99 protein-coding genes and 1 pseudogene (2 of these 100 only partly in view) are annotated in these 114989 nt (G+C 72.3%); 60 read left to right on the forward strand and 40 right to left on the reverse strand.

Going from position 1 to position 114989, the window contains the following annotated elements:
- Both ACGF5O_RS27440 and ACGF5O_RS27445 read right to left on the reverse strand, forming a co-directional pair.
- On the reverse strand, window positions 1-1698 hold the 5' portion of the coding sequence (locus ACGF5O_RS27440) for an RICIN domain-containing protein (protein WP_393812530.1). The gene continues 741 nt to the left of window position 1, outside the view; only the first 1698 of its 2439 coding nucleotides appear in the window; the start codon lies at window positions 1696-1698; the stop codon falls past the left edge of the window.
- Window positions 1699-1965: 267 nt separating this feature from the next.
- The gene (locus ACGF5O_RS27445) at window positions 1966-4572 is read right to left on the reverse strand and encodes a PA14 domain-containing protein (RefSeq protein ID WP_393812531.1); all 2607 of its coding nucleotides are present in this window, start codon (window positions 4570-4572) and stop codon (window positions 1966-1968) included.
- Between the two features lie 157 nt (window positions 4573-4729).
- Here ACGF5O_RS27445 and ACGF5O_RS27450 point away from each other — a divergent pair, with 157 nt between their 5' ends.
- The 6 genes from ACGF5O_RS27450 (at window position 4730) to ACGF5O_RS27475 (ending at window position 13779) form a co-directional block, all read left to right on the forward strand.
- On the forward strand, window positions 4730-5743 hold the full coding sequence (locus ACGF5O_RS27450) for a LacI family DNA-binding transcriptional regulator (RefSeq protein ID WP_393812532.1): 1014 nt from the start codon (window positions 4730-4732) through the stop codon (window positions 5741-5743).
- A gap of 143 nt (window positions 5744-5886) precedes the next feature.
- A complete protein-coding gene (locus tag ACGF5O_RS27455) occupies window positions 5887-6984 on the forward strand; it encodes an ABC transporter substrate-binding protein (protein WP_393812533.1) in 1098 nt (365 codons plus the stop codon).
- Window position 6985: 1 nt separating this feature from the next.
- Window positions 6986-8506 carry a sugar ABC transporter ATP-binding protein gene (locus tag ACGF5O_RS27460; protein WP_393812534.1) on the forward strand — a complete coding sequence of 507 codons (1521 nt, stop codon included), beginning with the start codon at window positions 6986-6988 and terminating at the stop codon, window positions 8504-8506.
- Window positions 8499-9461, forward strand: coding sequence for an ABC transporter permease (locus ACGF5O_RS27465; protein ID WP_393812535.1), 963 nt, complete (start codon window positions 8499-8501; stop codon window positions 9459-9461). The genes ACGF5O_RS27460 and ACGF5O_RS27465 overlap by 8 nt, the downstream gene beginning before the upstream one ends.
- Window positions 9458-10489: an ABC transporter permease gene (locus ACGF5O_RS27470; RefSeq protein ID WP_393812536.1), complete on the forward strand. Its 1032-nt coding sequence runs from the start codon at window positions 9458-9460 to the stop codon at window positions 10487-10489. Before ACGF5O_RS27465 ends, ACGF5O_RS27470 begins: the two co-directional genes overlap by 4 nt.
- Window positions 10490-10542: 53 nt before the next feature.
- The gene (locus ACGF5O_RS27475; protein WP_393812713.1) at window positions 10543-13779 is read left to right on the forward strand and encodes a TIM-barrel domain-containing protein; all 3237 of its coding nucleotides are present in this window, start codon (window positions 10543-10545) and stop codon (window positions 13777-13779) included.
- A gap of 61 nt (window positions 13780-13840) precedes the next feature.
- Here ACGF5O_RS27475 and ACGF5O_RS27480 read toward each other — a convergent pair whose 3' ends face one another.
- Together ACGF5O_RS27480 and ACGF5O_RS27485 are read right to left on the reverse strand one after the other, a co-directional pair.
- Window positions 13841-15163, reverse strand: coding sequence for an epoxide hydrolase family protein (locus ACGF5O_RS27480; protein ID WP_393812537.1), 1323 nt, complete (start codon window positions 15161-15163; stop codon window positions 13841-13843).
- A gap of 205 nt (window positions 15164-15368) precedes the next feature.
- On the reverse strand, window positions 15369-15941 hold the full coding sequence (locus tag ACGF5O_RS27485; RefSeq protein ID WP_393812538.1) for a TetR family transcriptional regulator C-terminal domain-containing protein: 573 nt from the start codon (window positions 15939-15941) through the stop codon (window positions 15369-15371).
- A gap of 181 nt (window positions 15942-16122) precedes the next feature.
- Between ACGF5O_RS27485 and ACGF5O_RS27490 the strand changes: the two genes are divergently transcribed.
- Window positions 16123-17142, forward strand: coding sequence for an alcohol dehydrogenase catalytic domain-containing protein (locus tag ACGF5O_RS27490; protein WP_393812539.1), 1020 nt, complete (start codon window positions 16123-16125; stop codon window positions 17140-17142).
- Here the strand turns inward: ACGF5O_RS27490 and ACGF5O_RS27495 are convergent, their stop codons facing one another.
- From ACGF5O_RS27495 to ACGF5O_RS27515, 5 genes are all read right to left on the reverse strand, one after another.
- Window positions 17143-18498 carry a mycothione reductase gene (locus ACGF5O_RS27495; RefSeq protein ID WP_393812540.1) on the reverse strand — a complete coding sequence of 452 codons (1356 nt, stop codon included), beginning with the start codon at window positions 18496-18498 and terminating at the stop codon, window positions 17143-17145.
- A 112-nt stretch (window positions 18499-18610) separates the two neighbouring features.
- Window positions 18611-19510, reverse strand: coding sequence for an NAD-dependent protein deacetylase (locus tag ACGF5O_RS27500; protein ID WP_393812541.1), 900 nt, complete (start codon window positions 19508-19510; stop codon window positions 18611-18613).
- Between the two features lie 259 nt (window positions 19511-19769).
- Complete coding sequence (locus ACGF5O_RS27505) at window positions 19770-21722, reverse strand: hypothetical protein (protein ID WP_393812542.1); 1953 nt, start codon at window positions 21720-21722, stop codon at window positions 19770-19772.
- A 148-nt stretch (window positions 21723-21870) separates the two neighbouring features.
- On the reverse strand, window positions 21871-22314 hold the full coding sequence (locus tag ACGF5O_RS27510) for a hypothetical protein (protein WP_393812543.1): 444 nt from the start codon (window positions 22312-22314) through the stop codon (window positions 21871-21873).
- Window positions 22315-22547: 233 nt separating this feature from the next.
- Window positions 22548-22784 (reverse strand): hypothetical protein, encoded by a 237-nt coding sequence (locus tag ACGF5O_RS27515; RefSeq protein WP_393812544.1) that lies wholly within the window; start codon window positions 22782-22784, stop codon window positions 22548-22550.
- Window positions 22785-23289: 505 nt separating this feature from the next.
- Here ACGF5O_RS27515 and ACGF5O_RS27520 point away from each other — a divergent pair.
- Window positions 23290-25362, forward strand: coding sequence for a glycosyl hydrolase family 28-related protein (locus tag ACGF5O_RS27520; RefSeq protein WP_393812545.1), 2073 nt, complete (start codon window positions 23290-23292; stop codon window positions 25360-25362).
- 143 nt (window positions 25363-25505) lie between these two features.
- Window positions 25506-25853, forward strand: coding sequence for a hypothetical protein (locus ACGF5O_RS27525; protein WP_393812546.1), 348 nt, complete (start codon window positions 25506-25508; stop codon window positions 25851-25853).
- A 55-nt stretch (window positions 25854-25908) separates the two neighbouring features.
- Here the strand turns inward: ACGF5O_RS27525 and ACGF5O_RS27530 are convergent, their stop codons facing one another.
- Entirely contained in the window at window positions 25909-26559 is a 651-nt protein-coding gene (locus ACGF5O_RS27530; RefSeq protein ID WP_393812547.1) for a dihydrofolate reductase family protein, read from the reverse strand.
- Window positions 26560-26900: 341 nt separating this feature from the next.
- Between ACGF5O_RS27530 and ACGF5O_RS27535 the strand changes: the two genes are divergently transcribed.
- The 4 genes from ACGF5O_RS27535 (at window position 26901) to ACGF5O_RS27550 (ending at window position 31557) form a co-directional block, all read left to right on the forward strand.
- A complete protein-coding gene (locus tag ACGF5O_RS27535; protein ID WP_393812714.1) occupies window positions 26901-28916 on the forward strand; it encodes a discoidin domain-containing protein in 2016 nt (671 codons plus the stop codon).
- 15 nt (window positions 28917-28931) lie between these two features.
- On the forward strand, window positions 28932-29522 hold the full coding sequence (locus tag ACGF5O_RS27540; RefSeq protein ID WP_393812548.1) for a TetR/AcrR family transcriptional regulator: 591 nt from the start codon (window positions 28932-28934) through the stop codon (window positions 29520-29522).
- 124 nt (window positions 29523-29646) lie between these two features.
- Window positions 29647-30279, forward strand: coding sequence for a hypothetical protein (locus ACGF5O_RS27545; protein ID WP_393812549.1), 633 nt, complete (start codon window positions 29647-29649; stop codon window positions 30277-30279).
- A gap of 102 nt (window positions 30280-30381) precedes the next feature.
- On the forward strand, window positions 30382-31557 hold the full coding sequence (locus ACGF5O_RS27550) for a cytochrome P450 (RefSeq protein ID WP_393812550.1): 1176 nt from the start codon (window positions 30382-30384) through the stop codon (window positions 31555-31557).
- A gap of 89 nt (window positions 31558-31646) precedes the next feature.
- On the opposite strand, the gene ACGF5O_RS27555 is transcribed toward ACGF5O_RS27550, so the two are convergent.
- On the reverse strand, window positions 31647-32630 hold the full coding sequence (locus tag ACGF5O_RS27555; protein ID WP_393812551.1) for an alpha/beta hydrolase: 984 nt from the start codon (window positions 32628-32630) through the stop codon (window positions 31647-31649).
- Between the two features lie 62 nt (window positions 32631-32692).
- A complete protein-coding gene (locus tag ACGF5O_RS27560) occupies window positions 32693-33010 on the reverse strand; it encodes a putative quinol monooxygenase (RefSeq protein WP_393812552.1) in 318 nt (105 codons plus the stop codon).
- A 141-nt stretch (window positions 33011-33151) separates the two neighbouring features.
- Here ACGF5O_RS27560 and ACGF5O_RS27565 point away from each other — a divergent pair, with 141 nt between their 5' ends.
- The 13 genes from ACGF5O_RS27565 (at window position 33152) to solA (ending at window position 47891) form a co-directional block, all read left to right on the forward strand.
- Window positions 33152-34057, forward strand: a complete 906-nt coding sequence (locus tag ACGF5O_RS27565) for an AraC family transcriptional regulator N-terminal domain-containing protein (protein WP_393812553.1) — start codon at window positions 33152-33154, stop codon at window positions 34055-34057.
- Window positions 34058-34213: 156 nt separating this feature from the next.
- The gene (locus ACGF5O_RS27570) at window positions 34214-34963 is read left to right on the forward strand and encodes an SDR family oxidoreductase (protein ID WP_393812554.1); all 750 of its coding nucleotides are present in this window, start codon (window positions 34214-34216) and stop codon (window positions 34961-34963) included.
- Window positions 34964-35122: 159 nt separating this feature from the next.
- Window positions 35123-36796 (forward strand): ABC transporter substrate-binding protein, encoded by a 1674-nt coding sequence (locus ACGF5O_RS27575; RefSeq protein WP_393812555.1) that lies wholly within the window; start codon window positions 35123-35125, stop codon window positions 36794-36796.
- Window positions 36789-37736 (forward strand): ABC transporter permease, encoded by a 948-nt coding sequence (locus tag ACGF5O_RS27580; RefSeq protein WP_393812556.1) that lies wholly within the window; start codon window positions 36789-36791, stop codon window positions 37734-37736. The genes ACGF5O_RS27575 and ACGF5O_RS27580 overlap by 8 nt, the downstream gene beginning before the upstream one ends.
- On the forward strand, window positions 37733-38821 hold the full coding sequence (locus ACGF5O_RS27585; protein ID WP_393812557.1) for an ABC transporter permease: 1089 nt from the start codon (window positions 37733-37735) through the stop codon (window positions 38819-38821). Before ACGF5O_RS27580 ends, ACGF5O_RS27585 begins: the two co-directional genes overlap by 4 nt.
- 5 nt (window positions 38822-38826) lie before the next feature.
- A complete protein-coding gene (locus ACGF5O_RS27590; RefSeq protein ID WP_393812558.1) occupies window positions 38827-39516 on the forward strand; it encodes an alpha/beta hydrolase in 690 nt (229 codons plus the stop codon).
- Complete coding sequence (locus tag ACGF5O_RS27595; protein ID WP_393812559.1) at window positions 39513-40529, forward strand: ABC transporter ATP-binding protein; 1017 nt, start codon at window positions 39513-39515, stop codon at window positions 40527-40529. Before ACGF5O_RS27590 ends, ACGF5O_RS27595 begins: the two co-directional genes overlap by 4 nt.
- On the forward strand, window positions 40526-41518 hold the full coding sequence (locus tag ACGF5O_RS27600) for an ABC transporter ATP-binding protein (protein WP_393812560.1): 993 nt from the start codon (window positions 40526-40528) through the stop codon (window positions 41516-41518). Before ACGF5O_RS27595 ends, ACGF5O_RS27600 begins: the two co-directional genes overlap by 4 nt.
- Window positions 41515-42279 (forward strand): amidohydrolase family protein, encoded by a 765-nt coding sequence (locus tag ACGF5O_RS27605; RefSeq protein WP_393812561.1) that lies wholly within the window; start codon window positions 41515-41517, stop codon window positions 42277-42279. The genes ACGF5O_RS27600 and ACGF5O_RS27605 overlap by 4 nt, the downstream gene beginning before the upstream one ends.
- Entirely contained in the window at window positions 42276-42725 is a 450-nt protein-coding gene (locus ACGF5O_RS27610; RefSeq protein WP_393812562.1) for a cytidine deaminase, read from the forward strand. The genes ACGF5O_RS27605 and ACGF5O_RS27610 overlap by 4 nt, the downstream gene beginning before the upstream one ends.
- Window positions 42726-42758: 33 nt before the next feature.
- Window positions 42759-43607, forward strand: coding sequence for a creatininase family protein (locus ACGF5O_RS27615; RefSeq protein WP_393812563.1), 849 nt, complete (start codon window positions 42759-42761; stop codon window positions 43605-43607).
- A gap of 331 nt (window positions 43608-43938) precedes the next feature.
- Window positions 43939-45396, forward strand: coding sequence for an aldehyde dehydrogenase family protein (locus tag ACGF5O_RS27620; protein ID WP_393812564.1), 1458 nt, complete (start codon window positions 43939-43941; stop codon window positions 45394-45396).
- A complete protein-coding gene (solA, locus tag ACGF5O_RS27625) occupies window positions 45393-47891 on the forward strand; it encodes an N-methyl-L-tryptophan oxidase (RefSeq protein ID WP_393812565.1) in 2499 nt (832 codons plus the stop codon). Before ACGF5O_RS27620 ends, solA begins: the two co-directional genes overlap by 4 nt.
- Window positions 47892-47920: 29 nt before the next feature.
- Here the strand turns inward: solA and ACGF5O_RS27630 are convergent, their stop codons facing one another.
- A complete protein-coding gene (locus ACGF5O_RS27630) occupies window positions 47921-48619 on the reverse strand; it encodes a GntR family transcriptional regulator (RefSeq protein ID WP_393812566.1) in 699 nt (232 codons plus the stop codon).
- Between the two features lie 134 nt (window positions 48620-48753).
- Between ACGF5O_RS27630 and ACGF5O_RS27635 the strand changes: the two genes are divergently transcribed.
- The 8 genes from ACGF5O_RS27635 to ACGF5O_RS27670 all read left to right on the forward strand — a co-directional run bounded on the left by ACGF5O_RS27635 (window position 48754) and on the right by ACGF5O_RS27670 (window position 58688).
- The gene (locus tag ACGF5O_RS27635; protein ID WP_393812567.1) at window positions 48754-49407 is read left to right on the forward strand and encodes a cyclase family protein; all 654 of its coding nucleotides are present in this window, start codon (window positions 48754-48756) and stop codon (window positions 49405-49407) included.
- The gene (locus tag ACGF5O_RS27640; protein ID WP_393812568.1) at window positions 49404-51290 is read left to right on the forward strand and encodes a gamma-glutamyltransferase; all 1887 of its coding nucleotides are present in this window, start codon (window positions 49404-49406) and stop codon (window positions 51288-51290) included. Before ACGF5O_RS27635 ends, ACGF5O_RS27640 begins: the two co-directional genes overlap by 4 nt.
- Entirely contained in the window at window positions 51287-53242 is a 1956-nt protein-coding gene (locus ACGF5O_RS27645) for a primary-amine oxidase (protein WP_393812569.1), read from the forward strand. The genes ACGF5O_RS27640 and ACGF5O_RS27645 overlap by 4 nt, the downstream gene beginning before the upstream one ends.
- Window positions 53243-53291: 49 nt before the next feature.
- A complete protein-coding gene (locus ACGF5O_RS27650; protein WP_393812570.1) occupies window positions 53292-53441 on the forward strand; it encodes a hypothetical protein in 150 nt (49 codons plus the stop codon).
- Window positions 53442-54054: 613 nt separating this feature from the next.
- Entirely contained in the window at window positions 54055-55407 is a 1353-nt protein-coding gene (locus ACGF5O_RS27655) for a Rieske 2Fe-2S domain-containing protein (RefSeq protein WP_393812571.1), read from the forward strand.
- A gap of 5 nt (window positions 55408-55412) precedes the next feature.
- Window positions 55413-56876: a glutamine synthetase family protein gene (locus tag ACGF5O_RS27660; protein ID WP_393812572.1), complete on the forward strand. Its 1464-nt coding sequence runs from the start codon at window positions 55413-55415 to the stop codon at window positions 56874-56876.
- Window positions 56866-57849 (forward strand): PDR/VanB family oxidoreductase, encoded by a 984-nt coding sequence (locus ACGF5O_RS27665; RefSeq protein WP_393812573.1) that lies wholly within the window; start codon window positions 56866-56868, stop codon window positions 57847-57849. The genes ACGF5O_RS27660 and ACGF5O_RS27665 overlap by 11 nt, the downstream gene beginning before the upstream one ends.
- 41 nt (window positions 57850-57890) lie before the next feature.
- Window positions 57891-58688 carry an N-acyl homoserine lactonase family protein gene (locus ACGF5O_RS27670; protein WP_393812574.1) on the forward strand — a complete coding sequence of 266 codons (798 nt, stop codon included), beginning with the start codon at window positions 57891-57893 and terminating at the stop codon, window positions 58686-58688.
- Window positions 58689-58702: 14 nt separating this feature from the next.
- Here ACGF5O_RS27670 and ACGF5O_RS27675 read toward each other — a convergent pair whose 3' ends face one another.
- Together ACGF5O_RS27675 and ACGF5O_RS27680 are read right to left on the reverse strand one after the other, a co-directional pair.
- Window positions 58703-59479 (reverse strand): TetR/AcrR family transcriptional regulator, encoded by a 777-nt coding sequence (locus tag ACGF5O_RS27675; RefSeq protein WP_393812575.1) that lies wholly within the window; start codon window positions 59477-59479, stop codon window positions 58703-58705.
- A complete protein-coding gene (locus tag ACGF5O_RS27680; RefSeq protein WP_393812576.1) occupies window positions 59476-60780 on the reverse strand; it encodes an amidohydrolase family protein in 1305 nt (434 codons plus the stop codon). Before ACGF5O_RS27680 ends, ACGF5O_RS27675 begins: the two co-directional genes overlap by 4 nt.
- Window positions 60781-61020: 240 nt before the next feature.
- On the opposite strand from ACGF5O_RS27680, the gene ACGF5O_RS27685 reads away from it, so the two are divergent.
- From ACGF5O_RS27685 to ACGF5O_RS27740, 12 genes are all read left to right on the forward strand, one after another.
- Window positions 61021-62640 (forward strand): ABC transporter substrate-binding protein, encoded by a 1620-nt coding sequence (locus tag ACGF5O_RS27685; RefSeq protein WP_393812577.1) that lies wholly within the window; start codon window positions 61021-61023, stop codon window positions 62638-62640.
- Window position 62641: 1 nt separating this feature from the next.
- Window positions 62642-64450 (forward strand): ATP-binding cassette domain-containing protein, encoded by a 1809-nt coding sequence (locus ACGF5O_RS27690; RefSeq protein WP_393812578.1) that lies wholly within the window; start codon window positions 62642-62644, stop codon window positions 64448-64450.
- Window positions 64447-65310, forward strand: coding sequence for an ABC transporter permease (locus ACGF5O_RS27695; RefSeq protein WP_393812579.1), 864 nt, complete (start codon window positions 64447-64449; stop codon window positions 65308-65310). The genes ACGF5O_RS27690 and ACGF5O_RS27695 overlap by 4 nt, the downstream gene beginning before the upstream one ends.
- 31 nt (window positions 65311-65341) lie before the next feature.
- Window positions 65342-66337 (forward strand): ABC transporter permease, encoded by a 996-nt coding sequence (locus tag ACGF5O_RS27700; RefSeq protein ID WP_393812580.1) that lies wholly within the window; start codon window positions 65342-65344, stop codon window positions 66335-66337.
- Window positions 66338-66416: 79 nt separating this feature from the next.
- The gene (locus ACGF5O_RS27705; RefSeq protein WP_393812581.1) at window positions 66417-67064 is read left to right on the forward strand and encodes a cysteine hydrolase family protein; all 648 of its coding nucleotides are present in this window, start codon (window positions 66417-66419) and stop codon (window positions 67062-67064) included.
- A 28-nt stretch (window positions 67065-67092) separates the two neighbouring features.
- Window positions 67093-68112 (forward strand): hypothetical protein, encoded by a 1020-nt coding sequence (locus tag ACGF5O_RS27710; RefSeq protein ID WP_393812582.1) that lies wholly within the window; start codon window positions 67093-67095, stop codon window positions 68110-68112.
- A gap of 40 nt (window positions 68113-68152) precedes the next feature.
- Window positions 68153-69169: a phosphotriesterase gene (locus ACGF5O_RS27715; RefSeq protein ID WP_393812583.1), complete on the forward strand. Its 1017-nt coding sequence runs from the start codon at window positions 68153-68155 to the stop codon at window positions 69167-69169.
- Window positions 69166-69684: a RidA family protein gene (locus tag ACGF5O_RS27720; RefSeq protein ID WP_393812584.1), complete on the forward strand. Its 519-nt coding sequence runs from the start codon at window positions 69166-69168 to the stop codon at window positions 69682-69684. The genes ACGF5O_RS27715 and ACGF5O_RS27720 overlap by 4 nt, the downstream gene beginning before the upstream one ends.
- Window positions 69685-69943: 259 nt before the next feature.
- Entirely contained in the window at window positions 69944-70384 is a 441-nt protein-coding gene (locus ACGF5O_RS27725) for a MarR family winged helix-turn-helix transcriptional regulator (RefSeq protein ID WP_393812715.1), read from the forward strand.
- Between the two features lie 192 nt (window positions 70385-70576).
- Window positions 70577-72730, forward strand: a complete 2154-nt coding sequence (locus tag ACGF5O_RS27730) for an MMPL family transporter (protein WP_393812585.1) — start codon at window positions 70577-70579, stop codon at window positions 72728-72730.
- Window positions 72731-72866: 136 nt separating this feature from the next.
- Complete coding sequence (locus ACGF5O_RS27735) at window positions 72867-73481, forward strand: RNA polymerase sigma factor (protein ID WP_393812586.1); 615 nt, start codon at window positions 72867-72869, stop codon at window positions 73479-73481.
- A complete protein-coding gene (locus ACGF5O_RS27740) occupies window positions 73478-74476 on the forward strand; it encodes a MerR family transcriptional regulator (protein ID WP_393812587.1) in 999 nt (332 codons plus the stop codon). The genes ACGF5O_RS27735 and ACGF5O_RS27740 overlap by 4 nt, the downstream gene beginning before the upstream one ends.
- Window positions 74477-74495: 19 nt before the next feature.
- Here ACGF5O_RS27740 and ACGF5O_RS27745 read toward each other — a convergent pair whose 3' ends face one another.
- Together ACGF5O_RS27745 and ACGF5O_RS27750 are read right to left on the reverse strand one after the other, a co-directional pair.
- Window positions 74496-76001 (reverse strand): cryptochrome/photolyase family protein, encoded by a 1506-nt coding sequence (locus ACGF5O_RS27745; RefSeq protein WP_393812588.1) that lies wholly within the window; start codon window positions 75999-76001, stop codon window positions 74496-74498.
- A complete protein-coding gene (locus ACGF5O_RS27750; protein WP_393812589.1) occupies window positions 75998-77371 on the reverse strand; it encodes a cryptochrome/photolyase family protein in 1374 nt (457 codons plus the stop codon). The genes ACGF5O_RS27745 and ACGF5O_RS27750 overlap by 4 nt, the downstream gene beginning before the upstream one ends.
- A gap of 434 nt (window positions 77372-77805) precedes the next feature.
- Between ACGF5O_RS27750 and ACGF5O_RS27755 the strand changes: the two genes are divergently transcribed.
- Window positions 77806-79233, forward strand: coding sequence for an MFS transporter (locus tag ACGF5O_RS27755; RefSeq protein ID WP_393812590.1), 1428 nt, complete (start codon window positions 77806-77808; stop codon window positions 79231-79233).
- Window positions 79234-79290: 57 nt separating this feature from the next.
- Here the strand turns inward: ACGF5O_RS27755 and ACGF5O_RS27760 are convergent, their stop codons facing one another.
- The 6 genes from ACGF5O_RS27760 to mhpD all read right to left on the reverse strand — a co-directional run bounded on the left by ACGF5O_RS27760 (window position 79291) and on the right by mhpD (window position 85523).
- A complete protein-coding gene (locus ACGF5O_RS27760) occupies window positions 79291-80706 on the reverse strand; it encodes a glutamate decarboxylase (RefSeq protein WP_393812591.1) in 1416 nt (471 codons plus the stop codon).
- Window positions 80707-81041: 335 nt separating this feature from the next.
- The gene (locus ACGF5O_RS27765; protein WP_393812592.1) at window positions 81042-81488 is read right to left on the reverse strand and encodes an aconitate hydratase; all 447 of its coding nucleotides are present in this window, start codon (window positions 81486-81488) and stop codon (window positions 81042-81044) included.
- Between the two features lie 298 nt (window positions 81489-81786).
- On the reverse strand, window positions 81787-82422 hold the full coding sequence (locus ACGF5O_RS27770) for a TetR family transcriptional regulator (protein WP_393812593.1): 636 nt from the start codon (window positions 82420-82422) through the stop codon (window positions 81787-81789).
- 310 nt (window positions 82423-82732) lie between these two features.
- On the reverse strand, window positions 82733-83752 hold the full coding sequence (gene dmpG / locus ACGF5O_RS27775; RefSeq protein WP_393812594.1) for a 4-hydroxy-2-oxovalerate aldolase: 1020 nt from the start codon (window positions 83750-83752) through the stop codon (window positions 82733-82735).
- Window positions 83749-84690, reverse strand: coding sequence for an acetaldehyde dehydrogenase (acetylating) (locus ACGF5O_RS27780; RefSeq protein WP_393812595.1), 942 nt, complete (start codon window positions 84688-84690; stop codon window positions 83749-83751). The genes dmpG and ACGF5O_RS27780 overlap by 4 nt, the downstream gene beginning before the upstream one ends.
- On the reverse strand, window positions 84687-85523 hold the full coding sequence (mhpD, locus tag ACGF5O_RS27785) for a 2-keto-4-pentenoate hydratase (protein WP_393812596.1): 837 nt from the start codon (window positions 85521-85523) through the stop codon (window positions 84687-84689). The genes ACGF5O_RS27780 and mhpD overlap by 4 nt, the downstream gene beginning before the upstream one ends.
- Window positions 85524-85627: 104 nt before the next feature.
- On the opposite strand from mhpD, the gene ACGF5O_RS27790 reads away from it, so the two are divergent.
- Complete coding sequence (locus ACGF5O_RS27790) at window positions 85628-86362, forward strand: IclR family transcriptional regulator (RefSeq protein ID WP_393812716.1); 735 nt, start codon at window positions 85628-85630, stop codon at window positions 86360-86362.
- A 23-nt stretch (window positions 86363-86385) separates the two neighbouring features.
- On the opposite strand, the gene ACGF5O_RS27795 is transcribed toward ACGF5O_RS27790, so the two are convergent.
- From ACGF5O_RS27795 to ACGF5O_RS27805, 3 genes are all read right to left on the reverse strand, one after another.
- On the reverse strand, window positions 86386-87435 hold the full coding sequence (locus ACGF5O_RS27795) for an amidohydrolase family protein (RefSeq protein ID WP_393812597.1): 1050 nt from the start codon (window positions 87433-87435) through the stop codon (window positions 86386-86388).
- Between the two features lie 183 nt (window positions 87436-87618).
- Window positions 87619-88407 (reverse strand): 2-keto-4-pentenoate hydratase, encoded by a 789-nt coding sequence (locus tag ACGF5O_RS27800; protein ID WP_393812598.1) that lies wholly within the window; start codon window positions 88405-88407, stop codon window positions 87619-87621.
- Window positions 88404-89036: a TetR/AcrR family transcriptional regulator gene (locus ACGF5O_RS27805; RefSeq protein ID WP_393812599.1), complete on the reverse strand. Its 633-nt coding sequence runs from the start codon at window positions 89034-89036 to the stop codon at window positions 88404-88406. Before ACGF5O_RS27805 ends, ACGF5O_RS27800 begins: the two co-directional genes overlap by 4 nt.
- 124 nt (window positions 89037-89160) lie before the next feature.
- Here ACGF5O_RS27805 and ACGF5O_RS27810 point away from each other — a divergent pair, with 124 nt between their 5' ends.
- The 4 genes from ACGF5O_RS27810 (at window position 89161) to ACGF5O_RS27825 (ending at window position 93078) form a co-directional block, all read left to right on the forward strand.
- Window positions 89161-90747 carry a bifunctional 3-(3-hydroxy-phenyl)propionate/3-hydroxycinnamic acid hydroxylase gene (locus tag ACGF5O_RS27810; RefSeq protein WP_393812600.1) on the forward strand — a complete coding sequence of 529 codons (1587 nt, stop codon included), beginning with the start codon at window positions 89161-89163 and terminating at the stop codon, window positions 90745-90747.
- 8 nt (window positions 90748-90755) lie between these two features.
- On the forward strand, window positions 90756-91619 hold the full coding sequence (locus ACGF5O_RS27815) for an alpha/beta fold hydrolase (protein ID WP_393812601.1): 864 nt from the start codon (window positions 90756-90758) through the stop codon (window positions 91617-91619).
- Window positions 91616-92629: a VOC family protein gene (locus tag ACGF5O_RS27820; RefSeq protein ID WP_393812602.1), complete on the forward strand. Its 1014-nt coding sequence runs from the start codon at window positions 91616-91618 to the stop codon at window positions 92627-92629. The genes ACGF5O_RS27815 and ACGF5O_RS27820 overlap by 4 nt, the downstream gene beginning before the upstream one ends.
- 167 nt (window positions 92630-92796) lie before the next feature.
- A complete protein-coding gene (locus ACGF5O_RS27825) occupies window positions 92797-93078 on the forward strand; it encodes a hypothetical protein (protein WP_393812603.1) in 282 nt (93 codons plus the stop codon).
- 171 nt (window positions 93079-93249) lie between these two features.
- Here ACGF5O_RS27825 and ACGF5O_RS27830 read toward each other — a convergent pair whose 3' ends face one another.
- The gene (locus tag ACGF5O_RS27830) at window positions 93250-93453 is read right to left on the reverse strand and encodes a hypothetical protein (RefSeq protein WP_393812604.1); all 204 of its coding nucleotides are present in this window, start codon (window positions 93451-93453) and stop codon (window positions 93250-93252) included.
- Window positions 93454-93596: 143 nt separating this feature from the next.
- On the opposite strand from ACGF5O_RS27830, the gene pknB reads away from it, so the two are divergent.
- Window positions 93597-95627: a Stk1 family PASTA domain-containing Ser/Thr kinase gene (gene pknB / locus ACGF5O_RS27835; RefSeq protein WP_393812605.1), complete on the forward strand. Its 2031-nt coding sequence runs from the start codon at window positions 93597-93599 to the stop codon at window positions 95625-95627.
- A gap of 233 nt (window positions 95628-95860) precedes the next feature.
- On the opposite strand, the gene ACGF5O_RS27840 is transcribed toward pknB, so the two are convergent.
- The gene (locus tag ACGF5O_RS27840) at window positions 95861-96229 is read right to left on the reverse strand and encodes an EthD domain-containing protein (RefSeq protein WP_393812606.1); all 369 of its coding nucleotides are present in this window, start codon (window positions 96227-96229) and stop codon (window positions 95861-95863) included.
- A gap of 66 nt (window positions 96230-96295) precedes the next feature.
- On the opposite strand from ACGF5O_RS27840, the pseudogene ACGF5O_RS27845 reads away from it, so the two are divergent.
- Both ACGF5O_RS27845 and ACGF5O_RS27850 read left to right on the forward strand, forming a co-directional pair.
- Window positions 96296-96946 (forward strand): annotated as a pseudogene (locus tag ACGF5O_RS27845) (aldehyde dehydrogenase family protein); the annotation flags it as partial.
- 41 nt (window positions 96947-96987) lie between these two features.
- A complete protein-coding gene (locus tag ACGF5O_RS27850; protein WP_393812607.1) occupies window positions 96988-97383 on the forward strand; it encodes an SRPBCC family protein in 396 nt (131 codons plus the stop codon).
- A 193-nt stretch (window positions 97384-97576) separates the two neighbouring features.
- Here ACGF5O_RS27850 and ACGF5O_RS27855 read toward each other — a convergent pair whose 3' ends face one another.
- Entirely contained in the window at window positions 97577-99949 is a 2373-nt protein-coding gene (locus ACGF5O_RS27855) for an MMPL family transporter (protein WP_393812608.1), read from the reverse strand.
- 163 nt (window positions 99950-100112) lie between these two features.
- On the opposite strand from ACGF5O_RS27855, the gene ACGF5O_RS27860 reads away from it, so the two are divergent.
- The 4 genes from ACGF5O_RS27860 to ACGF5O_RS27875 all read left to right on the forward strand — a co-directional run bounded on the left by ACGF5O_RS27860 (window position 100113) and on the right by ACGF5O_RS27875 (window position 102288).
- Complete coding sequence (locus ACGF5O_RS27860; RefSeq protein ID WP_393812609.1) at window positions 100113-100751, forward strand: TetR/AcrR family transcriptional regulator; 639 nt, start codon at window positions 100113-100115, stop codon at window positions 100749-100751.
- A gap of 516 nt (window positions 100752-101267) precedes the next feature.
- On the forward strand, window positions 101268-101408 hold the full coding sequence (locus tag ACGF5O_RS27865) for a twin-arginine translocation signal domain-containing protein (RefSeq protein ID WP_393812610.1): 141 nt from the start codon (window positions 101268-101270) through the stop codon (window positions 101406-101408).
- 365 nt (window positions 101409-101773) lie between these two features.
- Window positions 101774-102133, forward strand: a complete 360-nt coding sequence (locus ACGF5O_RS27870) for a hypothetical protein (RefSeq protein WP_393812722.1) — start codon at window positions 101774-101776, stop codon at window positions 102131-102133.
- Window positions 102082-102288 (forward strand): alpha-L-rhamnosidase C-terminal domain-containing protein, encoded by a 207-nt coding sequence (locus ACGF5O_RS27875; protein ID WP_393812611.1) that lies wholly within the window; start codon window positions 102082-102084, stop codon window positions 102286-102288. The genes ACGF5O_RS27870 and ACGF5O_RS27875 overlap by 52 nt, the downstream gene beginning before the upstream one ends.
- Before the next feature lie 20 nt (window positions 102289-102308).
- Here the strand turns inward: ACGF5O_RS27875 and ACGF5O_RS27880 are convergent, their stop codons facing one another.
- The 10 genes from ACGF5O_RS27880 to ACGF5O_RS27925 form a co-directional block, all read right to left on the reverse strand.
- Complete coding sequence (locus ACGF5O_RS27880; protein WP_393812612.1) at window positions 102309-102986, reverse strand: response regulator; 678 nt, start codon at window positions 102984-102986, stop codon at window positions 102309-102311.
- Window positions 102986-104200: a sensor histidine kinase gene (locus tag ACGF5O_RS27885; protein WP_393812613.1), complete on the reverse strand. Its 1215-nt coding sequence runs from the start codon at window positions 104198-104200 to the stop codon at window positions 102986-102988. Before ACGF5O_RS27885 ends, ACGF5O_RS27880 begins: the two co-directional genes overlap by 1 nt.
- An 80-nt stretch (window positions 104201-104280) precedes the next feature.
- Window positions 104281-104616 carry an MMPL family transporter gene (locus ACGF5O_RS27890; protein ID WP_393812614.1) on the reverse strand — a complete coding sequence of 112 codons (336 nt, stop codon included), beginning with the start codon at window positions 104614-104616 and terminating at the stop codon, window positions 104281-104283.
- Between the two features lie 138 nt (window positions 104617-104754).
- Window positions 104755-106635, reverse strand: a complete 1881-nt coding sequence (locus ACGF5O_RS27895; RefSeq protein WP_393812615.1) for a DUF2264 domain-containing protein — start codon at window positions 106633-106635, stop codon at window positions 104755-104757.
- Complete coding sequence (locus tag ACGF5O_RS27900) at window positions 106632-107612, reverse strand: hydroxyacid dehydrogenase (protein ID WP_393812717.1); 981 nt, start codon at window positions 107610-107612, stop codon at window positions 106632-106634. Before ACGF5O_RS27900 ends, ACGF5O_RS27895 begins: the two co-directional genes overlap by 4 nt.
- Window positions 107613-107635: 23 nt before the next feature.
- Window positions 107636-108499: a carbohydrate ABC transporter permease gene (locus ACGF5O_RS27905; RefSeq protein WP_393812616.1), complete on the reverse strand. Its 864-nt coding sequence runs from the start codon at window positions 108497-108499 to the stop codon at window positions 107636-107638.
- Window positions 108496-109476, reverse strand: a complete 981-nt coding sequence (locus ACGF5O_RS27910) for a carbohydrate ABC transporter permease (protein WP_393812617.1) — start codon at window positions 109474-109476, stop codon at window positions 108496-108498. The genes ACGF5O_RS27905 and ACGF5O_RS27910 overlap by 4 nt, the downstream gene beginning before the upstream one ends.
- 31 nt (window positions 109477-109507) lie before the next feature.
- Window positions 109508-110857 (reverse strand): extracellular solute-binding protein, encoded by a 1350-nt coding sequence (locus ACGF5O_RS27915; RefSeq protein WP_393812618.1) that lies wholly within the window; start codon window positions 110855-110857, stop codon window positions 109508-109510.
- A 103-nt stretch (window positions 110858-110960) separates the two neighbouring features.
- On the reverse strand, window positions 110961-112103 hold the full coding sequence (locus ACGF5O_RS27920; RefSeq protein ID WP_393812619.1) for a substrate-binding domain-containing protein: 1143 nt from the start codon (window positions 112101-112103) through the stop codon (window positions 110961-110963).
- A 260-nt stretch (window positions 112104-112363) separates the two neighbouring features.
- A complete protein-coding gene (locus ACGF5O_RS27925) occupies window positions 112364-113560 on the reverse strand; it encodes an MFS transporter (protein WP_393812620.1) in 1197 nt (398 codons plus the stop codon).
- 106 nt (window positions 113561-113666) lie between these two features.
- Here ACGF5O_RS27925 and ACGF5O_RS27930 point away from each other — a divergent pair, with 106 nt between their 5' ends.
- Entirely contained in the window at window positions 113667-114248 is a 582-nt protein-coding gene (locus tag ACGF5O_RS27930; RefSeq protein WP_393812621.1) for a TetR/AcrR family transcriptional regulator, read from the forward strand.
- Window positions 114249-114270: 22 nt separating this feature from the next.
- Here the strand turns inward: ACGF5O_RS27930 and ACGF5O_RS27935 are convergent, their stop codons facing one another.
- Window positions 114271-114989, reverse strand: the end of a protein-coding gene (locus tag ACGF5O_RS27935; protein ID WP_393812622.1) for a glycosyl hydrolase. The gene runs 2284 nt beyond the window's last position; only the last 719 of its 3003 coding nucleotides appear in the window; the start codon falls outside the window, past its right edge; the stop codon is at window positions 114271-114273.

The following is a 114989-nucleotide window of genomic DNA, read 5'->3' on the forward strand; positions in this document are numbered from 1 at the left end:
GAACTGGGAAGTGCCGCCGTACCGCACGTAGTTCTCGCCGATGCTCAGCGAGTACGTGAGCGGTCCGCGGTCGACCGCGGTGACTTGGCGGTCGCCGGTCCAGGTGCGCAGCACCGTCGACTGCGGGAAGTGCAGCGTGACGGTGTCGCCGTCGGTCCAGGTGCGCCGGACCACGGTCCAGGACGGACCGGCCGACGCGGCCACGGCGGTGCCCGCGACGGTGACCTGCGGGGATCCGCACCAGCCGGGGATCCGCAGGTACAGCGGGAAGGCGAGCGGGTTCGGCGTGGAGACGGTCAGCGTGACCGTGTCGCCGAAGGGGTAGTCGGTGGTCTCGGTGACGGTCACCGCGGTGCCGTCGGCGACCTTCGCGGTGACCCGGCTGGGCGCGTACATCGCCGCCGCCAGCCCCTTGTCGGGGGTGGCCAGCCACAGCTCCTCGGTGAAGTAGGGCCAGCCCATGCCGTAGTTGTGCGGGCAGCAGCGGTACTGGTCGACGCCCGGCATGAACGCCTGCATGGCGAAGCCGTTCTGGAACTGGCCCTGCGTCTTGGCCGCGTTGTCGAGGTCGGTGCTGTTCGCGCCGGTGATGTAGTGGACGGCCCTGCCGGACGGATCGAGCGCCGCCGGCAGCGAGTTGAAGGCCAGGTCCTCGCAGCGGTCGGCCCACACCGCGTCGCCGGTGATCCGGGTCAGCAGCTGGTGGCTGGCCATGAACTCGACGATCCCGCAGGTCTCGAAGCCCTGCCGGGGGTCGCCGAAGCCGGGCCGCGCGTTCTCGTCGCCGGCGAACCCGCCGCCAGGGAACCGGCCGTACGAGGTCATCACCGACGTGTAGTTCCGGTACGCGGCCTGGGTGAGCGCGGCGGACGGCGAACGCAGCGCGTACTGGGCGGGCTCGCGGAACCCCTGCGCGATGTTGACGTTGTGCAGCGAGGGCAGGTTGTCGACCCAGTCGGCGCCGTTGGCATGGATCCTGTCGGCGAGGTCGAGCAGGAACGAGTCGCCTGTGCGGTTGTACAGCCAGAAGACGCTGTCCAGGCCGTCGCCCCAGCGCATCGACACCCAGCTCTGGTCGAACGCCGAGGGCCCCTGCGCGTTCATGAAGCGGAAGAAGCCGGTGAGCAGGGGGACGATCCTCGCGTCGCCGCTGTACTCCTGCCAGTTGCGTAATGCCCAGGTCAGCGGCAGGAAGGGCCAGAAGTCCGGGCCGCCGCCGAGCGAGGTACGCAGGGCGGTGGGACCGAACCAGCCGTCGGACTGCCGGGTGGCCACGATCGCGTCGATCCACCGGCGGACGGCGTCCAGCGCGGTGGCGTCCTGGGTGAGGATCGCCAGGTCCACGTAACCGCGCAGCCAGTACGGGACCTCCTCCCAGCCGGTGTGCTCGGGGTGCGCCCAGCCGGAGTCGGACATCACCAGGAAATGCGAGATCGCGGCGTACTGGCCGCACAGACCGGCGAGTTGCTGCCGCAGCCGGTTGCCGAGCCAGCCGCGTGCGGTGACCGCGCCGGGCGGCAGCCGGAGGAAGGCGGTGGGGGAGAGGGGCGCCGCGTTGGGCGAGTAGAGCCCGCCGGCGGCGGGGGTGACTCGCGCCGCCGCCGCGGCGTGTGCGGGACCGGCCAGGGCGAGCGGGAGACCGCTCGACCCGGTCACGGTGAGCGCGCCGGCGACGAAGTGTCTGCGGTTCAGGGGCATGGGGGAGCCTCCTGGCACGATTCGGGACGTGCGGGGACCAGGGCCCGTGAGCTGGTCGCTCAGGCACCTGAGGTATTTCAACGTTGGAAGGTACGGACCAAGCGGCATGACAGCACGGTTCGGAGGCCGTGTCCAGGGGGTGCGCAGGAGCCGGGGCGGTCCGTGCGGTCCGCCGTCGCCCGTACGACGGCGGACCGCACCCTTCTCACCGCCTGCGCGGAAGACGCGGCGCGGCGCGGGGAGGCGTGCGCCGGCTCCGGGCGGGCGTCAGGAAGCGCACCCGGCCGGGGTGGCCCGTGAGGCGTCCGAGATCAGCGCCTGCTGGGCCGTCCTGAGCCGCTCGACGTCGGGCTTGACCACCCTGCGGTCGTACGTCATGAGGCCGTTGAGCTCACCCTCGACGTCCGAGATCTGGGTGTACACCGCGCCGTTGCCGCCCTGGCAGGCCAGCGCGTGGACCTCGGCGAGCTTGGCCAGGTAGTCGTCCGTGTAGGTCGCCGGGTCGACGTCGACGTACGACTGCTGCACCGACCAGGCGTGTCCCGGTACGGCCAGGCCGAGGCCGCCGTACTCGCCGCTGACCAGGGCCCGCCGGCCGTCGGGGTGGGGCGGCAGGGCCGGACTGGGGTAGCCGTGCTCGTCCATGATGTCGCCGGTGCCGCCGTCCTCGCCCAGGTTCAGCCCGGACATGGAGTTGACCAGCCGGGTCGGGTCCCAGGACTTGGCCTGGTCGGCGATGCGGGCCATGTCGTACTGGCCCCAGCCCTCGTTGAAGGTGACCCACATGACGACCGACGGGCTGCTGTAGTGCTCGTCGATCATCTGCTTCATCTCGCGCTCGTACTCGGCGCGCGCCTGCGCGGACGGGTTCACCCCGGCCGTCATCGCGGGCATGTCCTGCCACACCATCAGTCCGAGCCGGTCGGCCCAGTAGAACCAGCGGTCGGGCTCGACCTTGATGTGCTTGCGCACCGCGTTGAAGCCCATGCTCTTGTGCATCCTCAGGTCGTAGGCGAGCGCCTCGTCCGTCGGGGCGGTGTACAGGCCGTCCGGCCAGAAGCCCTGGTCCAGGGTGGCCATCATGAAGACCGGCTTGCCGTTGAGGAGGGTGCGCGGCACGCCGTTCACCTTCTCCACCTGCACCGACCGCATCCCGAAGTAGCTGCCGACGCGGTCGGCTCCGACGCTCACCTTCAGGTCGTACAGGTACGGGTCGTCGGGCGACCACAGCCGCGGGTTGCGGATGTGCAGGGTCAGGGGCCCGCCGCTGCGGCCGGTGACGGTGGCCACCTTCCGCTTGCCCGCGTAGGCGGTCGCCGTGACCGGCAGGCCGGCGCGGACGCCCTGCGGCTCGACGGTGAGGGTGCCGGCGTCGACGTCCGGGGTGAGCCTGAGCCGGTCGACGTGGTCGGCGGCCACCGGCTCCATCCACACCGTCTGCCAGATCCCGGACGTCGGCGTGTACCAGATGCCGCTCGGGTCCAGACGCTGCTTGCCGACCGGCGGGTTCTCACCGTCGGCCGCGTCGGTGGGATCGTAGACGCCGACGATGAGCTCCTGGGTGCGGCCGGGCTTCAGCGCGTCGGTGATGTCGGCGCTGAACTTGTCGTAGCCGCCCTGGTGTTCGGCCACCTTGGTGCCGTTGACGTACACCTCGGCCCGCCAGTCGACCGCGCCGAAGTTCAGCTGGAGCCGCTTGCCGGAGCCGATCTTCCAGCCGGCCGGGACGGTGAAGGTACGCCGGTACCACATGCGGTCCTCGTGCCGTTCGAGCCCGGACAGCTGGGACTCGACGGGGAACGGGACGAGGATCTTCTCCCCGAGCTTCCTGCCCACCGGCGGCTGTTCGCCCGCCGTGGCGGCGGCGAACTGCCAGGTGCCGTTGAGGTTCTGCCAGTCGGCGCGGGTGAGCTGGGGCCTCGGGTACTCGGGGTGGGCGTTGTCCGGCCCGACCTCGTCGGCCCACTTGGTGCGCAACTCGTACGTCGACTTGTTGGCACCGCTGCTCCAGAAGGATCCGACAACGTTGCCATCCGTGCCGGCCAGGCCGCCTCGACCGTCGTAGCGCACGTCGGCGACACCGGACGCGGTACCGGTCTTGTTGCCGACGACCGGCTCCTTGAGCGCGATCAGCAGCTTCCGGGGATCGGTGGAGTCCAGGCGAGCCGTCCCCAGCGGCCAGGTGGCGCCGCCGATCACCGCGTCGAGATGCTCGCCGAGTCCGGCCGGCGGCGCGCTGAGCGGCCGCGCGAACTCCAGCGCGAGGGTACGGCCGCTCGCCTGGACGGCGGTGGAGATCGCGCCGTCGTAGTCGAAGCCGTCGGGCAGGCGGAACGCGGACTGCGGTACGGCCGTCCTGGTGCCGCCGGGCGGGGTCCAGCGCAGGTGGAGGTTGGAGCCGCCGTAGTGCTCGAAGTACTCGACCTTGATGTCGTAGGCCTGGTTCGCCGTCAACTCCACGGGCTGGCTCGTCTGCTCGATGTCCCAGTCGTCCACCCAGTGGTCGATGACCAGCCGGCCGTCCACCCAGAGCCGGAAGCCGTTGTCGCCGATGATCGAGAAGGTGGTGGGGCCGGTCCTTTCCGGGACGATCTTGCCGGTCCAGCGGACGCTGACGTCGTCCGACTGGCCGGTGGCGAAGTTCAGGCGCGGCTCCAGGGTGTCGAAGTCGAGGTTCGGGTCGAACCCGGTGGCCTTGAGCTCGTGGAAGTCGAAGGCGCCGGGGGCGGACTGGGTGTAGTAGTCGCCCTTGAGGCCGTGGACTTCGACGGGATCCTCGGCCGCGGTGGCGGCGGGCGGAGCGGTGAGACCGGCCAGGCCCAGTGCCGCGGCGAGCAGCAGGGCGAGGCGTTGTCCGAGGGGTCTGATGCGCACGAATCCTCCTTGGGTGAGGAAGGGTGGCGGCTCGTTGCTTCTGTCTGTACAACGTTGGAAGGAACGGCAGTTGGCATGAGAGCACGGCTCTCCGCCCCTGTCCAGGGACATGACAATCCCGGGGGCGCGGGGCACTCATCGACGCTGAGGAGATCCCTTGCGGGTCAGCCTGAGGGACGTGGCGGAACGCGCGGGCGTTTCGATCAAGACCGTGTCCAACGTGGTGAACAACTATCCGCACGTCACCCCGGCCATGCGCGCCCGGGTGCAGGCGGCGATCGACGAGCTCGGCTACCGGCCCAACCTGACCGCGCGGCATCTGCGCAAGGGCCGGACGGGGATCATCGCGCTCGCCGTTCCCGAGCTCGGCAACCCGTACTTCGCGGAGCTGGCCGGCGCGGTGATCGACGCCGCCGCGGAGCACGAGTTCACCGTCCTGCTCGACCACACCCGGGGCGAGCGCGAACAGGAGATCCTGGTCAGCCAGGGCTTCCGCGGCGGGGTGATCGACGGGCTGATCCTCAGCCCGCTGACCCTGGAGGCCGCGGACCTGCGGGGCCGGCCGGGCGACGTACCGCTGGTGCTGCTAGGGGAGCGCGAGTACGGCCTGCCCTTCGACCACATCGCGATCGACAACGTGGCGGCGGCCCGGTGCGCGGTGCGCCATCTGCTGGGCCGCGGCCGGACCCGGATCGCCTACCTCGGGGTACGCACCGACTCCGTGAACCGGCCCGCCCACCTGCGACTGGACGGCTGGCGCGCCGAGCTGGCGGCGGCCGGGGTGCCCGCGCCGGACAGCCTGGTGGTGCCGGTCGGCGGCTGGGACCGGGACGACGGCGCGCGTGCCATGGCCGAGCTGCTCGACTCCGGCGTGCGCCCGGACGCCGTCTTCGCCTTCAACGACCTGATCGCGATCGGCGCGATGCGGGTGCTGCACGAGCGGGGGCTGCGGGTGCCCTGGGACGTCGCGGTGGTGGGTTTCGACGACATCGCGGAGGGGCGCTTCGGGGCCGTCACCCTGACGACGGTGTCACCGGACAAGCGGGCCATCGCGAAGATGGCCGTGGCCTCGCTGCTGCGCAGCCTGTCGGGCCGCGCGGAGCCCGGCGGACGCGAACTGACCGCGGAATTCGAGCTGGTGGAGCGGGAGAGCACCCTGGGCCGACGCTGACGAGATTTCGGACGGAAGGCTTTACACGCCCCTTCCAACGATGTAAAAACCTCCCCTGAACGACGAGCACGCCGAGTTGACGCAAGAGCAAGCCTCCCCGAGAGCGCTCTCAAGCTCCGGGGCCGTGCCGTTTGGGGACACTCATGAAGCCCACCGCACTTGCCCGTCGCACCTCCGCTCGCACACTTCTCGCCGCCGGCCTCGTGACGAGCCTCGCGCTCGCGACCGGCTGCACCAAGTCCGAGGACGACTCGGATCCGAAGTCCTCCGCCTCCCGGCAGGACGACGCCGGCCAGGTGGTCGCCTCGCCCGGCACGGCCTCCGGCCCGACCTGCACCGTCGACGCCTACGGCGGCACGGAACTCGACCTGAAGACCGCCACCGTCGGCTTCTCCCAGTCCGAGAAGGAAGCCAACCCCTTCCGGATCGCGGAGACCGCCTCCATCAAGGCCGAATCCAAGGCGCAGGGCGTCAAGCTGCTCACCGCCAACGCCCAGTCGCAGTTCTCCAAGCAGATCAGCGACGTCCAGGACCTCATCGCCAAGGGCGCGAACCTGCTGGTCATCGCACCGCTCAACTCCGACGGCTGGGAACCGGTGCTGCGCACCGCGGCTGCCCGGCACATCCCGATCGTGACCATCGACCGCAAGATCAACGCGACGGCCTGCAAGGACTACGTGAGCTTCATCGGCTCCGACTTCACCGAGCAGGGCGAACGGGCCGCGGACCAGATGATCGCGGCGACCGGCGGCAAGGGCGAGATCGCCATCCTCCTCGGCGCCGCAGGCAACAACGTGACCACCGAACGCACCAAGGGCTTCGAGGACCGCATCAAGGAGAAGGCACCCGGCCTGCGGATCGTGTTCCGCCAGACCGGCGAATTCGCCCGCGAGAAGGGCCAGTCGGTCACCGAGAACCTCATCCAGTCCAAGCCCGGCATCACCGGGATCTACGCCGAGAACGACGAGATGGGCCTCGGCGCCGTCAACGCCCTCAAGGGCGCAGGCAAGAAACCCGGCGACGTCAGGATCGTCACCATCGACGGCACCCGCAACGCCGTACAGGGCATCGTGGACGGCTGGATCTACGCGGTGATCGAGTCCAACCCGCGCTTCGGGCCGCTCGCCTTCCAGACCCTCGACACCTTCACCAAGGGCGGGAAGGTCGGGCAGGACATCGTTATCAAGGACAGCGCCTACGACAGGAGCAACGCCCGGTCGGACCTCGGCAAGGCCTACTGACGTGCTCTCGGTCACCCGGCTGTCCAAGACCTTCCCCGGCGTGCGCGCGCTGTCCGACGTGGACTTCACCGCGCGCGCCGGACACGTGCACGCCCTCGTCGGCGAGAACGGCGCCGGCAAGTCGACGCTCATCAAGGTGCTCACCGGCGTGTACCGGCCCGACCACGGCGAGGTGAGGTACGACGGCGAACCGGTCCGCTTCGCCACCCCGCTCCAGGCCCAGCAGGCGGGCATCTCCACCATCTACCAGGAGGTCAACCTCGTCCCGCTGATGAGCGTGGCCCGCAACCTGTTCCTCGGCCGCGAACCGCTCGGCCGGCTGGGCCTGATCGACTTCCGGCGGATGCACCGCGAGGCCGACGAGGCGCTGCGCGGACTCGGCATCCGGGTCGACGTCCGCCGGCCGCTGCGCGAACTCGGCGTCGGCGCCCAGCAGATGGTCGCGCTCGCCCGCGCCGTCGCCGTGGACGCCCGCGTCGTCATCATGGACGAACCGACCTCCTCCCTCGAACCACGCGAGGTGCGGACCCTGTTCGAGGTGATCCGCATGCTGCGCGAGCGCGGTGTCGCCGTCGTCTACGTCAGCCACCGCATGGACGAGCTGTACGAACTCTGCGACACGATCACCGTTTTGCGCGACGGCCGCGCCGTGCACACCGGCCCGCTCGCCGAGCTCGACCGGCTGCCGCTGGTGGCCATGATGCTCGGCCGGGAGACCGGCGAGGTGCGCGCGGAAGGCCTGACCCGGTTCTCCGGCTCGCACGACACGGACGACGCGGAACCGGTGCTGACCGCACGTGACCTGACGGTCCGCCATCACCTGCACGGGGTGTCGCTCTCGGTGCGGCCCGGCGAGGTCGTCGGCCTCGGCGGACTGCTCGGCTCCGGCCGCAGCGAGACCGCGAAGGCCATCGCCGGTGCCCTGCCCACCGACAGCGGCCGGGTCGTCGTCGCCGGCGCCCCGGTACGGCCGGGCTCGACCGCCGCGGCCGTCCGCGCAGGCATCAGCCTGCTGCCCGAGGACCGCAAGAGCGAGGGCATCCTGCCGGGTCTGTCGGTCCGCGAGAACATCGCGCTCGCCGCGCTGCCCGGCCTGTCCCGCTTCGGTCTCGTCGACGACGCCCGCGTCGACCGGATCGTGGAGACGTTCGTGAAACGGCTCCGCATCAAGGCGGCGGGCCCGCACCAGAAGGTCGGCGAGCTCTCCGGCGGCAACCAGCAGAAGGTCCTGCTGGCCCGCTGGCTCGCCCTGCACCCGAAGGTCCTGCTCCTGGACGAGCCGACCCGCGGCATCGACGTCGGCGCCAAGGCCGAGGTGCAGGCGCTCGTCGACGAACTCGCCGACGACGGGCTCGCCGTGCTGCTGATCTCCTCCGACACCGAGGAACTGATCGAGGGCAGCGACCGGGTGGTGGTCCTCAAGGACGGCGCCGTGGTCCGGGAGCTGACCGGTGACGCCGTCACCGAGGGCGAACTGATGCGCGCCATCGCCGCCGTGCCCGCCGGAGGGAGCGATGACTGAACTCACCGTCGCCCGCGGCACGTTGGACCGCGCCCGGCTGCTGCGCCTGCTCCAGGAGTACGGCGTGTACACCGGCGTGCTGGTGCTGCTGCTGTTCAACTTCGCCTTCACCCCCCACTTCGCCTCCGCGGAGAACTTCCGCACCCAGGCCGTCCAGGTGGCCCCGGTGCTGATCGTCGCGCTGGGCATGGCCCTGGCGATCGGCACCGAAGGCGTCGACCTGTCCGTGGGTTCGGTCATGGCCCTGGCCACCTCCCTGCTCTCGCTCTACCTCGGCTACGGGCCCTGGACCGCCGCCCTGATCGCGGTGGTCGCGGGTGCCGTGGTCGGCGTCGCGAACGGCGCGCTGATCGCGTTCGTCGGCGTCCAGCCCATCGTCGCCACCCTCGCCCTGATGGTCGCCGGACGCGGCCTGGCCCTGGTCCTGCTGCCCCAGCTCGAGGACGTACGCGATCCGGGCCTTGCGGCACTCGGCTCCGGTGACGTCCTCGGCGTGCCCTACCTGGTCCTCATCGCCGCGGCGCTCGCGACGCTGGTCGCGTTCGTGATGCGCCGCACCACCTTCGGACGGCAGGTCCTGGCCATCGGCGACAGCCGCCCGGCGGCCCGGCTCGCCGGACTCCCCGTACGCCGGGTGCTGGTCGTGGTCTACGTCTGCTCCGGCGCCCTCGCCGCGGTCGCGGGGGTGCTGGCCACCGCCCGTCTCGCCGCGAGCGACCCCACCTCCCTCGGCACCCTGATGGAACTGTCCGCCATCACCGCGGTGGTCGTCGGCGGCACCCCGCTCAGCGGCGGCCGGGTGCGGATCGGCGGCACCGTCGCGGGTGCCGTGCTCATCCAGCTGCTCACCACCACCCTCATCAAGCACGATCTGCCGCCGTCGTGGACCCAGATCGCCCAGGCCGTGGTGATCGTCCTCGCCGTCTGCGCGGCCCGGGAACGAGGCAGGCGATGACCACGCAGACCGAAGAGGCCGGAACGCCGGCCGACACCGCGAGCCGCAGGAGCGCCGGCGCCGGGCGCACGAACCGCGCCGAGCGGCTGAGCGGGCTCGCGCAGCAACACGGCGCCCTCGTCACCCTCGTGATCGCCATGGCCGCGGCGTCGCTGGGCTTCGACACCTTCCTGACCGGCGACAACCTGGAGAACATGGCGCTGTCCTCGGCGTTCCTCGCCGTGGTCGCCCTCGGCATGACGTTCGTGATCGTCACCGGCGGCATCGACCTGTCGGTGGGCTCGCTGTTCGCCCTCGGCGGCGTCCTCGCCGCCTGGGGCTCGCGGTACGGCACCGCGGTGGCCCTGCTGCTGCCGCTCGCCGTCTGCGGACTGATCGGCCTGGTCAACGGCGTCCTGATCGCCCGGGTCCGGCTCGCGCCGTTCATCGTCACCCTGGCGGCGATGCTGGGCGCCCGGGGCATCCTGCTGGCCGTCACCGACGACGGCTCGACGACGTACCTGGTCGACAAGGACTCCTTCTTCGCCACCCTCGGACAGGGTTCCCCGGGCGGCATCGGAGTGCCCGTGTGGATCACCGTGGCGCTCTTCGTGCTCGGGGCGATCGTGCTGCGCCGGACCAGATTCGGGCAGTACGTCTACGCGGTCGGCGGGAACGAGGACGCGGGAGCCCTGATGGGCGTGCCGGTGGCCCGTACCAAGATCTCCGTGTACACGCTCTCGGGCCTGTGCGCCGGGCTCGCCGGCGCGCTCAACGCGGCCTGGCTGCTGTCCGGTGTGACGATCCTCGGCAACGGCATGGAACTGGACGCCATCTCGGCCGTGGTCATCGGCGGCACCCTGCTCAGCGGCGGCTCCGGCTTCGTCAGCGGCTCGCTCGTCGGGGTGCTGCTGCTCAAGGTCATCCAGAACGTGATCAATCAGATCGGCTCGCTCGACTCCGCCTACCAGCAGGTGGTCAGCGGGGCGTTCCTGGCCGTGGTCGTGGTCGCCCAGACGTGGCTGGGCCGGAGACGGAGAGTGCTGTGAAACCTTCCCTGCCGAGAGCCCGCCGCGGGCTGGGCACCCTCGCCGTGGTCCACATGGCGGTACTGGGACTCTGCCTGGGCACCCCGGGCGCCGGGGCGGCGGACACGGGCGGCCGGTCGCCCCGCCCCCCGGCCGTGACCGTGCGGGACGCCCGCTTCGAAGTCCTGTCACCGACCCTGATCCGGACGGAGTACGCGGGAGACGGCCACTTCGAGGACAGCCCCACCTTCAACGCCGTCGGCCGGGACTCCTTCACCCCACCCCCCTACACCTCGTCCGTCAGCGACGGCGTCCTGACCATCACCACCAGCGCCATGACCCTGCGCTACCGCATCGGCTCCGGCCCTTTCGACGCCGACAACCTGACGACCTCCTTCAAGGCGGGGCCGACGCCGGTGCTCGCGGCACCCTGGCGCCACGACGTGTGCACCGTCGGCGCCCTGTGCGAGGCGGAGGACCAGCAGTACGACGGTCCCGGCCTGGCCACGGACCACAAGGACTTCACCGGCAAGGGCTTCCTCGCCGGGTTCGAGGTGGACGGCAACTCCCTCGCCGCGGACGTGCGGACACCGTCCGACGGCACCTACGACCTCGCCGTGCGCTACGCCAACGCGGTGGGCAGCGACGGCCACCACGAGGCACGCACCCTGAGCCTGAGCGTGGACGGCGGCGGCGACAGGACGTTCACGCTTCCGCCGACCCCGGACTGGAACACCTGGGGTGTGGCCCGCCTGCCGCTGACGCTCGGCGCCGGCCCCCACACCGTCAGGCTCCATCGCGCCGCCGCCGACTCCGGAAGCGTCAACATCGACAGCCTCGCCCTCCTCGACTCGGGTGCCACCTATCCCGGCCGGGCCGGCACCGTGGTCAACGGCTGCCGTTTCGGCACCGGTTGCGAGGCCGAGGACGCCCTCCTGTCGGGCTCCGCCGTCATCGCCACGGATCACCGGGGCCACGCCGGCTACGGCTTCACCGCCGAACTCAACCAGGGGTCCGGTGTCTCGGACCGGATCACCGGCGTGCCCGCCGACGGCACCTACCTGCTGGACCTGCGGTACGCCAACGGCACCGGCGGCGACGGCCTGCACCAGCCCCGCACGATCGACGTCGGCACCGGCGACGGGACCTCCCACACCACCCTCACGCTCCCGGCCACCGACAACTGGGACACCTGGCAGACGGCCTCCGTCCCCGTCGAGCTGAAGGCGGGCACCGACCAAGTCACCCTGAGCTGCCCGCAGTCCACCAGCTGCCACGTCAACCTGGACACCCTCGCCCTCAGCCGGCCGGGAGAGCCCGCCCCCGCACCCCACCTCGCCCTCGGCGGCTACCGCCGCAGCCTCGACGGACTCAACGGCGACAACGACCCCACCCCCTGGACCACACCCGGACTCCTGCACCGCGACGGGTGGTACCTCCTCGACGACACCCCCTCCGCGGTCTACGACACCGCCACCGAGAAGGCCACTCCCCGCCCCGGCCACGGCGGCCGGCCCTACCAGGACGGCTACCTCTTCGCCTTCGGACACGACTACCGGCAGGGCCTGTCCGACCTCGCCACCCTGACCGGCCCGTCACAGCTGCTGCCCCGCTGGGCGTACGGCGTCTGGTACTCCGAATACATCGACCGCACCGCCGACGACTACGAGAACACCATCCTGCCCGCGTTCCGCGCCGCGGACGTCCCCCTGGACGTGCTGGTCACGGACACCGACTTCAAGTCACCGAACACCTGGAGCGGCTGGAACTTCGACCCGGCCAAGTTCCCCGATCCCAAGGCCTTCTTCGACTGGTCCGCCGGCCAAGGCCTGCACAACACCCTGAACGTGCACCCGAGCATCCTCGGCACCGACCCGCAGTTCGCGAAGGCCCAGGACACGGCCAAGGGCAAGCTGCGCAAGGGCGGTTGCGCGGGCAGCGCGGGTCCGGACTGCTACACCTTCGACTTCGGCGACCCCGACCAGCTCAAGGCCTACCTCGACCTGCACCGGCCGCTGGACCAGGCGGGCAACGACTTCTGGTGGCTCGACTGGTGCTGCGACGCCTCCCGCTCCTCCCAGCCCGGAGCCACCCCGGACGCCTGGATCAACCAGAAGTACGCCGGCCTCACCTCCGCGGAGACCGGCGACCGCGGCTTCGTCCTGTCCCGCGCCTACGGCTCCCTCCAGGCCGGCGGCTACAGCGGCGGCGTGGGTCTGCCCACCGGTCCCTGGGCCGACAAGCGCAGCACCCTCCACTTCACCGGTGACACCACCTCGAACTGGGGCACCCTGCGCGCCGAGGTCGGCTACACACCGGGGGAGTCGGCCGCCACCGGCCTCACCGCCGTCAGCCACGACATCGGCGGCCACAACGACGGGTACGGCATCCCCGGATCCGAGACCTACACCTCGAACGGCCAGACCCACCGCACCACCAGACTGCCCGACGACCTGTACGCACGGTGGGTGCAGTTCGGCACCTTCCAGCCCGTCGACCGGCTGCACAGCAACCACAGCGACCGCCTGCCCTGGCAGTACGGCCCCGAAGCACAGAGCTCCGCCGAGAAGTTCCTCCGGCTGCGCGAGGCGCTCGTGCCGTACACGTACACCCTGGCGCACCAGGCCGAGGCCACCGGCACCCCGATCGTCCGCCCGCTGTACCTCCAGTACCCGGAGGAGGAGAGCGCCTACACCGAGGCGGACAGCGAGTACCTCTACGGTCCCGACCTGCTGGTCGCCCCCGTCACCACCCCCGGCACCGACACGACCACCTCGGTGTGGTTCCCGCCGGGCCGGTGGACCGACTACTTCACCGGCCGCACCTACACCGCGCCCGCCGGCGGAGCCACGTACGACATCACGACCACCCTGGACACCATGCCGGTCTTCGTCCGAGCGGGCGGCATCGTCACCACCCGGTCCGACAACGTGCCCGACGACGTCCAGAGCCCGCTCGACAAGGTCGGTGTCACGGTGGCCCCGGGAGCGTCCGGAGCGTTCTCCCTCTACGAGGACGACGGCACGACCGCGCACCCCGGGCGTACGGCGACCACCCGGATCCGCTACGCCGAACACGAGGGCACCCACCTGCTGAAGATCGCACCCGCCAGCGGAACCTTCCCCGGACAGGCAGGCCGCCGCACCTGGACCGTGTCCTTCCTCGGCGTCGGCGCGGCACCGAGCCGAGTAGGCGCGGACGGTGCCCGGTTGGCGACCTCGGCCTGGCACTGGGACGCCGGCACCCACGTCCTGCGGATCACCATGCCCCCGCGGAGCATCCGCACCGCCACGACCGTCTCGTACCGATAGAAGGGCGGTGTCCCTGGACTGCGTGCAGCAGAAGCCGGAGACGACCGGGCTCCGCCGGCACCTACTTGCCGGCGGACTGCCGCGAGGGGCGCAGGGGCGAGAACGCGGCCCGGAGTTCGTCCGTGAAGATGCCCGGGACCTCCCAGGCCGCGAAGTGGCCCCCGCTGCGGGCACGGTGGTAGTAGAAGAGGTCGTGATAGGCGCGGGAGGCCCAGCTGCGCGGGGCCTGGTAGATCTCGCCGGGGAACACCGTGATGGCGGCCGGGACGGACACGGACACGGCGTTGAAGTTGTTGGCGTTGTTCTCCCAGTACAGGCGCGACGAGGAGACCGCGGTGTTCGTCACCCAGTAGAGGGTGATGTCGTCGAGCATCTCGTCCTTGGTGAGTACGCGCTCGGGGTGGCCGCCGCTGTATGTCCATGCCGCGAATTTGTCGTACATCCAGGCGGCCAGTCCGACGGGCGAGTCCGTCAGTCCGTATCCCTCGGTCTGCGGTCGGGTGACCATCATGGCCGAGTAGCCGGATCCCGTCTTGTAGAGGGCGGCCAGCTGACCGTAGGCCGCCTTCTCGTCCGGGCCGAGGCCGGCGGGTACCGGGTCCCCGCAGGCGAGCTTCTGCGCGATGTCCGGCGGGACGGTGGCCGGGAAGTTGACGTGGATTCCGAGCAGTCCGGGTGGCTTCTGCACAGCCATCTTGTCGGAGATCACGGCACCCCAGTCCCCGCCCTGGGAGACGTAGTGCCGGTATCCCAGGCGCTCCATGAGCACGGCCCAGGCACGCGCGATGCGGTCGGGATTCCAGCCGGTGGTCGTCGGTCGTTCCGAGAATCCGTATCCGGGCATCGACGGTATGACGAGGTGGAACGCGTCCTCGGCACGCCCCCCGTGGGCGGTGGGGTCGCTGAGCGGCCCGATGGCCTTCAGGAACTCCAGAACGGAGCCCGGCCAGCCATGGGTCAGGACGACCGGGAGGGCGTCGCTGTGGCGGGAGCGGACGTGAATGAAATGTATGTCGAGTCCGTCGATCTCCGTCATGTACATCGGCAGGGAGTTGAGCTTCTTCTCGATCTTCCGCCAGTCGTATGCCGTCTCCCAGTAGTGGGCGAGCTCCTTCATCGTGGCCAGTTGGACGCCCTGGGACTGGTCACGGACGGTTTCGCGGTCGGGCCATCGTGTCGCCTTGATACGCCGACGGAGATCATCCAGTTCCTGCTCCGGGACGTTCACGTGAAAGGGGCGGATGCTCTGCCGCTCACTCGGCGATTCGGGCTTTCCGGAACTGGTCCAGGCGCGCAGACCGAAAGCACCTGTCGCGGCGGTCACCGCGGTCGCGGACGTGGAGATGAACTTCCTGCGGGAGTACGAACGAAGAAATTCGGACATAGTGGATCTCCCTGGAGAATTTCCTCTGACTCGCTGAGCCCGCTCGTCGGCGCGGAGAGAATGCGCGCAGCGGTCCTGGGAAGAAATCGCGCGCGGCCGTGATCGTGCGGCGGCAGCGAATGTCACCGCCAGTAACGCTATCTGTCCGTGTGTGACCGTGCAACTCGGCCGAGTGGCCGTACGGTCGTGCCCGTGACGGGCGGGCTCAGCGCAGCACGACGTCGAACACCATGCGGAAGAACGCGTCGATGGGGGCGGCGGACTTGTCGGCGCGGGCCGCGATCAGGGCGCCTTCCCAGGCGCTGAGGACGAAGAGCGCCGTAGCCGACACGTCGAGCGAGGCGCTCACTTCGCCCGACTCCTGGGCTTCGGTGAGCACGCGCTCGATGTGTGCGGCCCACTGCCGGAAGCCGCGCTGGACGGCAGAGCGGATCTCCTCGGAGTGGTCGGCCACCTCGGCGCCGAAATTGCCGACCAGGCAGCCGCGGACGAAGCCGCTGTCCACCGTGTCCGCGCCCATGAACTCGAAGTGCGCCCTGAGGCGGTCCAGCGGCGGGTGCCCGGCCGCGTCGAGCATGTCGAAGCGCAGGCCGGCGGCGTAGCGGTCGAGCGCCTCCAGGGCGCTGTCCTCCTTGCTGGCGAAGTGGTTGTAGAAAGAACCCTTCGGGGCGCCGGCGGCCGAGGTGATGTCGCTGATGCCGGTGGCGTTGAAGCCCCGGGTGCGGAACTGCTCCAGTGCCGCCTGCGCGATCTCCTCGCGCTTCGACGCACGTGCCATTCGGATCACCTCGCCTTCAATATGTCCGGTCGTCTTGATTGCTGTCAAGCCTGGAAGGCGGGGCCCCCGCACCCTCGGCGGCCGGGCTTGACGTCATCTAAGACGACCGGTCATATTGGAATGGCGTCGTCATACCGAGCCCCGCCGGTCCACACCCGGCGGGCGGCACCAAGGAGCCACCATGTCCACCACCTACCGAGCCTTCGAAGCCACCGGAGTCCACAACCTGCGGCTGGTCGAGCGCGAGCTCGCCGACCCGGCGCCCGGACACGTCCGCCTCCGGGTGGAGACCTGCGGCGTCTGCCACTCCGACGTCCTCGCCGTGGAGGGCCTGCGCGCCGACCCGTCGAGTCCGATCGTGCCCGGCCACGAGATCGTCGGCGTCATCGACGCCGTCGGGCCGGGCGTCACCGCCTGGCACCCCGGCGACCGCGTCGGCGTCGGCTTCCTGAACGGGCACTGCGGGGAGTGCGAGCCGTGCCGCCGGGGCGACTTCGTCAACTGCCTCGACCAGGGCCAGACCGGCACGAATGTCGACGGCGGCTACGCCGAGGTGACCTACGCGCGCGCCAGCGGACTGGTCCGCATCCCCGACGGCATGCCCGCGGCCGAGGCCGCCCCGCTGCTGTGCGCCGGACTGACCACCTTCTCCGCCCTCCAGCAGGACTCCGTCAGGGCGGGCAGCCTGGTGGCCGTACAGGGCATCGGCGGGCTGGGACACCTCGCCCTCCAGTACGCGCGCAGCCTCGGATACCGGGTCGCCGCCGTCGCCCGCGGCAAGGACAAGGAGCCGCTCGCCCGTGAGCTGGGCGCCCACGAGTACATCGACAGCTCGGAGACGGACCCCGGCGCGGCGCTGGCCGGCCTGGGCGGCGCCTCGCTCGTCGTCGCCACGGCGTCGAGCGGCGCGTCGATGAACCCGCTGCTGCGCGGCCTGGCTCCCGGCGGGAAGCTCGTCGTCGTGGGTGCGGCGCCGGACCCGCTGTCGGTGGCCACCGCCGACCTGATCTTCGGCACCCGGAGCATCGTCGGCAGCCTGACCGGCTCGTCGATCGAGAACGAGGACAACCTCGGCTTCAGCCTGGCCCACGGCATCCACCCCTCCATCGAGACGATGCCCTTCGAGCGGGCCATGGACGCCTACGAGCGGATGCTCAGCGGCAAGGCACGGTTCCGCGTCGTCCTCGACGTCACCGCCTGACTAGAGCTCCAGCAGCGCCTGCTCGACGGCCTCCGTCAGAGCCGGGTGGATGTACATCACGTCGTGCCCGATCCGGTCCACCGTCAGCCCCAGGGACATGGCCTGGATCAGGGGCTGGATGAGCGTGGCGGCCTGGGGCCCGATGATGTGCGCGCCCAGGAGCATGCGATCGGCGGGGCTCGCGAGGAGTTTGACGAAACTGGTGGTGTCCTCCAGGGCCCAGCCGTAGGCGGTGTCGGCGTAGTCGCGGACGCTCACCAGGAAGTCGATGCCGCGCCGCCGCGCCTCCTGTTCCGTCAGGCCGACACTCGCGATCTGCGGGTGGGTGAACACCGCGTGCGGCGCCACATGGTTCGGCAGCGTCCGCACGTCCTGCGGATGGAGGATGTTGTGCCGTACCACCCGCGACTCGGCGTTCGCCACGTGCTTGAGCTGGAAGTGGTTCGCCGCGTCGCCGAGGGCCCACACCCCCGGCACGGACGTGCGGTAGGCGCCGTCGGTGACGATGTGACCGTGTCCGTCCAGCTCCAGCCCGCCCTCGACGGCCCGCAGCAGGTCGGTGTTGGGCCTGCGGCCGACGGCCACCAGCAGCATGTCGGCCTCGACGACGAGCTCACCGTCCTGACCCGCCACCCGTGCCGCCACACCGTCCCCCTTGGGCCCGACGGAGGTGACCTCGGCATCGAGCAGCAAGCGGTGCCGCTGTGCGGCGAGTTCGGTGAAGCGCCGCGACACCTGCTCGTCCTCCGCCATGAGCAGGCGTGGCCCGCGCTGCACGATCGTGACGTCGACGCCGAACGACGTGAACACGTGGCCGAACTCGGCCGCGATGAAGCCGCCGCCGAGCACCAGCATGGACGCGGGCAGCTCGTCGATCCGCATGATCGTGTCCGAGGTGTGGAAGGGCACGGTGTCGAGCCCCGGGATGTCCGGCACCACCGGCCGCGCCCCGACCGCGACGACGAACGTCTCGGCGGTGATCCGCTCCGCCCCGACCTCCAGCACCTTCGGGGCCACGAAGCGGGCCGCCTCGGTGAACACGTCGACGCCCTGGCTCCTGCGGTATTCCACCGCCCGCCCGTGCAGCGGATCGATGCGGTCGAAGACGCGGTCCCGGACGGACTTCCAGTCGACGTGCGAGACGCTCGCGTGGACACCGAGCCGCCGCGCCTCCCGCGCTCCCTCTGCGGCGTCCGCGGCGACGACGAACATCTTGCTCGGGATGCACCCCCGGTTCAGACACGTGCCGCCGAAGCGGTCCGGCTCGACGATGGCGATCCGCAGACGGTCGAACTCCTCGGACGGCAGCATGTTGCCGCTGCCTGCCCCGAGGATGACGAGATCGTAGTGGCGCATGCACCCTCCGTCGGCCGGACACCGGCCCTGCGGCGCGTGGCTGTGAGAAGACGGCCCCACGGATCACAATTCTGTTCGCATGCGTCGCTTTCCACCACCGCCGGGCGCCACCTCAGTCCGTGGACCCGCCGCCGACCGCGATGCCCAGCCTGCGGGCCACGGTGGTCAGGGCCGGCCCGAGGGGGAGCGCGACCCTGGTGAGGGCGAGCGGGTCGCCCCGGGTCGGGTCCTGGTTCACGATCAGCACCGGCTTTCCCTCCTGGTGCGCCTGGCGGACGAACCGGAGCCCGGACATCACCGTCAGCGAGGAGCCCAGGACCAGCAGTGCGGACGCCTCACGCACCAGCCGCCGGCAGTGCTCGACGCGCTGCGGTGGAACCGTCTCGCCGAAGAACACCACGTCCGGTTTGAGGACGCCGCCGCAGCGGGCGCAGGGCACGACGCGGAAGTCCCCGACCTGCGCGTCGGTGAGGTCGGCGTCACCGTCCGGGTTGATCCCCGCGGCCACCGGGTCGAAGCCCGGGTTCTCGGCCTCCAGTCGCCGGGCGAGTTCGCCGCGCGGGCTGAAGACGCCGCAGGAGAGGCAGACGACCCGGTCGAGACTGCCGTGGAGTTCCACGACGCCCTCGCTTCCGGCGGCCTGGTGCAGGCCGTCGACGTTCTGGGTGATCACACCCGAGACACGGTCGTGCCGCGCGTAGGCGGCCACGGCCAGGTGCCCGGCGTTGGGGGCGGCCCGGGCGAAGGTGCGCCGGCCGAGGTGGCTGCGCGCCCAGTAGCGGCGCCGCGCGTGGGCGCTGCCGGTGAAGTCCTGGTAGGTCATCGGGGTGTGCCGGCTCAGGCTCCCGCCCTTGCCCCGGTAGTCCGGGATGCCCGACTCCGTGGAGATTCCCGCGCCGCTGAGCACCAGGACACCGCCGGCGCTCAGCGCGTGGACGACCGGTTCCAGATCGGTGGTACCCGGCGGCAGATCCGCGGCGGGGGTCCAGCTCAGGGTGGGGCGCATGCGCATGCCGCCAGGGTACGGAGTCGGCGGAACTCCACGGCCCGCGCGCGGGGATTCCTGGCGGTCGGGCGAATCCGTTCCCGCCGCGCTGTGGCGCGAGCCAGGCCTGCGGTTCCCGATGGCGGAACCATCCGACACGACGACCGACGGACGGGCGCTGCGCGACCGAAGAGCGGCCGGGGCGGCGCGGACCGCCCGCGTCGGCCGTGACGTCCGTGTCCGTGGGCGAGTGTCCCGCCCTGTCGAGCGGGGCCCTCGGTGGCCGTCAGCGGGGCTGGTCCAAGCCGTCCAGGTTCTCCCCGGTGGCGAGCCGGGCCCGTACCGTGACGTGCGGGCGCTCGGGCGCGGGCAGGGCCAAGGTGCGGCCGTCCCGGGCGGCGGAGACGTCGCCGGTCACGAGCAGGGCCGTCACCGCCCGGCTCCCCGCCGCCAGCACGAACCAGTGGTTGCGCGGCGACCGCCAGCCGGTGGCGGCCACGACATGCCGGCCGAACCGGCTGCACGCGGCGGTGGACCGGGCGCGGGCCACCGTCCGCACCGGCTCGGCCGGGGCGTCCCGGCTCGTGCGCAGGCCCACCGCCACATCGCCGGGGCCGCTCCAGGAGTCGGCGCGGGCGCAGGTCCACACGGCCTGCCCGCCGCCGTCGGGCAGGTCCTGCTCGGCGAAGTCCCACGCGTTCACCGCCCGTACGCCCGCCGCGCGCAGTGACGTCAGCGCGCAGGCCTGGTGCGCCCAGGCCACCAGGGCGGCGCCGCCGGTGGCCTCCCGGGGCTGCCGGGGCGGATTCCCGTGCCCGGGCAGCGGCGTGTAGGTCAGGTGTACGGGGGAGAGGCCGCCGAGCGGCGCGAGCAGGAAGGCGTGGTGCTCGGCGATGCGCTCCGAGGACCGCAGCTGGAGCACCGGACGGCTCGCGCAGCCCCCGCCGGCCGGTAGCGTCGGGAACGGGGCGGTGACCCCGTCCTTCGCCACCCGGAGCGGTCGGGCGAGGATGTCCGGGCGCAGCAGATCACGGGTCTGCGCCTCGGCGACCCACGGCGCCAGCAGATACCGCGCCGACCCCTGCGAGGCGGTCAGGGTCACGGCCGCCGCGGTCGTCACATCCGCCTCGTCGACCCCGGCCACGCTCAGTTCGGCCCGGCCCGCAGCGGACTCGTCGTAGCGGGCGAGGCGTTCACCGTCGTACAGCACCACCACGGCAGTGCCGTCGACATCGCCCGCGTACAGCAACCGGGGCGCGGCGTTCGGGGCGGCGGCACGCGTGCCGGGGGCGAGGGCCGGCCGGATGCCGGCGCCGGCCGGGCGGGTCCACGCGGACAGGGCCCGGCCGAGCAGCGCCTCGTCGTGCCGCCGGGAGCCGCGGGCCGGCCAGGCCGTGAAGTCGACGCGCGAGGTGTTGTCCCACACCGTGTCCCCGGTGCGCAGCAGGTCGGCCGGGCCGTAGGCGGCCCGTGCGGCGGACGTGGGTGTGCCGTCGGAGGGGGCCGGACCGGCGGACAGGGTCGTGGCCAGCACCGTTCCCGTCACCGAGCAGATGGCCGCGGCGGCCAGGCCCAGCCGCAGGCGGCGCCTGCGCCGCAGCAGGTCGGTGGGGCTCGCCTGGAGCGCGCAGGCGTTGAACTCCGGCGATGCCAGCAGCCCGGCGGCCGACGGCCCGGCGCTCTCGCCGAGCGCGTCCGCCGCGCGCAGGGCGGCGTCGGGGTGCCGCACCCCGGCCGCCGCCAGGACCTCGCGCACGGTGTCGTCGGCCAGCCCGTGCATCGTGCGCAGGAGGAACGCCGCACGGTCGGCCGCGGGCACCCCCGACAGCCGTAGGGCGAGGGCGAGTTCGTCGGCTCCGCCGGCCCTGGGGAACAGCCGCAGCCCCACCACCAGCGGCAGCCGGGGCAGCAGCGGTATCAGGTGCCGACGCGGACCACGGTCGTACGAGAGCGCGCCGCGTACGACCGCCACGAGCAACGCCTGTGCGACGGGCGCGCCGCCCGGCCGCTCCCTGCGCGGGTGCGGGACCGCCGCGCCGGCACCCGGCCGCGCCGCCGTCAGCGCCCGCTGCACCAGGGAGTGGGCGACGACCACCCGGCGATGGCGGCCGAGAGCGGCGGGCAGGACGAGGTGGGCCAGGCGGACCAGATCCCCGTACTGCTCGACGAGGACGGACTCGACCTCCTGGACCGGCGGCCTGGCACCGCGGGCGGGACGTCTGAGCGGGCGAAGGTGCATGGAGCGGAACGCTTTCGGACGAGATGAGATGACGCGGTGGTACGCCGCTCCGTCAAACGAGTGAATCCGGTACGGGTCACCGTCCCTCCCTTGACCTGCGGAGCTCCGGCCCGTGACTGGTCATGCGCCGGCGATGCCCGGCTCGGCGTCAGCAGACTCTGCTGGTGAGCCAGAAGCAGGTGCCCGCTCCCAGCCCGAACACGAGGTGCGCGCCCAGGTCTTCGGCCAGTGTCTTCGGGCTGTACTTCCAGATCGGCTGATAGAGCCCGGCCTGCGGCAGGACCACATACGCACTGGCCCACACAGCCGCGCCGAAGGGAATGCCGAGCAACGGGTTCGGGCGCCGGACCGACCCGGCGGCGATCCCGTACAGCGCACCCCAGCCGGAGCCGTACGACCAGTGCATCGCGGTGCTCATGAGCCACGCCCACCGGTCGGGGATCTCGCGCTGGGTGAACCCCTCCAGCACCCGCTTCGCCACCTTGCCCGGATCCGGGGCCTCGTCCCAGCCCTCGACCGGTGCGAACTCCCACTCCTTGGGGCTGTCGGTGCCTCCTGTGCGGCGATAGCGCAGATAGCGCGTGGCATCCATGCACACCGTCCCCGCGACACCGGCGAGGATGCCTTCGGCAACGGCAGCGAGCGGCGTGAGAGGCCGTCGCCGTGGACGTCCGGTTCCCATGATGCCCATCACCTCAACCACCTTGGGCAGCTGTCGCCGCCCAGGGCCGTGTTGTCGTGTGTCGGCTTCCAGGAAGTACAGAATCCCACCGGCCACAGTCGCCCGCACCCCAGGAACACACCCGGGGAGCTTTTTCCCCGACGTCAGATGTCGTCCATGCCCGGCGGTCCCGCGACACACGTCCCGGTCTTGTCCACCACGTAGATGATGTCCCGGGTACCGACCACGCCCTCCGCCTTGCCGGGCTCGGGGTCGATGACCGGGCAGACCGACTCCACTCCCCGGACGACCACCTTGTACGTGACAGGCCACGCGCGTTCCTCGGTCCACCCGACGTAGGAACCGCCGTCCTCCTTAGGCGTTCGGTCAGGGTCGCCCACGACCATGACACCGCGCTCTCCGCATGACGGGCAGCCGAGCACGTGAGCACCCCGGGCCGACTCGTTGACCAACCGCACCGGCAGTCCCTCGTCACCTGAACTTCCGCACCCCGTAAGGAAGATGGCGGTGATGCCCAGTGCCGCCAGGAGCGCGGTACGTGGTCGTCTCACGCTCCGGCAGTGCAGAGCGCTGTGACTGCCTGGTCTCAAAGGCCGCATGCTCGGACTCCCCCCCGGGTGATCACGAATCGAGATTGGATCATCGCAGGTCAGAGGCGGACGAGCAACGGTCCGGCCGCCGCCGCATCGACCGATCCGGGCTGCAAGTATTCGACAATATCTTGCAGAATATGCACTGATGGTTGGAAAGAAGCTTCCTCTGTCTTGTCCGGCTCTGCTGTCGCGCCCTAATGTCCCGGTACGCAGCGGCACGGCCCGTTCCCGTCGTGCTGCCGCGCACCGAGCTGTCCTCGGTGGCCTCCGCTCCCACAGAAACGAGAATCCGATGGCGCGGTACCTCGACCACGTGACTGCGGAGCGGCTGAGAGGCCGCGCGCGAAGACCGGCTCGGACCCTGGTGGCGCTGACCGCGGTCACCGCCGGACTCGTGCTCGGCCTCGGCGCTCCCACCCCGGCCGCGTCATGGCACGGTGGCCGTGCGGGCTCCCCGGCGGTGACCCGGGCGGGGCTCGACCCCGCCCTCGTCGCGGGGCGGGGCGCCGCGGTGGACTTCGACGAACAGGAGGCGGAGAACGCGGCGACGGACGGCACCCTCATCGGCCCCGACCGTGCCGCCTACACACTGCCCTCGGAGGCATCCGGCCGCACGGCGGTGCGCCTGAAGCCGGGCCAGTACGTCGAGTTCACCCTGCCGCGCGCGGCCAACGCACTCACCGTGCGGTACAGCATCCCCGACGCGCCCGGAGGCGGCGGCATAACGGCCCCCCTCGACGTCTCCGTGGACGGCAGGCACCGCACCACGATGACCCTCACCTCGCAATACTCCTGGCTCTACAACCAGTACCCGTTCAGCAACGACCCGCAAGGAGACCTGCTGCACCCCGACTGGTGGATCACCGAATGCGGTTGCGTTCCCGCCGCCACCACCCCGGCGCCCACCATCGAAAAGCCGTTCAGGCCGAGCCACTTCTACGACGAGCAGAGACTGCTGCTCGGCAAGCGGTACGCGGCCGGTGACACCGTCCGCCTCACCGCGCCCAGGAACACCAAGGCTGCCTGGACCGTCATCGACCTGCTCGACACCCAACTCGTCGGCGCGCCCCACGTGGAGACGCATGCCGTGAACGTCCTCGCGTTCGGAGCCGACCCCACCGGCCGGCGTGACGCGGGCGACGCCTTCGACCGGGCCGTCGCCTACGCCGAGAAGCGGCACCTCAAGGTGTACCTGCCGCCGGGAACGTACCAGGTGAACCGGCACATCACCGTCGACGACGTGACGATCGTCGGGGCCGGCAGCTGGTACACGATCGTCAAGGGCCACCAGGTCACCCTCTCCAGCCCCGCCCCCGACGGCTCGGTCCACACCGGGGTGGGCTTCTACGGCAAGGACGCCGCGGACGGCGGCAGCCACGACGTCCACCTCTCGGGCTTCGCCGTCGAGGGCGACGTACGCGAACGCATCGACACCGACCAGGTGAACGCGATCGGCGGGGCACTGAGCGACTCGACGATCGACGGCCTCTACCTCCACCACACCAAGGTCGGCATGTGGTTCGACGGCCCGATGACCCGTCTGCGCGTCACCCGCACCCAGATCGCCGACCAGATCGCCGACGGCCTCAACTTCCATACCGGCGTGACCGATTCCAGCGTCTCGGACACCTTCGTGCGCAACACCGGCGACGACGGTCTGGCCATGTGGTCGGAGAGGACGGGCGACGCGCGCAACGTCTTCGCCCACAACACCGTGCAGACCCCGGTCCTCGCCAACGGCATCGCCCTGTACGGCGGCACCGACAACACGGTCACCGGCAACCTCGTGGCCGACCCGATCAGAGAGGGCAGCGCCATCCAGGTCGGCTCCCGGTTCGGCGCGCAGCCGTTCACCGGGTATCTGAAGATCTCGGACAACACGACGGTGCGTTCGGGGCCGTTCGAGCTCAACTGGAAGATCGGCCTGGGAGCCATCTGGTTCTACGCCCTGGAACGGGACATCGACGCCGACATCCAGGTCACCGGCGACCACTTCCTCGACAGCACCTACAACGCGATCATGCTGGTCTCGGACTTCCCGGTGAAGGACAAGTACGCGATCCGGGGCGTCCGTTTCCAGGACATCCGTGTGGACGGCACCGGCACCTCCGTGCTCAGCGCCCGCTCCGCCGGATCGGCGTCCTTCGAGAACGTGGACGCCCGAAACGTCGGCGCGGTCGGCATCGACAACTGCGGTTCCTTCAACTTCCCGCCCTCCGGCTCCGAGTTCACGGTCGACGACCTCGGCGGCAACGACGGAGGCGGCACGACCGGCCCCTGGCTGGCGCCCTGGGAACTGCCGAACACCATCACCTGCGACGACCGGCCCCCGGTGGTCCCGCCGCCCGCCCCGGCACCCTGGTGAGGCACGACCGATGAAACAGCCACGCCGTCAAGGGAGAAGGGCCGCCTCCACCGATGGGAGGCGGCCCGCACGCGAGGTGCGGGACAACTGCCGTACAACCCTCCGAGCGTCCAGCGGGTCTCACCTTACGTCCGGCGGCCGGGGTGTGCGCGGACGCCTACCAGATCGGAACCACCGGGTACATCACGCGCGCCGGCAGGACCGCCGCCTCCGTCAAGCAGTTCTACTCGCCGTCCTGCGGCAAGAACTACGGCTACGTCTGGGTGTGGCAGAGCTTCCGCGATCCCGTCGGCGACTACGACGTGACCTCGGCCGTCTACAGCTACTCCCGGGACGAGGTCCTCGGCAAGCGTTCCTGGACCGACACCACCGCCCAGGAGTTCTGGTCCAACGGCACCGGCACCGTGAGCGACTGCACGGCCGGATCGGGCACCGTACGGGCCGCAGGCGACCCCGCACCGGTAGGGCGGTACTCCAGCAGGCGCTGCTGAACCCATGCCCACGGTGGGGGGCCAACGGATCCGTCCCCCCACCGGAGGTCCTGCCTCATCTGCGCCAGAACAGGTGGTGCGTCACGCCGCTCGGGCTCGGGACGACCTCCAGGTGGAACCGGTCGAGCAGTTCGTCGGGGGACTCCCAGAGCCGTAGTCCGGAGCCGAACTTCACCGGTGAGACCGCCACGTGCATGGTGTCGACGAGGTCGGCGTCGAGGAACTGCCGGACGGTGGTGACCCCGCCGCCGAGTCGGACGTCCTTGCCCTGTGCTGCCTTTCGGGCCCGTTCGAGGATCGTGGCCGGGGTGCCGTCGACGAAGTGGAACGTGGTGTCGGAGAGCGTGAACGACGGACGCTCGTGGTGGGTCATCACGAACACCGGCGTGCGGAACGGGGGCTCCTCGCCCCACCAGCCGCGCCACTCGTGGTCCTGCCAGGGTCCGCGCTGCGGCCCGAACTTGTTGCGGCCCATGATCTCGGCGCCGATGTTCCGCGGGAAGTCCCGGGTGAAGTAGTCGTCGAGCCCCCGGCTCCCCCCGGGATCCGTGCGGTTGGGCCAGCTCGCCGTGGCTCCGGCCCAGCCGAACAGCCGCTCGGCATGATCGAGGCCGAACGGGTTTTCGAGACTCTGGTTCTCACTGGCGCCGGCAGCCACGCCGTCACTCGAGACGACGAAATTCATGACTCTCAGTAGTTGCTCCACTGTTTCCTCACCACATCCTGTCGCGTCCTCGTGGGGCCGGGCGCCCCACATGATGTTGTCGAACGGGATACGACCGGATCGACAGCCGGACAGAAATTTCTTCCGTGGCGTGCCGGGGAGCGGTCCCGCCGGCCGCCGTGCGGCGCCTTCACCAAGATCGGGTACTCCAGGTCAAGCGTCCCGGACACTTGACTCGGTGGGTGCGCGGCCCGATCCTCGTCCCAGGTATTGCGCGGTTCATGACAATCCCATGGCTTCGTCAACCGCGCCCTCCCGCCGACCGAGGGACGTGGACCGTGACGCCGACTCGACGCTCGTACCGCAGACGCAGGCACGTCACCATGCTGTCGCTGCTGCTCCTGGTACTGACCATGGCCCTCGGGCCCACGCCGAGTTCCGCGGCCGGCAACAACTGGTGGGACCCGACCGCCCGACCCGCCCCGGACGTCCAGATCGACGTCACCGGCGAGCCGTTCACCGGCACCAACTCGGCGGGCGAAGTACAGGGGTTCGTCGACGCGCACAACCACCTGTTCGGCAACGAGGCCTTCGGCGGCCGGCTGATCTGCGGCAAGGTCTTCTCCGAGGCCGGTGTCGCCGACGCCCTGAAGGACTGCCCCGAGCACTACCCCGACGGCACCCTTGCCCTCTTCGACTACATCACCCACGGCGGCGACGGCAAGCACGACCCCGTCGGCTGGCCGACCTTCAAGGACTGGCCCGCGTACGACTCGATGACCCACCAGGCCGACTACTACGCCTGGGTGGAGCGGGCCTGGCGCGGCGGACAGCGCGTGCTCGTCAACGACCTCGTCACCAACGGCATGATCTGCTCCATCTACCCCTTCAAGGACCGCAGTTGTGACGAGATGACGTCGATCCGGCTGCAGGCGAAGATGACCTACGCGCTCCAGGCGTACATCGACAAGATGTACGGCGGCACCGGCAAGGGCTGGTTCCGGATCGTCACCGACAGCGCGCAGGCACGGCAGGTCATCGAGGAGGGCAAGCTCGCCGTCGTCCTCGGGGTCGAGACCTCCGAACCCTTCGGATGCAAGCAGATCCTGGACATCCCGCAGTGCAGCAAGCAGGACATCGACAAGGGACTCGACGAGCTCTACGCCCTCGGCGTCCGCTCGATGTTCCTCTGCCACAAGTTCGACAACGCCCTGTGCGGTGTCCGGTTCGACTCCGGCGGCCTCGGAACGGCCATCAACGTCGGCCAGTTCCTGTCCACCGGCACCTTCTGGCAGACCGAGAAGTGCACCGGCCCGCAGCACGACAACCCCATCGGGAGCGCCTCCTCGGCGGCCGAGTCCGACCTGCCGGCGGGCGTGGCCGTCCCCGCGTACGACTCGGACGCCCAGTGCAACAAGCGCGGCCTCACCGAACTCGGCGAGTACGCGGTGCGCGGCATGATGAAGCGCAAGATGATGCTGGAGATCGACCACATGGGCGTCAAGGCCGTCGGACAGGCCCTCGACATCCTGGAGTCGGCGTCCTACCCCGGCGTGATCTCCTCGCACAGCTGGATGGACCTCGACTGGACCGAGCGGGTCTACTCCCTCGGCGGCTTCGTCGCCCAGTACATGCACGGATCCGAGGGCTTCGTCGCGGAAGCCGCCCGGACCAAGGCGCTGCGCGACAAGTACGGCGTGGGCTACGGCTACGGCACCGACTTCAACGGCATCGGCGACCATCCCGCCCCGCGCGGCGCGGACGCCGCGAACAAGGTGACGTACCCCTTCAAGAGCGTCGACGGCGGGTCCGTCATCGACAGGCAGACCTCCGGCGAGCGCACCTTCGACATCAACACCGACGGCGCGGCCCACGTCGGCATGATCCCCGACTGGATCGAGGACATCCGGCAGGTCGGCGGTCAGAGTGTGGTGAACGACCTGTTCCGCGGTGCCGAGTCCTACCTCGACACCTGGGGAGCCACCGAACAGCACCAGGCCTCGGTCAACCTGGCCAAGGGGCAGCCGGCCACGGCCAGTTCGTCCGAGTCGAACCCGTTCACCAGCTACCAGCCGGGCCGCGCCGTCGACGGCGACGACACCACCCGCTGGGCCAGCGACTGGAGCGACGACCAGTGGTGGCAGGTCGACCTCGGCTCCACCCACCTGGTCTCCCGGGTGACGCTCGACTGGGAGCGCGCGTACGGCAAGTCGTACCGCATCGAACTCTCCACCGACGGCACCACCTGGCAGACCGCCTGGGCCACCACGAGCGGCGACGGCGGCCTGGACACGGCCCGCTTCACCGGAACCCCGGCCCGCTACGTCCGGGTCCACGGACTCGACCGCGGCACCGACTGGGGATACTCGCTCTACGAGGTCGGGGTCCACAGCGCCTGAGGCGGAGGTTCACGGATGGCACGCATGCCGTCGGCACAGCGGCGCGAACAGCTGACGGAAGCGGCCATCAGGACGATGGCCCGGGACGGCGTCGCCAAGGCGACGACCAGGGCCATCGCCGCCGAGGCGGGCGTGTCGCTGAGCGTCTTCCACTACTGCTTCGACTCCAAGCAGGCCCTGATCGAGTCCGTCATCACCACCCTCACCGACCACTCGGTGACCGTCGTGCGGGAAGCACTGCGGCCCAGGGCCACGCTGGAGGAGACCGTCCGGGCCGGCTTCGCGGCGTACTGGGCCCACGTCCGCGACCGCCCCGACGAGCACATGCTCACCTACGAACTGACCCAGTACGCCCTGCGCGAGCCGGGTTTCGAGCACCTGGCCCGCCGGCAGTACGAGCTGTACGGCACCGCCTACACCGAGCTGATCGAGCACCTGCGCGGCAGCAGCGACCTGCGACTCCGCGTCCCCGTCTCCGTCCTGGCCCGCTATCTCGCCGCCGTGACCGACGGCCTCACCCTCAACTACCTCGTCCTGGGCGACGAGTCGGCCTGGAACGACATCCTCGACACCGTCACCGCCCACATCGCGGGTCTCGTGGCCTGACGGCCACCCGGCGCGGCGGCTTCGCGTGCGCGCACCCTGTGCGGTCACACTGTCCCGACCACCACCACCGAGGTCCGGCCGTGTGCCGCCTCCACCGGGACGACGAGGGACAGGCGGCGGACGTATGAGGCAGCTGTTCCGGCCGGGCGCCCGGCGTCCCCGGCTGCGCTTCGACGGCTGGATCGCGGGCCTCGGCACCACCTCCGGCACCCGCGTCGTACTGGGCCACTGGCTCCGCTCGCCGTTCGGACCGTTCAGCGACGTGATGCTGGAACGAAGCGACGGAGAACGGCTGCTGCTCGCCCCGACCCGGCGGACGGCGGAATTCGTGAGCGGCACCTACCACTTCGACACCGTGCGCGTCGTACCGGTCGACGTCGCCGTCGTCGCGGACACCTGGACCGTCACGGCAGGCCTGCTCCGCCTGCACTTCACCACCGGCCGCCGCACGCCCCTCGGCCGTCTGCTGCACGCCGTCCCGGGACCGCTCGCCCGCCGCCCGGCCTGGTGCGCCGTCACGGACGGCGTCGCCCGCGTGCTGCTGCCCGGGGTACGGACCCGGGGCAGCGCGGGCGGAGGCCGCAGGGAGTGGTACGGCGCGCGGGACCTGCTCGCGATCCGTGAACTGTCCGGTACCTACGGCGAGGAGGACCTGGGCACGCTCGCACCGGTCGAACCCCCCGTCCGCTTCGGGTTCGGCTCGGTACCGTGCCGACCCGCGCTCACCCGGGTCACCACGACGGTCGAAGCGGAGTGATCCGCCTCCGTCATCCCCGAGCGGACCTGCCCCCAGGAACCCATGTCCGCCGTGGTTACGATGACGCGTGAACCGATTCCCTGCTCCCGGCCGGACGGCGTGATGAGCACCGCCGTGTCCTTCCCCCTCGGCGCCTCGACCACGCTCGCCGAACTCGCCCGGGATCCGCACCCGCGTCTCGCGCTGCTGCGTGCCCACGAGCCGGTGTCGTGGCTGCCCGAGCTGAACGGCTGGCTGGTCACGCGCCGCGATCTCGCGCTCGACGTGATGCGGGACGCCACCACCTTCACCGTCGACGACCCCCGCTTCAGCACCGCCCAGGTCGTCGGGCCGAGCATGCTGTCGCTGGACGGCGCCGAGCACGCCCGCCACCGGGAGCCCTTCGCGGCTCCCTTCCGGCCCCGAAGGGTGCACGACGGCTTCGCCGCGTTCATAGAACAGGAGACCGACCGCCTCCTCACCGCCCTGGAACCGGCGGGCGCAGCCGAACTGCGCCGCTCCTTCGCCGGACCGCTCGCGGTGGCCGTCGTGACCGAGGCTCTCGGACTGGTCGGGGCCACCACCGACACCGTGCTGTCCTGGTACGACGCCATCGTCCGGTCGGTCTCGGACATCACCGCGGGCCTGGCGGCGGGCCCGGCGGGAACCGCCGCGTACGCACAGCTGCGGGCCGCCGTCGAGGCCACCGTGACCGATCGGCACGCCTCCTCGCTCCTCGTCTCGGCCGCGGACCAACTGGAACTGCCCGAAGTCGCCTCCAACGCGGCGGTCCTGATGTTCGGCGGCATCGAGACGACCGAGGCGATGATCACCAACGCGCTGCTCCACCTGCTTGAGAACCCCGGCCAACTCGCCCTCGTGCAGGCCGACTCCGGCCTGCTGGACGGCGCCGTCGAGGAGTCCCTGCGCCTGGAGCCCGGCGCGGCGGTGGTGGACCGCTACGCCACCCGCGACACCGTCCTCGGCCCGGCCACCATCCGCGGCGGCGACCTCGTCAGCGTCTCCCTGACGGGCGCCAACCGCGACCCGGCCGTCTTCACCGACCCGGACCGTTTCGACGTCCGCCGCGCCGAGGCCCGCCTGCAACTGGCCTTCGCCCACGGCCCGCACCACTGCCTCGCCGCCCACCTCGCCCGTCTGGAGACCCGCATCGCCCTCCAGCGCCTGCTCGAACGCCTCCCCGGCCTCCGCCCCGACCCGCAGCGCCCTGCCACCCCGTACGGTCTGGTCTTCCGCAAGCCGGACGCCCTGCACGTCCTGTGGGACGCCCCGGCCTGACGCTCCCGTCGGTGCCGGGGCGGGTGCCGAGGCTGCCGCGTACCTTCTGTCCGGCTCGGCCTGTCACCCCCCCGCTGTGTCGGCAGGACCTACTCGGCATCATCGGCGCGGTGCGCCGACAGGTGCCGTGCCAGCCAGTCGGTGCGGGTGCGGCGGGCCGTGGCCGAGATGCGGGCCTGCGGGTAGAGGGCGTCGAAGCCGTGGAAGCCGCCGGCCCAGACGTGCAGTTCGGCCTGCCCGCCGGCCGCCCAGATGCGGGTGGCGTACTCGGTGTCCTCGTCGCGGAAGACCTCGGCGGAGCCGGTGTCGATATAGGTGGCGGGCAGACCGGAGAGGTCGTCGGCCAGTGCGGGTGAGACATGGGCGGGCACCTCGTCGCCGCCGAGGCCGCCGAGGACCGCCTGCCAGCCGAAGGCGTTCATCTCGCCGGTCCAGACCCCGGGTACGCCGGTGTACTGGCGGCTGGAGACAGTGTTGTTGCGGTGGTCGAGCATGGGGCAGATCAGCACCTGCGCGGCGATCGACGGGGTGCCCAGGTCGCGTGCCAGCAGGGTGAGGCCGGCGGCGAGACCGCCGCCCGCGCTGGGACCGGCGACGATGATCCGGGCCGGGTCGATGCCCAGTTCGGCGGCGTGCTCGACGGTCCAGAGCAGGCCCTGGTAGCAGTCGTCGACGAGCGTGGTGCCGGTCGCCTCCGGCGCGAGCCGGTAGTCGACGGAGACCACGACCGTGCCGAGCTCGTCGAGCCACTCCAGTGGGATGTCGATCTGTGAGAAGCGGTCGCCCATGACCATCCCGCCGCCGTGGATCCAGTAGACGCAGGGGGCCGGGGCGTCGGCGGCGGGGTCGGTGTGCGCGGGGCCGAACACCGAGAGGCGGATCTCGGCACCGTCCTCGGCCGGGACGGTGACCTCCCGCCGGTCGGCCCGGCGGTGCGCGAGGAGATCGTCGACGGGCGTGGTGGGGAGCAGCCGCAGCTGGGCGAGGAGCTCCGGGGTGAGCCGGGACATGAGGGGCATACCGGCGAGCAGTTCGCTCAGCTCGGTGTCGAGGGCGGGGCGGGCGGCGGTCATGGTCGGGCCTTTCTCCGGGTGACGCGGGGCGATGGGAGCGACGGGGGCACGGGGCGAGGGGTTCAGAACGCGGCCCTGCCGCGGACCGGGACGTAGTCGGTGTACTCGGCCTCCTTGGCCAGCAGACCGCCGATCCGCGCCACGATGGCCTGAGCGGCTTCGCCGGCGAAGATCCGGTGATGGTCCTCCTCGCTGGTCCACCCCTCGGTGACGTGGACGACGTCCGGGTCGGACGCGGAGCGGGAGACGAGGTAGACGACGCAGTGTTCGCTCGCGCCGGGGCTGCCCTCGTCCAGGCCGCTCAGCAGCAGGGCGAGCAGGTCGGCGCCCTTTCCGGGCGCGGCGGTCAGGGTGGCGTTGAAGCCATAGGAGGCAATCATGGCGTCCTCTTTCGAATGGGGGAGTGCGGTGATTCCATTTAAGCCGCCTGACCTGCGCAAACGTTAGAGCGATAGTCGCTCGCACTTGCACGATCCTCGCGGCCACGGGAGCGATCGGCAGGGGGGTGGTGCAATGGGGGCATGCTCCTCGACGAGTTCCGCAGCCTGCTGGACCGGCACGCCCGGCCCGACTGGACCACCGCCATCGACGGCGTCCTCATCTCGAAGATCGACCGGCCGGACCCGCCGGCGCCCTCCATGACCGGAACCGTGCTCGCGGTCATCGCCCAGGGCGCCAAACGTCTCGCCCTGGGCGACCGGGTCTACGAGTACGGCGCGGGGCAGTACCTGGTCGCCTCCGTCGACCTGCCGGTCACGGGGCAGTTCACCCGGATCGGTCCCGAGTGCCCGGCCCTGGGGTTCGGTCTCACCCTGGAGCCGTCCTCCGTCGCCGAACTGCTGCTGCAGGCAGGCCCCGGCGATCTTCCGCGGGCCGGTGGCGGCGTGCCGTCCGGGATCGCCGTCAGCGACGCTCCGGCCGCACTGCTCGACGCGGTGGTCCGGCTGCTGCGGCTGCTCGACGAGCCGCGCGACCGGTCCGTGCTCGCGCCGCTGGTCAAACGCGAGATCCTGTGGCGGCTGATCACCGGCGAGCAGGGAGCGACGGTACGCGAACTCGGCCTGGCCGACAGCGGCCTCAGCCATGTCTCCAGGGCCGTGCGCTGGATCCGGGAGCACTACGCGCAGGCCTTCCGTGTCGAGGACGTGGCGCGCATGTCCGGTATGAGCGTCTCCGCCTTCTACCGCAACTTCCAGGCGGTGACGGCGATGAGCCCCATCCAGTTCCAGAAGCAGATCCGGCTCCAGGAGGCCCGGCTGCTGCTGGCCACCCACCCCGGCGACGTCACCGGGGTCGGTCGGCGTGTCGGCTACGACAACGCCTCGCAGTTCAGCAGGGAGTACCGCCGCCAGTTCGGCGTGCCCCCGAGCCGGGACGCCGCCCTGCTGCGCGGCACTCCCCAGGCGCCGGCGAGCGCTGTCCTCTGAACGGGCTCAAAGGCTGTAGAGGATCGTGCAGGAGGGAGCGAGGATAGTTCTACTGTCTGCGCAGGTCAGGGCGGTTCAATGGGATTACCGATTCCGCGGTGGAGCAGGAATGTGCCTGTTCGGTCGCGGATCCCTTCTCGTCGTGAGGACCGCACCATGAAGACCGTACTCATCACCGGCACCTCGTCCGGCTACGGACGCCGCACCGCCCTCCACTTCCACGCGCAGGGGTGGAACGTCGTCGCCACGATGCGCACCCCCCGCCCGGACGTGCTGCCCGTCTCGGACCGGCTGCGGGTGGTCGCGCTCGACGTCACCGACCCGCAGAGCATCGCCGCCGCGCTGGACGCGGCCGGCCCGGTCGACGCTCTGGTCAACAACGCGGGCGTGCCCTCCATCAGCGTGTTCGAGGGCACCCCGATGGCCCGCGTCCGGGAGGTCTTCGAGACCAACACCTTCGGTGTGATGGCGACGACCCAGGCGGTCCTGCCCCTCTTCCGTGAGCGCGGCAGCGGCGTGATCGTCAACGTGACCTCCAGCGTGGTGCTCGGGCACATGCCGCTCTCGGCCGTCTACAAGGCGAGCAAGATGGCCGTCGAGGGGTTCACCGCGTCCCTCGCGCTGGAACTCGCGCCGTTCGGCGTGTACGCCAAGACCGTCGAGCCGGGTGCCTGCCTGACGACGAACTTCGCTGCCAGGGCGACCAACGGCACCCCGCTCGACCAGCTGGTCCCGGCGCCGTACGCGAGCTGGGCGGAGAAGACCATGGCCGAGTTCACGGGCCAGGACCTGTTCACCCAGGAGAGCGACGTCGCCGAGACCGTGTGGCGAGCCGTCCACGACACCACCGGCCAGCTCCGCTTCCCGGCCGGCCCCGACGCGGTCCGGCTCGCCCAGGCCAGGTGACGGCGCCCGCCTGACCGCGGGCCGGTGTCCCCCCGGGCCCGTTTCACACGCCTTTAACGCATGGGACACAAGAGGGAATCGGGAGCCACAGATCATGTTTTTGGATCCAATCGCGAGCAGATTTCATCCATTCTCAGGATCGGCGCCCGAGGAGGCCCCATGCCGGACCACACATCTGGATCGCCCTCGACCACCTCCACGCCGGACTCGGCGATCAACTCGCAGCACGTCTCGCGCCGGACGATGCTCCGGGGGGCGAGCCTGCTCGGAGTGGGCGTCGGGTTCGGGCTGCCCGCCCTGCTCACCGCCTGCGGTGCCGCCGCCGGCGACGCGGCCGGCAGCGGCAGGGGAGGCACGCTCACCCTGGCCATCGACGCCACCAGCGCCGTCAACGACCCGGCCTTCTACACGTCTTTGGGCGACTGGATGGCCGTGGACTGCATCTGCCGCGGCCTGACGTTCATCTCCTTCGAGACCAACGAGCCCACACCGGATCTGGCGGAGAAGTGGACCGTGTCCGATGACAAGATGACCTATACATTCACCTTGCGCAAGGGCATCAGGTTCCACGACGGCACCACGCTCACCTCCGCCGACGTACTCGCCAGCCTCGGCCGCCAGTTCGACCCCGACGACAAGACGCTTCCCAAGGGGGCGACCCGGCCGCTGGCGAGCATGGGTGCCAACGTCGCCTCGCTCACCGCGCCCGACGACATGACCGTCAAGATGGTCCTCAAGAAGCCCGACCGGACCGTGCTCGGCAAGCTCTCCGACATCGGCGGCCGGATCATCTCGAAGGCGGCGCTGGACAAGTACGGCGCGGACATCGGCAAGCACCTCGTGGGCACCGGACCGTTCGTCCTCGACTCCGCCGTCTCCGGTCAGTCGATCACCCTCAAGGCGTTCGACGGCTTCCGGCTGGGCAAGCCGCCCATCGACCGGCTGGTGCTGCGCCAGGTCCAGGACCCGTCCACCATCGTCAGCTCGCTGCTCAGCGGCGATGTCTCCGCGACCCAGTTCGCCCCGTACTCCGCCGTCTCGCAACTGCGCAAGGACAGCGCGGTGAAGGTGTACGACACCCCGCACAACGCCGACGCCATCATGATGATCGACGCCCGCCGGATCCCCGAGCTGAAGGTGCGCAAGGCCATCAACCTGGCCATCAACCGCAAGGCCATCCTCCAGCAGGCGTTCTACGGCATCGGCGCCGAGCCCAGCGGCTATGCCATCCCGCCGGCCCAGAGCGGTTACGACACCGCGCTCGCCGACCTCAGCACCCAGGACACCGCGCAGGCCAGGCGGCTGGTCGAGGAGGCCGGGGCGAAGGGGCGCACCATCCGGCTCATGGCGGCCAGCGACTCCTGGCACCCCAAGGCCGCCCAGATCATCGCCCAGAACCTCACCGACGTCGGCTTCAAGGTCGCCACCACCTCCGTGGATCCGGCCACCTACTTCGGCCGGCTCCTCGACGGGAGCGACGACTACCACGACCTGATGATCTGGGAGCGCAACACCTACGTCCCCGACCCCGACGACATGGTCGGCGCGATGGCGAGCCCCACCGGCATCTACGGCTCCAAGATCTCCGGCATGGACACCCTGAAGGACGCCGCCTCCCTCGCCGACGACCTCTACACCGCCAAGAACCTCACCGACACCAGGAAGCGCACCGCCGCCTACACGAAGATCCAGCGCAGATGGGCCGAGGAGTACATGGTCCTGTCGATGCTGGCCTGCTTCAGCAACCTGGTCGTCAGCGGCTCGGGCGTGAAGGGCATGAACACCGACGCACTGGCCAACCACCGCTGTTACATGGAGAAGGCCAGTGTCTGAGACCGGGGCCGCGGCGGCCGCCGCAGTGGCGGCGGCCGTGCCCACGGCCCCGTCGCCGGCCGCCCCGCCGCCGGCGCCGCCGCCCGGCACGGTCCGCCGACGGCTCCTGCGCGCGCTGCGCCGCCGTACCCTGGCGCGCTCCTGGCCCGCACTGCTGTCCTGGCTGCTCCTCACCGTCCTGGTACTGGCCGCCCTGCTCGGGCCGCTGCTCGTCCAGGCCGATCCCCTGCGGCAGACCTCCTCGGCCCTGCTCGCGCCCGGTTCCCCGGGGCATCCGCTGGGCACCGACGACCTGGGCCGGGACGAGCTGTCCCGGCTGGTGCACGGTGCCCGGCCGCTGCTGCTGGTGTCCTTCGCGGCCACCGCGCTCGCGGCCGGCCTCGGGACGCTGGTCGGGCTGGTCGCCGGGTACGCGGGCGGCCCGGTGGAGCTGGTGCTGATGCGCCTGGTCGACCTGGCGCTCGCCTTCCCGTCCATCCTGCTGGTGATCCTGCTGGTGGCGGCCGCCGGACCGGGCACGGTCAGTCTGGTCCTCGGCATCGGGATCTCCCTCGCGCCCGGACTGGCCCGGCTGGCCCGTGCCCTGACGGCGCGCGAGGCAGCCAAGGACTACGTCGTCGCCTGCCGCCTCGGCGGCACGAGCGCGCCGCGCATCATGGTCCGCGAGGTGCTGCCGAACATCGGCGGTCCGCTGCTCGCCCAGGTCGTCATGACGCTGTCGGTCGCCGCCGGATTCGCCGCGGGCCTGTCCTACCTGGGCCTGGGGATCCAGCCGCCGCAGCCGGACTGGGGGTACATGGTGCAGGCCGGCCAGGAGTTCCTGTTCACCGCTCCCCGGCTGGTGGTGCTGCCGGCGGCGCTCACCCTGCTGTTCGTCGTGGCCTGCAACTTCGTCGGCGACGATCTGCGCGACGCCCTCGATCCGAGGGGGACGGCATGAGCGCGGGCGCCCTGGTACGGGCCCGGTTGACCCGGATCCCCAGGCCCTCCTGGCTGTCCGGCACCACCGCCGTGTTCCTGCGCCGGCTCGCCGTGATCCCCGTCGTGCTCTTCGCGCTGGCCTCCCTGGTGTTCGTGGCGATACGCCTGTTGCCGGGCTCCCCGGCAACCTCCCTCGCCGGGGGCGGCAACACGGCCTCCGCCGAGCAGTTCAGCGCCAACGAGGAACGCGTCACCAAGGCCCTGGGGCTGGACCAGCCGCTGCTCACGCAGTACGGGCACTACCTCGACGACCTGGTCCATCTGCGCCTGGGCAGCTCGTTCTTCGGCTCCAACAGCGTCCTGGGACTGCTCGGCGACGCGCTGCCCGCGACCGTGGAACTCACTCTCGCGGCGATGGCGGTCGCGGTGCTCCTCGGCGTGGTCACGGGGGTCGTCGCGGCGCTGCGCAGGGGAAGCTGGATCGACACCTCGACGCGGGCCGTCGCCACTGTCAGCTTCTCGCTGCCCTGGTTCGCGCTCGGCGTGCTGTCCATCGTGGTGTTCGGTGTCTGGCTGCGCTGGCTGCCGGTGCTGGGACGGCTGCCCAGCACCCTCGACTACACCCCGACCACCGGCTTCGTCCTGCTGGACGCGATCCTCCAGGACCGGCCCGAGCTGGTGTGGCCGTGGGTCCAGCACCTGATCCTGCCCGCCGTGACGCTCGCGCTGTCGATGGCCGGCTTCATCACCCGGATCGTGCGCGCCTCCGTCCTGGAGGTGCTCGGCGACGACTTCGTGCGCACCGCCCGGATGAAGGGCCTCGGCGAGGGCGCGGTGGTGCGCCGGCACGTCCTGCGCAACGCCTGGCTGCCGGTCGTCACCGTCCTGGGGCTCCAGTTCGGCTCCCTGCTGGGCGGATCCGTGGTCACCGAGACCGTCTTCTCCTACCCGGGTGTCGGGCGCCTGCTGGTGCAGGGAGTGCTCCAGCGCGACTACCCGGTCGTGCAGGGCGCGGCGCTCGCGATCGCCCTGCTGTTCACCCTCGTCAACCACGCGGTCGACCTGCTGTACACGGTCCTCGACCCGCGTCTGCGCAAAGGATGATCCTGATGGACATCGTGCTGGTCCACGGTGCCGGCGGCCGGCCCACCACGTGGTCGGCGGTGCGGCCACTGCTCACCGCCCGCGGGCACCGGCTGTTCACGGTCACCAATCCGATGACCTCCCTGGCGGACGACATCGCCGAGACCTCCGCGGCACTGGCGGAGACGGACGGCCCGGTGCTGCTCGCGGGCCACTCCTACGGCGGCGCCGTCATCACCAACGTGGGGCGCGATCCACGGGTCGGCGGTCTGGTGTACATCGCCGCGTTCGGGCCGGACGAGGGCGAGACCGTCAACGGGATCGTGGAGCGCTACGAGCCCGCGGAGATCTCCAAGTACATGCGGCGCGGCCCGAACGGCGAGTGGAAGTCCGAGCCCGGACCCGAGTTCTGGGCGGAGATCGGCCCGGACCTGTCCGCCGGGCAGCGGGCGGTGGTGGAGGCCGAGGGACGGAAGGCCGAGAACCTGATCTTCACCCAGCCGACCGGGGTCCCGGCCTGGCGCTCACTGCCCAGCTGGTACCTGGTCGCCGACGACGACCGCACCCTGCGCCCGGAGATCCAGAACTTCATGGCCGAACGGATGAAGGCCACCGTCGAGCACGTGCCGGGCAGCCACTACACCACGCTGGTGTGGCCCGAGCGGGTCGCCGAGCTGATCCACCGGGCCGCGCTGGCCGTGGGCGGTGCCGGATGACCGCGCCCGAGGCGGTACTCCGGGTACGCGACCTGCGCGTGCGGTTCGACGTCCCGGCGGGCCGGCTGCCCGCCGTGGACGGGGTGGATCTCACCCTGCGCAAGGGCGAGATCCTCGCGCTGGTCGGCGAGTCGGGGTCGGGCAAGTCCGCGTTGTCGATGAGCCTGGTCGGCCTCAACCGCGGCCCCCGCACCCACATCACCGGATCGGTGTCCTTCCGGGACCGGGAACTGGTGGGGGCCTCCGAGCGGGAGCTGCGCCGGGTGCGCGGCAAGGACGTGGCGGTCGTCTTCCAGGACGCGCTCGCCGCACTCAACCCGCTGCACCGGGCGGGCGCCCAGGTCGCGGAGACCATCCGGGCCCACGCCGACGTACCACGCGCCACCGCCGCGAGCCGAGCGGTTGAACTGCTCGGCGAGGTCGGGATCGCGGGCCCGGCACGGGCCGCGCGCGCCTACCCGCACCAGCTCTCCGGCGGCATGCGCCAGCGCGTGATGATCGCGATGGGGCTGGCCAACGACCCGGCGGTGCTGATCGCCGACGAGCCGACCACCGCGCTGGACGTGACCATCCAGGCGCAGGTGCTGGCGCTGCTGAAGCGGACGCAGCGCGAGCACGGCACGTCCGTGCTGCTGATCACCCACGACCTCGGCGTGGTCGCGGAGGTCGCCGACCGGGTGGCGGTGATGTACGCGGGCCGGATCGTGGAGCAGGGCACCCGCGACCAGGTGCTGTTCGACCCCCAGCACCCGTACACCATGGGACTGCTCGGCTCGGTGCCGCCCCTGGACGGGCCGGTTCCCGAACGGCTGCCGGCGATCCCGGGCAGCCCGCCGAGCGGGGTGGAACGGCCCCCGGGCTGTGGCTTCGGGCCCCGGTGCGCCTTCGCCGGCAGCGGCTGCGCGGAACGCCCCGAACTCCGGCGGCGTCATGGCGGCATCGCTCACCTGGACGCCTGCGTGCTGCCGCAGGAGGCCCGGGTGCGGGCCCGGTCGGCGGGAGCGGGCGGATGAGCGAGGTGATGCTGAGCGCGCGCGGACTGCGGGTGGAGTACCCCGGCCGCGCGGGCGGCCGGGTGCGGGCGCTGCGGGACGTCGACCTGGACATCGCTCCGGGCGAGACGCTGGGCCTGGTCGGCGAGTCGGGGTGCGGAAAGTCCACGCTCGGGCGGGCGCTGCTGCGGGTCGTGGAGCCGTCCGCGGGCCGGATCGACTTCCAGGGCACCGACCTGACCCGGCTGCGGGGTCGGCGCCTGAAGCGGACCAGGGCCGAGCTCCAGATGGTGTTCCAGGACCCCTTCGGCTCGCTCAACCCGCGGCGCACGGTCGCCGACATCGTCGCCGAACCCCTGCTCCGCTCCCGGGGCGCGAGCCGCGCCGAGGCACAGCGCGCCGTGGCCGGACTCCTCGACCTTGTCGGGCTCGGAGCCGACGCGGGCGACCGCAGGCCGCACGAGTTCTCCGGCGGCCAGCGGCAGCGCATCGGCATCGCACGGGCCCTCGCCTCCTCGCCGCGGTTCGTGGTCGCGGACGAGGCGGTCTCCGCACTGGACGTGTCGATCCAGGCCCAGGTGCTGAACCTGCTCTCGGACCTGGTGCGCGACCGCGGCCTGACGATGCTGTTCATCTCCCACGACCTCGGCGTCGTACGGCACATCGCCGACCGGGTCGCCGTGATGTACCTCGGGGAGATCATCGAGATCGCCTCCCGGGACACCTTCTTCGCCGGCCCCGCACACCCCTACAGCAGTGCCCTGCTGGCCAGCGTGCCCGAGCTGCGGCCCGGGCCGCCACGCGAACGGCAGCCGTTGCAGGGCGAGTTGCCCGACCCGGCCGATCCGCCCAAGGGGTGCCTGTTCCGCACCCGCTGCCCCCTCGCCACCGAGCTGTGCCGCACCGCCCACCCGGAGCTGCGCGAGATCGCGCCCGGCCGCAGCGTGCGCTGCCACCTGCCGCTCGACACCGCGACCGCGACCGACACCGCCACCGAGGAGCCGCATTGATCATCGACGCCTACAACACCACCCAGGACGTGCGCGGCCGTTCCGACTACCTCACCGGCGCCCGCAAGGGCGAGGCACCCCCGCCGTACAAGCCCTTCGAGCCCCGCCGGATCCTCGACCGGATGGACGCCGCCGGAGTGGACATGGCGATGGTGTGCTCCCTCGCCCAGCGCATCGAGAACGACTTCATCGCCTCGCTGGTGGCCGCCCACCCGGACCGGTTCTTCGGCTTCGGCCAGGTGCTGCCGCAGGCGGACGACGCGATCGAGGAGATCGACCGGATCGCCGACGCCGGCCTGGCCGGCCTGAAACTGCACCCGAGCCTGCACGGCTACCACGTCGCCGACCACGGACTCCTCGACCCGGTGTTCGAGGCCTGCGCCAGGCGCGGACTGATGGTGCTGGTCAACGCATTGGACGATGCCTTCTGCGCGCCGCTCGCCATCGAGGAGATCGCCCGCGACCACCCTGCGGTGCCGACGATCATCGCGCACATGGGCGCCGTGTGGAACGTACCCGAAGCCATCATCGTCGCCGAACGGCAGCCGCACGTCTACCTGGAGACGTCCGCGACGCTGATGAGCGACGTGAAGCGGGCGTACGCGCGACTCGGGCCCCGGCAGATCCTGATGGGCAGCGAGTGGCCCGGCTCCGACTTCGACCTGGAGCGCATGAAGATCGCCAAAGCGGTCGAGGACGAGAAGGACCGGGCGCTGATCGAGGGCGGCAACATGGCCCGCCTGCTGGGGCTGGAAGCATGAGCGCCGCCTCCGTCGCCGTCCCGCCGGAGATGAGCGCCGAGGACGCCGAACTCCTCGGCGTGGCACAGGCGTTGCTGGAGCGCGTGTGGCAGCGGGACCGGCACGAGGTGGCCACCGCGCTGCGCACTGCGGACGGCCGGATCCACACCGGCGTCCATGTCGAGGGCTCCTGCCGGCGCAGTTCCGTCTGCGCGGAGGGCGTCGCCCTGGGCACCGCACGGGGTGCGCTCGCCCCCGGTGCGCCGCTCGCGGTCACGTCCGTGGTGTCGGTGCAGATCAAACCCGCGGGACGGTTCCGGATCATCGCGCCGTGCGGGGTGTGCCGCGAACTCATCAGCGACTACGGCCCGGACACCGTCGTGTGGATCACGACCGTCGACGACGACCGGCCCGTCCCGGTGCGCGCCCTCGACCTGCTGCCGGAGAAGAGCCGGCGCCGGTGGTGACCGTCCCCAAGCCCCTGTGAGGAAAGGAGAGTCATGTCGTCCGTCATCACCGGGCCGCACGGCCTGCGCGTGCCCACCGGACTCGACGTACCCGCGCTCGCCACCCAACTCGGCGGCACCGGAGCGCCGTTGCCGTGGGAGGAACTGACCTGGCCGGAGGCCCAGACCGCGGTCACCGGACGGGACGCGGTCATCGTCCCGGTCGGTGCCACCGAACAGCACGGCCCGCATCTGCCGCTCGCCGTGGACACCCTGATCTGCGAGGCGGTCTCCCTGGGCGTCTCCGCGCTGACGGGAGTACCGGTGCTGCCCCCGCTGAGCTTCGGGGTGTCCGCCTCGCACGGCGGCTTCGCCGGGACGGTGGCGCTGCGCCCCGAGACCCTGATCGCCGTCGTGGAGGACGTGATCGACTCGCTGTACGACAGCGGGGTACGGCAGTTCGTCCTGCTGAACGGCCACATCTGGAACAACGGCGCGCTCGACGTGTCCGCGGAGAAGCTGAGGGTACGTCATCGCGACGCCCGGGTACGGGCGTTGGGGTACGTGACCATGTACCCGGGGCCCGAGGTCGACGGCCATGTCACCTACGGCCGCGCGCTGATGCACGCCAACTTCTTCGAGACGTCGGTGATGCTGCACCTCGCACCCGACCTCGTGCGGATGGAGCGGGCCACCTCGCACGTCGACGTCGACTCCTTCTGGGACTACCGCATGGACCAGGTCAGCGAGACCGGGGTGTGGGGGAGGGACGTGACCGAAGCGAACGCGGCGCACGGGCGCGCGGAATTCGACCGCTGTGTGCTCACCACCGCCCGCGCGGTTTCGGCGGCGGTACGCGAACCGTGGCCCAGCGCGGTCCACCGGCCCGGCGGCCCCGCCTGACCCGGGCAGCCGGGCGCGCCCCGAGCGACCCGGTAGTCCTGCCTGACCCGGACAGTCCGGCGCGGCCCGAGCGACCCGGTAGTCCTGCCTGACCCGGACAGCCCGGCGCGGCCCGGCCGATCCGGCAGTCCCGCCCGCCACCGGGTCCGGCGCGGCACCGGCCCGAAGCCCGCATCCACCCCCTGACCGAGCGCGGCACACCGGCCCGGCGGCCGCGCCCGGCCCCGGACCACCGCCCCACAGCCGCCGATCCCCCCCAGCCGACGCCCGGTCCCCTGCGGGGCAGGGCGGAGTACGGCCGGGCCGCGGTACGAACGACGAGGAGAACACCTTGGACCCCAGCATCACCCTCCCCCGGCTGCCGGAGTGCGAGCCCATGCTCATCGGCGGCGAGTGGACCACGGGGGTCTCGACGCGGCGGATCGCGGTCCTCGACCCGGCCACCGGGAAACAGCTCACCAGCGTGGTCGGCGCCGGCGACGCGGACGTGGACGCCGCGGTGTCCGCCGCGTCGGCCGCGCACCGCGACGGGCGCTGGCGGAACCTGCCGCCCCGGCGGCGCCGGGACGTGCTGCTACGGCTCGCGGACCTGGTGGAGCGGGACGCCGAGGCACTGGCGGTCCTGGACACCCTGGACAACGGCAAGGCCGTCGAGCGGGCCCGCGGTGACGTGGAGCTGGGTCTCCAGGCGATCCGGCACTTCGCGGGCACACCCACCCGGCTGACCGGCACCGTCCACCCGGCCGGGCCCGGCCGGCACGTGTACACCGTGCGGGAACCGGTGGGCGTGGTGGCGGCCGTGCTGCCCTGGAACTTCCCCTTCATGATCGCTGCCTGGAAGCTCGCCCCGGCCCTGGCCGCGGGTTGCACGGTGGTGGTCAAGCCCGCCGAGCAGACCCCGCTGACCGCGCTGCGGCTGGCCGCGCTGTGCCTGGAGGCGGGCGTGCCCGAGGGCGTCGTCAACGTGCTGACCGGCGACGGTCTCACCGGGGCGGAACTGGTCGCGCACCCGGGGGTCGCCAAGGTCTCGTTCACGGGATCCACCGACGTCGGGCGGCTGATCATGGCGGCGGCGGCCCCGTCGGTCAAACGGCTCACCCTCGAACTGGGCGGCAAGTCCGCCAACATGGTGTTCGCCGACGCCGACCTGGACGCCGCCGTACCGGCCGCCGTCCGTGCGGTGTTCGGGCACTCGGGGCAGATGTGCACGGCGGGCAGCAGACTGCTGGTGCAGCGCCCGGTGCTGGAGGAGTTCCTCGACCGGATGCTGCCGGTCGTGGAGGCCCTCAGGATCGGCCCCGGCCTGACCGGCGGGATCAACATCGGGCCGCTCGTGTCGCAGGAGCAGTTCGATCGCGTCACCGGCTACCTGGAACTCGGCCGCGCCGAGGGCGCCCGGGTCGCCGTGGGCGGCGAACCCCTGCCGGGTCCCGGCTGGTTCGTGCGGCCCACGGTGTTCACGGAGGTCACGCCTGACATGCGGATCGCCCGGGAGGAGATCTTCGGCCCGGTCGCCGCCGTCCTGCCCTTCGACACCGAGGAGGAGGCGATCGCGCTCGCCAACGACAGCGACTACGGGCTGGCGGCGGGCGTGTGGACCACCGACCTCGGCCGCGCGCACCGCGCGGCGGCGGCGCTTCAGGCGGGCACCGTGTGGGTGAACACCTACAACGAGTTCGACCCCGCCGTGGCGTTCGGGGGCAGCAAGCAGTCCGGTCTGGGCAGGGACCTCGGCGACGCGGCCGTCGACGGGCTCACCGAGCTCAAGAGCATCACGATCGCGCTGTGAACGCCCCCGTGACCGCCGCCTCGCCCATCCCCACCGCGGTCCTCGACGTGGCTGCCGAGCGGGCCCGTACCCCGGGCTGCGCCACCGGTCACCACTTCAACGCCGCCGGGGCCGCCCTGCCGACCACCGACACGGTCGACGCGGTCATCGCCCACCTGCGCGCCGAGAGCCTGCACGGCGGCTACGAGGCCGCCAGGTTCGCCGCGGACGGCCTGGCCGCCGTCTACGCGCACACCGCGACCCTGCTCGGGGTCGAAGCCGACGAGGTCGCGCTGGTCGAGAGCGCCACCGCGGGCTGGCAGCGCGTGGTCTCGGCGCTCCGGCTGCGGCCCGGCGACCGGGTGCTGGCCGCCCGCTCCAGCTACGTCAGCAGCGCCCTGCACCTGCTGGCCGCCGAGCGCGACACCGGCGTCCGCGTCGAGGTGCTGCGCAACGGCCCCGACGGGGCGACGGATCTGGAGTCCCTGGAGCGGGCACTGCGTGCCGGCCCGGCCGCCCTGGTCACCGCGGCACACGTGCCGACCTCCTCCGGGCTGGTCGAACCGGCCGCCGGGATCGGCGCGCTGGCCGCCACCCACGGGGTGCCGTTCCTGCTCGACGCCACCCAGTCGCTGGGCCAGCTGCCGGTCGACATGGCCGCGCTCGGCTGCGATCTGCTGATCGGCACCGGCCGCAAGTTCCTGCGCGCCCCGCGCGGTACCGGGCTGCTGGCCGTGCGCCGCCCCCTTCTGGACGCGCTCGTCCCGCAGGCCCTGGATGTGCGCGGGGCCCGCTGGACGTCCGAGCGGAGCTGGGAACCGGCCCCGGACGCCAAGCGGTTCGAGCTGTGGGAGGCCGCCCACGCGCTGCGTCTCGGCCTGGGCTCGGCCCTCGCCGACCTGCACGCGCTCGGACCCGGCGCCGTCTTCGCGCATCTGGCCGCTCTCGCGGCGACACTGCGTGCGCGGCTGGCCTCGCTCCCCGGTGTACGGGTCACCGATCCGCCCGCGGCGGGCGGCGCCATCGTCACCTTCGTCGTGGACGGCCTCGACGCGGGCGAGGTGCAGCGGCGACTGGCCCTGCGGCGGGTCCACCTGAACGCGGTACCGGCCGAACACGGCCGCTGGGACATGGACCCGCGCGGCCTTGCGAAGGTGGTACGCGCCTCGGTGCACGTCTACACCGACGACGGGGACCTGGACGCCCTGGTCGAGGCCGTCGCCGAGATCTCGTCAGGAACGCGCGGCACCGGGCCGTCGGCGTCCGTACCGGAGTCGGCACCGGCACCGGCACCGACATCGGCTCCGGCTCCGGCACCGACATCGGTGTCGGACCCGCCGTCAGTACCGGTACCGGTACCGGCAGCGGCTCCGGCGGGCTCCCCGGCGACCGGGCCGGCCGGACGCCCCGCCGTGCGCCGGCACGACGTGGTGGTGGTCGGCCTCGGTGTGCACGGCAGCGCGGCGCTGCGGCAACTGGCCGAGCGCGGGCTCGACACGCTGGGGCTCGAACAGTTCGCGCTGGGGCACGACCTGGGTTCCTCGCACGGCGCCACCCGGATGATCCGCCGGGCCTACCCGCACCCCGACTGGGACGGCCTGGTCGACACGGCCTACCGTGCCTGGGCCGAGCTGGAAGAGGCGTCGAAGACCCGGCTGATCGAGGTCACCGGCGGTCTGTACGCCGCGCCGCAGGACCGGCCCGATCCCCTGCGGGGCCCCGGCTGCCGGGAGGTCGGCCCCGAGGAAGCCGGCCGAATCTTCCCCGGACTGCGGCTGCCCGAGGGGTTCACGGCCGTCCACGACCCGGCCGCCGGGATCATCGACGCCCGCGAGACCCTGCGCGCCCAGCTCGCCCTCGCCGAACGCGCCGGAGCCCGGATCGCCGACCGTACGCCCGTCATCGGCTGGTCCCCGGAGGCCGACGGGGTCGTCGTCCGCACGGCGGCCGGCGAGGTCCACGCCCGTCGGCTGGTGCTGTGCGCCGGCCCCTGGACCGCACACCAACTCCCCGCACTGAAACCGCATCTGACGGTCACCCGGATCGTGAACGCCTACTTCGCCGCCGAACCCGCAGGGCCGTTGGGACGCGGCGGGCTGGGGAGTTTCTCCGTCGACCTGCCGGAAGGGCTGCTGTACGGCTTTCCCGCCGCCGGCGGGCGGGGCCTGAAGGCAGGGCTCGACGCGGGTCCGGTGTGGGACCCGGAGGCCGCCAGGCCCGCCGCGTCCGAGGCCGAACTCGCCCTGCTGGCAGGCGCGGTGGCGCGGGTACTGCCCGGCGCGGGCCCGGTGACCGAGAGCCTGACGTGCCTGTACACGATGACCGCGGACCGGCGCTTCCTGGTCGGCGAGGTGCCCGGTGTGCCGCAGGCCCTGGTGGCCTCCGCATGTTCCGGGCACGGCTTCAAGTTCGGTCCCGCGATCGGTGCCGCACTGGCCGACCTGGTGTGCGAACTCCCGCGTCCGGACCTGGGTTTCCTGTCCCCGGCCCGGCTGGCCCCCGGCGGTGCCCGGTGAGGGCCGGTACCGGGGCGCCCGGAGGCCGCTCAGCCGCTGAACACCGTCCTGGAACGTCGTTCGTACCAGGCCGTCAGGTGCTCGCCCGCGCTGGTGACGTGCTCCCGCATCGCCTCCTGCGCCCGGTCGGCGTCCCGGTCGGCCAACGCGGCCACGATGAGGTCGTGCTGACGGACGTTCAGCTGCCGGTGCCGCTCGTCGCCGGCCAGGGCCAGCGAGGACACGTTGCGCGGGAAGCTCTCGTTGATCCGGTCGATCATCCGGCTGAGCCAGGGGTTGTCGGCCGCCGCGCAGACCACGGTGTGGAAGCAGTCGTTCGCCTCCGTCGTGGCGAGCGGTCCCTCCGGCCGGGCGGCGGCGCCCTCCGCCGCCGCGCGCAGCACGTCGTTGTGACGGCGCAGTTCGGCGAGCTGGCTGTCGGTGATCCGGGCGGCGGCGCGGCGGGCCGCCAGCGCCTCCAGCTCGGCGCGCACCTCGTACGCCTGCCGCACCTCCCACGGAGCGGGCACCCGCACCACCGCGCCGCGGTGCGGCTGCATCTCGATCAGCCCGCCGTTCTGCAACTGGCGCAGCGCCTCCCGCACCGGGGTACGGCTCACGCCGAACTCGGCGGCCAACGCCGCCTGGCGCAGCGGCTTCCCGATGGGCAGCTCGCCGTTCATGATCCGCGTGCGGATGCGGGCGGCGATGTCGTCGACGAGGGCGCCCTCGTCGGTCTGGGACGTCATCGGAGGTGGTCTCACCCTTCTCGGAGGCCGGCGGGGGAGGCGCGGCGGTGGAGCAGTCTGCCACGTCGCCGCCCCGCACCGTCCATGGACTTTGGATCCATTCACAGAGTAACCGCATCCAATAGGAGCCTGTCATGAACCTGGACGTCACCAAGGCGATCGACGTCTCCGTGCCCATCCACCCGGGCATGCTGCACTGGGGCCGCAGGCCCGAGGTGGAGGTCGTCGAGTCGCGTACCGCGGGCGACGCGTCGAACGTCAGCCGCTGGCGCATAGGTGCCCACACCGGCACGCACATCGACGCCCCGGCGCACTTCGTGGACGGCGGCAGGACCGTCGACCGGCTCGACCTGTCGGCCCTCAACGGGACCGCCCGGGTGCTCGACCTCACCCATGTCAAGGAGCAGATCACGGCCGCCGACCTCGACGCGGCCGGGCTCGGTACCGAGGAACGCGTGCTGTTGCGCACCAGCAACTCGCAGGGCGTGCTGCGCAGCCCGTGGAAGGCACGGCAGTGGGTCGGCCTGGCCCCGGACGGCGCGGAGCGGCTGATCGAGGCGGGGGTACGCACGGCCGGCATCGACTACCTCAGCATCGAGGCCGTCGCCTACACCACGCACTGGGAGACGCACCAACTGCTGTGCGGGGCTGACGTGCTGATCCTCGAAGTGGTCGACCTGCTGCACACCCCTGCCGGTGTGTACGACATGCTGTCGCTGCCGGTGCCGCTCCAGGGTGCCGAGGCGGCCCCCTCCCGCACCCTGTTGCTGCCCCGGGACGAGGCGTGAACCCCGGCCACGGGCTGGTTCTCGCCGCTCCGCACCCGGCGGCGCTGGACGCTGCCGGACGGGCGGCCCGGCAGGGCGGCAACGCCGTCGACGCGGCGCTCGCCGCCGCCGCCGCGCTGACCGTCGTCTACCCCCACCAGTGTTCCCTGGGCGGCGACCTGATCGCCCTGGTGCACACACCCGACGGCACCGGGCGGGCGGTCCTCTCGGTCGGCGCGGCGGCCCGGGACGTGGATGTCACGGCGCTGCGTGCGGCGGACCGGCGCATGCCGGCGCAGGGGCCGCAGACCGTGACCGTGCCCGGCGTGGTGGCGGGCTGGGCGGCGCTGGCGGAGGCGTACGGCACCCCGGGCGCGCTGCCCGCCGCGCTGCGGTACGCCGCCGGCCTCGCCCGGGAAGGGGCCACCGTCTCGGCCGGGCTGGCCCGCGCCGTACGGGAGCGCGCGCCTCGGATCGCGGCCGACCCGGGCCTGTCGGCCCTGCTGACCGGTCCCGGCGGTCGCCCGGTGGGCGAGGGCGATCCGCTCCCGCAGCCGCGCCTGGCACGGGTCCTCGACCAACTAGCCGAGGACCCCATGTCGTTCTACCGCGGTCCGGTCGCCCGGAGGCTCGCCGCCGGTCTGCGCCGCCTCGGAAGCCCGCTCACCGCCGCCGACCTGGCCGCCCACGAGGCGGAGTCCGCCGAGCCGTTGGCCGTCGAGGTGGCGGGCGTCACCTGGTGGGCCGCTCCGCCACCCAGCCAGGGCGCGGTACTGCCCGCACTGCTCAGGGCGGCGGCGGACGCGGCGGGCCTGCCGGAACCTGATCGCACCCTTGTGCTCGCCGCCCGCTCCCAGGACGCCTCGGCCGCCCGCGACCGGCTGCTCGGCGACCCGCACGGGCAGCCACTCGATCTGGCGGGCCTGCTGGATCCGGCGCCGCTGGCCGGCGCGGTGCCGCCCGAGCCGCCGTTCCGGCCGTCAGGGGACACCGTCGCGGTGACGGCCGTGGACTCCTCGGGGCTGGCCGTGTCACTGATCCAGAGCGTCTACCAGACCTTCGGCTCGGGCCTGTGCGAACCGGACACCGGCATCGTGCTGCACAACCGGGGCTCGGCGTTCAGCCTGGAACCCGGCCACCCCGGCGCACTGCGGCCGGGCGCGCGACCGCCGCACACGCTGTGCCCGGTGATCGGCACTTCCGGCGCGCTGCTGCTGGCGGCGGGCTGCCAGGGCGGCCGGGCCCAGCCGCAGATCCTCGCGCAGACCCTGCCCCGGCTCGCCGACCCCGCCGCCGATCCCGCCGCCGTCCTGGCGAGTCCGCGCTGGGTGACCGGCGCCCGTGACATCGGCTTCGCGGAGCCGACCCTGCTCGCCGAGCCGGGATCACTCACGACGCCGACGGACGCTCCGCTCCCGGGACTTCCTGTCGTCGTCACCGCCGGCCCCACCGACCTGGCCGGCCACACCCAGGTGGTGCGCCTGACCCGGGACGGCCGCCTGGACGGCGCCTCCGATCCACGCGCCGACGGCGGCACAGTACGCCACACCCCCGGCACCGGTCCGGCCGTCGCGGACCACCGCACCGGCCCGTCCCCGGGCACCCGGGCCTCGACCCGGCACGACCGCCCCGGCATGCACCCGGCCGCACCTCACCACGACCGCCCCGGCGCAAGCCCGGATCACCCGGCCGCACCTCACCACGACCGCCCCGGCGCAAGCCCGGATCACCCGGCCGCATCTCACCACGACCGCCCCGGCGCAAGCCCGGATCACCAGGCCGCGCCCCACCACAACCACACCGACCCGTCCCCGAAGCCCCCGGCCCCAACCGGTCACGCCCGCGCCGACGCCCCCGCGCCCGCCATCACCACCCGCACGCCCCCGGAAGGACAGTGCCCATGAGCACCCTCGCCCCCCGGCCCGCCGCCGCACCGGCGCCGCATCCGCTGGACCCGCTGACGGCCGCCGAACTCGCCGTCGCCGTCAAGGTGTTGAAGGCAGATTCCAGGGTCACGGAGGACGCCCGGTTCTGGGGCGTGGCCCTCGACGAGCACCACGCCCGCACGGCCGGTCCGGACGAGCCGAGGCGGGCCCGCGCCGTGGTGATCTGCCCCTCCGCCCGTCTCGCCTACGAGGTCGCCCTCGAACTCGGCGAGAAGCCGCAGTCGACGGCCTGGCGCGAGCTCGACGTACGCAGTCCGGGCTGCTCCTCCGAAGAGGCCCGGCAGGCCGCCGCCGCGTGCCGGGCGGACCCGCGGTTCCGTCAGGCGCTGGCGCTGCGCGGCATCCACGACGTGTCGCTGGTGATGGTCGACCCGGAGTCGATCGGCGGCTTCGAGCCGCCCGCGTACCCGGGTCGCCGCCTGACCTGGGGCAGCGTGTGGCACCGCGAGTCCGAGGACGACAACGGCTATGCCCGGCCCGTGCAGGGCGTCGTACCGATCATCGACATGGAGTCGATGGAGGTGCTCCACATCGAGGACCACGGGATCGTGCCGTTGTCGGGGGAGTCCGGGGCGTTCGCGGCGGGAACCGTCGCGGAGCGGGCGGGGCTGCGCCCGCTGGAGGTGGTCCAGCCCGAGGGACCGAGCTTCACCGTGACCGGGCACCGGGTCGACTGGCAGGGCTGGTCGGTACGGGTCGGCTTCTCCCACCGCGAGGGCCTGGTCCTGCACGACCTGTCCTTCGACGCGGGCGGCAAGGGGCCGCGCAAGGTGATCCGCCGGGCCGCCGTGAACGAGATGTACGTGCCGTACTTCGACACCGCCTCCACCCAGTACCGCAAGAACTTCTTCGACTGGGGCGAGTACGGCGCCGGCCCGCTCACCAACTCCCTCGCCCTCGGCTGCGACTGCCTGGGCGTCATCCACTACTTCGACGCGGCCGTCCTCGGCGGCGACGGCGTACCCCGGGTCATCCCCAACGCCGTCTGCATGCACGAGGAGGACGACGGGATCCTCTGGAAGCACCACGACGGCCGCACCGGCCGCACCGAGGTACGCCGGTCCCGCCGCCTGATCATCTCGGCGTTCGCCACGGTCGCCAACTACGACTACGGCTTCTACTGGTCCCTGTACCAGGACGGCTCGGTCATGCTGGAGATCAAGATGACCGGCATCCTGTCGGCGACCGGTGTCACGGCGGACGAGGAGACACCGTACGCCCGCCGGGTCGCCCCGAACGTGGCCGTCACCAACCACCAGCACTTCTTCGCCGTACGACTGGACATGGCGGTCGACGGGACGGCGAACCGGCTGGTCGAGGTGACCGCCGAGCACGAGAGCGACCCGGCGCTCGACCCCTACGGCAACGCGGCCAGGACCGTGCTGCGGCCGGTCCTGCGGGAGTCGGAGGGCGGGCGGACCACCGACCCCTCCCGGGCCCTGCACTGGCGGGTGGAGAGCACCGAGGCCCGCAACCGGATGGGCGAGCCGACCGCGTACCGCGTGCACGTGGAGAACACGGCGGTGCTGCCGGTCCGGCCGGACAGCGTGTGCGCGCGGCGGGCGCCGTTCGTGGCGAAGCAGTTGTGGGCCACGGAGTACGACCCCGAGCGGCGGTTCGTCGCCGGCGAGTACCCCAACCAGGCCGAGCCCGGCGCGGACGGGGTCCACCGCTGGCAGCGGGAGGACCGCTCGCTGGACGGCACGGAGCTGGTGCTGTGGGCGACGGTCGGCTCGCACCACTTCCCGCGCCCCGAGGAGTGGCCGGTGATGCCGGTGGCCCGTGCCCGGCTGCGCCTGGAGCCCGACGGCTTCTTCGACCGCAACCCCGCCCTGGACGTGCCCGCCCCGGTCTCCTGCCACGCACCGGCCCCCGCGGCGGACGCCGGCGGCGGGCACTGCTGCGGATGACGGCGGGGAACCGGCCCCGCGCGGCGCTGTCGCCGTCGAGCGGCCCGCGGTGGCGGTGCTGACCGGCGGCGGAGCGCTGACGGGCGGCGGCCATGTCGGCCATGCCGGTGCCGGCGGTCATGCGGCGCACGCCGCGCAGGGAGCGGCCGCCCTCGGACTGCTCGGCGCGGTCCTGGCCTGCACGCTGGCGTTCGCCTGACCCGCGCTGCGGGTCGCGCTGGCCCCCGGGGCGCGGCGGCTCACCGGGCCTTCGGTGCTCGCCGCGACCGCCGCCGCCTGCACGCTGGGCGTGCCGCTCGCGCTGACCTGGCCGCCGGCCGCCGTGGACGCCCATGTGTGGGCGATGATCCGTTTCGAACTGCTGGCGGTTCTCGGCCCGGCGCTGCTCGTCCACGCGGTCCACTCGACCGGACCGCCGACGGGCCTGCGGTACCGCTGGGCCTGTGCGGGGGCGATCGTGTGGACGGTGTCCGGGTATGCCTGGCACCTGCCCCCGCTGCACGCGCTCGACGGCCCGGGAACCGAGGCCGTGCGGTCCGCCGCCTGGGTGGCAGCGGGACTGCTGCTCTGCTTCCCCGTGGCAGCTCATCCGGGGCCGTTCCTGGTGGCGCATCTCGCCGTGCTGCCGCTGGCGGCGCTGATGGCGGTCACCGGGCGGGGCGGGGCCGGCCTGCTGATGGCGACCGTGGACACGGCCATGGCCGGGTGCCTGCTCGGCGCCCGTTACACCGGCGTAAATATTGGATCCAATCCATGGATCTATGGATCCTCTCTTCGTTATGGTCTGCGTGACCGGGACAGAAAGGCGTCAGATGCGCGAGGAAGAGAACGTACGGCTCACCAGAACCGGTCCGGGCACGCCCGCCGGGGACTGGATGCGCCGCTACTGGCAGCCCGTCGCCCTGAGCGAGGAACTCGACGGCGCACGGCCCCTGGTGGCCCCGAAGGTGCTGGGGCAGGACCTGGTCCTGTTCCGGGACGGGGACGGTGAACTCGGCCTGGTGGACCGGGGCTGCCCGCACCGGGGAGCCGATCTGGCCCTCGGCCGGCTGGAGGACGGCGGACTGCGCTGCTGCTTCCACGGCTGGCTCTTCGGCCGGGACGGCGCCTGCCTGGACACCCCGGCCGAACCGGCCGGCGGCAACCTCGCCGCCCGGGTCCGCCTGGGCAGTTACCCGGTCCGCGAGATCAACGGAGTGGTCTGGGGCTACCTCGGCCCCGGCGAGCCGCCCGAACCGCCCGCGCTGGACTGCTTCGAGGCCCCCGCCGGGCACACCTTCGCCTGGAAGGGCCTGCTGGAGTGCAACTGGCTCCAGGCCCTGGAGGTCGGCATCGATCCCGCGCACGCCTCCTACCTGCACCGCTTCTTCCAGGACGAGGACCCCTCGCAGAGTTACGGCAAGCAGTTCCGGGCCGCCTCGCAGGGCACCGACCTGCCGATGACGAAGATCCTGCGCGAGTACGGCCGCCCCGACATCGACGCCGTCCGCACCCCCTACGGCATCCGGATCACGGCGCTGCGCACCCTCGACGGCACCGACACCGAGGGCCGCCCCATGGACGGCAGCCGCACCCATGTCCGCGTCACCCACCAGGTCTTCCCGCACGGTTTCCACATCCCGCTCGACGCCGAGACGGCCATCACCCAGTGGCACGTGCCGATCGACGACACCTCCTGCTACTGGTACGCCCAGTTCACCAGCGTCGGCGGCCCCGTCGACCGGGCGGAGATGCGCCGCCAGCGCGTGGACGCGGTCACCCTGCCCGACTACCGCCCGCGCTTCGGCCGCTCCAACGGCTACGGCTACGATCCCGCCGAGCAGCTCACCACCACGTACACCGGCCTCGGCACCGACATCAACGTGCACGACCAGTGGGCGGTGGAGGGTCAGGGCACGATTCAGGACCGTACCCGCGAGCACCTGGGCCGCTCCGACAAGGCGATCGTGATGTACCGGCGGATGTTGGCCGAGGCGATCTCGGCCGTCGGGCGCGGCGAGGACCCGCCGCTCGTACGGCCCGCCGGACGCGCCGCCGAGGTGTGCGGTCCCGTCACTCTCGACGGCATCGGCCCCACCGAGGGGTGGGCGGAGCACTGGGCGGCCGTCACCGCGAAGCAGCGGGCGGAGAGCGGCTGGGCCCGGCCCGCGGGAACGGACGGCTGAGCCGCGTGGACTTCGTCGAACGACACGCCGGGTGGACGGCCGCGCAGTCGGCCGCCGCCGCGGAGATCCGCGACCGCGCCGAGGGCGGCGGGCTGAAGGTGGTGCGGCTGGTCTTCGCCGACCAGCACGGGCTGCTGCGCGGCAAGACCGTCACCGCCTCCGAGGTGCCCACCGTGCTGCGCGAGGGCACCGGCATCGCCTCCTCGCTGCTGGCGAAGGACACCTCGGGCCGTACCGTGTTCCAGTTGTTCACCAAGGAGACCCCGCTCGGTCTGCCCGAACTGCGGGGCGCCGCCGACATGATGATGGTGCCCGACCCGCTCACCTTCCGGATGCTGCCGTGGTCCCCGGGCACCGGCTGGCTCCTGTGCGACCTGCGGTTCACCTCCGGCGCCCCGGTGCCGCTGTGCACCCGCGGGCTGCTGCGCTCGGTCCTGGAACAGACCGGCGGCCTCACCTACCGCACCGGGCTGGAGGTGGAGTTCCACCTGTTCCGCCTCGACGACCCGCGCCTCGGCCCGGCCGACCTCGGCCAGCCGGGCGCCGCGCCCGAGGTGGGCATGCTCAACCACGGCTACCAGTACCTGAGCGAGCTGCGCTACGACGAACTCGACCCGATGCTCGACGTGTTGCGCGGCACGATCGAGGAGCTGGGGCTGCCGCTGCGCACCCTGGAGGTCGAGTTCGGGCCGAGCCAGGTCGAGCTGACCCTGCGGCCCGCCGACGGACTGGGCACGGCGGACGCGATGGTGCTGCTGCGCAGCGCCGTCAAGCAGGTCGCGGCCCGGCACGGCCACCACGCGACCTTCATGTGCCGCCCCCATCTGCCCGGTGTGTTCTCCAGCGGCTGGCACCTGCACCAGAGCATGCTGCGCGACGGGGTGGGCGTCTTCGCCCCCGTGCCCGGTGCCGAGACCGGTACCGGTTCCGGGGCCGGTGCCACCGCCGCCGGGCCGGGACTGTCGCCGTACGGCACCGCGTTCCTGGGCGGGCTGCTGCGCCACGCCCGCGCCACCAGCGCGCTGTCCACGCCCACCCTCAACGGCTTCAAGCGGTTCCGGTCGCTGTCACTGGCGCCCGACCGCGCGGTGTGGGGGCGCGACAACCGGGGCGCGATGGTCCGGGTCCTCGGCGACGGTCCGTCGTCCACCCGGCTGGAGAACCGCATCGGCGAACCGGCCGCGAACCCCTACCTCTACCTCGCCTCCCAGCTCGCGGCCGGTCTCGACGGGGTGGCGCGCGGCCTGGACCCGGGTCCGGCGGCCGACGAGCCGTACGCGACGCGGGCGGAGCCGCTGCCCCGCTCCCTCGGCGAGGCCCTCGACGCGCTGGAGGCGGACCGGGCTCTCGCGGACCGTCTGGGCAAGGACTTCGTGGCCTACTACACGAGCGTCAAGAGGGCCGAGCTGACCCGCTTCGACCAGGAGGTCACCGACTGGGAACAACGGGAGTACTTCCGTGTCTTCTGACCTGACCCCGCCCGCGTCCGCACGGCTTCTGGTCCGCCAGACCCGCTGGATCGCCGAGGACGTCGTCGAGCTGCGGCTGGTCCGGCGGGACGGGCTGCCGCTGCCGCCGTGGGAGCCCGGCGCCCATGTGGAACTGACCCTCCCCTCCGGCCTGCGCCGCCCCTACTCGCTGTGCGGGGACCCGACGGAACGCGCCGCCTGGACGGTCGCCGTGCATCTAGCGCCGGCCGGGAGCGGCGGCTCCCGGGAGATCCACGCCACGGCACTGGTCGGCCGGGAACTGTCCGTCGAGGGCCCGGTCAACCGGTTCCCCCTGCTTCCCGCCCCCGGCTACCTCCTGCTGGCCGGCGGCATCGGCATCACCCCTCTGCTGCCGATGGCCAGGGCGCTGGCCGCCGGTGCGCTGCCCTGGCGCCTCGTCCTGGGCGCCCGCGACCGCTCCCGCCTCGCCTACGCCGACGAGCTGACCGCGCTCGGCGGCGACCGGGTCCGCCTGGTGCCCCAGGACGAGGCGGGCCTGCCCGACCTCGCCGCCGAACTCGCCGCCACCCCGCCCGGACACGCCGTGTACGCGTGCGGCCCCGCGGCGATGCTGGACACGGTGACCGACCTGTGCCGCACCGCCGTACCACCGCGCCCGCTGCACGTCGAGCGGTTCGGCCCGGCCACGGGGGACGGCGAGGGCGGCGAGGGCGGGGCGGCCGACGGCCGGTTCGAGGTCGTGCTCCGCCGGTCGGGGCTGCGGCTCGCGGTCCCGGCGGACCGGTCGCTGCTGGAGGTCGTACGCGACCGGCTGCCCGATGTGCCCTACTCCTGCGAGGAGGGCTACTGCGGCAGTTGCGAGACATCCGTCCTGGCCGGTGACCCGGACCACCGCGACTCGGTGATCGGGCCGCAGGAGCGCGCCGGCGCCACGACGATGATGATCTGTGTCAGCCGCGCCGCCTCACCGGTCATCGAACTGGACCTCTGAGCCCCGGCCCTGAGGGGCCATCGGACGACGGACGGAGCATCATGACCCGACACGGTGTACGGCGTGTCCTGCCCCTTCTCCTCGGTTGGGAGGACCTGCCCAGATCGGTGTCGGTGCACGGCGCACCGCACACGGAACGCGTGCGGGAGCCGGTGGCGGGAGTCCTGGTGGAGACCGAGGACGGGTGGCTGCTGCTCGACACCGGCTTCAACACGGCGCTGCTGCGCGACCCCGCGCTGCGGCGGCGCTACTACCCGTCACCCTCCTACCAGCCGGAACTCCCCGGTCCCGGCGAGCCCCTCCTGGAGGCGCTGGCCGCGGTCGGCGTCGCACTGGAGGACATCGCGGCCGTCGCCGTCAGCCATCTGCACGCCGACCACGCCGGCGGGCTGAAGCACTTCGCCGGCCGGGTGCCCGTGCACGTCCAGCGGGCCGAACTGGAGTACGGGCTGTCGGGACGGCCCGAAGTGGAGCGCCAGACGATCTTCCGGGCGGACTTCGACGATCCGCGCATCGACTGGCGGCTCGCCGACGGAGACCGGGAGCTCGCACCGGGAGTCACGGCGGTACTGACCGCCGGACACACCCCGGGCCACCAGAGCTTCGTGGTGGACCTCGCCCGAGGGGGCGGTTACGTGTTCACCTGCGACGCGGCCGACCTGACGGAGAACATCAGCGAGGAACGCCCCGCCGGCACCTCGATCGGCGTGCCCCCGGAGGCGACCCTGGGGCCGATCCGGCGCCTCAAACGGCTGGCCGAGGAGAAGGGCTACGAGCTGGTCCCGGGCCATGACCCGGTCGTCTGGCCGGAGTTGATCGGGCGGCTGGCAGGGACCTGAGGACCGGCAGGATCTCAACCGGTGCCGCGTGACCGCCGAGGAGCCGGGCGCCTGCCTCCCGCGACCCGGTAGCCGGCCAGGGCCTCCTCGGCACGGGCCACGACGTCCGGGATCGCGGGTCCGGCGACGCCGAGAAGCCGCAGCGAGCCGCGCAGGGCGGACCGGGCGTACTGGGCCCGGTCCTTTCCTCCACCCCAGTGGCGCTGCGACACCGATGCCTCGACCAGGGCGAACAGGAGGTCCAGGTCCTCGGCCAGTTCAGCCGCGACCTGCTCGGGGTGGAGCGAGGCGAGAGCCGCGTGGCCGAACTCCCGGTAGACATCGCGCAGGGCGGTCTGCGCGGACCGCGTGGAAGCGAAGTCGTCCTCCTCCAGTTCCGGCAGGTGGTAGACGACGTGCAGGTTGTGCCGGTCGCGCAGGAGCGTCTCCAGGTCGAAGGCCATCAGCGCGCAGAGCCGCACGACAGGTTCGAGATCCTGTTCCCGCAGCCACTCCGCGCACTCCAGCGCCGGGGTCACGGTGCTGGAGAGCAGCGAGGCGAGGATTGCCCGCTTGTCGGCGAAGTGGTAGTACATCGTGGACTGCTTGATCCCGACGCTCTCGGCGATCTGACGTGTCGTCGTCCTGGCGTACCCCTGCTCGCCGAAGAGCTGCGAGGCGGCTCTGAGGATCTCCTCGCGGGTGCTCAGCCCGTTGTGCTGCTTCGGTTCGGAGCGCGGCCTGCCCGGCTTGCCCTCACCCGTCTGCGGCCGGTGGGTCCCGGGGTCCGGCTGCGGGGTGTCGTGTGTCATGCGGCCCTCTCCCGTCCGGCGTCCGACGGCACGTCCGTGTGCCTGACGATCCGCCCGGCCCGGACGACGGTGCGGATCGCGCCGGGATCGCCCAGCGCCGCGATGTCGGTGAGCGGGTCCACGTCGGTGACGACCAGGTCGGCCCGCATCCCGGCCCGGACCGTGCCGACCTCGTCGTCCAGCCGGCACATGCGGGCCGCGACCGAGGTGCCCGCGGCGATGGCGGCGGCGGGGGAGAGGCCCAGCCGTACCATCAGGGCCAGTTCACGCAGGTTCCGCCCGTGCGGGGCGATGCCCGCGTCCGTCCCCAGGGCCACGGCGACACCGCTGGTGAGCGCGGCCGAGAGCCGCTCCAGCGCCGTCTGGCGGATCCGGTGACGGCGCTCCACCTCGTGCGGCGGTCCGTCCTCCGGTGCGGGTCGGGTCAGGGCGGACAGGGTGGGCACCAGATAGGTGCCGCGCTCGCCCATCTCCTGCAGGGTCGGGTCGTCGACCAGATAACCGTGCTCGACGCTGCGCACACCGGCGCGGACCGCGGCCGCGATGCCCGCGGTTCCCTGGGCGTGCGCGGCGACACCGACGACGCCCTGGCGTTCCGCCTCCCGCACCACCGCGCTCAGTTCGGCCTCCGTCAGCCCGCCCGCCTCCGGTGCGCTGCGCGGGCTCGACATGCCTCCGGTCGCCGCCACCTTGATCCAGTCGGCGCCCTCCCGCACCACCTCGCGGGTGGCCCGTACGAACCCGGCGGGCGAGTCGGCCACCACCCCCGCGCCGGGGCCGGAGTCGAGCGGGGTTCCGCCGACGGTCCGCCAGTCGCCGTGCCCGCCGGTGATGCTGAGGATCCGCAACGCGATCTGGAGCGCCGGGCCACGCACGTGTCCGGCCTCGACCGCGCTGCGGAAGCCGGAGTCCGCGCCCGCCAGATCCCGGGCGGTGGTGATGCCCGCGTCCAGCGTCGAGGCCAGCACGGGCACGGAGCGCAGCGTCAGCAGGCTCTCCGGAGCCATGAGCGTGTCGAACCGGTCGGCGTCCGGGCGGGTGCTCACATGCACGTGGCAGTCGAAGAACCCGGGCAGCACGGTGAGTCCGGTGCATTCCAGGTACCGCAGCCGCTCCGGCCGAACCGTCGCGGGCAGCGACAGCGTGCCGGTGGGGGCAACTGCCTTGATGCGTCCGTGCTCCACGAGCACGTCGAGCGCGGGCATCGGTGTGTTCGCCGCGCCGTCGAGCACGGTCGCGTTCCTGAGCAGCAGCGCGGGAGCGGTCTGCTGTGCGTCCTGCGGCACCTGGGTCCTCTCCACGGTCCTACGGGCCCGGCCCCCAAGGTGCCCGAACGGCACGGCGGTTCGACGCCGGGGCCCGTCACGCTACCAATCACCCGGCGGGATTTCTATCAGCGACAGAATTTACCGTCCGGCAACGCCGGGCAACGCCTGGGAAACCCTTTCCGGTCAACTCCGTCCTAGTTTTCGGTCACTGACAGGAATCCCCGATCCCTCCGTGCGGCCCGTCCGCCGGATCTCCTCACCGAGAGGGTCCTGATGCGAACCAGCGCCATGACCGCCGCCCCGGCGGGCCGAGACCTCGCCACCGCATCGCGCGGCCGTACCGCCAAGGCCGTCCTCGCCGCCGCAGCCGCCACGGTTCTCACGCTCACCGGCTGCTCGGCCGCCGCGACCGGGAGCGCCGCCGGAACGGACGTCTTCACCGCGGCCGTCGTGCAGAACTACTCCACCCCGCCGGACCCCGACGTCAACTACGACGGCCCCGGCCTGAACATCATCCAGAACGCCTACGAAGGCCTCGTCAAGTACCAGGACGGCAGCGACACCGCCAAGATCGTCCCCTCCCTCGCCTCCTCCTGGAAGGTCTCGGAGGACGGCCTCACCTACACCTTCGTCCTGCGCGACGGCGTCACCTTCCACGACGGAACCCCGCTCACCTCGGAGGCGGTCGCCGCCGCCGTCCAGCGCCGCGCCGCCGTCGACGGCGGCCCCGCCTACATGACCGCCGACGTCACCAAGGTCACCACCCCCGACGAGCACACCGCCGTACTGACCCTGAAGGCCCGCAACTCCGCCTTCCTCGACTACCTCGCCTCGCCCTTCGGCCTGAAGCTCATCAGCCCCGAGGTCCTGAAGAAACACGCGGGCAAGGACCACGCCCAGACCTGGCTCACCACCCACGACGCGGGCACCGGCCCCTACGAACTGACCTCCGCCAAGACCGGCACCAGCTACGAACTGACCGCCTACCAGGACTACTGGGGCGCCAAGCCCACCTTCCACACCGTGGACCTGGAGATCTCGCAGAACGCCTCCTCCGCCCAACTGGAGCTGGAACGCGGGCAGATCGACGCCATCCTCGGCAACCTCAACAAGTCCGCCTTCGAGTCGTACGCCGGCAGCAAAGCCGTCACGACCAGCACGTTCCCCAACATGACCACCCAGATGATCTATGTGAACCCGAAGTCCAAGGCCTTCCGGACAGCGGCCCAGCGGGAGCGGCTCTTCTCGGGCATCGACACCAAGAGCATCCTGTCCGCCGCCATGGGCAGCCTGGAAGAACCCACCGGGCAGCTCTTCCCGAAGAGCATGCTCGACAGCTCCGCCGACGACCAGGGCATCACCTACGACGACAAGGCCCTCACCGCCCTCGCCCGCACCGCACCCGCCAAGGGCCGCACGGTCCGCGTCGGGTACGCCGGGAGCAGCGCCGACGGGAAGGCGGTCGCCGAGGAACTCGCCTCCCGGATGAACAGCGCGGGCCTCAAGGCCGAGGCCGTCGCCTACGCCGCGGGCTCCATCTACAAACTCACCGACAACCTCGACGCCGCCCCCGACCTCGCGGTCTTCGGCGTCTTCCCGGACGCGGGCCACCCCGACTCCTGGGCCCGCATCATCTACACGCCCAAGGGCGGCCTCGACCTCTACGGCGCCCAGGTCGACGGCCTGACCACCGACCTCGACAAGGCACTGACCACCACCGGCACCTCCGCCTACACGGCCGTGGCCCGCTCGGTCGTCGACTCCCGCTACTGGTTCTCCATCGGCTCGCTCAACACCACCCTGCTCACCGTCCCCGGCATCACCGGCACCCGCAAGGCCCAGAACCTGCTGGAGTACAACGTCCTGCACTTCGCCGCCCTCGGCCGCTCCTGACATGGCTACGAACAAGGCGGCGAACGACACGCCGGCCAGGGCCGCGAACGGCGCGGCGGAGGACGGGACGGGGACCGACGGCCCCGCACCGGTGCTCTCGGTGCGCGACCTGCACGTGCACCTCACCCGCGCCGGCCGGGACGTCCACGCCGTCCGCGGAGTCAGCCTGGACGTGCGGCCCGGTGAGATCGTCGCCATGGTGGGGGAGTCAGGCTCGGGCAAGAGCGTGCTCGGTCTCGCCGCGATGGGACTGCTCCCGCACCGGTCACGGCCCCGCGCCCACGGATCGGTCCTGCTCAACCGCACCGACATGCTCACCGCCGACGACGAGACGCGCCGCCGGACCCGCCGCGGCAACGTCGGCGCCGTCTTCCAGGACCCGATGACCTCGCTGGACCCCACCATGACCGTCGGCGCCCAACTGGGCGAGGTCCAGGGCGACCGGGCGGAACGGATCCGCCTGCTGACGGCCGTCGGCATACCCGACCCCGAACAGCGGCTCAAGGCGTTCCCGCACCAGCTCTCCGGAGGTCTGCGGCAGCGCGTGATGATCGCGCTGGCCATCGCCCGCACGCCGTCCCTGCTGATCGCCGACGAACCCACCACGGCACTCGACGTCACCGTCCAGGCCCAGATCCTCGACCTGCTCCTGTCGCTGCGCGACGACATCGGCTGCGCCATGGTGTTCGTCACCCACGACCTGGGCGTGGCCGCGCAGATCAGCGACCGGATCACCGTGATGCGCCGGGGAATCCTCGTCGAGCACGGCACCACGGAACAGGTGCTCAACGATCCCCGGCACCCCTACACGCAAGGCCTGCTCGCCTCCCGGATCGCGCTGGACACCCCCCGGGACCGGCCACTGACCCGACGCGCCGCCCCGTCCGCCGAGCAGGAGAACACCGCCGTGCCCACCGTCGTCGAGCTGGCGGGCGGCGGGCACGGGCGGGCCGTGGACGCGGACGGCGTGCTGACCTCGGGCCGGGCCCCGGCGGCCGACCGCGACCTGCCCGCACGCTGGCCCGAGCCGGTCGTCGGCGGCGAACTCGCCGTACGACTGCGCGGCACCACCCGGGTGTTCCGCTCCGGACCGCCCTGGGCCCGCCGCGAACTGCACGCCCTGCGCGGCGTCGACCTCGACATCGCGCAGGGCGAGTCGGTGGCCCTCGTGGGGGAGAGCGGCTGCGGCAAGTCCACCCTGCTGCGGATCGTCGCCGGTCTCGAACACGCCACCTCCGGCGAGGTGTCGGTGGCCGGCGGCACCCCCCAGATGGTCTTCCAGGACGCCGGTTCCTCCCTCACCCCCTGGCTCACCGTCGGCGACATGCTGGAGGAACGCCTGGCGCTGACCGCCGCCCGCCTGGACCGCGCCCGGCGCCGGGCGGCGGTGACGGACGTGCTCGCCACCGTGGGCCTGCCCGCCGACACCGCGGACGCCCGGGGCGACCAGCTCTCCGGCGGCCAGCGGCAGCGCGCCGCCATCGCCCGCGCGATCGTCGTGCCGCCGCGTGTCCTGCTCTGCGACGAGCCGACGTCCGCCCTGGACGTGACGCTCGCCGCCACCGTGCTCGACCTCCTCGGGCGGCTCCGCAGGGAGTTGGGCATGTCCGTCCTGTTCGTCACCCACGACCTGGCGGCGGCCCGCATCGTCGCCGACCGGATCGCCGTCATGCACGCCGGCCGCATCGTCGAGGCGGGCCCCACCGAGCACGTGTGCACCGAGCCCGCCGAGGAATACACCCGCGCCCTGCTGGACGCCGTACCCCGACCCCGCCACCGGCGGCACACGACGACCGGAGGTCCCCGATGAGCGCCCTCGGCTTCCTGACCGGTAGCCGGCACCGCACCACCACCCGGGCGACAGGCGGCCCCCGTGCCGCCGCGGGTGACCGGCTCGCCCTGGGGGCGCTCGCGGTGCTCGTCGTGCTGGCCCTGCTCGCCCCGGTGGTCAGCCCGCACAGCCCCGTCCTGCGCAGCGGCGAGGCGTTCCTGTCCCCGGGCAGCCCCGGTCACCTGCTCGGCACCGACGCCCTCGGCTACGACCTGCTGGCCCGCGTCCTGTACGGGATGCGCGCCAGCCTGTTCGCCGCGGCCGTCGTCATCGCCTCCGGGGTGCTCGCCGGCGGGTTCGTCGGAGTGCTCGCCGGAGCCCTGCCCGGCTGGGCCGACTCGGCGCTCATGCGGGTGACCGACCTGTTCCTGGCCTTGCCGGGGCTCGTCATCGCGATGGCCGTCGCCGCCTCCCTCGGGGCGAGCTACCACAGCGCGCTCATCGGGATCGCGGTCGTGTGGTGGCCGATGTACGCCCGGCTCGTCCGCGGCGAGATCCGCGCCTGGGCGGCCCGCCCGCACCTGGAGGCCGCCCGGCTGGCCGGTGTGCCCTGGGGCCGGCGCGTCGTCCGCCACCTGCTGCCCGGCGTCCGCTCCACGATCGTCGTCGCCGCCAGCCTCGACGTCGGCTCGCTGGTCGTCGCCCTGTCCGCGCTGTCCTTCGTCGGCCTCAGCTCTCCCGCCCCCGCACCGGAACTGGGCGCCATGGCCGCCCAGGGCATGCCGTACCTGCTGACCTCCTGGTGGGTGCCGATCGTGCCGGGCATCGCGGTGATGCTGCTCGCCCTGGTCGCCAACTACGCAGGCGACGCCGTACGCGATCTGCTGCGCCGCCGGTGAACCCGCCCCCGCACCGGAGAGGACCCCTCCCGTGACCTTCGCGCTGCGCCGCACCGCGGCGATGCTCGGCGTGCTGCTCGCCCTGACCGTGGCCCTGTTCACCCTTCAGCAGGTGTCCGGCACCGACCCCGCCAAGGCCTACGTCGGCGCCAACGCCTCCCAGGCCGCGCTCGACGCGGCCCGTGCCCGCCTCGGGCTCGACCAGCCCCTCGTACCCCGCTACCTCCACTACCTGTCCGGCCTGCTCCACGGCGATCTCCAGAACTCCCTGCGCACCCGCACGCCCGTCGCCTCGGACCTCGCCGCCGTACTGCCCGCCAGCCTCGAACTCGCCGCCTGCGTCCTGTTCCTGGCCGCGCTGCTCGGCGCCGTGTTCGCCTACGTCTCGGCGATCGGCGCGCGCGGCGCCGGGATCCTGCGCGCCGTGCTGTTCTCGGGCGCCGCCGCCCCCACCTTCCTGCTCGGCATGGTCGCCGTCCTCGTCTTCTACGGCCGGCTGGGCTGGCTGCCGGCCGGCGGACGCACCTCCTACCGGGACGCGCCGACCGGCCCGACCGGATTCCTGCTCGTCGACAGCCTCCTGGCCGGGCGCCCCGAGGTGTTCGGTGACGCCGTCACCCACCTCGCGCTGCCGGCCCTGTGCGCCGCGATCTCGCCCGCCGTCGCCATCGGCCGGGTCCTGGTCGACGGGCTCACCGCCAACCTGGAGGCCGACCACGCGCGGACCGCCCGCGCGGCCGGCCTCACCGAACGCGCGGTACTGCTGCGGCACGCCGTCCGCAACTCCCTGGGACCGACCCTGTCCATGGTCGGCATCCAGGCCGGCGCCCTGCTCGCCGGCCTCGTCGTGGTCGAGAAGATCTTCGACTGGCCCGGAGTCGGCTCCTACCTGGACGCCTCCGTCGCCGCCGCCGACCTCCCCGGCATCACCGGGGTCGCGCTGCTCCTCGGCGTGGTCTACGTCGTCCTCAACACCGTGGTCGACATCCTCCAGGTCTTCGCCGACCGCCGCCTGGCACTCACCTGAGGCCCGTCACACCCGCACCGAGACCCGTCACCCCTGCGCTGAGACCCGTCACACCCGCACCGAGAGAGGAAGCACCCGCATGAACACAGTCGGCAACACCGTGCTGATCGTCGTCGACATCCAGGGCGGAGACGTCGAACCGTCGGCCGCCCGCACCGAGATCCCCCACATGGACGGACGCGCCGAGCGCATGCCGAGGGTGCACGAACTGATCCGCCGCACCCGTGAACAGGGGATCCCGGTCGTCTGGATCCAGGAGGTCCACAAGCCCAACCTCGTCGACATCGGACGCGAACTCGACGGTTCCGAAGGACCGCACTGCGTCGAGGGCTGGGCGGAGACCGAACTGTCCCAGGGTCTGCGGCCGCGCCCCGACGAGTTCCTGATCCGCAAGCGCCGCTACTCCGCGTTCTTCGGCACCGAACTCGAGATCGTGCTCAAGGCCTACCGCGCCGAGACCGTCATCCTCATCGGCGGACTCACCGACGTCTGCGTCCACTACACCGCCGTCGACGCCCACCAGCACGACTACCGGGTGCGTGTGGTCACCGACTGCGTCGGCGGATCCAGCAGGGATGCCCACGACGCGGCCCTGCGCGCCATCCACTATCTCCAGCGGGACGCCCTCGTCGAACAGCACGAGGTGATGCGCTGGCTGGACACCGCCGTGCCCAACCCCGAGGTCGAGCGGGCCGACCGCACCCACCTCGCGGGCCGCACCGCATGAGCGAGCCCCGCCGCACCGGGAGGCAGCCGTGATCGAGACCGTCCTGGGCCCGGTCGACGCCTCCCTCCTCGGCCCGACCTCCATGCACGAGCACCTGCTGTCCGACGCCCGCGTCCTGCACCGGCCCCCACGCGAACCACTGCCCGACGACACCCGGGTCGGCATCGACAACCTGGGCTTCCTGCACTGGAACCTGCTGGCCCTGGAGGACAACCTCGTCCTCGACGACCCCGTGGCCACCGCCGAGGAACTCGCGCCCGCACGTGCGCTGGGCCAGTCCTGCGTGGCGGACCTCACCACCTTCGGACTCGGCCCCCGCCACCGCGAACTCCCCGCGCTCTCCCGGGCGTCCGGCCTGCACATCGTGACGGGCTACGGCGCCTACCTGGCCCGCTCCCATCCCGCGTGGCTGCGCGCCCTGGACGAGCGGGGCCTGGAGAAACTCTTCCACGAGGCGCTGACCGACCACATTCCCGGAGTCGACTACCGCGCCGGCCTCCTCGGCCTCCTCGGTACCGGCGCACCCCTCGACCCCGCCGAACGCCGCGTCCTGCGCGCCGCGGCCCGTGCGGCAGCGCGCTGCGGGGCCGCGGTCGCCGTCCGCCTCGACCCGGGCGCACGCCTCGGCCTCGACGTGCTCGACCTGCTGACGGCGGCCGGACTGCCGGCGGAACGCGTCGTCCTCTCCAACGTCGACGAGTACATCGACCTGCCCTACCTGCGCGAACTCGCGGCCGCCGGCGCCACGACGGAGTGGTGCTTCGGCAACGAGGCCTACTACCGCGACGGCTACAAGGACCCCACGGACGCCGAACGCCTCGATGGCGCACAGGAGTTCCTGGCCGAAGGGTTCGCCGACCGGATGGTCCTCGGCTGCTCGGTGTGGACCAAGACCCAGCTGCGCCGCTGGGGCGGGATGGGCTACGACCATCTGCTGCGCCGGATCGTCCCGGCCCTCCGCGACCGCGGCGTCCCGCAGCACCTGCTGGACACCCTGCTGGTGGACGGCCCCCGCCGCCTCCTGGACCGGGCCGCTCCGACCGGCTGAACCGGCCACGTCCCTCTCCTCCCCCTCCCCGAGGACACACATGCCCCTGCACACGGTGCTGGGTCCGGTCGACGCCGACACACTCGGCCCGACCTCCATGCACGAGCACCTCCTCAGCGACCTCAGACTCTGGGCGCGGCCCGCGCCTCCGGACGAGGCCCCCCTGACCGGTCCCATCCGCCCGCACGACATGGCCCGGCTGCGCTGGAACGCTCTGTCCGTGCCCGACAACCTCGTCCTGCACGACCCCGAGGTCGCGACGGCCGAGCTGACCGCGCTGCGCGCCGCCGGCGGAGCCGCCGTCGTCGAGCTGACCCTGGAGGGCATGGGGCGCCGCCTGGCGCTGCTGCCGGAGCTGTCCCGCCGCACCGGCGTCACCATCTGCGTCGGCACCGGCTGGTACGTCGAGGCCACCCACCCCGACGACATCCGCTACGCCGGCATCGACACCCTGATCCAACGGCTGCTCACCGAACTGGACCACGGCATCGACGGCACCGGCATCAGACCCGCCCTGATCGGCGAACTGGGCACCGGCCACCCACCCACCGAGGCGGAACTCCGCGTCGTGGCGGCCGCGGGACAGGCAGCCGCCCTCAGGGGGTGCACCGTCAACGTCCACGTCTCGTTCCGCGGCCAGGATGCCCTGTCCCTGGTCGGACTCCTGCTGGCGCAGGGCATGCGGGCCGATCGCATCGTGCTCAGCCATATGGACGAGGTCCTCGACCGCTCCTACCACCGCGACGCCGCCCAGACCGGAGCCGTCCTGGAGTACGACACCTTCGGCACCGACTTCTTCTACGGCAGCCCAGGCCTGCGCTCGCCCGCCGATCACGAACGCCTCGACATGGCCGAGTGGCTGCTGTCGGAAGGACACACCGACCAGCTCGTGATCGGCTGCGACGTGTGGACGCAGTCCCATCTGCTGCACAACGGGGGCTTCGGCTACGAGCACCTGTTCCGCCGCATCGCACCCGCTCTGGAAGGGCAGGTCGGATCCGAGGCCGTCCACCGCATCCTCGTCACCACCCCGCGACGGCTGCTGGACCGCCCATGAGCACCACCGAAAGCTCCCAACGCGCCGAGAGCGCCGAGTCGCGAGCCGCCCGTCTCGGCCTTGAGATTCCCGACTACCGCGACCCGCCGTACGGGGGCCGCTACGGCACCGTCAAGGCCTTCCACCGCAGCGGGCGCCTGCTCTTCCTCAGCGGGTTCACCCCGGAGGACCGGGCAGGCACCATCCTCCACCCCGGCCGGCTGGGCGACGACCTCACGCTCCACCAGGGCCAGGAAGCCGCCCGCGCCGCCGCGATCAACGCGCTGGGCGGAATCCGGCTCGCCCTGGGCAGCCTCGACAGGGTCACCTCCATGGTCCGCGCCCTCTGCTTCGTGGTGTGCACGGCCGACTTCGAGGACGTTCACCAGGTCGCCTCCGGTGCCACCGATCTCCTCACCGAGGTCTTCGGTCCACGCGTCGGCATGGCAGGCCGCGCCACGGTCGGAGTGATGCAACTGGCCCGCCGCAACTGCTTCGAACTGTGGCTCACGGCCGAGACCGACGGCACGGACTGACGAGGCGTCCGCAGGCCCGGCACTTCGACACCGGTGGCTTGGACGGCATCGCGCCGTTCCGGCCCCCCCACGGACGCACCTCGGCCGTGGTCCGCGAGTCCCCCGGTACGATGCGCCGGTGAACAAGGAGACGAGCGGAGGGCATCCGGCGCGGCGGCGCGCAGGGCGCGCCTCGGGTCCGGCCCCGGACGGTGAGCCGCCGGCCTCCGCCGCGGACCGCTCCGCCCGCACCGGTGAACTCCCCGCCTTCGCAGGCGACCTGTCCGCCTTCGCGGTGCAGCTGCGCCGCATGCACGGTGAGATCGGCCGGGTCATCCAGCAGTACGCGGCCCGGCAGAACCTGCACGCCACCGATGTACAGGCGCTGGCCGCCATCCTCGACGCCCCCGAGCCGATCACGCCCACCAGACTGCGGACGCTGCTCGGTCTCACCTCGGGCGCCGTCACCGCCTGCGTCGACCGGCTGGAGCGCGCCGGACACGTCCGCCGGGTGCGCGAGGACGCCGACCGCAGGGTGGTGCACCTCCAGTACGTCGCCGACGCCCGCGCCGCCGCCCGAAGCCACTTCCGGCCCCTCGCCGACGCCCTGCGCGAGGCCGGGGCGGACTTCGACGAACACGAACTGGCCGTGGCCCTGCGGTTCCTGACGGAGCTGAACGACATCCTGGCCCGGATACCAGGGGAACCCGCCGGTCGCTGAGGCGCGGTCCGCGCCCGCGGCGGCGACCCCCGGATCCGCGCCTGCATCCGATCGGCCGGCCCACGCGGAAGCAGCGGTGAGACACCTCGGCGATCTACATTGGCCATCGATATTGCTCAACCATTGAGATTGTTAACCGTCGAGCTTTCTCCTGTGCGCCCTCTGCCGTCCCCGCTCGCCCCGAGGAGTCCCATGACACCGCCGCTGACACCGCCGCACCACCGAACCCGCCTGCTCGTCCCGTTCGCCCTGGTCGCCGTCTGGCTGGTGGTCGGGGCCCTGCTGGGACCGTTCGCCGGACGGCTGGGCGAGGTCGCCACCAACGACCAGGCCGCCTTCCTGCCGCGCAGCGCCGAGTCCACCCGTGTCCTGCGCGACCAGGCCGCCTTCCGGCAGCGCGAGACCCTGCCGGTCATCGTGGTGTGGACCGTCGGTGCCAAGCAGGACGCAGGCGCGCACCGGGGCGCGGCCACCGCCGCGATGGCCGCACTCGCCGGCACACCCGGCACGGCCGGAACCCCGTCCCCCGCCCTCCTCTCACAGGACCGCGCCGCCCTCCAGGCCGTCGTGCCACTCCGCCCCGACCTGGGCGACCGGCTCGCGCCCACGCTGGAACGGGTCCGGGCGGCGGCCGAGATCCCCGGCACCCGGGTGCGACTCGCCGGCCCCGCCGCCACCCAGGCCGACCTGGCGGACGCCTTCTCCGGCATCGACGGGGTGCTGCTCGCGGTCGCCCTGGCCGCCGTACTCCTCATCCTGCTGCTGGTCTACCGCTCCCTGCTGCTGCCGCTCGTGGTCATCACCGGCGCGGTGTTCGCCCTGGGGCTGGCGTGTGCCGTCGTCTACGCCCTCGCCGCCCACGGCCTGGTGCGCGTGGACGGCCAGGTGCAGGGCATCCTCTCGATCCTCGTCATCGGCGCCGCCACGGACTACGCGCTGCTGGTCACCGCCCGCTGCCGGGAGGAACTGGCCGCGGGCCGGGACCGGTACGACGCCGCCCGCGCCGCCCTGCGCCGTTCGGCCCCGGCCGTCCTGGCCAGCGCCGGCACCGTCGCCCTCGGCCTGATCGCGCTGCTGCTCAGCGACCTCACCAACAACCGGGCACTCGGGCCGGTCGGCGCCGTCGGGATCGCCTGCGCCGCGCTGAGCGCCCTCACCTTCCTGCCGGCCGTCCTTGCCCTCCTGGGCCGCCGTGCCTACTGGCCCGCCGGGCCCGGGACCGGGGCCGGCGGCGCCACCCGGCTGTGGCAGCGCGTCGCCCACCTGGTCGACCGGGCGCCGCGCCGGGTGTGGGCCCTCGCGCTGACCGGACTGCTCGTCTGCTCGGCGGGCGCCCTCACCCTGGACTCGCGCGGCGTGCCGCTGGACGAGACGTTCGTACGGCACGTGCCGTCCGTGGCCGCCCAGCAGGCCCTGGCCCGGCACTTCCCGGCCGGCGCGGGCACCCCGGTGGTGGTCCTCGCCGACGCCGCCTCGGCCGACCGGGTGGCACGCACCGTGCGCGACACCGCCGGCATCGCGTCGGTCACCGCGACCGGCGCCGAGGGCCGTCCGGCGGCCCGACCGCAGGTGGCGGAGGGCCGGGTCAGGTTCGAGGCGACCGCGGAGGCGGCCCCCGACACCCAGGCCGCCCGCGACACCGTGGCCCGGCTGCGCACCGCGCTGCACAGGCTGCCCGGCGCCGACGCCCTCGTCGGCGGCTACACGGCGCAGCAGTACGACACCCTGCGCGCCGCCGAACGCGACCGTACGGTGATCGTCCCGGTGGTGCTCGCCGTCATCCTGGCCATCCTCGTGCTGCTGCTCCGCTCCGTCGCGGTGCCCGTCCTGCTGGTGCTGACCGTCGCCCTCAACCTCACCGCGACCCTCGGTGTGGCGGCGCTGGTCTTCCGCGACCTGTTCGGCTTCAGCGGCACCGCCCCGTCCGTGCCCCTGTACGGGTTCGTCTTCCTGGTCGCCCTCGGCGTCGACTACAACATCTTCCTGATGTCGCGGGTCCGGGAGGAGACCCTGCGGCACGGCACCCGCGAAGGGATCCGGCGCGGGCTCGTGACCACCGGCGGGGTCATCACCTCCGCAGGCGTGGTGCTCGCCGCCACCTTCGCCGCGCTCGGCGTGATTCCGCTGGCCTTCCTGGTGCAGATCGCCTTCATCGTCGCCTTCGGCGTACTGCTGGACACCCTGGTGGTGCGCTCCCTGCTGGTGCCGGCACTGGTCCGGGACGCCGGGGACCGGGTGTGGTGGCCCACCCGGACCGGCGCCGGGGAACCGGACGGCCGTACCCCGGTACCGGAGCGGCGGCCCCAAGCCGCCCTCCAGGGGGAGGACGGCGGCCTGACCACCTGACGGCCGTCCGGGCGGGAACACCGGGCTCCCGGCCGCGACGGCGATTCGATGCAGATTCGATGCGAGTTGCCACCGCCGGGGCACCGGACGGACGGTGGTGGTGAGGCAGCGAGCCTCCCGCACAAGGAGCAGCCGGATGACCGCGATCGCCCTGGCCGAAGTCCCGCCCGTGCCCGGGGCCGACCCGGGGAACGATCTGGCGCTGCTCTTCGCAACAGGGGAGGAGGGCGGCCTGGAGGCGGTCTACCGCCGCTGGGCGCCCCTCGTCCTGTCCCTGGCACGGCAGTCGCTGGGCGACGGCGCCGAGGCCGAGGACGTCACCCAGACGGTGTTCCTCGCGGCCTGGCGCGGCCGTGCGGGCTACTCACCCTGCCGTGGTTCGCTGCCCGCCTGGCTCGTGGGCATCACCCGCCGCAAGATCGCCGACGCCCTGTCCGCCCGCACCCGGCGCACGGACGTCGCGGCCGCGGCGGCGGCCCGCGAGTCGACCCGCTCGCCGGACCCGTCGTACGCGCAGGACGCGGTCCTGGACCGGGTGGACGTCACCCGGGCGCTGCGCCGGCTCCCCGAGGCCCAGCGGCGGGTGCTGTGCCTGGCCTTCTACGGTGACCTCACGCAGACGCAGATCGCCCACGTGACCGGCTGGCCGCTGGGTACGGTCAAGAGCCACGCCCGGCGCGGACTGCTGCGCATGGAGCGGAGCCTGGTCGGGACGCGGGCCGGGGAACAGCCCGACGAGAGGAGCGCATGACCACCGCGGGTCTCGACGAGCCGCCGCCCGAGCCGTCCGCCGTACCGGGCGGCGCCGGACTGACCACCGGTGTGCTCGCGCGCCGCCTCGGAGTCTCGCCCATGACCCTGCGCTCGTGGGACCGCCGCTACGGCATCGGACCGACCGCACGCACCGAGGGCGGGCACCGCCGTTGGACGGCGGCGGACGTGGCGACGGTCGAGGAGATGTGCCGGCTGACGGCGACCGGCATCCCGCCGGCCGACGCGGCCCGCGCCGCCCGCACGGCCGCCGCGGCAGGGCCGCCCACGGCGGAGACCGTCCGCGTGCCCGCCGGACGGTCGCGGGCCGCAGGCGCGCTGCCCCTCGGCGACGTACGTCAGGAGTGCCGCGGGCTGGCCCGCGCCGCCGTACGGCTGGACGCCCCGGCCCTGGAGGAACAGCTCACCGCCGTCGTCGAGCGGTACGGCGTCGTGGTCGCCTGGCAGGAGGTGATGGTGCCCACCCTGCACGCCGTGGGACGCCGCTGGGCCTCGTCCGAGGACCAGTACGTGGAGGTGGAGCACCTGCTGGCCTGGCATGTCTCCACCGTGCTGCGCCGCAGCGCGCCGCCCGCGGTCCCGGTGCCCTCCCCGACGGCGGGCTGCGTCCTGCTCGCCTGTGCGCCCGGCGAACAGCACACCCTGCCCCTGGAGGCGCTGCACGCGGCACTCGGCCGCGAGGGCCTGCCGGTGCGCATGCTGGGAGCCGCGGTGCCCGTCGAGGCGCTGGACGCGGCGGTGCGCAGGCTCGGCCCGGTAGCGGTCGTGCTGTGGGCGCAGGAGAGCGCCCGGGCGGTTCCGGCCCTGGCCCGGCACGTCGCCGGACAGCGCTGGGGCATGAAGGGTGCGCGGCGCGGCCCCGCGGTCCTGCTGGGCGGCCCCGGCTGGGGCCGCTCCCAGCCCGCCGGCGTGCTCAGACCGGCCGGACTGGCCCAGGCCGTGGAAACGCTGCGCGCGCTGTACGGCGCGGGGTGAGCGACGGCCGCCCACGGCCTCACGGGATCTCGGTGCGCCACCGGTGCTCCTGCCCGAGCACGTCGTCGAGGTCGCCGAGCCGGTCCAGCCCCTGGACCGCGCGGCGCATGCGGGCGTTGCCCGACAGCAGCCGCCGGTGCCGGTGCAGGAAGGCCCAGTACCCGGCGGTGTAGGGACACGCGCGCGGACCGGTGCGCTCGGTGGGCCGGTAGGCGCAGCCGTCGCACAGGTCGCTCATGCGGTGCAGGTAGGCGCCGCCCGACGTGTACGGCTTGGTGGTCATCCTGCCGCCGTCCGCGTACTGGGACATCCCCACCACGTTCGGCACCATCACCCAGTCGTAGCCGTCGACGAAGCAGCGGTGGAACCAGTCGGTCACCGCGGCCGGGTCCCAGCCGCGCTGCAGGGCGTGGCTGCCCAGCACCATCAGGCGCGGGATGTGGTGCGTCCACCCGGTGTCCCGCACCTGCGCCAGCACGCCGGACAGACAGCGCGCGGTGACCGCGTCCGCGTCCAGCTCGGCGAAGTACTCCGGCAGTTCCCGCGTGTGCCCGAGCGCGTTGCCCTGCCGGTACTCCTCGCCGAAGTGCCAGTACAGCTGCCAGACGTACTCCCGCCAGCCCGCGACCTGCCGTACGAAGCCCTCCGCGCTGTTCACCGGGACGGCACCGTCCCGCCAGGCCCGCTCGGCGCCCTCCACGCACTCCGCCGGGTCCAGCAGCCCCAGGTTCAGCGAGGACGACAGCAGGCTGTGGCTCATCGCGGGGGAGCCGGCGAGCATCGCGTCCTCGTACGGTCCGAAGGACGCCAGCCGGTGCCCCAGGAAGCGGCGCAGGGCCGACAGCGCCTCCCGGCGCGTGGCGGGGAAGCGGCGCGGCCCGTCCCGGCCGACGAACCGCACCCCGTCCTCGCGTTCCCACCGGTCGAGGTCGGCGCGGACCCCGGCGTCGATGTCGTCCTCGCGCGGCCGGTACGGGCCCGGCACGTCGAGCTCCCGGGCGCCGCGCGGCGGGGGCTCGCGGTTGTCGTGGTCGTGGTTGAACCGGCCGCCGGCCGGCTGGTCGCCGTCCATGAGCAGGTCGTGCTCCCGGCGCACCCAGCGGTAGAAGTCCTCCTGGAGCAGCCGCCCGGTGCGCCGGCCGGCCCAGTCGGCGAACTCCTCGCGCTCCACCAGGAAGCCCCGGGCGGGCAGCACCCGTACCCCGGGCAGGGACCGCACCAGCCGGAGCGCCGCGTACGAGGTGGGATGGCACACCGTGACCGGCCCGCCGGCCACCGCCCGGTGCAGGCCCTCACGATAGGTCTCGGCCCGTACATAGCCGACCCGTTCGCCCAGTTCCGCCGCGCGGTGCCGCATCGCGGAGAGCACCAGGTGCGCCTTGGCCCGGTGGAAGCGGCGCCGCCGGAAGACCGACCTCGCCTCGATCATCACCACGGGCGCCCCGGGCCCCGGCCCGTCCGCGTCGCCGGGCGTGAGGAAGTGCGGGCCGAGCTGATCGCCGAAGATCCAGTGCGGGGTGGTCATGCGCGTCCCCGGGCCCGCCGGAACCGGTCCAGGCCCTCCGGCAGCGACACCACCGGTTCGGGATAGTCCGTGGTCGCCCGCTCCAGCCCCGGAAGCTTCCACGGCTCGTGCACCTCGGCCCCCCGCACGTCCGCCAGTTCCGGCACCCAGCGCCGCACGTACGTTCCGTCCGGGTCGAACCGCTTGCCCTGGACGACAGGGTTGAGCACCCGGTTGGGCCGGGTGTCGGTGCCCGTGCCGGCCATCCACTGCCAGTTGAGCTGGTTGTTCGCCACGTCTCCGTCGACCAGCAGGTCCAGGAAGTGCCGGGCGCCCACCCGCCAGTCGACGTAGAGCGTCTTGGTGAGGAAGCTCGCGGCCAGCAGCCGGCCCCGGTTGTGCATCCAGCCCTCGTGGCTCAGCTGCCGCATCGCCGCGTCCACCACCGGGTAGCCGGTACGGCCCGCCCGCCACGCCTCGGCGTCGGCCTCCGCGCTCCTTCCGGTACGCCAGCGGTCACGGTGGGTCCGGTAGTCGTGGCCGGCGGCGTCGGGGCGGGCGGCGAGCACCTGGCGGTGGAAGTCGCGCCAGGCGACCTGCCGTACGAACGCCTCCGCGCCCGTGCCGCCCGCCTTGCGCGCCCGTTGCACCGCCTCGACCGGCGACAGCGTGCCGAAGTGCAGGTGGGGGGAGAGCCGGGAGGTGGCGTCGCCCGCCAGGTCGTCGTGCCGTTCCTCGTAGGCGTCCACGCCGGAACGCAGCCACGCGGTGAGCCTGCGCCGCCCCTCCGTCTCGCCGCCCGCGCACAGGCCCGGTGACACCCCGTTCACGGCGCCGCGCTCCGGCAGCGCGGCGGAGCCCACCTCCTCCGGCACGCTGATCGCGCGCGGCGCCTCCAGCACGTTCCGCAGCCCTTCGGCGGACCAGTGCCGGAAGTACGGCGTGAACACCGCGAAGTGGTCCGAGGAGGCCGGCGTCACCGCGCCCGGAGCCACGGCGGTGCTCACCGTGTCGTGCACGTACAGGCGCCGCCCGTCGGCCTCCAGGGCCCGCCGCAGCCGCCGTTCGCGCGCGTTCGCGAAAGCGCTCACGTCACCCGCCATGTGCACCTCGTCGGCGTCCGCCTCGGCGGCCACCCGGCACACCTCCGCGACCGTGTCACCCTCGCGCAGCACCAGCCGGCCGCCCCGTTCCCGCAGCCGGGCGTCCAGGTCCCGCAGGCAGTCGGCGAGGAACGCGAGCCGGTTCGGTGCGGCGAAACCCGCTCCGTCCACGGACGGGTCACGCACGAACAGCGGCACCACCCGGTCCCCGCCGTGCAGCGCCGCACGCAGCGGCGGATGGTCCGACAGGCGCAGATCGCAGGTGAAGACGACGACCGAGGTCTGCATGGGGCTCACTTTCGCTTCCGGTGGAGTCCTTCTCGAATGGTTTCGCCCCGCGGACCCCTGCCGGATGCGGCGGGCCGCCGTCGGACTCCCTTTCGGGTGACGGCGTCCGCGCGCGGGTGGCCGACGGGGAAGGAATCGACGGCAACGTCGGGTGCGGGCGCAAGCCGTGGCTTGCCCGGTGCGGAGCGACGCCGGTGTCCGGAGGACGAGGCCGTCAACGGAAGACCGAGGTCCCCGACCGCCGCAGTCCCGGCCGTCCCGAAGCTCCGCTGCCTGCTCCCGTCGTCTTCGGGTCGTCGGTGCCCCGTTGGATGGATCGTGGGCCCAGGCGGGACAGGTCCACGAGCTGCCACCGGATGACCTTGAAGTCTACCTATGCCCATTATTGTGGCTTTTTGTGTTGTGTCTCTGCGGATGGGGATGGAGTTGGGGTCGTGGCGTTCGCGGAGTCGGCCGACGGCGGTGGGGCGAAGCCCTCTTCCGACGCGGCCCCGGAACCCGGGCAACGGTCCTGGGCGCCGCTGCTGGCCGTCTGCGCCGGGTACTTCATGGTGATCCTGGACGTGACGGCCATCAACGTCGCCGTGCCGGTGATCGGCCGGGAACTGTCGGCCTCGCTCACCGGCATCCAGTGGATCACCGACGGGTACACCCTGGTCTTCGCCGGGTTCCTGCTGACCGGCGGCGCGCTGGGCGACCGGCTGGGCAACCGGCGGGTCTTCTGCGCGGGCGTGGCGGTGTTCACGCTGTCCTCGGCCGCCTGCGCGCTCGCGGCGAGCGCCCCGATCCTGGTCGCGGCCCGGCTGGTGGAGGGTCTCGGCGCGGCCCTGATCGTGCCCGGCTCACTGGCCCTGCTCCAACGGGCCTACCCGGCGACGGCCGCACGCTCGCGGGCCTTCGGGCTGTGGGGTTCGATGGCGGGCATCGCGGCCGCCGCCGGCCCGCTCCTCGGCGGGCTGCTCGTCTCCACGCTCGGCTGGCGGTGGGTGTTCCTCGTCAACCTGCCCGTCGGCGTGGCCTGCCTGGTACTGACGCTGCGGCACGTGGCACGCTCGCCCCGGCGCGCCGACCGGGCCCTGGACTGGCCGGCGCAGTGCGCGGTGATCGCGACGGCCGCACTGCTGACCGCGGCGCTCAACGAGGCCGGACGGCGGGGCTGGTCCGATCCCGCCGTACTCGCCGGGGTGGGCCTGGCAGTCCTGTCCGCCGCGGCCTTCGCGGTGCGCGAGCGGCTCGCCCGCTCCCCGGTCCTGCCGCCGAGCCTGCTGCGCTCCCGGGCGATGAGCGGCGGAGCCGTCATCGGCCTGCTGTTCAACTTCGGCTTCTACGGCATGGTGTTCACCGCCAGCCTGGAGTTCCAGCACCAGCGCCACTTCAGCGCCCTCGGCACGGGGCTGGCCCTGTTCCCCGCGGTGGCGATGACCATGTTCGCCTCCGTCCTGTCCGGGCGGCTGGCCCGCCGCACCGGCGACCGTCCACTGGTGGTCTCCGGCATGCTCCTGGCCGCCCTGGGCCTGGCCGGCTGGGCCGCGGCGGGCGCCGACCCCGCCTACCCGCTGCTGGTGGCCCCGATGATGGCCGCGGGATTCGGTACCTCCTTCGCCCTCACCGGCTCCACGGCCACCGTGATGGGTGCGGCGCCTTCGGCGTACGCGGGCGCCGCCTCCGCCCTGTTCAACACCACCCGCCAGATCGGCAGCGCCACCGGCGTCGCGCTCGGCGGCAGCCTGCTCGCCACCGCCACCGACTACAACACCGGCCTGCGCACCAGCATGGCCGTCGGTGCGCTGGCCTACCTGACCGCCGCGGGCCTCGCGTGGCTGTGCGTACCGACGCCGCCGCGAAGGCCCGGGACGTCCTGAGACCGTTCGTACAGGTCTGTGCGGTGCGGCCGGCCCGCAGCGGTGCGGGTGTCGGGGCTACACGGTGATGCCGGCGTGTGCCGGCTCCGGGGTGACGGCCGCGGGCAGGACGGTCGGTGCGGGCATGGACCGGCGGGGCCGGAGTTGCCGGGTGACGTCCGTGAGGTCGGTGATGAAGGAGTTGGCGAGGTCGGCGGTGAACCCGGTGCGGACGACGAGGCGCAGGACGGAGACGTCCTGGCAGGGGGCGGGGAAGGTGTAGGCGGGCAGATGCCAGCCGCGTGCGTGCATGGCGTGCGAGACGTCGAAGACGGTGAAGCCGTGCGCTCCCTGCGCCAGGCGGAAGGCGAGGGCGGGGAGTTCGGATCCGTCGGTCACGAGTTCGTAGGGCGGGACGGCCCGGATCCGGGCCGCGAGGGCGTGGGCCGTCGTACGGTTCTGGACAGCGAGGTGGCGCAGCCCCTCGAAGCCGTACCGCAGGAAGCTGTAGTACTGCGCGACGACGTGGGCGCCCGGACGGGAGAAGTTGAGGGTGAAGCTGGGGGAGCGGCCGCCGAGGTAGTCCACCTCGAAGACCAGGTCGTCCGGAAGGGCCTCGGCATCGCGCCACAGGGCCCAGCCGAGACCGGGGAAGACGTGCCCGTACTTGTGCCCCGAGGTGTTGATGGAGGCGACGCGTTCGAGCTGGAAGTCCCACATCAGACCCGGGTCGAGGAACGGCGCCACCATCGCGCCGGACGCCCCGTCCACGTGCACGGGAATGTCGGTGCCGGTCGCGGCCTGGTAGCCGTCCAGGGCCATGCAGATGTCGGCGACGGGCTCGTAGGAACCGTCGTAGGTGGAGCCGAGGACGGTGACGACGCCGATGGTGTTGTCGTCGCAGTAGGCGGTCAGGGTGTCGGGCGTGAGGTGGTAGCGGCCGGGCTCCATCGGGACGTAACGCGGCTCCACCTCGAAGTAGTTGGCGAACTTCTTCCAGCACACCTGGACGTTCGCGCCCATCACCAGGTTGGGGCGGGCCGTGTCCCTGCCCTGCCCGCGCCGGCGCTGCTGCCAGCGGCGCTTGAGCGCGAGGCCGCCCAGCATCCCCGCCTCGCTGGAGCCGGTGGTGGAGCAGCCGCGGACCCGCTCCGGATGCGGTGCGTGCCACAGGCGTCCGAGCATCCGCACGCACCGCTCTTCCATGGCGGTGATCTTCGGGTACTCGGCGCGGTCCGCGAGGTTCTTCTCCGCGGTGTCGGCCATCAGCTGCCGTGCCTGCGGTTCCATCCAGGTGGTCACGAAGGTCGCGAGGTTGCGTTGCGCGTTGCCGTCGAGCGCGAGTTCGTCGCGCACCTGCTGCAGTACGAGTTCGGGCGGGGACGCGGCCGGCGGCAGTTCGTCGGCGGGTCCGGGAAGGTAGGCGGCGGCGGGCGGGGTGAGGGTGTCGAGGTCGGTCGTGGAGATGACGTCGGCGGTATCCGGGATGGGCATGTGCGTCTCGGTGCTTTCTGGTCCGTGTGGCCCCCGTGCACTTTCGACGCTAGATCGTTGCGCGGCACCGCATCTGTGCGGATTACACCGATCCAGCGACCGGTTTGCGGACCGATGAACTGAATTTTCCCTCGCGTATACGGGCGGAAGATCCGAAGCAGACAGAACCGCCGGCGCGGGTCGGCCCCGGAGGGCGGGTGGCTGGTCCTCGGCGCCGGGCACGGGCACTCGCGCAGCTGCTGCTGCCCGGCGTGACGCGCTCAAGCGGTACCACAGGCAGCAGCGGGGCCGGATCCCGGCCTCGACGGAGGGACAGCCGAAGCACCGGGAGACGGTCAGGCCCGTCGCATCGCGTCGGCGGCGGACGCCGCAGGCGGCCGGGCTCGGGACGCAAGGGTCCGCCGGACCACGTACGGCAGAACGCCGCCGTGCCGCAGATAGGCCAGTTCTCGGCGTGAGAAGACCCGCAGTCGCAGGTCGGTGGTCGTTTCGGAGCCGTCCGGAGCGCCGACGCCCAGCACCACCGCGTCGGTCCCGACGCGCAGGTCGTCGAGTCCCTCGAAGGCCAGGTCCTCCGCGCCGGTGAACTCGATCGGCAGGACGCCCGTGCCGATCAGGTTGGACCGGTGGATACGTTCGCAGGACACGGCGATCACCGCCCGGACACCGAGCGGCGCCGGTGCCTTGACCGCACGGTCGCGGCTGGAACCGGCCCCGTTTCGCCCCGCGACCACCACCAGGGCGTGGCCGGCGGCGCGGTGCGTCGTCGCGGCCTCGTACACGTGCAGGACGTCGGTGCCGTCGGCGATGGAGGCGTGGCCGCCCGGGGCGGGCGGCGTTGTCCCGGAACATCTCCGGGCGCACGAAGTCCCGTACCCGGGCGGCGACTTCCTCGTCCGAGGACCACAGGTCCTTGAGGTGGACGGGGCTGCCCGCGGGGTCGGTTCCCAGGGGCTCGTGGTCGAAGTCGTGCAGGATCGAGCCGGCGACCGCTTCGGGTTCTTCGCGAGCCTGCCGCAGCTGGACGCGATCGACCACACCCACGCGAAGACCCTCTTCCCCCGACTCCGCTGAGGCTGGTCAGGCGCTTTCGTCGCGCAGTGCCATGCGAACCGCGGCGTCGTGGATCAGCCGCGCGTGCAGGGTGAACATGGCGACCAGGTCGACCGTCGTGCCGTGGGTCTCTCGCTGTACGAAGAGGCCGTCGGCCCCGGCGATGGCGTAGGTGGTGAGAACGCGCACGGCGTCGTCGTCCAGATCTGGGAACAACTCGGTGAGTGCCTCGGCGATCTTCTGTGCGGCGACGTCGCGGACCTGGAGGAAGACGGTCCGGCCGCGCGGCTCCGTGGGGCGGCGCTCCAGCGCGAGCATCAGGCCCAGGCGCAGGAAGTCCGGCGCGTCGACCAGGGATCTGGCGACGTCGGCGGCTACGGCTGTGACTCGCTCGAGCGGTGTCCCGGTTGGCTCTCCGGGAAGTTCCACGGTCGCCAGCCAGGTCTCGAAGCTGCGCTCGATGACTGCGGCGATCAGGTCGTCCTTGTCCTTGAAGTGCCAGTAGATCGAACTCGCGGGCAGCCCGCACTTGGCGCTGACCGCGGCGATCGATGTGCCTTCGTACCCGCGCTCACCCGCGATCTCGACGGTGGCGTCGAGGATGCGCTGCCGCGACTCCACGCCGTTCGCGCGCTTCTTGCGCACCGTCGGCGAACCGGTCATGAGGACTGCCCTTTCCGAGGGTGTTGACACCTGCACGGTATCGGAACGACGACAACGACGATCGTGCCGGTGAACACCCCGGACGCCGGCGTACCAGCCGACGAGCGGTCCTTCTCCTTCTTTACGACCGTCACTGCGGACCGGCCGCCGCGCCGCGGCCTGCCCCGGTGGGTGCGTCCGCCGGCCGCGACGCCGTCCTCACGGCGTACGCCGCGGATCCGGCTCTCCCGCTACGACCGCCCGCTCACCGGCCTGTTCCCGGGCATCTCGCCCTCGGCGCGGGCCGGCGATCCGGTGCCCTGCTTCCCGTTCAGGCCGTGGCCTCCGCCCGTGCCAGCAGGTCCAGCGCGATATCGGTGATCATGTCCTCCTGGCCGCCCACCATGCCACGGCGGCCGACCTCGACCAGTATGGTGCGGGTGTCGATGCCGTAGCGGGCCGCGGCGGTCTCCGCGTGGCGGAGGAAGCTGGAGTAGACGCCCGCGTAGCCGAGGCTGAGGGTCTCGCGGTCGACCCGTACCTCGCGGTCCTGCAGCGGTCGTACGAGATCGTCGGCGGCGTCCATCAGGGGGAACAGGTCGCAGGCGTGGTCCCAGCCCATCAGGTCGGCGACCGCGACGAACGCCTCCAGGGGGCAGTTGCCGGCGCCCGCGCCCTGCCCGGCGAGGGAGGCGTCGACGCGGACGGCGCCGCTCTCCACGGCGACCACGCTGTTCGCCACGCCGAGGGCGAGACTGTGGTGGGCGTGGATGCCCAACTCGGTTTCCGGCGCCAGGACTTCGCGGTAGGCGTGGAAGCGGTCGCGGACGCCGTCCATGGTGAGGCGGCCGCCGGAGTCGGTGACGTAGACGCAGTGGGCGCCGTAGGACTCCATCAGCTTGGCCTGACGGGCCAGTTCGGCCGGTTCGGCCATGTGGGACATCATCAGGAACCCGGCGACGTCCATGCCCAGATCGCGGGCCGCGGCGATGTGCTGGGCGGAGATGTCGGCCTCGGTGCAGTGCGTGGCGACGCGGACCGAGCGGATGCCCAGCCGGTGCGCCTGGCGCAGGTCGTGCAGGGTGCCGATGCCGGGCAGCAGCAGCGTGGTGGGCACCGCGTGCCGGGTGACGTCGGTGACGGCCTCGATCCACTCCCAGTCGGTGTGGGCGCCGACGCCGTAGTTGATGCTGGAGCCGGCCAGCCCGTCGCCGTGCGCGATCTCGACGGCGGCCACGCCGGCCGCGTCCAGGGCGGCGGCGATCGCACGGGCCTGCTCGACGGTGTAGCGGTGCCGGACGGCGTGCATGCCGTCCCGCAGGGTCACGTCCTGGATGTACAGACGGGTCATCGCACGGCCCTCTCGGCGGAGCGGTGGGCGGCCATGCGTTCCGCGGTGCGCAGCGCGGCCGAGGTCATGATGTCGAGGTTCCCGGCGTAGGCGGGCAGGAAGTGGGCGGCGCCCTCCACCTCCAGGAAGACCGACACCTTGAGCGCCTCGTCGGTGCCGGGGGCGAGGGTGCGCAGCGGGTCGTCGGCGGCGACCTTCTCGTACTGCACCTGCTGCTTGAGGCGGTAGCCGGGCACGTACGCCTGGACGCGGCCGACCATCTCCTCGATCGACGCCGTGACGGCCTCGGTGGCGCAGTCGGCGACCAGGCAGTGCACGGTGTCCCGCATGATCAGCGGGGGTTCGGCGGGGTTGAGGACGATGATCGCCTTGCCGCGCGCGGCCCCGCCGACCTGCTCGATCGCCGAGGAGGTGGTCTCGGTGAACTCGTCGATGTTGGCGCGGGTGCCGGGCCCCGCCGAGCGGGAGGCGATGGAGGCGACGATCTCGCCGTAGTGGACGGGCGTGGCGGCGGCGACCGCGGCGACGACCGGGATCGTGGCCTGGCCGCCGCAGGTGACCATGTTGACGTTGCGGGCGTCGAGATGGGAGCTGCCGTTGACCGGCGGGACGACGTACGGGCCGAGCGCGGCGGGGGTGAGGTCGACGAGGGTGCGGCCCAGGGGGCGCAGGATCTCGTCGTGGTGGCGGTGGGCGCCGGCCGAGGTGGCGTCGAAGACGATCTCGACGTCGGCGAACTCGTCCATGGCGACAAGGCCTTCGACGCCCTCGTGGGTGGTGGCCACCTTGAGCCGGCGGGCGCGGGCCAGGCCGTCGGAGTCGGGGTCGATGCCGGCCATCGCGGCGATCTCCAGACTCTCCGACAGCCGCAGGATCTTGATCATCAGGTCGGTGCCGATGTTGCCCGAGCCGATGACGGCGACCTTCGTGCTGCTCACTGCTGCTCTCCTTCCGTGGCGAAGCGGACCCGTACGGAGCCCAGGTCCGAGATGTGGGCCTCGAACGTGTCGCCAGGGGCCGCGGGGGTCATCGGGCCCAGGGCGCCGGTCAGTACGAGGTCGCCGGCGCGCAGGGGGGCGCCGCGCTCGGCGAGGGCGGACGCCAGCCAGACCGCCGCGTTCAGCGGGCTGCCGAGGCAGGCGGCGCCGGTGCCCTCGGAGGCTGTCTCGCCGTTGCGCTCCATCGTCATCGTCACGGCGCGCAGATCGACCCGGTCCAGCGGTACGGGAGTGCCGCCGAGGACGTACAGACCGCAGGAGGCGTTGTCGGCGACCGTGTCGACGAGCGAGATGTCCCAGGCGGCGACCCGGCTGTCGACGATCTCCAGGGCCGGCAGCGCGAAGTCGACGGCCCGCAGGACGTCCACGAGCGTGCACGCGCGCTCCGGCAGGTCACGCCCGAGGACGAGGGCGACCTCGGCCTCCACCTTGGGCTGCAGCAACCGCCCCGCGGGCACCTGTTCGCCGTCCGGCACCGCCATGTCGGCGAACAGGGCGCCGAAGTCGGGCCGGTCGACGCCGAGCTGGCGCTGGACGGCCGGCGAGGTGAGGCCGATCTTGCGGCCGACGATCCGGCGGCCCGCCTCCAGCCCCCGCCGGACGTTGACCTGCTGCACGGCGTACGCGGACTCCAGGTCGCCCCCGCCCGCGAACAGGTGGCGCACGGGCGGGCAGGCGACCCCGGAGCGGGCGGCCTCCGCCAGCAGGTCGGCGGCCTTGGCCACGGCCGGGGGAACGGCATCCGGACGAACGCCGTCGATTGCGGTCGACACGGGTTACCTCCAGGAGGGAAGGCGGCGGGTTGACATCGATATAGACAGGGTCTTCGAAAGGAGACAAACTCTGTTCCGTGACACGGAACAACGTGAGCGGCAGCATGCTCGAAAAAGCGGCGCTCATCCTGGATTGCTTCAATCCGAGTGGCGGACCTTTCCGGTTGTCGGAACTTTCTGTGCTCACCGGTCTGCCCAAGCCCACGGTGCACCGGCTGGCGGCGGACCTGGTCCGGCTGGGCTGGCTGGAGCGGTCCGGCAACCGGTACCGGCTCGGTGCGAAGCTGTTCGAGCTCGGCTCGCTGGTCCCGCACCGGCGCGATCTGCGGGAGACGGCGCTGCCGTTCCTCCAGGACCTGTTCGAGGCCACCCGCGAGACCGTCCACCTCGGCGTCCGCGAGGGCATGGACGTCGTCTACCTGGAGCGCATCCACGGCCACGAGGCGCTCCGGCTGCCGTCCCGCATCGGTGGCAGCCTGCCGCTGAGCTGTACCGGTGTCGGCAAGGCCCTGCTCGCCTTCTCCGGTGCCGAGTTGGCCGAGGAGGTGCTGTCCCGGCCGTTGCCGAGCCTCACCCCGTACTCGATCACCGACCCGGCGCGGCTGCGCCTGGCCCTGGAGAAGATCCAGGTCTCGGGCCTGGCCTACGAGGAACAGGAGGCCGCCGTGGGCGTCAGCTGCATCGCCGCCCCGGTGTTCTCCGGCGGCAGGATGATCGCGGCCCTCTCGGTGGCCGTACCCTGCGAACGCTTCGGCCCGGCCCAGCTGGCCCCCGCGGTGCGGACGGCGGCCCTGGGCCTGTCGCGGGTCCTGCGCGGGGACGGCACCGGCCTGCGCTGAGGAGCCCGTGCACCGCAGGCGTCTCAGTCGGTCCCGGGCTGGACGAGCTTGAAGAAGAGGCGGGCGCCGGCCCGCTGCGCCGAGTGCCGCAGACGTTGGGGGAGCGGACGCGTGGCGGGAGCGGATACCGGGGCGTCGGCCAGGCGGGGGAAGAGTGCTTCGGCGTTGGTGCGGTTGACGGCGTGCCGGATGTCCGGGGTGGCCTCGACGTCGAGCCCGTTGGCGAAGTACTGGCCGGCGGCCGTGGGGGCGAACGGCCAGTCGCTGCCGAACAGGACGTGTCCGGGGCGGGCGAAGGCGAGCAGGGTGGGCAGTGCGGCGGGGCTGGAGGAGAGGGCGGTGTCGAAGTAGAAGCCACGCAGGTCGTCGAGGATGTCGAGCGGGCTGCGCCCGGTGTCGGCGGCGATGGCGACGGCCATGCGGTGGGAGGCGTACGGGACGAAGCCGCCCCCGTGGCTGAGGATGAACCGGATGCCCGGGTACCGGCGCACGATGCCGTTGCGGACCAGAAGGTAGGCGGCGCGGGTGGTGTCGAGAAGGAAGTCGGCGGCGAACGGGGGGATGCCGTCGACGGCGGGGGCGGGGAGCTCCGCCGGGTGCACGAGTACGACGGCCCCGCGTGCGTCGAGGGTCCGCCACAGGGCGTCCTGGCCCTCGGTGCCCAGATAGGTGCCCTGGTTGTTGGCGAGCAGCGTGACCCCGTCGGCACCGAGTTCGCCCAGGGCACGCTCGGCTTCCGCGGCCGACGCGCCGGCGTCGGGCATGGGCAGGGTGGCGAACCAGCCGAAGCGGCCGGGGTGGTCCAGGGGGAGCCCCGCGCAGAAGTCGTTCAGGCGGCGGGCCAGTTCGGCGGCGTCGGTGCGGTCGGTCAGGAAGCCCGTACCGGGGGTGGACACGGAGAGGATCGCCGTCTCGGTGCCCAGAAGGTCCATCAGCTCCAGCGCGGCCTCGGGGCTCCAGTGGGGCAGCAACCGGCCGCCCGCCTCCACGATGCCGGACTTGGCCAGGGCATCGCGATACAGGGCTGGGACGAGATGCTGGTGGACATCGATGCGGCGGGGCGCGGTGGTCATGAGGCGGCTTCCTTCGGGTGGACGGATCCGGCGCCCTGTCGGTGGGGCGTCTTCCCGTGAGGTGGGGCGGTGGGCGACGCCCGGGCACTGGATCACCCTGAGCATCGGGTCGGAGCTGATGGAAACGATCGGCCAGGAGCTGTGCCTGGCGGGCGAGGGGCGCGCTGCCGGGACCCGGGTGGATCAGACGAACGTCACCGACACGGATCCGAGGGGGTCGAAGCGGGCCTCGACCCGTTGTGCGGCGGTGACGAAGGGCGCGGTGGTCATCGCGCCGGGCAGCACCATGTGCCCGGGCCGCAGAGCGGTACCGGAAACGGCGAGGGTGTTCGCAAGCCAGGCCACCGCGGCCGCGGGATGGCCCAGCACCTCCTTGCCACTGCCGGAGGCGACCTGCGTCCCGTCGACGACCAGGTCGACGAGGACCGCGGCGAGGTCGGGCACCTCCGCGATCGGCGTCCAGCGGCCACAGACCAGCCCGGCGGAACTCGCGTTGTCCGCGACCCTGTCGACCACGGTGGTCTTCCAGTCCCGGATCCGGCTGTCGACGATCTCCAGCGCCGGCGCCACGGCGTCGGTGGCCGCCAGGACGTCCTCGACGGTGACATCCGGGCCGGTCAGCGGCCGGGCGAGCAGGAAGCAGACCTCCGGCTCGACGCGGGGTGTGCAGTAGCGTGCCGTGCGGACGGCGGCGCCGTCGCGGTGGACCATGTCGTCGAGCAGATGACCGAAGTCGGGTTCGTCGACGCCGAGCAGCTCCTGCATGGCCGCGGAAGTGACGCCGACCGTACGGCCGATGACGCTGGCGCCGTCGGCGACCCGCCAGGCGATGTTCTCGCGCTGCACGGCGTAGGCCTCGGCCAGGTCCAGACCGGGTAGCAGGGACGACAGCGGATCGACCGGTCTCGCCCGCCGCCGGGCCTCCCGCAGCAGCAGACCGGCCTCCTCGCTCTGGACATGGCTCAGGCTCATCTCCTGCTCCCCGGGGCCAGGCGGGTCGCCGCGTCGTACACCAGGTGTGCGTGCAGCTCGAACAGCGTCACCGGGTCGACCGTGTCGCCGTGGATCTCCCGGTGGGTGAACAGGCCGTCGGCCCCGGCGACGGCGTATGTGGTGAGCGTGCCCACGGCGTCCTCGTCCAGATCCGGGAACAGGCTCCTGACCACGTCCTCGACCCTTCTCAGCGAGAGCTCGCGGACCTGTAGGAAGACCGTGCGGCCCCGGGGTTCGGTGGGCCGCCGCTCCAGGGCGAGCATCAGACCCAGGCGGAGGAAGTCCGGTGCTTCGACCAGCGACTTCGCGACGTCGGCGGCCATGATCATGGCGCGTTCCAGCGGAGTGCCGGCGCTGTCGTCGGGGAGACCGACGGTCTCCACCCAGGCCTCGAAGCTGCGTTCGATGACCGCGGCGATCAGGTCGTCCTTGTCCTTGAAGTGCCAGTAGATCGAACTCGCGGGCAGCCCGCACTTGGCGCTGACCGCGGCGATCGACGTGCCCTCGTATCCGCGTTCCCCCGCGATCTCGACGGTGGCGTCGAGGATGCGCTGTCGCGACTCCACGCCGTTCGCGCGCTTCTTCAGCGCCGCCCGCGGCCTGGTCATGGAACCCGCCCCCTTCCTCCTCGTCGGCACTTGACCGCCTTCCGCATCCAACCTACCGTAGCGAATGCTCCAATTGGAGTAAACGCTACATCAAGAGCCGCGACAGGGACAGTGAGGTGGTCCGGTGAGGGACAGCAGAGCCGAGGACGACACATACGACGTGGCGGTGATCGGCTACGGGCCGACCGGTGTGACCGCGGCCAACCTGCTGGGTCGGGCGGGCCTGAGGGTCGTCGTGCTGGAGCGGGATGCCGAGGTCTACTCCCGGGCGCGGGCGATCTCCACGGACGAGGAGGTCATCCGGATCTGGCAGCGCGTCGGCCTGGCCGACCGGCTGAAGCGGGACATGCTCGCCGAGCGGCCGCTGGACTTCGTCGACGCGCGGGGGCGTACGTTCCTCAGCGCCTGCCCCAGTCCGCGCGGCCACGGCCATCCGCCGCAGATGTTCATCTACCAGCCGGCCCTGGAGCAGGTCCTGCGCGAGGGCGTCGACCGGTACCCGAACGTGGAGGTGCTGCTGCGGCACGAGTGCCTGCGGCTGCGGCAGGACGCGGAGGGCGTCGAGCTGACAGTCGTGGGCGCCGACGACTCGGTACGACGGCTGCGCGCGAAGTACGTGATCGCGGCCGACGGCGGCTCCAGCCTCACCCGCGCGCAGCTCAACGTCGGTTACGAGGGGCGGACGTACGAGGACCGCTGGGTCGTCATCGACACGAAGATGCTCAAGCCGTGGCCCGACCACGACCGGCTGCGCTTCCGCTGCGACCCGGCACGGCCGGCGGTCGACTGCCCGACCCCGCTCGGGCACCACCGCTGGGAGTTCCCGATCCTGCCCGGTGACGACGAGAAGCAGCTCACCACCGACGACGCGATCCACGCGATGGTGTCCAGGTACGGGATCGGCCGGGACCAGATCAATATCCTGCGCGCCACCGTGTACAGCCACCACGTCCGCTTCGCCGCCCGCTTCCGGGTGGGCAGGGTCTTCCTCGCCGGCGACGCCGCGCACGCGATGCCGCCGTGGATCGGGCAGGGCATGGCCGCCGGCGTGCGCGACGCGGCCAACCTGTGCTGGAAGCTCGCCGCCGTGCTGCGCGGCGAACTGCCCGGGACGCTTCTGGACTCCTACGAGGCCGAGCGCAAGCCGCACGTCAAGGAGATCACCAGGCGGGCGGTGTTCGTCGGCCGGATCATCACCGAACGCCGGCTCCCCGTGGCCCGCGCCCGGGACACCGCGTTGCGCGCGCTGCTGCGGGCGACCGGCCTCAACTCGCGGCTGGTGGACTCCCACTGGATACCGGTCGCCCACTATGCCGACGGGTTCCAGGCCCGGCCGCGCACCAAGGCCGTCGGGAAGCAGCTCCCGCAGCCCTGGGTCACCGACCCGTCCGGAACCCGCGTGCGCCTGGACGACGTGCTGGCCGGCCGCTGGCTGCTGCTGCACGCCGGCCTGCCCCGCCCGCAACTGCCCTGGGACCGCACCGGTGTGGCCTCGCTGGCCGTGCTGCCCGCCGGCTCCCGCCCGGCCGAGGGCGCGGTCGTCGACAGCGAGGGGGTGCTGCTGCCCTGGCTGACCGGACACGATGCGGCCACCGTCGCCCTGCGCCCCGACGCCTACGTCTACGCCGCCGCTGGACCGGGCTCCCCCCTCCCGCAGCCGCCCACCGGATTCGCGCCGCTCCCGGGCGCGACCGTCCCGACCCTTTCGTGAGGACCGCCATGACCACGCACACCGCACCGCCCCCGATGCAGGAGTCGCTCCTCGACGTCGGCGGCAGGAAGATCTTCGTCGCGGAGACCGGCGACGGCCCGCCCGTCCTGCTGCTGCACGGCGGCGGTCCCGGCGCCTCCGGGGTCTCCAACTACGCGCGCAACATCGCCGAACTGGCGACGGAGTTCCGGGTCGTCGTCCCCGACCTGCCCGGCTACGGACGCAGCACCAAGGGCATCGACCTCACCGACCCCTTCGGCGCCCTCGCCACCGGCATCCGCGGCCTGCTCGACCGGCTCGGCCTGGACAGGGCGCACCTCGTGGGCAACTCCTACGGCGGTGCCTGCGCCCTGCGACTCGCCCTGGACACCCCCGACCGGGTCGACCGCATGGTCCTGATGGGCCCCGGCGGCATCGGCACCACCCGCGCCCTGCCCACGCCGGGACTGAACTCGCTGCTGAACTACTACACCGGGGACGGGCCCTCGCGCCTGAAGCTGGAGCGGTTCGTCCGCGACTACCTGGTCTTCAACGCGGCCCAGGTACCCGACTCGGTCATCGACGCGCGCTACCGGGACAGCATCGACCCGGAGGTCGTCGCCGACCCGCCACTGCGGCGCCCCAAGTCGGCGGCCACCCTGTGGAAGATGGACTTCACCCGCGACAAGCGGCTGAACCGCCTGGCCGTTCCCACGCTGGTCCTGTGGGGTGGAGCCGACAAGGTCAACCGGCCCACCGGCGGCCGGATGCTGGCCGACCGCATGCCCGACTGCGACCTCTACGAGGTCGCCAACACCGGCCACTGGGTGCAGTGGGAGCGCGCCGACCTCTTCAACCAGCTCTGCGCCGCCTTCCTGGCGGGCCGCCGGTGAACACGTACGACGGGTCCTCGGTCTTCGGCGCCGTCCACCTCGGCTACCTCGTCATCGAGACCAACCGCTTCGCCGACTGGCGCCGCTTCGGCGAGGACGCCATCGGCATGCACCGCGACGAACTCGACGTCGGCCTGATGCGGTTCCGCCTCGACGAGCAGGAGTGCCGCTTCCTGCTGCGGCGCGGACCGGCCGAGGACGTGGTCGCGACCGGCTGGCACGTCGACGACCACGCCACCTTCGAGCGGATCGAGGCCCGCGTCCGCGCCCACGGCGTCCCCGTCGTCCAGGGCAGCGCCGAAGAGGCCCAGCAGCGCGGTGTCGAACGGCTGCTGCGCTTCCAGGGCCCCAAGGGGATCGTCCAGGAGATCTACACCGCCCCGGTCACCTCCGCCGAACCCCTGCGGATGCTGTCGTCCGGATGGGTCACCGGAGACGCCGGCATGGGACATGTCGCGATCACCTCGGCCAGACCGACCCTGATGCGGGGCTACTTCAACACGGTCTTCGACGCCCGGCTGACCGACTACATCGACGAGACCGTCAGCGGCGTCAAGCTCAGGATCCGCTTCCTGCGCGTCAACGAACGCCACCACTCCATCGCGATCGCCGCCGTCCGCGGCCTGCCCGTCGACCCGGTCCGCACCCGCGTCCAGCACCTGAACATCCAGGCGGCCAGTCTGGACGACGTCGCCCAGAGCTATGAGCGGGTGCACCGACTCGGCTTCGACATGGCCCTGTCCGTGGGACAGCACACCAACGACAGGGAACTCTCCTACTACGCCCGCACCCCCTCGGGCTTCGAGTGGGAGGTCGGCTGGAACCCCATCGTCGTCGACGAGACAACCTGGGAGCCCTCCACCCACCAGGGCATCAGCATCTGGGGCCACAAGCCGGTCGGCCAGACCATCATCGACAAGCTCGACCAGTTCCGCCTCGGCGCCCGCTCCCTCGCCCGCCCCGAGAAGACCGTTCCCGCGCTCAGCGGCGCCGGCATCCCCGACGACTGATCGTCACTCCGCCGCCGACGGCGCCGCAGCGCGCAGGTCGACTCGCTACACCGTCCTCCTCATCGGCGTTCTGCAGCCTCTTCGTCGTCATCGCCGGACCGGGCGCGGCCGGCGTCGTCGGTGACCGTGCCATCAGGTCGGCCGATCCCAGCGGTCAGGCCGCCCTGATGCTGCTTGCGAACGCCCTGGGAGGCGATACGCCGGGACTGGGCGGCAACCTGCAGTCCCTGATCCAGCTTGCTCTCACCGTGTCCGGTGCGACGGTCCTGCCCGCCTGCCTGTACTCCCGGTTGCCGGGCCAGGACATCCACTGGATCGGTTTGCAGTCCACCGGCCTCATCGCCATTCCGGCGGGCTTCGCCCTCGGCTGGACAGGCAGTCGACTCGCGCGGCGCGGTGGCTTCGCCGCTGCTGCGGACGCCGAGGCTGCCTGGAGGCACGGGCTCTGACCCGGACGGGAGCCGAGCGAGCCGCGTGGCGCAGGGGAACCCGCGCGGGTCGTCGGACCGTCCGAGGCCAGAAATCTGCTCACCGGGCACGACGCGCAGGCCCGCCGAGGCGGCCGAACGCCACGGCGCGGCCCAGTTCGTACGCGAACCGTGCCGACTCGGTGTTGCGCGTCAGCGGTGGTCGACGGAGGCGACGAGTCCGCCGACGGTCAGACCGACCGCGCATCCGCTGCGGAAGGATTCGTGGGTCGCCGAACGGATCGTCGACGACGTCAGGCCCTTGTCGGCCGAGCGGACCGGCTCCGAAGGCTGAGCCCGCACCGCCGCGGCCACGGTCGGGCGCACCCAGCGCACCTCCTCCGCGGTCACTGTCATGTTGCCCGTCGATGTGCAATTATCTTCTCGCCGTGATCCTGGACGCGTGACGTGCCGGGTCGCCGGCCCCTGGCCGCATGCGGCCCGAGCGTCCGCCGGGATCCGATCCGGACCCGTGACTCCTGTGGAGACGACCTGTGAACTTGCCCGGATCAGAAGAGCAGGCCTTCGCGGGCGGGGACGCGGGCGGGGGGTACTGGCACGCGGCACCGCCCGCGGCCCCCGCGCCGCTCGCGTTCGGCGGCCGGTACGAGCCGGGAGCGCTCCTCGGGTGCGGTGGTACGGCCGAGGTGCACCTGGCCCACGACACCCGGCTCGACCGCATGGTCGCCGTCAAGACCCTCCGCGTGGACCTCGCCCACGACGAGGTGTCCCTGGCGAGGTTCCGGCGCGAGGCCCAGTCGACCGCCTCGCTGAACCATCCGTCGATCGCGGCGGTGTACGACACCGGGGAGGACGTGGCCTACCGGACGGACGGCACCCCCGTGCCGCTGCCGTACCTGGTGATGGAGTACGTCGACGGCGTGCCGCTGAGCGAAGCGCTCTACGGGCAGCCGCCGTTGACGCCTGAGCGGGTCCTGGAGCTGGCCGGGGGGATCCTGCGCGCGCTTGCGCACTCCCACACGCAGGGGATCGTGCACCGGGACATCAAGCCGGCCAATGTCATGCTGACCTCCGACGGCCAGGTCAAGGTGATGGACTTCGGGATCGCCCGCGACGCGCGCAACACCGGCATGACCCGGACCTCGGTCGTGGTCGGGACCGCCCAGTACCTCGCGCCCGAGCAGGCGCAGGGGCGGGGCGCCGACGCGCGCGCTGACCTGTACGCGGTGGGCTGCCTGCTGTACGAACTGCTCACCCGCCGACCGCCGTTCACCGGCGCATCGGCGCTGGAGGTCATCTGCCGGCACGTCCAGGAGACGCCGAGACCGCCGAGCTCCCACCACCCCGGCGTCGGCTCGGCGGTGGACGCGATCGTGCTGCGTGCTCTGGAGAAGGATCCGGAGGCCCGCTACCGGTCCGCCGACCACATGCTCGCCGACATCGAGGAACACCTCGGCCCGGGGGCCCTTCGGGAGGTTCCCGTCGCGGCACCGGAGAGAAGCGGCCGCAGCGCGGACGACACCGGGTGGACGCGCCAGTACCCCCTCGCGGACGGCGGCACCGGGCGGGGTGAGACCGGGCGGGGTGGGACCGGCCGTCGTCGCGTCGGCATCGCCCTGGTCGCGGCGAGCGTGGCCGCAGTGCTCCTCGCGCTCGTCGCCGGCCGGCTCGTGCTCGGCCACGGATCTGCCCGTGACGACACGGCAGCCGTCCCGGACCTGGTCGGCCAGACACTGGCCCAGGCCCGGCGAACTGCGGACAACGTGGGGCTCGTGGTGAGCGCCGACCGGCAGGCCGCCTGCGCCGGGCAGCCGAAGGGCCGGGTCTGCGAACAGCGCCCCGCGGACGGCCGACTCGCCAAGGGCCACGCGGTCTCGGTCAGGGTCTCCACGGGAGTCCCACGGACCGAGGTGCCGGATGTGACGGACAAGAAGGTGGCCGACGCCTCCCGGATCCTCACCGGCAAGGGATTCGAAGTGGCCGTACGGCAGGTCGAGTCGGAGCGCGACGCCGGCACCGTGCTCGAACAGGAGCCCGGCGGAGGCGAGTCGGTCGAGTCCGGCAGCGGCGTGACGCTCACCGTGGCTCGGGCGCGGCAGACGGGCACGGTCCCGGACCTGACCGGCGCGACCCTCGGGTCGGCCCGGAAGCTGCTCGCTGCGCAGGGCCTGACGCTGGGCGACACGACCGAGGTCAGGAGCGGAGCCGAGTCCGGCACCGTGGTGGGGCAGAGCATCGCCCAGGGCAAGCGGGTCGCGCGCGGTACCACGGTCGACGTGCGGGTCGCCGAGGCTGCGGCCACTGTCCACGTCCCCCGCGACCTTGCCGGCAGACCCGTGGCCGTGGTCCGGGCCGAACTGCGCCTGCTCGGCCTCGGCCTCGAAGTCGCCGACGGCTCCGACGGGTCGTCCACGTCGGTGGTCACGTCGAGCTCCCCGGCGGCGGGCACCGAGGTGGCGGTGGGCAGCACCGTGGTCGTCTCCACCGGGACCGCCGGTGACGATCCGAGGGACGGGAGCACGACGACCAGGTCTCCACTGCTGCCACCGCTACCGCCGTTCCGGGACTGACGGTCCCATGGCGTGGAGGCGACCGCGTTCCTCTCGTACCCGGACGTCTCGAACGCGCTCGGCCTGGAGATCTCCCACGGCGTCTTGGACGGGGCGCTAACGCCCGCGGGTTCCGCACGGCACCGTCCAGTCGAGCCCGTCCAGGTGCGCACGCCATACGGCGCACGGGAGCAGGCGTACCAGGTGGACGACTGCTTGACGGCCCGCCACCGGTTGGTGGGCTCCTGAGCCCCTCAAGGCCGCTGGAAGATGGTCACCTCACGGCTGTAGAGGACGAACGAACGGGACGCGTCGTAGTATCCGTCGGTCTTCGAGAAGTGCTCGCGCAGTGACCGCTTGTAGGCGGGGAAGTGGTCCAGCGCGTCGTCCTCGGAGTCGTAGTACATGGCCGAGACGGCCTGGTACGCATGGGTGTCTCGGCCACCGAAGTGGCGCAGCGCCCTTTCGGCTCCCGGTGTGTGGCGGTGCAGGACGCACCCCCGCAGCAGCCGGAGGTGTGCCTCGTCCCCGGCCAGCACTTGCTCGTGCGCGGCCTGCCAACGCTCGCCGAGGCCGCCCGGGGCGAGGCCCTCTGCCGCGTGGATGAAGTGCAGCACCTTCACCTGGGCGCCTTCGCCATCGGGTACGTCGGAGCATCCCCGGCCCGGCCGAACTCGCCGGCACCGTGCCACGCCGTGGACGCGGCCGCGTTCTCCGCGTTCATGAACTCCGGTCAGATCTGCATGGGCGCCGACCGCATCCTCGTGCACACCTCGCTCGCCGAGGAGTTCACCCGGCGATTCACCGCGAAGGCCGCCGCTCTTCCCTGCGGTGATCCCGGCGACCCGGCCACCGTCATCGGCCCGCTGCTGAACGAGGCCGCGGCCGGGCGGGTCGCCGCCCTGGTCGAGGACGCGGTGCGGAAGGGCGCTCGCGCCCTCACCGGCGGCAGCGGCCCGCAAGGCGCCCTGCACCCGGCGACCGTACTGACCGGCGTCTCCGCGGACGCGGTGCTGCACCACACCGAGGCCTTCGGACCTGTCGTGGCCGTCCGCGCCTTCGAGGACGACGACGAGGCGGTGGCCCTGGCCAACGACACCGGGCACGGCCTCAGTTGCGGCATCCTCACCGAAAACGGCACCCACGGCCTCACCGTCGCCCGGCGTATCCGCACGGGCATCGTCCACGTGGGCGACCAGTCGGTGGCGGACGAGCCCCAGGTGCCCTTCGGCGGCTTCGCGGCCTCCGGATACGGCCGGTTCGGCGGACGCTGGGGCATCGAGGCGTTCTCGAACACACGCTGGGTCACCCTCTCCACCGAGTACCCGCACCACCCCTTCCGACCGTTCGAGGCAGACGGCGACCACACCGAGGAGATCCCATGGCAACGATGCGTTTCGACACCCGGCTCGCGCAGGAACCCGACCAGGTCTGGGCCGTGCTCACCGACGTGAACACCATCCCGGAGTGGTTCCCCGCCGTGCGGGAGGCCCGCTTCGACGGGGAGTACCGTCATCTGCGCACGCCCGAGGGCACGTTGAAGGCCGTCGTCGTGACCAAGGACGACGACCTGCGGCGCTTCCAGTACCGCTTCGTCGAAGGTCTGCCCCTGCCCGTCGAGTTCCATCTCGGGACCATCGACGTGCTCCCCGGCGGGGACGGCTCCCGCGTGCTCTACAGCCAGGAGATCCTGCCGGTCGGCCTGGCGCCGATCGTCGCACGGGCCGTCGGCGAGGGCATCGCTGGGATTGCCCGCTACTTCTCCGGCCGCCCCTGAGCCGGATGTCCACCCCGCGCCACGCCACCGGTAGCCGAACTCCCTACCCGCACAGGTACCCGCGGCGACGGAACGGCCCTGATGGCCGTCGGTCGCGGTGGCGGGCGACCGGGCGGCGGCCACAGCGCCCGCCGGACCGCGGATCGGTCGTGCGGCGGACGGTCGTGCGATGCGCCACCCGGCCCGCCCGGCGTCAGCCGGCCACGTCCACCTCCTGAGCCGTCAGATGTGCCGCCTGCGCCGACGGTTCCGGATACGGGATCTTCTGGGCGAGCTTGTCACCCTCGACGTCCAGGTCGGGCAGCAGTCGATCGAGCAGGCGGGGGATCCACCAGGCCCTCTCACCGGCCAGGGCCATCGTGGCCGGGATGAAGGTCATACGGATGACGAAGGCATCGATGAGGATGCCCGCGGCGAGGGCGAATCCGGCCTGCTTGATCATGGGCTGGGCGTTGAAGACGAACCCGGCGAAGACCGAGACCATGATGGTGGCCGCGGCGACGACCACGGTTCCGGCCCGCGCGAAGCCGGTGACGGTGGCGTCGGACGGCGTGGCCCCGTGGACGTGTGCCTCGCGCATCGAGGTGACCAGGAACATCTGGTAGTCCATGGCGAGCCCGTACAGAACGCCCGTCACGATGATCGGCAGCAGACTGACGACGGGTGCGGTGGCGTCCAGTCCGATCAGGCTCTGCAGCCGGCCCCACTGGAAGACGGCCGTGGTGAGGCCGAAGGTGGCGCCGATGGTCAGCAGGAAGCCGAGCGTGGCCGTCACGGGGACCATGAGGGAACGGAAGACCAGGAGCAGGACGATCAGGGAGAGCCCGAGGACGGTCGCCACGTAGAGGGGCAGGACGTCGGCGAGCCGGTCGGAGACGTCGATCGCGAGCGCGGTGAAGCCCGTGATGCCCAGCACGGTCCCGGTGCTCTTCCCGATCCGGGCGCTCTTGTCCCGTACGGCCGTGACGAGGGCCTTGGTGGCTTCGTCGTTGGGACCGCTGTGCGGGACGAGCGTGAGGACGGCCGTGGTGCCGGAGCCGTTCATCCCGGCGAGTGACACCGAGGTCGCGCCGTCGGTGTCGCGCAGCGCGGAGGCGACCGTGGCGAGCGTCCCCGGAGACAGCGGGCGCCCCTTGACGGAGGAGTCGACGGCGATCATGAGCGGGCCGTTGTAGCCGGGCCCGAACGCGTCACTGACGAGCTCGTAGCTCTGGCGCTGAGCGGTGCCGGTGTTGTAACTGGCCCCGGAAGGCAGCCCCATCCTCATGCCGGCGGCGGGGACCGCCAGGACCGCGGGGACCAGGAACGCCGCCGCCAGCGCCGGCCACCGGTGGCGGACCAGACGTGCTCCCCAGCGGGCCGTCCGCGTCCGACGGCCGGCACCGGCGGCTTCCTCGGCCGATCGCCGCTGTGCCCGGCGCCGTACCCCAGCGGGACAGATACGCCCCTTGACCAGCCCCAACAGCGCCGGCAGCAGGGTCAGGACCAACAGGACGGCGACCGCGATCGTGGCGGCCGCGACGATCGCCATCGTGCTGAGCAGGGTGATCCCGACGACCAGAAGTCCGGCGAGGGCGATGATGACGGTGCTGCCGGCGAAGAACACCGCACTGCCCGCGGTGCCGATGGCGCGGCCGGTCGCCTCGTGCGGATCCAGGCCGTGTTCGAGGATGAGCCTGCGCTCCCGGCTGATGATGAACAGGGCGTAATCGATCCCGACGGCCAGCCCCAGCATCAGTGCGAGGACCGCGGCGAGCGAGTGGATCTCGAAGACGGTGGAGAGGGTGAAGGCGCCGCCGACGCCCACCACGACCCCGATCAGGGCTATGACCAGAGGCAGGCCCGCCGCGGCGATCGATCCGAGGGTGATGAGCAGGACGACGGCGGCGACACCGACGCCGACGATCTCTCCGGCCCCGATGATCTCCGGGATCTCCATCATCGAAGCCGACGGCAGGACCCGCAGACCACCACGCGCGGCCTGCCGCTCGGCGGCCGCGACGGTGCTGTCGATGGTCCCGGAAGGCAGTTCGTAGGTCTGTTCGTCGAACTGGAACTGCATCAGAGCCGTCTTTCCGTCCGCGGAGACGGCGACTCCGGGTGCCGCCTGGCCCCGCACGGTCAGGGGTACGGGGGCCCTGCCGGACGCAGGCCCTCCCGCCGCCGCCCCGGCCACTGCCGTCTGGGCCCGCAGCAGAGGGCTTTTCGCACCCTTGGCCGCCTCTGCCGCGAGAGCCTTCCGGACGTCGATCACATGGTCGTGGCGGTACACGGCATCCACGGCTGCCAGGAGGGCGGCCTGGACGCGGCGGTCGTCGATCGGGGCACCGTCGTCGGACTTGAAGACCAGCATTCCCTGGCCCCCGGACGCCTCCGGCAGGGACCTGGCCAGATCGTCGATGACCTTCTGGGCCGGCGTGCCGTCGATGCGTACGTCGTTGCTCAGCCGGACCGGATTGGTCGCGAGTATCCCCAGGACCACGGCGATCACGGCCAGCCAGCCCCCGATGAAGTACCAAGGCCTGCCGTAGGCGAGCCTTCCCAGCCGGTATAGCAGCACGGACATGCGTCTCTCCCATCCACACGTCTCCTGGACGGCCTCGGTGAAGCCGCAGAGTATGTGCGTCGAGAGGGTACTATCAAAGCGATAGGCAACTATCAAAGTGAGGGGGTGCTACCGGCGAAGGCGGAGGCGGATAGCCTTCGGTCAGGGCAGGAAGGAGCCGAAGATGCGAACAACCGAAGGCCGCGCTCCGAGGCGCAGGGTCGACGCTCGATCCACCGCGGAGCGCATCACCGTCGCCGGGCGGGCCGTCCTCGGTGCGGGCGAGGGATCACTGGAGCAGATCGCGGCCGAGGCCGGGGTGGGCATCGCCACGCTCTACCGGCACTTCCCCAACCGGGAGGCGATCGTCCGCGCCGTCCTGGAGGACATCCTCGAAACCGACCTCCTTCCCCTCATCGAGCGCGCCGCCGACTCACCGCATCCCCGGCAGTCCCTCCACGGCATCGCCACCCGCCTGCTCGACCTGATCGCCGAGGAGAAAGGGCTGGTCACCTTCGCCAGCAACTTCACCGACGTGGCGGTGGACATCCTCCAGCGCTTCAGCGAGTCGTTGCACCCGCTGCTCCTGCGTGCGCAAGAGCAGGGTGAGGTCCGCCGCGACCTCACCAAGGACGACATCCCCCGCTTCCTCGTCATGGCGGTCGCCGGGCTCGCGATCCCCGGCTCCACGCCCGCGCTGCGCGCCCGCTTCACCGCCCTGCTCTTCGACTCCCTCAACCCCGCCAACGCGACCCCCCTCCCTCCGGTGGTCCCCGAGGAGGGCGATCTGCGCACCGCGGTCGGCAACATCGCGCGTACCTGACCGGACGCGCCGGTCCGTGGCGGCGCGTGCATCCCGGATGCGACGTGGATCGGCCGTTGAGGCCGCCGGCAGGCCGACGGCCGCGACGTACATCCCGAAGACCGACGCAACGACGACGCCCCTCCGGCTGTCATGGCCGACCGGCTCCCGGGCCCGACGGGGTGAGGGCGGGCCGTCGCCTTCGCCCTGGCGACCGTTGCCGACGACGCTCCGGCCACCGATGGCATACAAATCCGCAAAAACACCCATGGTGCCGAGGCGGACCTCGCGACACCATCATCGTCATGGCGTCACGCCGCGGCAGGCGCGGCCCCGCTCTCCTTGCGGATCGCGGATCGCGGACAACGGCGACACCGTTCGGCGCCACGACCTGACCAGCGCAGCACCCGCTGGCCGGTATGTCGTACCTATCGCGAGACCACTCATTCTGACGGCTCGCCAGATGCCGTATCGCCGCGGGCTTCACCCGGCGCTGCCACGAGCCCCGACGATCACTCGCAACACAGAGGAGTCCTCATGAGAGACGAAACGCAGGGCCGGCTCTCCCGCAGGTCCTTCCTCGGCGCCGCCACCGTCGTCGGCGCCGCTCTGGCCGGCGGTCTGGTGCTCGTCTCCGCCCCCGCCGCGGACGCGGCGACCGGCGCGCACGCCTCCTGACAGATCACCAGTGAGCCGACCGACGCCCGCAACGCGTACGCGCAGCTCCTCAACGACATCCGCACGGGGATCAGCTCCCACCGGCTCAGACCGGAGAACGGCCGCCTCGTCGACGTCACCGACCAGGACGGCACCACCCAGTACGTCGCCGTCGACCTGCGGGCCGACGGGCGCGCGGTGGATCGGGCGGGCGCCAACCGCAGGACCACGGCTGGCGGGACCTGACCGCGACGGTCGTCTTCCGCGGTGGCGCCGACCCCACGAGCGGCCTGGCCCTGCCGCTGCGCGCCGAACCGGTCGGCAAGACCTGGGGCGAGGGCCTGAACCGGACCATCCGCCAGAGCGGCGACGACATGCAGCTGATCATGAGGACCAGCCACTACGCCGGTAACACCTGGGTCGACGACGTTACCTCCGAGCCCGACTGGGGCGTCGACTCCGTCGCCACGGTGACCCTTCCGGTCTCGGCCGGTCTGACCAAGGACACCTGGTCCGCTCGCGACCACACCGTCCAGGTCAGGGCTCAGGGCCTCACCGTCAGCACCACGGTCAACGGCGTGGAGATCGACAGCCGCACCCTCACCGGCGACCAGATCCGCAGCCTCGCCTTCTACATCTGTCACCCGCGACCCTCGACCACGTCAGCGCCTCGATCGACACGGTACGCGGCACGGTGTCGTCGGAATGGCATCGCAGGGCGGACGGGAGGACCGAGCTCGCGGTGACGATTCCGTACAACACCGAGGCCGAGATCTGGGTACCCGCCCAGGGCCGGCCCGTCAGCGCGCGCCCGGGGGCCGTCCCTGTCTGCGACGACACCTCCGGCGGTGCCGACCACCAGGTGTACCGGGCGCGAGCGGGGTCGTATCGCTTCAGGTGAGAGGGGCACTCCGGTGAAGCTCAGGCCTGGGTCTCCCCGGCCCGGACGAGGCCGGTCTCGTAGGCGATGACGACGAGTTGGGCGCGGTCCCGGGCGCCGAGTTTGGCCATGGCCCGGTTGGCGTGGGTCTTGACGGTCACCGGAGTCACGAAGAGGCGTTCGGCGATCTGGTCGTTGGACAGGCCCATGGCCACCAGTGTCATGACCTCACGTTCCCGGGGCGTGAGGGCAGCGAGCCGCTTCGGGTCGGCGAGCCCGCCGGGCGAGGGCTGGGAGAGGAAGCGGGCGATCAGCCCTTTGGTCGCTGTGGGCGAGAGCAGCGCCTCGTCGGCCGCGACGAGGCGGATGGCGTCCAGGAGTTGAGCCGGTTCGACGCCCTTGCCGAGGAAGCCGCTCGCCCCGGCCCGCAGGGCCTGGACGACGAACTCGTCCATCTCGAAGGTGGTGAGGACGAGTACCTTCACTCCGGCCATGTCCTCGTCCTGACCGATGAGCCGGGTGGCCTCGATGCCGTCGACCTCGGGCATCCTGATGTCCATCACCACCACGTCGGCCCGCTCGGCCCGGGCCAGTTCCGCGGCCTCACGGCCGTTCGACGCCTCCGCGACGACCTCCATGTCCGACTGCGCGTCGATGAGCAGTCGGAAGGTGCCGCGCAGCAGCGCCTGGTCGTCGGCGAGCAGGACACGAATGGTCATCAAGGGCCTTTCGGGGCAAGGGGCTTCGGGTGGTTTCCGGGGGCGAGTGCGAGGGGGAGTTCCGCGTGCACCCGGAAGCCGCCCTCCGGGCGGGGCCCGGTGGTGACGGTGCCGCCGATGGCGTTGGCCCGCTCCCGCATGCCGATCAGGCCGTGCCCGGTGCCCGGGCCCTTCGGTGCCCCGGGGCGTCCGTCGTCGGTGACGGTGACGCGCAGGGTGTCGGCTCCGTAGTCCAATGCCACCAGAGCCTCGGCGGCCCGGGCGTGCTTGTGGGTGTTGGTGAGGGCTTCCTGGATGATGCGGTAGGCCGTCAGGTCGGTGGCCGGTGCCACCGGCCGGACCAGGCCCGTCCGCTCGAACCGCACGGGCAGACCGCCCGCCTGGAGACTGCCGATGAGGGCGTCGAGGTCGGCCAGCCCGGGAAGGGGAACGCGGGAGTCGGGCGCGTCGTCGGGTTGGCGCAGCAGACCGACGGTGGCCCGTAGCTCGTCGAGGGCGGTACGACTGTTGTCCTTGATATGGGCGAGCGCCTGGTAGGCGCGGTCGGGATCGGTGCGCATCAGATGGTGGGCCACCCCGGCCTGGGCGTTCACCAGGGTCATGTGGTGGGCGACGACGTCATGGAGTTCGCGGGCGATGCGGATGCGTTCGTCGGTGACCCGGCGACGGGCCTCCGCCTCGCGGGTCCGTTCCGCGTTCTCCGCACGTGCCTCGACCCGGGCGAGCCGGAGACGGCGGCTGCGGACGGCGTCGCCCAGGGCGGTGGCCGCGATGGCGAGGTCGAAGCGGAGCAGGCTTTCACCGGCGAGCGGTGACACGGATCGGCTGACCGCGTAGAGCGCCGTGATCGCGAGGGAAGCGGCCAGACCGGCGGTCCAGGCGGTGCGTCGGGTGGTGCGGGTGGCGAGCGTGTACAGGGCCACCAGGCTCGCCGCCGGAGACAGGGAGAAGTCCGGGACACGGGCGAGGTGCGTCAGGTCGACGGCGAGCGTGGCGAGGACGACGGGCAGCGGCCACCGGCTGCGGACGACGAGCGGCAGACAGGCCAGAGCCGTCCACGCCGTCGCACCCGCCCGGGGTGTGTGCCAGCCGGAACCGCCGTCCGCCGCGGCGCTCGCCGCCGCGGCGACGACCACCACCAGCACGGCCGGAAGCGCGTCCCGCGCGCGCTCATGACGGGCGAACCACTGCCGACACACGTCTTGCACCTGCATCCCTTCACTATGCGGCACGGGCCGGGCGGTGCAGCGAGCCTCCCGCCGCTCCGCCCGGCCCGCGCGCCGTGCGACGACCGTCAGCGCGAGAGGCCGGCGGCCTCCGGCGTCCGCCCTGGACCGGGCCGCTCCGCCGGCCCCTCGGACGGGCCTTCCACCGAGATCCGGGGCAGCGCGCGGTCCAGACGGCGGGGCAACCACCAGTTGGCGCGTCCGCACAGGTGCATGAGCGCGGGCACCACGACCATACGGATCAGCAGGGCGTCCAGCGCGACCGCCACCGCGAGGCTCACACCGAACTCGGAGATGATCCGCAGGCCGCCGAAGACGAAGGAGCCGAAGACGCAGACCATGATGGTCGCGGCCACGGCGATCACCTTGCCGGTCTCGGCCTTGGTGGCCGGGGAACCCGGCACCCGGCCACGCTCGCAGTCCCCGGGGCTCTCGTCGTTGGCCGTCCGCAGACACCTGCGTCTACTGCGATCGCAGCAGACGGGGGACGATCAGGTCCCGTTCGCCCGGACTCCCGAAGCCGGCAGGGTGCGGGCGGGCCGTCACTCCCCAGCCGTGGTGACGCGAAGCGGCTCGAAGGACACCACCGTCTGCGGTCCCTCGGCCCAGCGCACCCGCAACTCGTGCTCCGTGCAGAGCACTTCGGTCACGGCGTCGGCGAGCGGCGGCGCCTCCGCGTCGCGCCCCAGTGCGGCCAGTGCGGCGAACACCGCGGTTCCCCGGACGTCCGCCGACAGCCGGGGCATGCGCACCCACGGCTCGTAGGCCGTGCCCTCGGGGGCACGCACCTGCTCGCGCCCGCTCCAGCCGTACAGCCCGGTCAACTCGGAGCGCACCGCTTCGGTGGCCCAGCCGGTGAGGGTGACCCGTGCTCCGGGCGGTGCTCCGACCACCCGGTGGATCCGCAGCTCGTGGTGGCCGCGTGCCAGGGTCACGCTCTCGACGCGCAGTCCCGGCACCATGGGCGCTCCGGATGCGAACACCGGCCGGTGCCAGGAGGCCGCCCAGCCCCATCCGTCGCCCTGTCCCGCGCCGAGCGGGCGGATGCGCCGGCGCACGCTCGCGACGCCGTCGACCTCCACGGACAGGTGGTTGTCCGCGATGTTGGCCTGGGACGTGGGACCGGTGTGGGTGGAGTACGCCTGGCGGCCGTACAGCGCGTCGTCCGCCGCCGCGGACTCGCCCTCGTGCGGCCGGACATGGTCGCTGCCGTGGTTGTGCAGGCGGACGATCCCGTCCGAGCCGGTCGACTGCACGAGCAGCCCGGGTGCGGGCAGCGCCAGCACCCGGTCGGGGCCCTCGCTCGGCGCCGGTTCCTCGGCCGCCGTCCACAGCGGGTGGTCCTCGGGTGCGAGCAGGGCGACGAAGGCCTTCGACGCCCAGTAGGGGGAGGCGGGGCCGGAGTAGTCCTGCAGGGTGGCGGAGTGCGGGCCATGCCATCCCAGGCTGAGGAGCCCGTCGTCGGTCACCGCACCCCGGTCGAGGAAGTAGCGCAGGCTGCCGCTGATCAGGCGGCGGGACGTACCCGGCGACAGGGGGGTGTGGCCGGTGACGGCGCCCAGACCGACCGCCGCCGACGCCGCGAAGCGGTAGGTCAGCGAGCGCCCGAAGTGGATCGGGGCCCCGTCCGTGCCGAAGAGGAGCGAGAAGCCCTCCAGGTGCTCGCGCAGCCGGGGTCCGAACCGTTCCGCGAGCGCCGGGTCGCCGGTCAGGTGGGCCTGGAGCAGCGGATACAGGTGCAGGGCCCATCCGTTGTAGTGGTCGAAGGCCCGTCCGTCGCCGTCCGCGTACCAGCCGTCGCCCCGGTACCACGTCTCCATCAGGTCGAGCGCCCGCTCCCTGGCCCGCGCGGTCGTCTCGTCGCCGCGGCCGGCCGACTCCAGGAACGACGCCACCGTGAACGGGAAGAGGTACCAGTTGTTCGGCGCGGGAGTGTGCGTGAGGGCGCCGCGCAACCAGGCCTCGGCCCGGTCCTGTACGTCGCCGTCGAGCCGGTCCCACAGCCACGGCCGGGTCAGGGACAGGCCGAGGGCCACCGACGCCGACTCGACCATGGGTTGGCCCTGCACATGGTGGTCGAGGATCGACGGCCAGGACTCGGTGTCGTCCCGCCCCGGGGTGCGGGTGCCGGCCGCGAGGCCGGTCGCGTACCGCTCCAGCCAGCCGTGCGGGTCCTTGCCGCGGTCACCCGCGACGCGGAATCCGGCCGCCAGGAACGTACGGGCATAGCCCTCCAACCCGTCCGACCGGACGCCGGACCTGGAGGGGCGCCCCGGCATGTCGAGCAGGGCGCCGCCCGGGGTCGCCCAGCGCCAGGCGGCACCGAGCAGTCCGTCGGCGACGGCTTCCCAGTGCGCGCGGGTGTATCCGGTGCCCGGGCTCAGCACCCGGTTCTCGGCGGGGAGATCGAACGGGATGCTCATGCCAGGAACGCCAGCCTTTCGCGTCGTACGGGATGGGCGAAACCGTCGCCCGCCGCCCACCGGGCGACCTCGCCCACGGCGGTGTCGGCGAGCCGGCGCCACTCGTTGCCCTGGGAACCGGCCAGGTGGGGGGTGATCAGGATGTCCGGGCAGCTCCACAGGGGATGGTCGGCGGGCAGTTCCTCGGGGTCCGTGACATCGAGCACCGCCCGGATGCGGCCCGCGCGCACCACGTCGACGAGCGCGTCCTGGTCGACGACGGCACCCCGCGAGGTGTTGATCAGTGCGGCCCCCGGGCGCATCGCCTCCAGCAGGTCACGGGCGACCAGTCCGCGGGTGGCGGGCAGCAGCGGCGTGTGAACGCTCAACAGGTCGGCGCGGGCGAAGAGTTCGGGCAGCTCCACCCACTCCACGCCGAGTGCCGTGGCCTCGGACCCGGTGACGTACGGGTCGTGCAGCAGCACCTCGTAGTCGAAGGGCCGCAGCAGTTCGATGACCCGCCGGCCGATCAGGGAGGCGGAGAGGATGCCCACCGTGCGACGGTAGTTGCCCACTGTGTCCGGGATGCGCAGCCAGTCCTCGCGCTTGCGGGCCCGCCGGAAGTCCCGGGCGCGTTCCAGTACGTGTTTTCCGTGCAGCAGGATCATGCCGAGCGTGTACTCGGCGACCGGCAGCGCGTTGGCGGCGGCTGCCGACGACACCTCGATGCCCCGGTCCCAGCAGGCGTCGGTGATGTGCGCCCGCACCGAACCGGCCGCATGCACCACGGCCCTGAGCCGGGGCGCCGACGCGAGCACGTCCGCGTCGAGCGGCGGACAGCCCCAGCCGGTGACCAGCACCTCGACATCGGCGAGGACTTCCCGCGCGCGGGGTGTCGTCAGGTCGTCGAGGACCGGACCCGGCGCCAGGTCGCACACCTCCGCGAGCGCGGCCGGTGAAGGCGGGGCGAAGACCGCTGCCGCCGCCGCGGGGGACATGGCCAACGCCGCCCGGGGCCCGCTCACTTGACCGCTCCCGCCGTCAGGCCGGAGCGCCAGAACCGTTGCAGGAAGGCGAAGGCGAGGATGAGGGGGAGGACCGCGAGAAGCGAACCCATGATCACCACCGGGTAGTACTCGGGCGAGACGGTCGCCTGGCTGTTCCACTGGTACAGACCCAGGCTCACGGGATACAGGTCCTGGTTGGACAGCATCACCATCGGCAGGAAGAAGTTGTTCCAGATCGCCGTCAGCTGGAAGAGGAAGACGGTGACCAGGCCGGGGCCCAGCATCCGCAGCGACACCCGTACATAGGTCGTCAGTTCACCGGCGCCGTCGACGCGTGCCGCCTCCAGGACCTCGTCGGGCACATACCCCTGGGCGAAGATGCGGCCCAGATAGACGCCGAACGGGTTGAACAGGACGGGGATGAACACCGACCAGAAGGTGTTGACGACACCGGTCTCGGACGCGATGAGGTACAGCGGCAGCGCGAGGACCGTCTGGGGCACCATGACGGCCGCCAGCACCAGGCCGAACAGCTTCTCCTTGTGCCGGAAGTGGTACTTGTCGAAGGCGTATCCACAGGCGACGCTGATCAGCGCGCCGAGCGCCGCGCCCAGGACGGCGTACAGCAGGCTGTTGCCGTACCAGCGGCCGTACAGCCCGCCGTCCATCGCGAACAGGTCCTTGACGTTCTGGACGAGGGAGAAGTCCTTGAACGACAGGATGCTGCTGCTGAACAGGGCGTCCCGGGACTTGGACGCGGCGAGCACCAGCCACAGCACCGGCAGCAGTGTGTAGAGGACGGAGACCGCGACGACGACGTTGACGGTCGCCCGGCCCAGCAGACGGGGGCGCGGCAGCGGGGAGTCCGTGACGCTCATCGGGCGTTCTCCTTGGCCGAGTCGACGCGGTTGGTCCAGCGGGTGACCCCGTAGGAGAGGGCGATGGTGATGAGCAGCAGGATCACCGACGCGGCAGCAGCGAGCGAGTAGTTGTTGCGGCTGAAGGCGGCGTCGTAGATGTACATGCTGGGCGAGAACCGGCTGTTGATCATCTGCGAGGACTGGTGGAGCAGCATCGGCTCGGTGAACAGCTGCAACGCCCAGATCAGCGTGAACATCGCGACCATGACGACGGACGAGCGCACGAGAGGTGCCTTGATCTGGAGCGCGGTGCGCACGGGACCGGCACCGTCGACCACGGACGCCTCCAGGACCTCCGCGGGCACCGCCTGGAGGGCCGCGTAGAAGACGACCATGTTGTAGCCGAGGTTGCTCCACAGGGCGATGTTCACGATCGACGGCAGGGTGGTGTGCAGGCCGAGGAAGTCGACGGTGATGTCGGCCTTGCCGAGTGCCTCGATCACCGGGCTGATGCCGGGCGTGTACAGGTACAGCCAGATCAGTGCGGCGATGATGCCGGGCACCGCGTGCGGCAGGAACAGGCCCAACTGCGCCCAGGAACGCAGTCGTACGACACCCGAGTCGAGCAGCAGGGCGAGCGCCAGCGAGCCGATCACCATCAGCGGGATGTAGATCACGCAGTACAGCCCGACGGTGCCGAGCCCGGACAGGAACGTCGGGTCCGTGAGCACGGCGGCGTACGAGCGCAGGCCCACGAACACGGTGCGTTCCGGGCCGAATCCGAGGCCCGGTTCGTCGGCGCTGAAGAAGCTCAGCCACACCGCCGTGCCGACCGGGATCAGGAAGACGAGCGTGAGGAGGACGAAGAACGGTGTCATGAGGACGCCCGCGGCGCCGTTGCGGCGGCGCCGCGCCGAGCGCCGTGCCCTGCGTCCGGAGACGTCCGCCGCCGGTGCTGCGGCCTGGGCGCTCGCCGTGGGTGCTGTCGCGGTCATGGGGGTCACCTGCCTTTCGGGGTGCGGGCGTTCACGTCGTGTGCCGGCTGGTGGCGAGGCCCAGTGCCTTGAGGTCGGGCATCGTGCCGTCCTGCGCGGCCCGCATGGCGGACAGGATCGTCCCGGAGCCGGCTCCCGCCCGGGCGAACGCGTCCTGCATGACGGACCCGGTGGCGGTCATCCGCGGGCCCCACACCCAGCCGTCGCGGATCTTGTGGGCCTCCTGCTCGAACAGCCGGTAGATGTCCTGGCCGCCGTAGTACGAGCGGTCGAACGCGGCGCGTCCGACCGGGACCAGTCCGGTCGCGGCCGGGTACTGGCTGCTCGCCCCGCTGGACAGCCGGGCCCTGAGGGAATCGGGGTGCGCGACCTGCCACTCGATGAACTCCATGGCGGCCTCGGGGTGCCTGCTGTCCTTGGTGACGGCGAACGTCGAGCCGCCGTGGGTGCCGAGCGCCGGCCGGCCGGGGGTCCACTGGGGAAGCGGGGCGATGCGCCACTCGCCCTTCTGCTCGGGACGTGCGTTCATCTGCGCCCCCGCGTCCCAGGCGCCGCTGAGCCGGGTCAGCACCAGACCGTTGCCGATCTGGGCGTCGTGGACACGGGCGCTGGAGGCGTTGCAGTAGACGAGGTCCTCGTCGATGAGCCGCTGCCAGTACGCGGCCACCTTCCGCGTCGGCGCGTCCGCCAGGGACACGTTCCACGCCCCCGTGGAGGTGTCGAACCACTGCGCCCCGGCCTGCCAGCACCACGCGGCCATCTGCGTCATGCCGTCGGTGGGGAAGGTGGTGATCCTGCGGTCCCCGCCCGTGCGGCGCACCGCGCGGGCCGCTTCGGCGTACTCGTCCCAGGTGGTGGGGACTTCGAGCCCGAACCTGTCGAACAGGTCCTTGCGGTAGTGCATCACCATGGGCTCGATGTCGAGCGGCACGCTGTAGGTGCGCCCCTCGAAGGTCGTCTGGCCCAGCGACTGCGGCAGCAGCTTCGCCCGCAGGCCGTCGCCGATCAGCGAGGTGATGTCGCGGGCGACGCCGTCGACGGCGAAGCCCGGCAGCTGGGGATACTCGATGGTGGCGACGTCGGGCGCGTTGCCCGCCCGTGCCGCGTTGCTGAGTTTCAGGTACCCGCCCTGCGAGCCGGAGGGTATCTGCTCGAAGCCCACCTGGATGTGGTCGTGCGTCTTGTTGAACGCGTCCACCACCTGCTGGCTGCCGCGCAGCGCGGACCAGAACGTGATGGTGGTCGTGGCTTGGGTACCGGACTTGCTGCTGCCGGATCGGGCGGACGCGCTGTCGTTGCCGCTACAGGCGCTCAGGGCTCCTGACAACGGCAGCGCGGTGATCGCGGCGAGCACGGATCGACGGCTCTGTCGACCAGGCATGGGTGCCTCCCGCGGCTCCTACGTGTTCGAGTCACGGGAATACTGATCGGCTGAGCGAATATGGTCAATAGATCGCTCACAAATCAACTAAACGCGCAAACGCTCATTCCGGCAGGAGAGTTGAGTCCGCGGCTGCCGCGGTGTGCGGTGCCTGGGTCGACCCGCGGACCTTCAGTACCGGTAGCAGTTCAAGCCGTTGCACCGGAGCGTCGGCCCCGCGGGGATCCCGTGTGCCGAGCCGGCGCAGCAGCAGTTCCGCCGCCGCGCGGCCGACGGCCGCCCTCGGCGGGGACACGGCGGTCAGCGGTGTGCTGCCGAGTGCGGCGACCACGTCGTCGTACGCGATCACGGAGCAGTCCTCCGGCACCCGTACGCCGTTGTCCCGCAGCGACTGCACCAGCATCAGCGCGTCCACGTCGCCGTGCAGCACAGCCGCGGTCGCCCCCAGTGCGGCCATCAGTGAGACAAGTTCCACCGGCGGTTCCCCGGTCGCCGCCGCGGGGTCCGGTACCGCGCCCGGTGAACTGAGCGTCACGGCCCACTTGTCGACGCCCGGGTGGCCCGCCGCGATCTCGGCGAACGCGGCACGGACGGCGCGCGCCGTCGGGCTGTCGTCGCGGGCGGCGAGCACGATCCGCCGGTGCCCCAGCCCCGCGAGGTGGTCCACGGCGAGATGGATTCCGTACCAGTGGTCGGTGCACACGGTGTCCACGGAGTGCAGCGCGCTGCCGCGCCGGGGCCTGCGCTCCATCAGCACCACGGGCACGTCCAGCCGTGACAGCCAGGCGTAGTCCGCCTCCTCCGTGTCGCGCCTGCGCCAGCGCGGAGCGATCAGCAGACCCCGCGCGCCGTCCGCCAGCGCCCGCTCCACGAGCGGCTGCTCGGCCCCCGGGACGGGCGGCGCGATGTGCAGCGCGATACGGACCCCGGCCTCCTCGAACATGGTCCGGGCGCCGTGCAGCGCCTCGTACAGATACGCATGGCGCTCGGGCACCACGACCGCGATCGGACCGCCGTCGGCGGACGGCGGCAGGGGTACGTCGGCCGGTACCGTCTCGGCCACCAGCGGCCGGGCCACACCGTGGCCCCGGCGCAGCCTGCCCTCACGGGCCAGTTCCTCCACGTCGCGCCGGAGCGTCGCCACCGACACCTGGAGCTCCGCGGCGAGATCGGCGACCCGCGTCGCACCGCGCGCCTGCACCGCGGCAAGGATCCGCTGCCGTCTGAGATCGGCCGGCTCGCGCATGATGGCACCCCCACACCCGTTGTTCGTTTGAGCGATTCGCTGAGCGCTTCGTCGGCAGCATACCCAGCGCGCTCGCGGCGTCGTCCTCCGCGCCGGGGGACACGAGGGCGCGGGACCAGGCCGTCGCGGGCTCTGCTCGCGCCGGCCGTCGCGGATCGCCGTGTGACCGGCCTTGTCCTGGACCGCGAGGACCACCGGAGCGCCGGCGGTGACGCTCGGGGCGATCTCCTGTGCGGCCGATTTCCTGTCGGGCAACGCCCTCAGGCACCCGCCGGTTCCGGTTCGCCCGCCTCCCGGGGTGAGCGGGCGGCCGGGGTGGCGAAGGCGGCCGCGACGACCAGGACGAGCACCAGGATCAGGGCGTGCCGCAGTCCGAAGTGCTCGCCGAGGTAGCCGAGGGAGGGCGGGCCCACGAGGAAGGCGACGTAGCCGACGGTCGCGGCGAGCGCGACGCGGGCGGCGGGGTCGGCACCGGAATCGCCGGCCGCGGAGAGCGCCACGGGAAACCCGAGGGACGCTCCGAGGCCCCACAGGACGGCGGCGGCAGCCGCGACCGCCTGGTTGTCGACGAAGATCACGAGGGCGAGTCCGGCGGCCCCGACGACCGCGCTCCCGCACAGCGCCGCCGCCCGCCCGAACCGGTCGACGAACCGCCCGCCGACGAAGCGCCCCACGGTCATCGCGGCGGCGAAGACGGCGTACACGGCCGAGCCCAGCGCGGCGTCGAAGCCGTGCCCGTCCACCATGACCAGCGGCAGCCAGTCGTTCGCGGTGCCCTCGGCCATGGCGAGCGCGAGGATGACACAGCCGATGAGGAGCAGCGCGGGATCCCTCCACACCGCGGCGCGCGGCGCGCCCGCGGTACGGCGTCCGGCGGTGGTCTGCCGGCCGATCTCGGCGGGGACGCGCCGGATGACCAGGGCCAGCGCGCCGAGCACCACCGCGGCGACGACGAGGAGATGGACGAGGACCGGGAAGTCGACCGCCGTCAGGCACATGCCGGCGACCGCCCCGAGCACGGTGCCCAGGCTGAAGAAGCCGTGCATGGCGGGCAGCGTGGAGCGGCCGAGCAGCCGCTCCACCTCGGCGCCCTCGATGTTGAGGGCCACCTCGCCGCCGCCCATGCCGAGACCGAACAGCCCGAGGCCCAGCGCGACACAGGCCCCCGAACCGACGGCGGCGCCCACCCCGACCACCACGGCACCGGCGGCGACGGCCGACGTGCCGGCCAGGATGACGAGCCGGGCACCCCAGCGGGCCACGACCGTGCCCGAGCACAGGATGCCGAGCATCGAGCCGACCGAGAGCCCGAACAGGATCAGGCCCATCTGCGCCGTGGAGGCGCCGAGCAGGTCGCGCACGTCCGGGGTGCGGGTGACCCAGGAGGAGATCGTCAGCCCGGGCGCGAAGAAGAGGACGAAGACGGCGGTGCGACGCCGGGCGAGGTCAGAGGTCATGGTCGGTGGCTCCAGCGGGGTCCGTACACAAGTCTGTACGACCGTACACACTATCCTGTACGTCTGTACACACTCCGGGGTGGGCAACCCATGGCAGATTGAGGGCGTGAGCGGCACACGACGTGAGATCCCGAACGATCCCGGACGCAAGGAGCGGATCCTCGATGCAGCCCTGGACGTGATCTCCGAGAGCGGCGTCCACAGAACCACGCACCGCAGGATCGCGGCGCGGGCGGACGTCCCGCTGGGCTCGCTCACCTACTACTTCGACGGCATGGCGGACCTGCTCGCCCAGGCCTTCGCCCGGCTGTCGGACACCATGTCGGGGCTGTACCGGCGGACGCTGCAGTCGGCCGCCTCCACGGCGGAGGCCGAGGCGGCCGTCGTCGAGCTGATCTGCGGCCCGGCCTACGCCACGGAACGCGACATGACCCTCATCTTCGAGATGTACGCCTACGCCAACCACAGCGAGGCCGTCTCCGCCACGACCCGCACCTGGCTGGAACGCAGCAGGGACAGCCTCGCCCTGCACTTCACGCCCGGAGTGTCCCGCGCCCTCGACGCGCTGATCGAGGGCTGGCCGATGCACCGGGCCTTCGCCGACGCGCCCCTGGACCGCCGGCTGGTCACCGAGACGGTCCGCGCGATCGTTGCCGCCGAACCGCGCCTGTCCACGGACGCCACCTGAACGGCATCGCCCTCTCCGCGGTTCAGGCCACGGTCCGCTGGACGTAGGGGACGAGCAGGACCGGGCCGACGAGGCCGTACGCCTGGCGTGCCGCCGACCCGAACACCGCCGGGTTGCTGACCCGCAGCCGGTTGAACAGCGGGGTGGCGACCTCTACTTCGACCGTGTTGGCGCCCGGGCGGAGCAGGCCGCCGAGGTCCACCTCGGGGTTGAGGCGGTCGACGGGCCCGACCCCGGTGCCGTTGACGGTCACCCGGCAGGTGTCGCCGACGCCGCCGAGCCGCAGCACCGCCCCCGTCGACGAGGTCCAGTTCCCCGGCAGGGTGACGGTCGTCCGGTAGCGGCCGATGCCGCCGACGTCGGCCAGCTCGGGGATCTGCGACCAGGGCAGCAGCGTGTCGAGGGCGAGGGTGTGCCCGACGACCTCGGTGCTGGTGGCGTCGGCGCCGGGCCGCCAGTCGTCGACGGTGAGCGTCCACTGGCCGAGGGCGACGGGCGCGGGCACCTCGGGGATCCGCGCGGTGACCGTGCGGCCGTCCGACAGGGTGGTGGCGTACGTGCCGGCCGCCGTCGCGCGCACCGCCAGCGAACCGTCCGCGAACAGTACGCTGTCCGCCTCCGTCGCCACCGCGTGCGGACGGGCCCCGGTACGGTCCCCGAACACGGCGGGCCGCGCCAGCGCGACCACGAGCGTCTCACCGGGCTGGAGCGCCACCCGGAACGTGAACGCGTCCCCGTCCC

The organism is Streptomyces sp. NPDC048291, assembly GCF_043201715.1.
Classification (GTDB): Bacteria; Actinomycetota; Actinomycetes; order Streptomycetales; family Streptomycetaceae; genus Streptomyces.

Bases quoted from the DNA above. Each gene is read 5' to 3' on its own strand.
- ACGF5O_RS27455 (WP_393812533.1), top strand. From the start codon at position 5,887: ATGAAGCCCACCGCACTTGCCCGTCGCACCTCCGCTCGCACACTTCTC.
- ACGF5O_RS27905 (WP_393812616.1), bottom strand. From the start codon at position 108,499: ATGAGCGTCACGGACTCCCCGCTGCCGCGCCCCCGTCTGCTGGGCCGG.
- ACGF5O_RS27490 (WP_393812539.1), top strand. From the start codon at position 16,123: ATGTCCACCACCTACCGAGCCTTCGAAGCCACCGGAGTCCACAACCTG.
- ACGF5O_RS27675 (WP_393812575.1), bottom strand. From the start codon at position 59,479: ATGACACACGACACCCCGCAGCCGGACCCCGGGACCCACCGGCCGCAG.
- ACGF5O_RS27925 (WP_393812620.1), bottom strand. From the start codon at position 113,560: ATGACCTCTGACCTCGCCCGGCGTCGCACCGCCGTCTTCGTCCTCTTC.
- ACGF5O_RS27470 (WP_393812536.1), top strand. From the start codon at position 9,458: ATGACCACGCAGACCGAAGAGGCCGGAACGCCGGCCGACACCGCGAGC.
- ACGF5O_RS27500 (WP_393812541.1), bottom strand. From the start codon at position 19,510: ATGCGCATGCGCCCCACCCTGAGCTGGACCCCCGCCGCGGATCTGCCG.
- ACGF5O_RS27830 (WP_393812604.1), bottom strand. From the start codon at position 93,453: ATGACAGTGACCGCGGAGGAGGTGCGCTGGGTGCGCCCGACCGTGGCC.
- ACGF5O_RS27865 (WP_393812610.1), top strand. From the start codon at position 101,268: ATGAGAGACGAAACGCAGGGCCGGCTCTCCCGCAGGTCCTTCCTCGGC.
- ACGF5O_RS27630 (WP_393812566.1), bottom strand. From the start codon at position 48,619: ATGACGTCCCAGACCGACGAGGGCGCCCTCGTCGACGACATCGCCGCC.
- ACGF5O_RS27720 (WP_393812584.1), top strand. From the start codon at position 69,166: ATGAGCACCACCGAAAGCTCCCAACGCGCCGAGAGCGCCGAGTCGCGA.
- ACGF5O_RS27705 (WP_393812581.1), top strand. From the start codon at position 66,417: ATGAACACAGTCGGCAACACCGTGCTGATCGTCGTCGACATCCAGGGC.
- ACGF5O_RS27790 (WP_393812716.1), top strand. From the start codon at position 85,628: ATGCTCGAAAAAGCGGCGCTCATCCTGGATTGCTTCAATCCGAGTGGC.
- ACGF5O_RS27550 (WP_393812550.1), top strand. From the start codon at position 30,382: ATGAGCACCGCCGTGTCCTTCCCCCTCGGCGCCTCGACCACGCTCGCC.
- ACGF5O_RS27850 (WP_393812607.1), top strand. From the start codon at position 96,988: ATGGCAACGATGCGTTTCGACACCCGGCTCGCGCAGGAACCCGACCAG.
- ACGF5O_RS27730 (WP_393812585.1), top strand. From the start codon at position 70,577: ATGACACCGCCGCTGACACCGCCGCACCACCGAACCCGCCTGCTCGTC.
- ACGF5O_RS27745 (WP_393812588.1), bottom strand. From the start codon at position 76,001: ATGACCACCCCGCACTGGATCTTCGGCGATCAGCTCGGCCCGCACTTC.
- ACGF5O_RS27590 (WP_393812558.1), top strand. From the start codon at position 38,827: ATGGACATCGTGCTGGTCCACGGTGCCGGCGGCCGGCCCACCACGTGG.
- ACGF5O_RS27805 (WP_393812599.1), bottom strand. From the start codon at position 89,036: ATGACCAGGCCGCGGGCGGCGCTGAAGAAGCGCGCGAACGGCGTGGAG.
- ACGF5O_RS27615 (WP_393812563.1), top strand. From the start codon at position 42,759: ATGTCGTCCGTCATCACCGGGCCGCACGGCCTGCGCGTGCCCACCGGA.
- ACGF5O_RS27545 (WP_393812549.1), top strand. From the start codon at position 29,647: ATGAGGCAGCTGTTCCGGCCGGGCGCCCGGCGTCCCCGGCTGCGCTTC.
- ACGF5O_RS27770 (WP_393812593.1), bottom strand. From the start codon at position 82,422: ATGACCGGTTCGCCGACGGTGCGCAAGAAGCGCGCGAACGGCGTGGAG.
- ACGF5O_RS27585 (WP_393812557.1), top strand. From the start codon at position 37,733: ATGAGCGCGGGCGCCCTGGTACGGGCCCGGTTGACCCGGATCCCCAGG.
- ACGF5O_RS27535 (WP_393812714.1), top strand. From the start codon at position 26,901: ATGCTGTCGCTGCTGCTCCTGGTACTGACCATGGCCCTCGGGCCCACG.
- ACGF5O_RS27880 (WP_393812612.1), bottom strand. From the start codon at position 102,986: ATGACCATTCGTGTCCTGCTCGCCGACGACCAGGCGCTGCTGCGCGGC.
- ACGF5O_RS27895 (WP_393812615.1), bottom strand. From the start codon at position 106,635: ATGAGCATCCCGTTCGATCTCCCCGCCGAGAACCGGGTGCTGAGCCCG.
- ACGF5O_RS27695 (WP_393812579.1), top strand. From the start codon at position 64,447: ATGAGCGCCCTCGGCTTCCTGACCGGTAGCCGGCACCGCACCACCACC.
- ACGF5O_RS27565 (WP_393812553.1), top strand. From the start codon at position 33,152: ATGCTCCTCGACGAGTTCCGCAGCCTGCTGGACCGGCACGCCCGGCCC.
- ACGF5O_RS27900 (WP_393812717.1), bottom strand. From the start codon at position 107,612: ATGTCCCCCGCGGCGGCGGCAGCGGTCTTCGCCCCGCCTTCACCGGCC.
- ACGF5O_RS27575 (WP_393812555.1), top strand. From the start codon at position 35,123: ATGCCGGACCACACATCTGGATCGCCCTCGACCACCTCCACGCCGGAC.
- ACGF5O_RS27495 (WP_393812540.1), bottom strand. From the start codon at position 18,498: ATGCGCCACTACGATCTCGTCATCCTCGGGGCAGGCAGCGGCAACATG.
- ACGF5O_RS27800 (WP_393812598.1), bottom strand. From the start codon at position 88,407: ATGAGCCTGAGCCATGTCCAGAGCGAGGAGGCCGGTCTGCTGCTGCGG.
- dmpG (WP_393812594.1), bottom strand. From the start codon at position 83,752: ATGACCCGTCTGTACATCCAGGACGTGACCCTGCGGGACGGCATGCAC.
- ACGF5O_RS27595 (WP_393812559.1), top strand. From the start codon at position 39,513: ATGACCGCGCCCGAGGCGGTACTCCGGGTACGCGACCTGCGCGTGCGG.
- ACGF5O_RS27635 (WP_393812567.1), top strand. From the start codon at position 48,754: ATGAACCTGGACGTCACCAAGGCGATCGACGTCTCCGTGCCCATCCAC.
- ACGF5O_RS27505 (WP_393812542.1), bottom strand. From the start codon at position 21,722: ATGCACCTTCGCCCGCTCAGACGTCCCGCCCGCGGTGCCAGGCCGCCG.
- ACGF5O_RS27735 (WP_393812586.1), top strand. From the start codon at position 72,867: ATGACCGCGATCGCCCTGGCCGAAGTCCCGCCCGTGCCCGGGGCCGAC.
- ACGF5O_RS27475 (WP_393812713.1), top strand. From the start codon at position 10,543: ATGGCGGTACTGGGACTCTGCCTGGGCACCCCGGGCGCCGGGGCGGCG.
- ACGF5O_RS27870 (WP_393812722.1), top strand. From the start codon at position 101,774: ATGAGGACCAGCCACTACGCCGGTAACACCTGGGTCGACGACGTTACC.
- ACGF5O_RS27655 (WP_393812571.1), top strand. From the start codon at position 54,055: ATGCGCGAGGAAGAGAACGTACGGCTCACCAGAACCGGTCCGGGCACG.
- ACGF5O_RS27670 (WP_393812574.1), top strand. From the start codon at position 57,891: ATGACCCGACACGGTGTACGGCGTGTCCTGCCCCTTCTCCTCGGTTGG.
- ACGF5O_RS27715 (WP_393812583.1), top strand. From the start codon at position 68,153: ATGCCCCTGCACACGGTGCTGGGTCCGGTCGACGCCGACACACTCGGC.
- ACGF5O_RS27645 (WP_393812569.1), top strand. From the start codon at position 51,287: ATGAGCACCCTCGCCCCCCGGCCCGCCGCCGCACCGGCGCCGCATCCG.
- ACGF5O_RS27920 (WP_393812619.1), bottom strand. From the start codon at position 112,103: ATGCGCGAGCCGGCCGATCTCAGACGGCAGCGGATCCTTGCCGCGGTG.
- ACGF5O_RS27570 (WP_393812554.1), top strand. From the start codon at position 34,214: ATGAAGACCGTACTCATCACCGGCACCTCGTCCGGCTACGGACGCCGC.
- ACGF5O_RS27560 (WP_393812552.1), bottom strand. From the start codon at position 33,010: ATGATTGCCTCCTATGGCTTCAACGCCACCCTGACCGCCGCGCCCGGA.
- ACGF5O_RS27860 (WP_393812609.1), top strand. From the start codon at position 100,113: ATGCGAACAACCGAAGGCCGCGCTCCGAGGCGCAGGGTCGACGCTCGA.
- ACGF5O_RS27485 (WP_393812538.1), bottom strand. From the start codon at position 15,941: ATGGCACGTGCGTCGAAGCGCGAGGAGATCGCGCAGGCGGCACTGGAG.
- ACGF5O_RS27885 (WP_393812613.1), bottom strand. From the start codon at position 104,200: ATGCAGGTGCAAGACGTGTGTCGGCAGTGGTTCGCCCGTCATGAGCGC.
- ACGF5O_RS27760 (WP_393812591.1), bottom strand. From the start codon at position 80,706: ATGCCCATCCCGGATACCGCCGACGTCATCTCCACGACCGACCTCGAC.
- ACGF5O_RS27520 (WP_393812545.1), top strand. From the start codon at position 23,290: ATGGCGCGGTACCTCGACCACGTGACTGCGGAGCGGCTGAGAGGCCGC.
- ACGF5O_RS27610 (WP_393812562.1), top strand. From the start codon at position 42,276: ATGAGCGCCGCCTCCGTCGCCGTCCCGCCGGAGATGAGCGCCGAGGAC.
- ACGF5O_RS27815 (WP_393812601.1), top strand. From the start codon at position 90,756: ATGACCACGCACACCGCACCGCCCCCGATGCAGGAGTCGCTCCTCGAC.
- ACGF5O_RS27915 (WP_393812618.1), bottom strand. From the start codon at position 110,857: ATGCCTGGTCGACAGAGCCGTCGATCCGTGCTCGCCGCGATCACCGCG.
- ACGF5O_RS27690 (WP_393812578.1), top strand. From the start codon at position 62,642: ATGGCTACGAACAAGGCGGCGAACGACACGCCGGCCAGGGCCGCGAAC.
- ACGF5O_RS27510 (WP_393812543.1), bottom strand. From the start codon at position 22,314: ATGGATGCCACGCGCTATCTGCGCTATCGCCGCACAGGAGGCACCGAC.
- ACGF5O_RS27910 (WP_393812617.1), bottom strand. From the start codon at position 109,476: ATGACCGCGACAGCACCCACGGCGAGCGCCCAGGCCGCAGCACCGGCG.
- ACGF5O_RS27825 (WP_393812603.1), top strand. From the start codon at position 92,797: ATGCTGCTTGCGAACGCCCTGGGAGGCGATACGCCGGGACTGGGCGGC.
- ACGF5O_RS27855 (WP_393812608.1), bottom strand. From the start codon at position 99,949: ATGTCCGTGCTGCTATACCGGCTGGGAAGGCTCGCCTACGGCAGGCCT.
- ACGF5O_RS27795 (WP_393812597.1), bottom strand. From the start codon at position 87,435: ATGACCACCGCGCCCCGCCGCATCGATGTCCACCAGCATCTCGTCCCA.
- ACGF5O_RS27480 (WP_393812537.1), bottom strand. From the start codon at position 15,163: ATGTCCGAATTTCTTCGTTCGTACTCCCGCAGGAAGTTCATCTCCACG.
- ACGF5O_RS27540 (WP_393812548.1), top strand. From the start codon at position 28,932: ATGGCACGCATGCCGTCGGCACAGCGGCGCGAACAGCTGACGGAAGCG.
- ACGF5O_RS27600 (WP_393812560.1), top strand. From the start codon at position 40,526: ATGAGCGAGGTGATGCTGAGCGCGCGCGGACTGCGGGTGGAGTACCCC.
- ACGF5O_RS27685 (WP_393812577.1), top strand. From the start codon at position 61,021: ATGCGAACCAGCGCCATGACCGCCGCCCCGGCGGGCCGAGACCTCGCC.
- ACGF5O_RS27740 (WP_393812587.1), top strand. From the start codon at position 73,478: ATGACCACCGCGGGTCTCGACGAGCCGCCGCCCGAGCCGTCCGCCGTA.
- ACGF5O_RS27555 (WP_393812551.1), bottom strand. From the start codon at position 32,630: ATGACCGCCGCCCGCCCCGCCCTCGACACCGAGCTGAGCGAACTGCTC.
- ACGF5O_RS27750 (WP_393812589.1), bottom strand. From the start codon at position 77,371: ATGCAGACCTCGGTCGTCGTCTTCACCTGCGATCTGCGCCTGTCGGAC.
- ACGF5O_RS27465 (WP_393812535.1), top strand. From the start codon at position 8,499: ATGACTGAACTCACCGTCGCCCGCGGCACGTTGGACCGCGCCCGGCTG.